This window comes from Solibacillus silvestris, assembly GCF_051967575.1.
Taxonomy (GTDB): Bacteria; Bacillota; Bacilli; order Bacillales_A; family Planococcaceae; genus Solibacillus; species Solibacillus silvestris_B.
Window position 1 is genome coordinate 1 of record NZ_JBQCJW010000011.1, and the last position, 112,872, is coordinate 112,872.

General features: G+C 40.0%; 108 protein-coding genes and 2 other annotated features. Of the genes, 82 read left to right on the forward strand and 26 right to left on the reverse strand.

What is annotated here, in order from left to right; translation table 11 throughout:
• Positions 1 to 207: 207 nt before the first annotated feature.
• From ACTHOQ_RS09110 to mnmL, 3 genes are read right to left on the reverse strand one after another with little or no spacing between them, the layout of a single operon-like run.
• On the reverse strand, positions 208 to 621 hold the full coding sequence (locus ACTHOQ_RS09110) for a pyrimidine dimer DNA glycosylase/endonuclease V (RefSeq protein ID WP_440495636.1): 414 nt from the start codon (positions 619 to 621) through the stop codon (positions 208 to 210).
• Positions 622 to 662: 41 nt separating this feature from the next.
• Complete coding sequence (gene mnmM / locus ACTHOQ_RS09115; RefSeq protein ID WP_440495637.1) at positions 663 to 1,244, reverse strand: tRNA 5-(aminomethyl)-2-thiouridylate-methyltransferase MnmM; 582 nt, start codon at positions 1,242 to 1,244, stop codon at positions 663 to 665.
• The gene (gene mnmL, locus ACTHOQ_RS09120; RefSeq protein WP_440495638.1) at positions 1,241 to 2,197 is read right to left on the reverse strand and encodes a tRNA modification radical SAM protein MnmL/YtqA; all 957 of its coding nucleotides are present in this window, start codon (positions 2,195 to 2,197) and stop codon (positions 1,241 to 1,243) included. Before mnmL ends, mnmM begins: the two co-directional genes overlap by 4 nt.
• A gap of 135 nt (positions 2,198 to 2,332) precedes the next feature.
• On the opposite strand from mnmL, the gene ACTHOQ_RS09125 reads away from it, so the two are divergent.
• From ACTHOQ_RS09125 to ACTHOQ_RS09135, 3 genes are all read left to right on the forward strand, one after another.
• On the forward strand, positions 2,333 to 3,502 hold the full coding sequence (locus ACTHOQ_RS09125; protein WP_440495640.1) for an MDR family MFS transporter: 1,170 nt from the start codon (positions 2,333 to 2,335) through the stop codon (positions 3,500 to 3,502).
• Positions 3,503 to 3,553: 51 nt separating this feature from the next.
• Positions 3,554 to 3,768: a binding site (T-box leader), on the forward strand.
• 112 nt (positions 3,769 to 3,880) lie between these two features.
• On the forward strand, positions 3,881 to 6,295 hold the full coding sequence (gene leuS / locus ACTHOQ_RS09130; protein ID WP_440495642.1) for a leucine--tRNA ligase: 2,415 nt from the start codon (positions 3,881 to 3,883) through the stop codon (positions 6,293 to 6,295).
• A 300-nt stretch (positions 6,296 to 6,595) separates the two neighbouring features.
• On the forward strand, positions 6,596 to 7,276 hold the full coding sequence (locus ACTHOQ_RS09135) for a response regulator transcription factor (protein ID WP_440495644.1): 681 nt from the start codon (positions 6,596 to 6,598) through the stop codon (positions 7,274 to 7,276).
• 69 nt (positions 7,277 to 7,345) lie between these two features.
• On the opposite strand, the gene ACTHOQ_RS09140 is transcribed toward ACTHOQ_RS09135, so the two are convergent.
• Positions 7,346 to 9,061 carry an HD-GYP domain-containing protein gene (locus ACTHOQ_RS09140; RefSeq protein WP_440495646.1) on the reverse strand — a complete coding sequence of 572 codons (1,716 nt, stop codon included), beginning with the start codon at positions 9,059 to 9,061 and terminating at the stop codon, positions 7,346 to 7,348.
• Positions 9,062 to 9,365: 304 nt separating this feature from the next.
• On the opposite strand from ACTHOQ_RS09140, the gene ACTHOQ_RS09145 reads away from it, so the two are divergent.
• The 3 genes from ACTHOQ_RS09145 (at position 9,366) to trhA (ending at position 11,508) form a co-directional block, all read left to right on the forward strand.
• Entirely contained in the window at positions 9,366 to 9,773 is a 408-nt protein-coding gene (locus ACTHOQ_RS09145) for a hypothetical protein (RefSeq protein WP_440495648.1), read from the forward strand.
• A gap of 84 nt (positions 9,774 to 9,857) precedes the next feature.
• Positions 9,858 to 10,292 (forward strand): SRPBCC family protein, encoded by a 435-nt coding sequence (locus ACTHOQ_RS09150; protein WP_440495650.1) that lies wholly within the window; start codon positions 9,858 to 9,860, stop codon positions 10,290 to 10,292.
• Between the two features lie 574 nt (positions 10,293 to 10,866).
• Complete coding sequence (trhA, locus tag ACTHOQ_RS09155; RefSeq protein ID WP_440495651.1) at positions 10,867 to 11,508, forward strand: PAQR family membrane homeostasis protein TrhA; 642 nt, start codon at positions 10,867 to 10,869, stop codon at positions 11,506 to 11,508.
• Positions 11,509 to 11,661: 153 nt separating this feature from the next.
• Here trhA and ACTHOQ_RS09160 read toward each other — a convergent pair whose 3' ends face one another.
• Entirely contained in the window at positions 11,662 to 12,477 is an 816-nt protein-coding gene (locus ACTHOQ_RS09160; protein WP_440495652.1) for a cysteine methyltransferase, read from the reverse strand.
• A 79-nt stretch (positions 12,478 to 12,556) separates the two neighbouring features.
• On the reverse strand, positions 12,557 to 13,819 hold the full coding sequence (locus tag ACTHOQ_RS09165) for a BaiN/RdsA family NAD(P)/FAD-dependent oxidoreductase (protein ID WP_440495653.1): 1,263 nt from the start codon (positions 13,817 to 13,819) through the stop codon (positions 12,557 to 12,559).
• Positions 13,820 to 14,084: 265 nt separating this feature from the next.
• Here ACTHOQ_RS09165 and ACTHOQ_RS09170 point away from each other — a divergent pair, with 265 nt between their 5' ends.
• Both ACTHOQ_RS09170 and ACTHOQ_RS09175 read left to right on the forward strand, forming a co-directional pair.
• Complete coding sequence (locus ACTHOQ_RS09170; RefSeq protein WP_440495655.1) at positions 14,085 to 15,701, forward strand: putative polysaccharide biosynthesis protein; 1,617 nt, start codon at positions 14,085 to 14,087, stop codon at positions 15,699 to 15,701.
• A gap of 47 nt (positions 15,702 to 15,748) precedes the next feature.
• Positions 15,749 to 16,462 (forward strand): pseudouridine synthase, encoded by a 714-nt coding sequence (locus tag ACTHOQ_RS09175; protein WP_440495656.1) that lies wholly within the window; start codon positions 15,749 to 15,751, stop codon positions 16,460 to 16,462.
• Positions 16,463 to 16,649: 187 nt separating this feature from the next.
• Here the strand turns inward: ACTHOQ_RS09175 and ACTHOQ_RS09180 are convergent, their stop codons facing one another.
• A complete protein-coding gene (locus ACTHOQ_RS09180; protein WP_008408196.1) occupies positions 16,650 to 16,871 on the reverse strand; it encodes a DeoR family transcriptional regulator in 222 nt (73 codons plus the stop codon).
• Between the two features lie 397 nt (positions 16,872 to 17,268).
• On the opposite strand from ACTHOQ_RS09180, the gene pepV reads away from it, so the two are divergent.
• From pepV to ACTHOQ_RS09210, 6 genes are all read left to right on the forward strand, one after another.
• Positions 17,269 to 18,663: a dipeptidase PepV gene (gene pepV, locus ACTHOQ_RS09185; RefSeq protein ID WP_440495658.1), complete on the forward strand. Its 1,395-nt coding sequence runs from the start codon at positions 17,269 to 17,271 to the stop codon at positions 18,661 to 18,663.
• A 20-nt stretch (positions 18,664 to 18,683) separates the two neighbouring features.
• Positions 18,684 to 19,535, forward strand: a complete 852-nt coding sequence (gene dat, locus ACTHOQ_RS09190; protein ID WP_440495659.1) for a D-amino-acid transaminase — start codon at positions 18,684 to 18,686, stop codon at positions 19,533 to 19,535.
• Between the two features lie 116 nt (positions 19,536 to 19,651).
• Positions 19,652 to 20,653, forward strand: a complete 1,002-nt coding sequence (locus tag ACTHOQ_RS09195; protein WP_440495660.1) for a nuclease-related domain-containing protein — start codon at positions 19,652 to 19,654, stop codon at positions 20,651 to 20,653.
• A gap of 3 nt (positions 20,654 to 20,656) precedes the next feature.
• Positions 20,657 to 21,577, forward strand: a complete 921-nt coding sequence (locus ACTHOQ_RS09200) for a diacylglycerol/lipid kinase family protein (RefSeq protein WP_440495661.1) — start codon at positions 20,657 to 20,659, stop codon at positions 21,575 to 21,577.
• 65 nt (positions 21,578 to 21,642) lie between these two features.
• Entirely contained in the window at positions 21,643 to 22,299 is a 657-nt protein-coding gene (gene trmB, locus ACTHOQ_RS09205; RefSeq protein WP_440495663.1) for a tRNA (guanosine(46)-N7)-methyltransferase TrmB, read from the forward strand.
• Between the two features lie 98 nt (positions 22,300 to 22,397).
• Complete coding sequence (locus ACTHOQ_RS09210; RefSeq protein ID WP_440495664.1) at positions 22,398 to 23,258, forward strand: YtnP family quorum-quenching lactonase; 861 nt, start codon at positions 22,398 to 22,400, stop codon at positions 23,256 to 23,258.
• Between the two features lie 41 nt (positions 23,259 to 23,299).
• On the opposite strand, the gene ACTHOQ_RS09215 is transcribed toward ACTHOQ_RS09210, so the two are convergent.
• From ACTHOQ_RS09215 to ACTHOQ_RS09225, 3 genes are all read right to left on the reverse strand, one after another.
• The gene (locus ACTHOQ_RS09215; RefSeq protein WP_440495666.1) at positions 23,300 to 23,983 is read right to left on the reverse strand and encodes a DUF3169 family protein; all 684 of its coding nucleotides are present in this window, start codon (positions 23,981 to 23,983) and stop codon (positions 23,300 to 23,302) included.
• Positions 23,983 to 24,186, reverse strand: a complete 204-nt coding sequence (locus ACTHOQ_RS09220; RefSeq protein ID WP_339172676.1) for a helix-turn-helix transcriptional regulator — start codon at positions 24,184 to 24,186, stop codon at positions 23,983 to 23,985. The genes ACTHOQ_RS09215 and ACTHOQ_RS09220 overlap by 1 nt, the downstream gene beginning before the upstream one ends.
• A 133-nt stretch (positions 24,187 to 24,319) precedes the next feature.
• The gene (locus ACTHOQ_RS09225) at positions 24,320 to 24,634 is read right to left on the reverse strand and encodes a hypothetical protein (RefSeq protein ID WP_440495668.1); all 315 of its coding nucleotides are present in this window, start codon (positions 24,632 to 24,634) and stop codon (positions 24,320 to 24,322) included.
• 146 nt (positions 24,635 to 24,780) lie between these two features.
• Here ACTHOQ_RS09225 and ACTHOQ_RS09230 point away from each other — a divergent pair, with 146 nt between their 5' ends.
• The 9 genes from ACTHOQ_RS09230 (at position 24,781) to ACTHOQ_RS09270 (ending at position 34,903) form a co-directional block, all read left to right on the forward strand.
• On the forward strand, positions 24,781 to 25,857 hold the full coding sequence (locus tag ACTHOQ_RS09230) for a M42 family metallopeptidase (RefSeq protein WP_440495670.1): 1,077 nt from the start codon (positions 24,781 to 24,783) through the stop codon (positions 25,855 to 25,857).
• Positions 25,858 to 26,001: 144 nt separating this feature from the next.
• Positions 26,002 to 26,529 carry a DUF84 family protein gene (locus ACTHOQ_RS09235; RefSeq protein ID WP_440495672.1) on the forward strand — a complete coding sequence of 176 codons (528 nt, stop codon included), beginning with the start codon at positions 26,002 to 26,004 and terminating at the stop codon, positions 26,527 to 26,529.
• 80 nt (positions 26,530 to 26,609) lie between these two features.
• Positions 26,610 to 27,128, forward strand: coding sequence for a hypothetical protein (locus ACTHOQ_RS09240; protein ID WP_440495673.1), 519 nt, complete (start codon positions 26,610 to 26,612; stop codon positions 27,126 to 27,128).
• A 216-nt stretch (positions 27,129 to 27,344) separates the two neighbouring features.
• Positions 27,345 to 28,160: a DUF1444 domain-containing protein gene (locus ACTHOQ_RS09245; RefSeq protein WP_440495674.1), complete on the forward strand. Its 816-nt coding sequence runs from the start codon at positions 27,345 to 27,347 to the stop codon at positions 28,158 to 28,160.
• Positions 28,157 to 28,771, forward strand: coding sequence for a YtpR family tRNA-binding protein (gene ytpR / locus ACTHOQ_RS09250; RefSeq protein ID WP_440495675.1), 615 nt, complete (start codon positions 28,157 to 28,159; stop codon positions 28,769 to 28,771). The genes ACTHOQ_RS09245 and ytpR overlap by 4 nt, the downstream gene beginning before the upstream one ends.
• Before the next feature lie 197 nt (positions 28,772 to 28,968).
• A complete protein-coding gene (locus tag ACTHOQ_RS09255) occupies positions 28,969 to 32,121 on the forward strand; it encodes a DNA translocase FtsK (RefSeq protein WP_440495676.1) in 3,153 nt (1,050 codons plus the stop codon).
• A gap of 147 nt (positions 32,122 to 32,268) precedes the next feature.
• Positions 32,269 to 33,567 (forward strand): UDP-N-acetylmuramate--L-alanine ligase, encoded by a 1,299-nt coding sequence (gene murC / locus ACTHOQ_RS09260; RefSeq protein WP_440495677.1) that lies wholly within the window; start codon positions 32,269 to 32,271, stop codon positions 33,565 to 33,567.
• 294 nt (positions 33,568 to 33,861) lie between these two features.
• Complete coding sequence (locus tag ACTHOQ_RS09265) at positions 33,862 to 34,377, forward strand: DUF948 domain-containing protein (protein ID WP_440495678.1); 516 nt, start codon at positions 33,862 to 33,864, stop codon at positions 34,375 to 34,377.
• Positions 34,378 to 34,411: 34 nt separating this feature from the next.
• Positions 34,412 to 34,903, forward strand: a complete 492-nt coding sequence (locus ACTHOQ_RS09270; RefSeq protein WP_440495785.1) for a YtxH domain-containing protein — start codon at positions 34,412 to 34,414, stop codon at positions 34,901 to 34,903.
• 164 nt (positions 34,904 to 35,067) lie between these two features.
• Here ACTHOQ_RS09270 and pilM read toward each other — a convergent pair whose 3' ends face one another.
• Complete coding sequence (pilM, locus tag ACTHOQ_RS09275; protein WP_440495680.1) at positions 35,068 to 37,224, reverse strand: pilus assembly protein PilM; 2,157 nt, start codon at positions 37,222 to 37,224, stop codon at positions 35,068 to 35,070.
• 179 nt (positions 37,225 to 37,403) lie between these two features.
• Here pilM and ACTHOQ_RS09280 point away from each other — a divergent pair, with 179 nt between their 5' ends.
• The 3 genes from ACTHOQ_RS09280 (at position 37,404) to ccpA (ending at position 40,581) form a co-directional block, all read left to right on the forward strand.
• The gene (locus ACTHOQ_RS09280) at positions 37,404 to 38,489 is read left to right on the forward strand and encodes a bifunctional 3-deoxy-7-phosphoheptulonate synthase/chorismate mutase (protein ID WP_440495682.1); all 1,086 of its coding nucleotides are present in this window, start codon (positions 37,404 to 37,406) and stop codon (positions 38,487 to 38,489) included.
• A 126-nt stretch (positions 38,490 to 38,615) separates the two neighbouring features.
• Positions 38,616 to 39,377 carry a 3-hydroxybutyrate dehydrogenase gene (locus ACTHOQ_RS09285; RefSeq protein ID WP_440495684.1) on the forward strand — a complete coding sequence of 254 codons (762 nt, stop codon included), beginning with the start codon at positions 38,616 to 38,618 and terminating at the stop codon, positions 39,375 to 39,377.
• 205 nt (positions 39,378 to 39,582) lie between these two features.
• Positions 39,583 to 40,581 carry a catabolite control protein A gene (gene ccpA, locus ACTHOQ_RS09290; RefSeq protein WP_440495685.1) on the forward strand — a complete coding sequence of 333 codons (999 nt, stop codon included), beginning with the start codon at positions 39,583 to 39,585 and terminating at the stop codon, positions 40,579 to 40,581.
• Positions 40,582 to 40,622: 41 nt separating this feature from the next.
• Here the strand turns inward: ccpA and ACTHOQ_RS09295 are convergent, their stop codons facing one another.
• The 4 genes from ACTHOQ_RS09295 to ACTHOQ_RS09310 form a co-directional block, all read right to left on the reverse strand.
• A complete protein-coding gene (locus ACTHOQ_RS09295) occupies positions 40,623 to 41,036 on the reverse strand; it encodes a universal stress protein (RefSeq protein ID WP_440495687.1) in 414 nt (137 codons plus the stop codon).
• A 110-nt stretch (positions 41,037 to 41,146) separates the two neighbouring features.
• The gene (locus tag ACTHOQ_RS09300) at positions 41,147 to 42,310 is read right to left on the reverse strand and encodes an acetoin utilization protein AcuC (protein WP_440495688.1); all 1,164 of its coding nucleotides are present in this window, start codon (positions 42,308 to 42,310) and stop codon (positions 41,147 to 41,149) included.
• Positions 42,307 to 42,954 (reverse strand): acetoin utilization AcuB family protein, encoded by a 648-nt coding sequence (locus tag ACTHOQ_RS09305; protein WP_440495690.1) that lies wholly within the window; start codon positions 42,952 to 42,954, stop codon positions 42,307 to 42,309. The genes ACTHOQ_RS09300 and ACTHOQ_RS09305 overlap by 4 nt, the downstream gene beginning before the upstream one ends.
• A gap of 25 nt (positions 42,955 to 42,979) precedes the next feature.
• Positions 42,980 to 43,612, reverse strand: a complete 633-nt coding sequence (locus ACTHOQ_RS09310; RefSeq protein WP_440495691.1) for a GNAT family N-acetyltransferase — start codon at positions 43,610 to 43,612, stop codon at positions 42,980 to 42,982.
• A 222-nt stretch (positions 43,613 to 43,834) separates the two neighbouring features.
• Here ACTHOQ_RS09310 and acsA point away from each other — a divergent pair, with 222 nt between their 5' ends.
• The 5 genes from acsA (at position 43,835) to argD (ending at position 49,950) form a co-directional block, all read left to right on the forward strand.
• On the forward strand, positions 43,835 to 45,562 hold the full coding sequence (gene acsA, locus ACTHOQ_RS09315; RefSeq protein WP_440495692.1) for an acetate--CoA ligase: 1,728 nt from the start codon (positions 43,835 to 43,837) through the stop codon (positions 45,560 to 45,562).
• Positions 45,563 to 45,782: 220 nt separating this feature from the next.
• Positions 45,783 to 46,817, forward strand: a complete 1,035-nt coding sequence (argC, locus tag ACTHOQ_RS09320) for an N-acetyl-gamma-glutamyl-phosphate reductase (RefSeq protein ID WP_440495693.1) — start codon at positions 45,783 to 45,785, stop codon at positions 46,815 to 46,817.
• Positions 46,818 to 46,836: 19 nt separating this feature from the next.
• Positions 46,837 to 48,060: a bifunctional ornithine acetyltransferase/N-acetylglutamate synthase gene (argJ, locus tag ACTHOQ_RS09325; protein WP_440495695.1), complete on the forward strand. Its 1,224-nt coding sequence runs from the start codon at positions 46,837 to 46,839 to the stop codon at positions 48,058 to 48,060.
• On the forward strand, positions 48,023 to 48,799 hold the full coding sequence (argB, locus tag ACTHOQ_RS09330) for an acetylglutamate kinase (RefSeq protein WP_440495696.1): 777 nt from the start codon (positions 48,023 to 48,025) through the stop codon (positions 48,797 to 48,799). Before argJ ends, argB begins: the two co-directional genes overlap by 38 nt.
• Positions 48,796 to 49,950: an acetylornithine transaminase gene (argD, locus tag ACTHOQ_RS09335; protein ID WP_440495697.1), complete on the forward strand. Its 1,155-nt coding sequence runs from the start codon at positions 48,796 to 48,798 to the stop codon at positions 49,948 to 49,950. Before argB ends, argD begins: the two co-directional genes overlap by 4 nt.
• 64 nt (positions 49,951 to 50,014) lie before the next feature.
• Here the strand turns inward: argD and ACTHOQ_RS09340 are convergent, their stop codons facing one another.
• Positions 50,015 to 52,837, reverse strand: coding sequence for a transglycosylase domain-containing protein (locus tag ACTHOQ_RS09340; protein ID WP_440495698.1), 2,823 nt, complete (start codon positions 52,835 to 52,837; stop codon positions 50,015 to 50,017).
• Positions 52,838 to 52,939: 102 nt separating this feature from the next.
• Positions 52,940 to 53,146: a binding site (T-box leader), on the forward strand.
• A 74-nt stretch (positions 53,147 to 53,220) separates the two neighbouring features.
• Between ACTHOQ_RS09340 and tyrS the strand changes: the two genes are divergently transcribed.
• From tyrS to ACTHOQ_RS09360, 4 genes are all read left to right on the forward strand, one after another.
• A complete protein-coding gene (gene tyrS, locus ACTHOQ_RS09345; RefSeq protein ID WP_440495699.1) occupies positions 53,221 to 54,492 on the forward strand; it encodes a tyrosine--tRNA ligase in 1,272 nt (423 codons plus the stop codon).
• Positions 54,493 to 54,586: 94 nt separating this feature from the next.
• A complete protein-coding gene (locus ACTHOQ_RS09350) occupies positions 54,587 to 55,759 on the forward strand; it encodes a PstS family phosphate ABC transporter substrate-binding protein (protein ID WP_440495700.1) in 1,173 nt (390 codons plus the stop codon).
• 97 nt (positions 55,760 to 55,856) lie between these two features.
• Positions 55,857 to 56,474 carry a YIP1 family protein gene (locus ACTHOQ_RS09355; protein WP_440495701.1) on the forward strand — a complete coding sequence of 206 codons (618 nt, stop codon included), beginning with the start codon at positions 55,857 to 55,859 and terminating at the stop codon, positions 56,472 to 56,474.
• Positions 56,475 to 56,641: 167 nt separating this feature from the next.
• Entirely contained in the window at positions 56,642 to 56,770 is a 129-nt protein-coding gene (locus tag ACTHOQ_RS09360) for a hypothetical protein (RefSeq protein ID WP_440495702.1), read from the forward strand.
• A gap of 269 nt (positions 56,771 to 57,039) precedes the next feature.
• On the opposite strand, the gene ACTHOQ_RS09365 is transcribed toward ACTHOQ_RS09360, so the two are convergent.
• On the reverse strand, positions 57,040 to 58,251 hold the full coding sequence (locus ACTHOQ_RS09365; protein ID WP_440495704.1) for a site-specific integrase: 1,212 nt from the start codon (positions 58,249 to 58,251) through the stop codon (positions 57,040 to 57,042).
• A 64-nt stretch (positions 58,252 to 58,315) separates the two neighbouring features.
• On the reverse strand, positions 58,316 to 58,750 hold the full coding sequence (locus ACTHOQ_RS09370; protein ID WP_440495705.1) for a helix-turn-helix domain-containing protein: 435 nt from the start codon (positions 58,748 to 58,750) through the stop codon (positions 58,316 to 58,318).
• Positions 58,751 to 58,852: 102 nt separating this feature from the next.
• On the opposite strand from ACTHOQ_RS09370, the gene ACTHOQ_RS09375 reads away from it, so the two are divergent.
• The 18 genes from ACTHOQ_RS09375 to ACTHOQ_RS09460 all read left to right on the forward strand — a co-directional run bounded on the left by ACTHOQ_RS09375 (position 58,853) and on the right by ACTHOQ_RS09460 (position 69,138).
• Positions 58,853 to 59,065, forward strand: a complete 213-nt coding sequence (locus ACTHOQ_RS09375) for a helix-turn-helix transcriptional regulator (protein ID WP_440495707.1) — start codon at positions 58,853 to 58,855, stop codon at positions 59,063 to 59,065.
• Between the two features lie 21 nt (positions 59,066 to 59,086).
• Complete coding sequence (locus ACTHOQ_RS09380) at positions 59,087 to 59,353, forward strand: hypothetical protein (protein WP_440495709.1); 267 nt, start codon at positions 59,087 to 59,089, stop codon at positions 59,351 to 59,353.
• A gap of 246 nt (positions 59,354 to 59,599) precedes the next feature.
• Positions 59,600 to 60,013 (forward strand): hypothetical protein, encoded by a 414-nt coding sequence (locus ACTHOQ_RS09385; RefSeq protein WP_440495710.1) that lies wholly within the window; start codon positions 59,600 to 59,602, stop codon positions 60,011 to 60,013.
• A 60-nt stretch (positions 60,014 to 60,073) separates the two neighbouring features.
• Positions 60,074 to 60,367 carry a hypothetical protein gene (locus tag ACTHOQ_RS09390; protein ID WP_440495712.1) on the forward strand — a complete coding sequence of 98 codons (294 nt, stop codon included), beginning with the start codon at positions 60,074 to 60,076 and terminating at the stop codon, positions 60,365 to 60,367.
• Entirely contained in the window at positions 60,348 to 60,659 is a 312-nt protein-coding gene (locus ACTHOQ_RS09395) for a hypothetical protein (protein ID WP_440495713.1), read from the forward strand. Before ACTHOQ_RS09390 ends, ACTHOQ_RS09395 begins: the two co-directional genes overlap by 20 nt.
• 204 nt (positions 60,660 to 60,863) lie before the next feature.
• Positions 60,864 to 63,248 carry a DNA primase family protein gene (locus tag ACTHOQ_RS09400; RefSeq protein WP_440495715.1) on the forward strand — a complete coding sequence of 795 codons (2,385 nt, stop codon included), beginning with the start codon at positions 60,864 to 60,866 and terminating at the stop codon, positions 63,246 to 63,248.
• A gap of 365 nt (positions 63,249 to 63,613) precedes the next feature.
• Positions 63,614 to 63,937: a hypothetical protein gene (locus ACTHOQ_RS09405; RefSeq protein ID WP_440495716.1), complete on the forward strand. Its 324-nt coding sequence runs from the start codon at positions 63,614 to 63,616 to the stop codon at positions 63,935 to 63,937.
• 48 nt (positions 63,938 to 63,985) lie between these two features.
• Positions 63,986 to 64,327 carry a sigma factor-like helix-turn-helix DNA-binding protein gene (locus ACTHOQ_RS09410; protein WP_440495717.1) on the forward strand — a complete coding sequence of 114 codons (342 nt, stop codon included), beginning with the start codon at positions 63,986 to 63,988 and terminating at the stop codon, positions 64,325 to 64,327.
• A 35-nt stretch (positions 64,328 to 64,362) separates the two neighbouring features.
• Entirely contained in the window at positions 64,363 to 64,503 is a 141-nt protein-coding gene (locus ACTHOQ_RS09415) for a Com family DNA-binding transcriptional regulator (protein ID WP_440495719.1), read from the forward strand.
• A 403-nt stretch (positions 64,504 to 64,906) separates the two neighbouring features.
• Positions 64,907 to 65,200: a hypothetical protein gene (locus ACTHOQ_RS09420; RefSeq protein ID WP_440495720.1), complete on the forward strand. Its 294-nt coding sequence runs from the start codon at positions 64,907 to 64,909 to the stop codon at positions 65,198 to 65,200.
• Positions 65,193 to 65,399 (forward strand): hypothetical protein, encoded by a 207-nt coding sequence (locus ACTHOQ_RS09425; protein ID WP_440495721.1) that lies wholly within the window; start codon positions 65,193 to 65,195, stop codon positions 65,397 to 65,399. Before ACTHOQ_RS09420 ends, ACTHOQ_RS09425 begins: the two co-directional genes overlap by 8 nt.
• Positions 65,386 to 65,550: a hypothetical protein gene (locus tag ACTHOQ_RS09430; protein ID WP_440495722.1), complete on the forward strand. Its 165-nt coding sequence runs from the start codon at positions 65,386 to 65,388 to the stop codon at positions 65,548 to 65,550. Before ACTHOQ_RS09425 ends, ACTHOQ_RS09430 begins: the two co-directional genes overlap by 14 nt.
• Positions 65,551 to 65,808 (forward strand): hypothetical protein, encoded by a 258-nt coding sequence (locus ACTHOQ_RS09435; RefSeq protein ID WP_440495724.1) that lies wholly within the window; start codon positions 65,551 to 65,553, stop codon positions 65,806 to 65,808.
• A 233-nt stretch (positions 65,809 to 66,041) separates the two neighbouring features.
• Positions 66,042 to 67,931: a phage tail protein gene (locus tag ACTHOQ_RS09440; RefSeq protein ID WP_440495725.1), complete on the forward strand. Its 1,890-nt coding sequence runs from the start codon at positions 66,042 to 66,044 to the stop codon at positions 67,929 to 67,931.
• Between the two features lie 16 nt (positions 67,932 to 67,947).
• Positions 67,948 to 68,319 (forward strand): hypothetical protein, encoded by a 372-nt coding sequence (locus ACTHOQ_RS09445; protein WP_440495726.1) that lies wholly within the window; start codon positions 67,948 to 67,950, stop codon positions 68,317 to 68,319.
• 15 nt (positions 68,320 to 68,334) lie between these two features.
• Entirely contained in the window at positions 68,335 to 68,610 is a 276-nt protein-coding gene (locus ACTHOQ_RS09450) for a hypothetical protein (RefSeq protein WP_440495728.1), read from the forward strand.
• Positions 68,611 to 68,676: 66 nt separating this feature from the next.
• A complete protein-coding gene (locus ACTHOQ_RS09455; protein WP_440495729.1) occupies positions 68,677 to 68,874 on the forward strand; it encodes a sigma factor-like helix-turn-helix DNA-binding protein in 198 nt (65 codons plus the stop codon).
• A 57-nt stretch (positions 68,875 to 68,931) separates the two neighbouring features.
• Entirely contained in the window at positions 68,932 to 69,138 is a 207-nt protein-coding gene (locus ACTHOQ_RS09460; protein ID WP_440495730.1) for a hypothetical protein, read from the forward strand.
• Positions 69,139 to 69,911: 773 nt separating this feature from the next.
• On the opposite strand, the gene rpsD is transcribed toward ACTHOQ_RS09460, so the two are convergent.
• On the reverse strand, positions 69,912 to 70,514 hold the full coding sequence (gene rpsD, locus ACTHOQ_RS09465) for a 30S ribosomal protein S4 (RefSeq protein ID WP_440495731.1): 603 nt from the start codon (positions 70,512 to 70,514) through the stop codon (positions 69,912 to 69,914).
• Between the two features lie 538 nt (positions 70,515 to 71,052).
• Here rpsD and ACTHOQ_RS09470 point away from each other — a divergent pair.
• Positions 71,053 to 72,915 carry a sensor domain-containing diguanylate cyclase gene (locus ACTHOQ_RS09470; RefSeq protein ID WP_440495732.1) on the forward strand — a complete coding sequence of 621 codons (1,863 nt, stop codon included), beginning with the start codon at positions 71,053 to 71,055 and terminating at the stop codon, positions 72,913 to 72,915.
• Positions 72,916 to 73,578: 663 nt separating this feature from the next.
• On the opposite strand, the gene msrC is transcribed toward ACTHOQ_RS09470, so the two are convergent.
• A complete protein-coding gene (gene msrC, locus ACTHOQ_RS09475) occupies positions 73,579 to 74,058 on the reverse strand; it encodes a free L-methionine (R)-S-oxide reductase MsrC (protein ID WP_440495734.1) in 480 nt (159 codons plus the stop codon).
• 12 nt (positions 74,059 to 74,070) lie between these two features.
• Positions 74,071 to 74,874: a histidinol-phosphatase HisJ gene (gene hisJ, locus ACTHOQ_RS09480; RefSeq protein ID WP_440495736.1), complete on the reverse strand. Its 804-nt coding sequence runs from the start codon at positions 74,872 to 74,874 to the stop codon at positions 74,071 to 74,073.
• A gap of 139 nt (positions 74,875 to 75,013) precedes the next feature.
• Between hisJ and ezrA the strand changes: the two genes are divergently transcribed.
• The 9 genes from ezrA (at position 75,014) to ACTHOQ_RS09525 (ending at position 84,875) form a co-directional block, all read left to right on the forward strand.
• Positions 75,014 to 76,714 (forward strand): septation ring formation regulator EzrA, encoded by a 1,701-nt coding sequence (gene ezrA, locus ACTHOQ_RS09485; protein WP_440495738.1) that lies wholly within the window; start codon positions 75,014 to 75,016, stop codon positions 76,712 to 76,714.
• Positions 76,715 to 76,965: 251 nt separating this feature from the next.
• The gene (locus tag ACTHOQ_RS09490) at positions 76,966 to 78,114 is read left to right on the forward strand and encodes a cysteine desulfurase family protein (protein WP_440495740.1); all 1,149 of its coding nucleotides are present in this window, start codon (positions 76,966 to 76,968) and stop codon (positions 78,112 to 78,114) included.
• Positions 78,111 to 79,322, forward strand: coding sequence for a tRNA uracil 4-sulfurtransferase ThiI (gene thiI, locus ACTHOQ_RS09495; protein ID WP_440495741.1), 1,212 nt, complete (start codon positions 78,111 to 78,113; stop codon positions 79,320 to 79,322). The genes ACTHOQ_RS09490 and thiI overlap by 4 nt, the downstream gene beginning before the upstream one ends.
• Before the next feature lie 111 nt (positions 79,323 to 79,433).
• Positions 79,434 to 79,646: an alpha/beta-type small acid-soluble spore protein gene (locus tag ACTHOQ_RS09500; RefSeq protein WP_440495742.1), complete on the forward strand. Its 213-nt coding sequence runs from the start codon at positions 79,434 to 79,436 to the stop codon at positions 79,644 to 79,646.
• 256 nt (positions 79,647 to 79,902) lie between these two features.
• Positions 79,903 to 81,474, forward strand: coding sequence for an acyl-CoA synthetase MbcS (gene mbcS / locus ACTHOQ_RS09505; protein ID WP_440495743.1), 1,572 nt, complete (start codon positions 79,903 to 79,905; stop codon positions 81,472 to 81,474).
• 144 nt (positions 81,475 to 81,618) lie between these two features.
• Complete coding sequence (sppA, locus tag ACTHOQ_RS09510) at positions 81,619 to 82,629, forward strand: signal peptide peptidase SppA (protein ID WP_440495744.1); 1,011 nt, start codon at positions 81,619 to 81,621, stop codon at positions 82,627 to 82,629.
• Positions 82,630 to 82,644: 15 nt separating this feature from the next.
• Positions 82,645 to 83,130, forward strand: a complete 486-nt coding sequence (locus tag ACTHOQ_RS09515) for an RDD family protein (protein WP_440495745.1) — start codon at positions 82,645 to 82,647, stop codon at positions 83,128 to 83,130.
• 185 nt (positions 83,131 to 83,315) lie between these two features.
• Entirely contained in the window at positions 83,316 to 83,822 is a 507-nt protein-coding gene (gene tpx / locus ACTHOQ_RS09520) for a thiol peroxidase (RefSeq protein ID WP_440495746.1), read from the forward strand.
• Positions 83,823 to 83,933: 111 nt separating this feature from the next.
• Positions 83,934 to 84,875, forward strand: coding sequence for a class I SAM-dependent methyltransferase (locus ACTHOQ_RS09525; RefSeq protein ID WP_440495747.1), 942 nt, complete (start codon positions 83,934 to 83,936; stop codon positions 84,873 to 84,875).
• A gap of 63 nt (positions 84,876 to 84,938) precedes the next feature.
• On the opposite strand, the gene ACTHOQ_RS09530 is transcribed toward ACTHOQ_RS09525, so the two are convergent.
• Positions 84,939 to 85,385 carry a universal stress protein gene (locus ACTHOQ_RS09530; RefSeq protein WP_440495749.1) on the reverse strand — a complete coding sequence of 149 codons (447 nt, stop codon included), beginning with the start codon at positions 85,383 to 85,385 and terminating at the stop codon, positions 84,939 to 84,941.
• A gap of 336 nt (positions 85,386 to 85,721) precedes the next feature.
• Here ACTHOQ_RS09530 and ald point away from each other — a divergent pair, with 336 nt between their 5' ends.
• A complete protein-coding gene (ald, locus tag ACTHOQ_RS09535; protein ID WP_440495750.1) occupies positions 85,722 to 86,855 on the forward strand; it encodes an alanine dehydrogenase in 1,134 nt (377 codons plus the stop codon).
• Between the two features lie 467 nt (positions 86,856 to 87,322).
• On the opposite strand, the gene ACTHOQ_RS09540 is transcribed toward ald, so the two are convergent.
• Positions 87,323 to 87,958 (reverse strand): 5,10-methylene tetrahydromethanopterin reductase, encoded by a 636-nt coding sequence (locus tag ACTHOQ_RS09540; protein WP_440495752.1) that lies wholly within the window; start codon positions 87,956 to 87,958, stop codon positions 87,323 to 87,325.
• A 207-nt stretch (positions 87,959 to 88,165) separates the two neighbouring features.
• Positions 88,166 to 89,254: a M24 family metallopeptidase gene (locus tag ACTHOQ_RS09545; RefSeq protein ID WP_440495753.1), complete on the reverse strand. Its 1,089-nt coding sequence runs from the start codon at positions 89,252 to 89,254 to the stop codon at positions 88,166 to 88,168.
• A gap of 118 nt (positions 89,255 to 89,372) precedes the next feature.
• Here ACTHOQ_RS09545 and ACTHOQ_RS09550 point away from each other — a divergent pair, with 118 nt between their 5' ends.
• Both ACTHOQ_RS09550 and ACTHOQ_RS09555 read left to right on the forward strand, forming a co-directional pair.
• Positions 89,373 to 90,053 (forward strand): metal-dependent hydrolase, encoded by a 681-nt coding sequence (locus ACTHOQ_RS09550; protein WP_440495755.1) that lies wholly within the window; start codon positions 89,373 to 89,375, stop codon positions 90,051 to 90,053.
• A gap of 186 nt (positions 90,054 to 90,239) precedes the next feature.
• Positions 90,240 to 91,547 (forward strand): DRTGG domain-containing protein, encoded by a 1,308-nt coding sequence (locus tag ACTHOQ_RS09555; RefSeq protein ID WP_440495756.1) that lies wholly within the window; start codon positions 90,240 to 90,242, stop codon positions 91,545 to 91,547.
• Positions 91,548 to 91,718: 171 nt separating this feature from the next.
• Here the strand turns inward: ACTHOQ_RS09555 and ACTHOQ_RS09560 are convergent, their stop codons facing one another.
• Complete coding sequence (locus ACTHOQ_RS09560; RefSeq protein WP_440495758.1) at positions 91,719 to 92,030, reverse strand: YtpI family protein; 312 nt, start codon at positions 92,028 to 92,030, stop codon at positions 91,719 to 91,721.
• Between the two features lie 92 nt (positions 92,031 to 92,122).
• Between ACTHOQ_RS09560 and ACTHOQ_RS09565 the strand changes: the two genes are divergently transcribed.
• The 8 genes from ACTHOQ_RS09565 to ACTHOQ_RS09600 all read left to right on the forward strand — a co-directional run bounded on the left by ACTHOQ_RS09565 (position 92,123) and on the right by ACTHOQ_RS09600 (position 102,376).
• A complete protein-coding gene (locus ACTHOQ_RS09565) occupies positions 92,123 to 93,067 on the forward strand; it encodes a DHH family phosphoesterase (protein ID WP_440495759.1) in 945 nt (314 codons plus the stop codon).
• A 19-nt stretch (positions 93,068 to 93,086) separates the two neighbouring features.
• On the forward strand, positions 93,087 to 96,161 hold the full coding sequence (gene dnaE / locus ACTHOQ_RS09570) for a DNA polymerase III subunit alpha (RefSeq protein WP_440495760.1): 3,075 nt from the start codon (positions 93,087 to 93,089) through the stop codon (positions 96,159 to 96,161).
• A 240-nt stretch (positions 96,162 to 96,401) separates the two neighbouring features.
• Positions 96,402 to 97,034 (forward strand): FadR/GntR family transcriptional regulator, encoded by a 633-nt coding sequence (locus tag ACTHOQ_RS09575; RefSeq protein ID WP_440495761.1) that lies wholly within the window; start codon positions 96,402 to 96,404, stop codon positions 97,032 to 97,034.
• A gap of 30 nt (positions 97,035 to 97,064) precedes the next feature.
• On the forward strand, positions 97,065 to 97,937 hold the full coding sequence (gene accD, locus ACTHOQ_RS09580; RefSeq protein ID WP_440495763.1) for an acetyl-CoA carboxylase, carboxyltransferase subunit beta: 873 nt from the start codon (positions 97,065 to 97,067) through the stop codon (positions 97,935 to 97,937).
• Entirely contained in the window at positions 97,930 to 98,886 is a 957-nt protein-coding gene (locus ACTHOQ_RS09585; protein ID WP_440495764.1) for an acetyl-CoA carboxylase carboxyltransferase subunit alpha, read from the forward strand. The genes accD and ACTHOQ_RS09585 overlap by 8 nt, the downstream gene beginning before the upstream one ends.
• Before the next feature lie 157 nt (positions 98,887 to 99,043).
• The gene (gene pfkA / locus ACTHOQ_RS09590; protein ID WP_440495766.1) at positions 99,044 to 100,003 is read left to right on the forward strand and encodes a 6-phosphofructokinase; all 960 of its coding nucleotides are present in this window, start codon (positions 99,044 to 99,046) and stop codon (positions 100,001 to 100,003) included.
• A 28-nt stretch (positions 100,004 to 100,031) separates the two neighbouring features.
• Positions 100,032 to 101,792 (forward strand): pyruvate kinase, encoded by a 1,761-nt coding sequence (gene pyk / locus ACTHOQ_RS09595; RefSeq protein ID WP_440495768.1) that lies wholly within the window; start codon positions 100,032 to 100,034, stop codon positions 101,790 to 101,792.
• Positions 101,793 to 101,986: 194 nt separating this feature from the next.
• Complete coding sequence (locus tag ACTHOQ_RS09600) at positions 101,987 to 102,376, forward strand: FxsA family protein (RefSeq protein WP_440495769.1); 390 nt, start codon at positions 101,987 to 101,989, stop codon at positions 102,374 to 102,376.
• Here the strand turns inward: ACTHOQ_RS09600 and ACTHOQ_RS09605 are convergent.
• On the reverse strand, positions 102,360 to 103,337 hold the full coding sequence (locus ACTHOQ_RS09605; RefSeq protein WP_440495770.1) for an AI-2E family transporter: 978 nt from the start codon (positions 103,335 to 103,337) through the stop codon (positions 102,360 to 102,362). The two genes, ACTHOQ_RS09600 and ACTHOQ_RS09605, sit on opposite strands and share 17 nt — an antisense overlap.
• Before the next feature lie 253 nt (positions 103,338 to 103,590).
• Between ACTHOQ_RS09605 and citZ the strand changes: the two genes are divergently transcribed.
• From citZ to ACTHOQ_RS09645, 8 genes are all read left to right on the forward strand, one after another.
• Entirely contained in the window at positions 103,591 to 104,706 is a 1,116-nt protein-coding gene (gene citZ / locus ACTHOQ_RS09610) for a citrate synthase (protein ID WP_440495772.1), read from the forward strand.
• 79 nt (positions 104,707 to 104,785) lie between these two features.
• On the forward strand, positions 104,786 to 106,048 hold the full coding sequence (gene icd, locus ACTHOQ_RS09615) for an NADP-dependent isocitrate dehydrogenase (RefSeq protein WP_440495774.1): 1,263 nt from the start codon (positions 104,786 to 104,788) through the stop codon (positions 106,046 to 106,048).
• A 227-nt stretch (positions 106,049 to 106,275) separates the two neighbouring features.
• Positions 106,276 to 107,217, forward strand: a complete 942-nt coding sequence (gene mdh, locus ACTHOQ_RS09620) for a malate dehydrogenase (protein WP_440495775.1) — start codon at positions 106,276 to 106,278, stop codon at positions 107,215 to 107,217.
• 222 nt (positions 107,218 to 107,439) lie between these two features.
• Entirely contained in the window at positions 107,440 to 108,150 is a 711-nt protein-coding gene (locus ACTHOQ_RS09625) for a response regulator transcription factor (protein ID WP_440495777.1), read from the forward strand.
• Positions 108,150 to 109,688 (forward strand): two-component system histidine kinase PnpS, encoded by a 1,539-nt coding sequence (gene pnpS / locus ACTHOQ_RS09630; RefSeq protein WP_440495779.1) that lies wholly within the window; start codon positions 108,150 to 108,152, stop codon positions 109,686 to 109,688. The genes ACTHOQ_RS09625 and pnpS overlap by 1 nt, the downstream gene beginning before the upstream one ends.
• A gap of 266 nt (positions 109,689 to 109,954) precedes the next feature.
• On the forward strand, positions 109,955 to 110,920 hold the full coding sequence (gene hflK / locus ACTHOQ_RS09635) for an FtsH protease activity modulator HflK (protein ID WP_440495780.1): 966 nt from the start codon (positions 109,955 to 109,957) through the stop codon (positions 110,918 to 110,920).
• Positions 110,920 to 112,005 (forward strand): protease modulator HflC, encoded by a 1,086-nt coding sequence (gene hflC / locus ACTHOQ_RS09640; RefSeq protein WP_440495781.1) that lies wholly within the window; start codon positions 110,920 to 110,922, stop codon positions 112,003 to 112,005. The genes hflK and hflC overlap by 1 nt, the downstream gene beginning before the upstream one ends.
• Before the next feature lie 147 nt (positions 112,006 to 112,152).
• Complete coding sequence (locus ACTHOQ_RS09645; protein WP_440495783.1) at positions 112,153 to 112,602, forward strand: DNA polymerase I; 450 nt, start codon at positions 112,153 to 112,155, stop codon at positions 112,600 to 112,602.
• Positions 112,603 to 112,872: the final 270 nt, after the last annotated feature.

Sequence of the window (112,872 nt, forward strand, 5' to 3'; positions counted from 1 at the left end):
TACTCAAACTACTGAGTGAAAAAGAGTAGGAAAAAAGAAAGAAATAAGGCACCTTCCATTCAAAAACGAATGGAAAGTGCCTTATTTTTGTTTGAAAAACTAATTCATCGTAAAAAATGTAAGTTTTTCAGTGCCCTCTTATAAGGCTGCCTCTTTTTTCTATACCGGAATATTATGCTTTTGAATAAGCACTAACCGAATAGTTTATCACAATGAGGTGCAATCTTTTTTTCTTGTGTCATAGTACTGCTGCAATGCGTTAAATTGCTCACTTGAAAAGTCTTTTTGCCCTCGAATATACTTCTCGCGTAAATTATAAAAGCAAATTGTTAAATAATCCTCGTTGTGATGTCTTTTGTAAGGCATATAATCGGGAGGCACAGCAATTTCCGCAAAATAGCGCTCCATTTTATCAATGGCGCGAATGGTAATTTTGCGCGCCCGCATCTCTTTCAGGACGATGTCTGTGTAAATATATAAATCCTCTTTTGGATATTCGTAAATGTAATTGATTAATATGTGCCGATCTTCTTTAGCGAAAATGCTATTCAATTCCCGCCACTGAGCAAGAAGCTGGCTTTTCGGGATATATGGAATTAGTTTTGTGTGCCATAAACGCATAAAATTCACCTCAATGCGATATGAAAAAGAGCTAAAATTTTTTAGCTCTCTATTGAATATTCCTTCACTTTTTCTAATGCAATAAGAAAGGGTGGATCATTTTTTTGATTCATAAATTCATAGCGCAATACATGTACATATTTTTGCGGTAAATTGCTTACATAGCGAATGACTTCATCCCTCTCATCTTTTCCGCCTTCATGTCCGTGATAAACGACTAAAACAATGATGCCGCCGACTTTTAACAGGTTTAAAAGACTTTCAATGGCCTGAATTGTCGTATTCGGTTTTGTGACGATTTCATGGTTGCTGCCAGGCAGGTAGCCAAGATTGAATATAGCAGCGGCGACTTGTTTATTAATATATTTCGTCACATTTTCATGCCCGTCTTTCAATACGATGGCACGATGTTCCAACGCATTGTCAAGCAGGCGGTGAAGTGTTGCATCAACGGCTTGTTTTTGTATATCGAATGCATATACATAGCCGTCATCACCGACAAGATTTGCCAGAAAAAGTGTATCATGTCCATTGCCGGCTGTAGCGTCAACGGTAATATCGCCTTCTGAGACCGCCCTTTTCAACAATGTTTGTGCATATTGGATAACGCGCTCTATCATCATTTTGCCGGTTCCGCCTTATAATGCTTGCCTTGATATGAGCCGCGACGCTCTAGTTCTGCATCGATTCCGTTGAGCACTTCCCATTTGTTGACAGACCACATCGGGCCTATCATTAAATCGATCGGACCGTCTCCTGTAATACGATGGACAATCATTTCCGGGGGAATAATTTCGAGCTGATCCGCCACAAGTCGAATATAGGCGTCTTTTTCCATAAAATCCAGCATTCCTTTTTCGTACTGCTTTACGAGCGGTGTTCCTTTTAAGAGGTGCAGTAAATGAATTTTAATTCCTTGCACATCAAGCTTTGCCACTTCACGGGCTGTTTCCATCATCATATCGTAATCCTCTAACGGCAATCCGTTAATAATATGTGTAACAACACGGATGCCATGCTTGCGCAATTTATTGACACCTTCGACATAAGTTGCATAATCATGCGCGCGGTTAATTAAATTTGCTGTTTTTTCATGCACTGTCTGAAGCCCTAGCTCAACCCATAAATATGTGCGTTCGTTCAATTCAGCTAAATATTCGACTACATCATCAGGCAAGCAATCAGGACGGGTTGCAATTGACAGCCCCATAACCCCATCACAAGCAAGTGCCGCCTCAAACTTCTCTTTTAATACTTCAAGTGGAGCATGCGTATTTGTGTATGCTTGAAAGTAGGCCATTGTTAATCCATCTTTCCACTTGTTCTCCATCTTTTCTTTGATTTTTTCGAATTGCACCGGAATCGGATCTACTTTATCGCCGGCAAAGTCACCCGAACCTGCAGCCGAACAAAATGTACAGCCGCCAAAAGCTACTGTGCCATCTCGATTGGGACAATCAAAGCCAGCATCCAATGCGACTTTATAAACCTTTTTGCCAAATTCATTTCTTAAATAACGATTCCATGTATAATAACGTTTCCCATCAGACGGGAAAGGAAAATTCGTTTCTGTCATTCCTAGTTCACTCCTCTAACGTCTAATTCTAACATGGAGGCAACATCGTGTACTAATAGAAAATCTTTTTTCTTGTACATTTTCCTTTGAAGGAATAGACTTGTAAATTGAGCAAATGTTGAAGGGGGAAACTCTGTGCCGAAACAAGTTTGGTTTTTAATTATTGGCACGTTCGTAAATACGGTCGGAAATTCATTTTTATGGCCTCTAAACAGTATTTACATTCATGATCATTTAGGGAAATCTTTAACAACCGCAGGAATTGTTCTTATGCTGAATTCACTTGCGGGTGTTTTCGGTAATTTAGTCGGTGGCTATTTATTTGATAGAGTAGGCGGCTATAAAGCAATTTTAATAGGAGTTGTGCTTAATTTATTATCAATTTCCCTTTTGACGATATGGCATGACTGGCCTCAGTACATTATATTTTTGGCGATGATGGGCTTTAGTGGGGGAATCGTCTATCCGGCAATTTACGCGATTGCAGGGAGTGCGTGGCCTGAAGGTGGCCGACGTGCATTTAATGCGATCTTTTTGGCTAATAATGTTGGGGTTGCGATTGGACCGGCATTGGCAGGAATCGTTGCAGATATAAAATTCGATTATGTATTTAGTGCAAATTTATTTTTCTATGCCGTATTTTTTGTACTTGTGTTAACGACATATAGGCGCTTTGATGCGATTAGCATGACGACAAAGTCCCTTTCCAGCGACGATGCCAAAAGAAGAAATAAAGCACCGATTATTGCCATTAGTATATTAAGTATTTCTTTAGTCGTATGTTGGCTGAGCTATTCGCAGTGGAGTGCAACCATCTCCTCGTATACACAGGGATTGGGGATGAGCTTGTCACAATATAGCTTGCTTTGGACGATTAATGGCTTGATGATTGTAGCGGTCCAGCCGATAATTAAGCCGCTTGTCACTAGATGGGAAAAGAAAATTAAGCATCAGCTAGTATTAGGTTTAGTTTTAATGTCCATTTCCTGCATAATCATTTACTTTGCAGGAAGCTTTAAAATGTTTGCGGCAGCAATGGTCATATTAACATTCGGCGAAGTATTCTTTACACCGATTATTCCGATGATTGCCAATAAACTGGCGCCCCTTGGTCAACAAGGCTTTTATCAAGGTCTAGTGAATAGTGCAACAACTATCGGACGTATGATAGGTCCTGTATTTGGCGGTTTTATGGTCGATTTATATGGTATGCAGGCATTGATGATCATTTTATCGGCAGCGCTGATCATTGCCATTATTCCTTGTTTAATTTACGATCGTGCCCTGCAAAAAGCGCAATCATAAAACAGCCACTTGTGCTTTTGTGCCGAATTCGTTAAAATGAATGAAATAATAAATTTGACTGTGATGAGGAATAGTAGATGGTCCCACTTTTTAGAGAGCTGGCGGGTGGTGGAAGCCGGTAAGTGTCAAATCGAACTCGCCTCGGAGTTTGCTTTAGTGAAGTAATAGTAGCTAATGGCCGTGTTTTCGCGTTAAGAAATGAAGCTGAGTGCTGTGTCACTAATTTGGGTGGTACCGCGGGAGTAAAAATACCTCTCGTCCCTTCTTATCATAAGATGGGACGGGATTTTTTTATTTTTTAAATATTCTGTTAAATTTTCGAGAAGACGCCTAAAATACGGAAACCACAGCAAGAATAAATTTAAAGGAGGAGTTATTGTGAGTTTTAATCATCAGCAAATTGAAAAAAAGTGGCAAGCGTTTTGGGATGTCAATAAAACATTCAAAACCGAAAATGAAATGGATAAACCAAAGTTTTATGCATTGGATATGTTCCCGTATCCATCAGGTGCTGGTCTGCACGTAGGACATCCTGAAGGTTATACAGCAACTGATATTTTATCTCGTTTTAAACGTATGCAAGGGTATAATGTTCTTCATCCAATGGGTTGGGATGCATTCGGTTTACCTGCAGAGCAATATGCACTTGATACAGGGAATGACCCGGCTGAATTTACAGCAAAAAACATCGCTACATTTAAACGCCAAATTAACGAGCTAGGCTTCTCTTATGACTGGGATCGTGAAATTAACACAACAGACCCGTCATACTACAAATGGACGCAATGGATTTTCACTAAGTTAGTGGAAATGGATTTAGCATATGTAGATGAAGTGGCAGTAAACTGGTGTGAAGCATTAGGTACAGTACTTGCAAACGAAGAAGTAATCGACGGAGTTTCTGAGCGCGGTGGTCACCCGGTAGTACGTCGCCCGATGAAACAATGGGTACTGCGTATTACTAAATATGCAGACCGTCTTGTGGATGATCTAGAAGAAGTTGACTGGCCGGAATCGATTAAAGAAATGCAGCGTAACTGGATCGGCCGTTCTGAAGGCGCGCAAGTGAAATTCACAGTTGCCGGCACAGACAAAAACTTCGAAGTATTCACAACACGTCCGGATACATTATTTGGCGCGACATACTGTGTATTGGCACCAGAACATAAATTAGTAGCTGAAATTACTACAGCAGAACAAAAAGAAGCGGTAGAAGCATACCTGGAAAAAGTATCATTAAAATCGGATTTAGAACGTACAGACTTAGCAAAAGAAAAAACAGGTGTATTCACAGGTGCTTATGCAGTAAACCCGATCAACGGTAAACAAGTGCCGATCTGGATTGCGGATTATGTATTAGCAACATACGGAACTGGTGCAATTATGGCTGTTCCTGCACATGATGAGCGTGACTATGAATTCGCAAAAGAATTCAATTTAGAAATCATTCCGGTTCTTGAAGGCGGAGACATCGAAAATGAAGCATTCACAGGTGACGGTGCGCATATTAACTCGGACTTCCTAAACGGATTGAATAAAGCGGACGGCATTGCGAAGGCAATTGAATGGTTAGCGGAAAATGGTGTAGGGGAAAAGAAAATCACTTACCGTCTGCGCGACTGGTTATTCAGCCGTCAACGCTACTGGGGCGAACCAATTCCAGTAATTCACTGGGAAGATGGCACAATGACTACGATTCCTGTAGAAGAGCTTCCACTTGAGTTACCGAAAACAACAAACATCCGTCCTTCAGGTACAGGTGAATCACCACTTGCCAATATTGAAGAATGGGTGAATGTAGTTGATCCAGTAACAGGCAAAAAAGGCCGCCGTGAAACGAATACAATGCCGCAATGGGCTGGTTCATCATGGTACTTCCTGCGCTATATCGATCCGAAAAATGATCAGGCGCTTGCAGATCCAGAACTATTAAAACACTGGCTTCCAGTCGATATTTATATCGGTGGTGCAGAGCACGCGGTACTTCACTTACTGTACGCACGCTTCTGGCATAAAGTGCTTTATGATTTAGGTCTAGTTCATACGAAGGAACCGTTCCAAAAATTATTTAACCAAGGGATGATTCTAGGTGAAGGCAATGAAAAAATGTCTAAATCAAAAGGCAATGTTGTAAACCCCGATGACATTATCGCTTCACACGGTGCAGATACACTGCGTCTATACGAAATGTTCATGGGTCCGCTGGAAGCTTCTGTCGCATGGAGCACGAACGGTCTTGATGGGGCACGTCGTTTCCTAGATCGTATTTGGCGTCTATTCGTAACAGATGAAGGGAAGCTAGCTGCAAAAATCCAGGATTCTGCTGATACTACATTAGAAAAAGTGTATCACCAAACTGTGAAAAAAGTGACGGAAGACTATGAAGGCATCCGCTTCAACACAGCGATTTCACAAATGATGGTCTTCATTAATGATTGCTACAAAGCGGAAGTAATCCCGACAGAGTATGTAAAAGGCTTCGTTAAACTTTTATCACCAATCGCGCCGCATATTGCTGAAGAGCTTTGGGCGATTTTAGGGCATGAAGACACGATCACTTATGCGAAATGGCCAACATTCGATGAATCGAAACTAGTGGATGACGAAATTGAAATTGTTGTGCAAGTATTAGGTAAAGTGCGCGCGAAAGTGAATGTTGCAAAAGATATTTCAAAAGAGGAATTAGAAAAAGTAGCATTGGCGGACAGCAAAGTACAGGAATTTATCGAAGGAAAATCGGTTGTAAAAGTCATTGTCATTCCAGGCAAATTAGTGAATATCGTCATTAAATAAATATAAGGCAATGATGGGGGAGCGCTAAATATTTGATGGAGTATTGTTAGAAAAACACATTTTGCGCCAAATAGAGCAAAATGATGCCGTTTCTTATATAGATTTTCTTGAAAAACTTATCGTTTCATATCTCCGCAACCTAAAATTGCACTACATTTTCTATTAGGGAATGTAGTGCATTTTCTTTGTTTTTACAACTATTCCTGTTACCTAAAATTTGAAACTTTTGGGAAATGTGATATTATTTTGTAGTAAGCGTCGATTGCACGTTAAGAAGCGAAGTAGAAGGGAGGAAAATCAATGGATGATGCAGCGATTTTAATTATTGAAGATGATGCGGATATATTGGAAGTACTTTCTTTGTATGTTCAAAATGCAGGTTATCGCGTAATTAAGGCAAAATCATTAAAGGAAGGCAAGCAGCTTTTCGATATGCAAAAAATTGATTTAATGCTGATCGATATTAATTTGCCGGATGGGTCGGGCTACAATTTGGCGAAGGATATACGAATGCAATCCGAGGTGATCATTTTTTTCATAACCGCCAATGATACTGTTGATGATAAATTGCAAGGGTTTGAAGTAGGCGCAGATGATTATATTACGAAGCCATTTATCCCGAAAGAAGTCATCGCTCGCATTAAAGCACATTTAAATAGGAAAAAAGTACATAAAAAAAGGCAAATTGAAATAAATGATATCATCATCGATTTTGAAGAAAAAAGCGTTTATAAAGGCGGCGAACAGCTCCATTTATTTACTAAAGAAAAGCAAATCCTATTTTATCTTGTCGAGCATCGCAACCAAGTTTTAAGTGTCGAGCAAATTATAAATCATGTATGGGGCTATGATGAGATTGTCGATTTAAAGGCGGTCACTGTCCATATTAGCATGCTGCGGAAGAAAATCGAAACAAATCCGGCCAAGCCTCAATATATTCAAACTGTAAGAGGATTCGGCTATAAATTTGAAGTGAAATGAAAAGTCTGCTTAAATTCAAAGCAGACTTTTTCGTATTTAAAAAATAAAAATACGGCATATTTAGCTCATTTAAATAAATATTGGCGGAGAAACAGCGAGCTTTTCCAATAAATAATGGAAATCAAAGCTATCTTTATTGTCTCCGATTAAATCGATTAAATATTGTTCAATTTTATTTTTCGGCACTTCATACATATTTGGCAAATATGACAGCAATAGAGTGTCCGTTTTTCCGTTTGAGATGACACAAGTCTTCGAAAAGTCATGTGTATCGAGCTTTGTTAAAATCACTTCCAAGCTTGATTGAATGGGCATAATATGAGGAAAGATATAATTATTGTGAATCAAGCCTAAAAATACTTTGAAAAAATAGTCGTTTTTAAAATTTTCATCTACTAAAATCAATACATTTTCATGATACAAATCATTTTCGATTTGTTCATCAATTTTTTGCTGCATTAATTGCTCCATATATTGGACGACTTGTGTGTATTTCGTATCGTAAATGGCATTTTGCATCTTTAGTAAATTTAAAATCTGGTAGACAGGTATAAAAATTTTGGTGAAATACTCTGCCACTTTAAAATTATCGACAATCTTTAAGTATGTTTTCTTCGCGCTTTCTACATTTGCGCTTACTAATTCATTGTAAAACGTATTCAACAGCTCTGTTTTATCTTCTGTTTGGTGAGAAATCATTTTCAAAATCGTTATGTCATTATTGATCGAAATATGGAATGATGAATTCGTCTCCATACATTTCACGCGTGGAGATGTAGGGAATAGCGGATTTGCTTTCTCGATGATTCCATGAAGACCATCTGACAGGAGTACAATCGAGTTTTCAGGGTAAATCCCTATGAAATCAACAAATTTCGTTAATAAATCACCATTAAATTTATCCTCATCCCGGTACAGCAAACTAAATGCGTCAGCAGCACGCATCGCATCACGATAAGGCCGCTTCATCGTAATCGCTGAATAGACATCGACAATTTGCAGAAGCTCAAGCTCTGTCGTATAAAATGCCGGGACACTATCCGGGTAGCCTTCGCCATTCCGACGCTCATGATGGGATTTAGCAATATATGATAAATCAGATAATCCGATTTGGTTAAAAATGGCTTCACCATATAATGTATGGGCTTTCATTGTTTCAAATTCTTTTGCTGTCAGTCGGCCAGGCTTTTGCAAAAGCTGCTGAGGAATTTTCAATTTCCCGATATCATGCAACAAATAACCAATTGCAAGCTGCTCTACATGCTCAATATTTAAATGGCGGGCAAATAACGTGCCGATAATATAGGCATCAAAACAGTGCAAATAAGAATGGTAGTCCCATTTCTTGAGCTGCAGCAAATAATCGGCATATGTCGGATGGGCAACAATCGAGTACAAAGTTTTTTGCAAATAATCAATATTGGCTTCTTCTTTTAATAGTTGACCATAGCGAATTTCAATATCGAGCTCTGCTAAAATAGCATAGAAGTCGAATTTGTTTCCCGATTCATTGCGCGAGCTATCGGAAAAATTGAAAACCATACTTCCATCAGCGGGAGAATTTTCGATTGGCGTGTCAAAAGTAGGGAAATCTACAGAAATCACAGGCTTTTCTTTGTAATAAATGGATATGAATTGAACGCTTTTTTTTCTTAGTAGTTCAAGACCCTTTTCAGTTAAGATGCTGTCTTTTTTCATAAGCAATTGACGATCAAAAAAAATATCATGAGCAAGAACATCTCCAGGTTCCACATCCTGAATCAAAAGTTGTTCTATTTTTGACAATGGATACACCCCTTATAAGTAATCAGATTAAATACAATGCAAATACTATTATATGTCAAAGTTCTGTAATTTTGGATATTTTTTATCAAATATTCAAAAAAATCTGATGAAAAAGTACTTTGTTTTTTGGGAAAATAAAGAGGAAACCTGGTATAAAGGATTTATAACATTTTCATAGTGGAAACGAAATACAGGCATTTTATTTGGGTATTTAGTTTGGGATCTAATAAACAAATAAATTTATGAAACCTTTTCCGGCAGAAAAAATACTCCATTTGAAGAAAAGCTCGTACAAGTAATACCGGTGAATATTACGCAGAAATTATATAATTCAAGCAATCAATTTAAAATCCATTTCGTGACAACATACGAACAGGCCGCTTTTTTAGCGAGAAATGAGCCGTATTTAACATTTGAAACGGCTGAGCAAAATTTTCTGGTGCCAAATGCAAATTTAACGATTGGCGAACGTATTGAAATAGATGATTCCGTGTATTATGCGATGGAAATTCATGCGACAGGCTCAAAATCGGAGTGGCAAGACATTCCGCAGTCGTTTACAAAACTAGTTATATTGCTGGAAGAGCAGCCATTAATGACAATGAATATCGGCCAAATAGCATTTGATGGCGATGCGGGACTTACAATCGACGAAATTCCGAGCGAAAAATTGCAGCAAGCCGCTCAATTGTTGCATGACAGTCAAAAATAACTATTCAGTCATAGCGGTTTCTATGCAATACTAGAATAGTAAATGACATCATTTAAAGACTTATGAAGAAAGAAGTGTAGTAATATGGCACAAGCATCGCATTCAGTACAAATTCCAGTAAGCCAGGAGAAGGTTTGGGCATTCGTCAGTAAAATCGAAAAATGGGCAGTATTGGTTCCTGCATATAAAGGGCATAAGGAAGTGGACGCACAAACTTCGCACTGGACATTCGAAGGAAACTTTAAAGGCTTATCGAAAAAAGTGGAATTGGAAATTAAGATCGTGGAAATGATCGAGCCATCAACGATTAGATTTGAAATTAAAGGACTGTCGGATAATTTCAAAGGCGGCGGCGAATTCAAAGCTGAGCCAAAAGATGGCGGTACATATATGACAGGCACGGTGGAAATTGCGGCGGGCGGTTTTTCAGGGGCGGTGTTAAATCCGGCGATTAAAATGTTATTGCCGAAAGTAACAACACGCCTCACGGAAAAAATTGCACGTCATATTCAAGCCTAGCAAAACTAACCCACTGGGAAAACCGTTTCCAGTGGGTTTTTTTATGTTATGGGTATGATAGATTTTAGCATCGTGATAACTTTGCAAGAAAGTATTATCCCTGTCCAGGCAAACTGCGGTTATTTCATTTTAATTTAATCTTCTTGCTAGTATTGGGCAAAATTCCAATTTACTAATAGAGATCCTGGCTCTTAATTAAGGGAATAAAAAATAATTAAACGGAGATTTTCCGGCTATTTGTGCAATAAGGCACGTTTCAAGGGAAATAAGCGGAGATTTTCCGGTTATCCAAAGAAAAACTATCCATTTTCATGTTTTTTAGGTCAATAAACGGAATTTTTCCGTCTATTTAGATCATTTTTGATTGTATTTTCTAATTAAGCGGAATTTCTCCGTCTATTGATTAGCGTTTGCATTTAAACTCGTCTCGTAACCAGTAACAGCGGATCCCCCTTCATCCCAGAAGCAGATTTGCTTGAAAACTTATGATAAATATCACATGGAACATATGACAACTTCTTCTATAGCAATTACCTTCAGTTCTTTATAATAGTGATAAGAAAGAGGTGGTTTTATGGCACAAATCATGGTGGAACAAAGCGGGTATAGCACGAAGGAAGAGTTTTGGAACGGAATGACACATGGGATTGCCGCATTATTGACGATTCCGGCCACATTGCTGTTAGTGGATAAAGCACAAAATCATGGCTCGGCAATTGAGCTCATTAGCTATGTTATTTTTGGAATATCAATGTTTTGCTTATATTTTGCCTCAACGATGTATCATGCATGGCCAACACATAAAACATTTCTGAAAAAGCTTGATCACAGCTCTATCTTCTTATTGATTGCCGGAACATACACACCCGTTGTATTAGTTGCTATTGGCGGGAAATTAGGCTGGACCATTTTCGCGATACAATGGACATTGGCGTTAGCCGGCATTGTATTAAAACAATTTTTCGTTTACCGTTTTAAATTATTATCGCTTCTCGTATATATCGGCATGGGCTGGATCATTATTTTTGTCGCAAAGCCGTTGTTTGGCCATATTGGAACAGCAGGTTTTGCTGCATTATTAATCGGGGGCCTTTGCTATACTGTCGGCACATATTTCTATAAAAATAACCGCATTCCGTACAATCACGCAATTTGGCATTTATTCGTAATGGGCGGTAGCGTAGCGATGTTTTTGGCAATTTACTTATATGTATAAAAAAGAGTCAATTCCGGCATATGGAATTGACTCTTTATATTCATTCAGCATATGTTACGGATACGTGCTGAATTGGCGGAAATCCCGGATTGTTATGGGCAATCTGAAGGATAAGCCAAAAATCCGGACCCGATTATGATAACGGTAATTTGATTAAATGCTAGCCGTAAACTTTTCAATCAAATCTTGCAAGTAATCGTCATAATGTTCTTCGTTGCGTTTTTTCATCTCATCTAAAACTTGATTTAAAAACGCTTTGTTATCCATAAATTGGTCGGGCAATGTTTCGTACAGAAGCTGATGATGGTAATTTTCCTGATCCAGATAAAGTTCGAAATAGTAGCCCAACTTATCCTCTTCATTGAAAAGATGCATCATGCATTCCACTTCATAACATTGCATAATAAAATCATGTTTGAACCCGATTTGGACAGTAAATGCAATATGTCCGCCTTCGGAATCTATTTTAAAAGGACTTATTTTTGATATGATTTGATTTTGATGCGTAAGCCAGTATAGCTGGTTTGCTTGGCGGTTTGTCGTGAAGCTGGTAATTCCTTTTGCTGCGTTTTCCATTAAAAAATGTTTGGCCAGTTTTGCTTGTATCGCTTCTTCAATTGATTCTGAAGTGGCGATTTTGTCAAGTTGCTGACATACCGCCTGTAAAAGTGCGGGACTTTTTTGCAAATGCTCAATAATTTTTTTCAGCTGCATTGGAAAAACATTCGGTATATTTACTAAATCGACGGCAAGTGTCATTCCAACCCCTTGTTTATTCAATCCGAGAATTAATTTTAAAGGGACGCTTTTTGCATAGAAATCATTTTTTTCAACATAGCAGAAAGCCCGAATTGAAAACGTAAATTCATCTTTGTTGCTATCATTTATTTTTTTGCAAGATAAATGAGTTTGCATAAGCTCATCTGATGCTAAATAAAGCATTGTTTGTTTTGTTTCAGAATTATGCATCGTGCAGTATCCTCCTGAGTGTACGTACCTTTTATGATACTAGGGAATGATTAGGAGTTCTAGTATTTTCCTGTGAAAATTAGTAACTTTCGCTTTGTGCAGCACTCATTCCCGCAATCCGTCCGGTAACGAGCGCAGATGTAATATTATAACCACCAGTATAACCGTGAATATCCAAAATTTCACCACAGAAATAAAGTCCTCGTTTTTTCTTGGAAGCCATCGTTTTTGGCTCGATTTCTTTTACGGAAACACCGCCGCCTGTGACGAATGCTTTTTCGATCGGTTGTGTACCATGAACATCCATCGTAAATGCGACAAGCTCGCGTGCAAAGTTCCGGATTTTCTCTTGCGATAATTCAATTCCTGTCAATATGGGATCAATCCCTGCACGCTCCATCAAAAATAAGAGCCAACGTTCAGGCACAAGCGACTTCCACAAGTTTTTCACTGCTTTTTTCGGTTCTTCTTTAATCATTTTATTCAACATTTGGAAGCATGTTTCTTCATTGTAGTTTGGCAATGATTGAATGCGTACTTGCACCGGGGCACTGCCGGTTTTTAGCTGCTCTTTGACGATGAATTGACTGCAGCGTAATATTGCAGGCCCGCTTAAGCCGAAATGTGTAAATAACATATCCATTTGATGTGTTACGAGCACCTTCCCTTTTTTATTCAGGACGGATACCGCAACATCGCGCAATGCCAGTCCTTGCAGTTCGCGGGATTGGATAAATGGTTCCTTTGATGTGACAGGCACTTCTGTTGGATATAATGCTGTTACTGTATGGCCGGCACGCTCTGCCCATGGATAGCCGTCCCCGGTAGAGCCTGTTTGTGGAACGGCTTTACCGCCAACTGCCACAACAACAGCTTTTGTACGTATTTCCTCCCCGTTTTCCAATCGAACACCGTAAATTTGTTCATCATCCATCAATAATTTATTGACGGCTGTGTGCAAACGTATTTCCACGTTTAGACGTCTCATTTCGTTTACGAGAGCATCAACGACATCTTGTGCACGATCAGATACAGGAAACATGCGGCCATGGTCTTCTTCTTTCAGCGGTACGCCAAGCCCTTCAAAAAATGCGATAATATCTTCATTGTTGTAAACGGTAAAAGGGCTATACAAAAAACGCCCATTGCCGGGAATATGCTTAATAATTTCTTCCGCTGACAAACGGTTTGTTACGTTGCAGCGCCCCCCGCCTGAAATTGCGAGCTTTTTGCCGAGCTTTGAGCCTTTTTCAAGCAGCAGCACCTTTTTATTTTTCTCGGCTGCGGCAATCGCTGCCATCAATCCTGATGGGCCGCCTCCAATAATAATGACATCAAACATATAATAATTTCTCACTTTCTTTAACTAAAATTTTCTTTTCAACGGATTTTTTCTATTCCTTATTATACATGAAATGAAGAAACTATTTGAGTAAATGGTCTTTCACATGTAAACTTGTAAAAGGAAATGTCGGGGAACTTTTTCGTCTCAGTCCCGTCACAAGTAGAAGTAAAATAATGTAAAAACATTCCTGGTTACCAATGGAGGAAAATAATCTGATTTGGTATAAAACGCGAATTTTCATATAGAAACGGTAGGTTATTTCATGTCTTCATTAATGAAAGGAACAGCCATTTTAACGATTGGTTTGTTTCTATCGAAGCTTTTAGGGTTAATTTATATTTTCCCGTTTTACGCCATTGTAGGCGAAGAGAACATTGTTTTGTACAACTATGCCTACATTCCATATAACATAATGTTAAGTATTGCCATCGCAGGACTGCCAATCGCTGTATCAAAGTTCGTTTCGAAGTATAATGCGCTTGGAGATTATGATGCGGGGCGGCGCTTAGTAAAAACAGGTGCCCTGCTTATGACGCTTACAGGAGTTGCGGCGTTTATTTTGATGAATTTGCTTGCAGAGCCAATTGCCAATATCGTCATTGTGGATGAGGAACAGGCATTTTCGGTCGAGCAAATTGCCAATGTCATTAAATGGGTAAGCTATGCACTCATTGTCGTGCCGTTCATGAGTTTAGTGCGCGGGTATTTGCAAGGGTACGGGCATTATTTGCCGACATCTGTATCTCAGTTAATCGAGCAGCTTATAAGAATAGTCTTTTTATTGGGCGGCGCATTTATCGTCGTCAATGTATTTGATGGGAGTATCATTACGGCAATTAATTTATCGGTATTTGCGGCATTCATTGGGGCAATCGGCGGGCTTGTTACGCTATTTTACTTTTGGAAGAAACTGCGGCCTGAAATTAAAGCTGTTCAAGTTATCGCTCCGAAGCAGTATCAGCTGCCATATACAACGATGTATAAGGAAATTTTCAAATATTCGATTCCAGTTGTATTCGTCGGACTTGGAAGCTCGTTATTCCAGCTTGTCGATATGCTGACATTCAACAGAGCGATGATCGCCAGTGGAATATCAGCTGAAATTACCGATACTTATTTCACGATGCTAAACCTGTTGACACAAAAAATCGTCATGATCCCAGTCGTTTTAGCGACAGGCTTTTCAATGGCAATTATTCCGACTGTCACGAAATTTTTCACGGAAGGAAATTTACAGCAAGTGCACAATGCGATGGATAAGACATATCAAGTGCTGCTATTCATCACCGTGCCTGCTGCTATCGGAATTTCGATTTTGGCGGATGACTTATACCATTTCTTCTATTCATACAGTGAAATGGGGACACAGGTGTTGAGCCATTATGCACCGCTTGCGATTTTCTTTGCGCTATTCACCGTAACAGCCGCGATACTGCAAGGTGTAGATTATCAAAAATGGGTCGTATTCAGTCTATTGGCAGGCTTGTTCGTGAAAACGATTTTAAACACGCCGCTTATCCATCTCATGTCAGTGGATGGCGCAATTTTAGCTACGGCGCTTGGCTATATTACTACAATTGTCATTAATATTTATGTAATCCATAAAGTGACGAACTACAAAGCGAAAGTTGCATTGCGCCGTATTTTATTGATTATTCTTTTAACAGTGTTAATGGCCTGCGCTGTTTTGTTGACACATATGGCGTTGACAGCGATCGCTCCAGCAACATCCAAGCTATTGGCATTAATTTATGCAATGGTTTGTGCAGCGGTAGGGGTAGTTATATACGGAACGATTTCGTATAAATTAGGATTGGCGCAGCTATTATTAGGGGATAAGCTAACAAAAATTGCACGAAAATTGCGTTTGGTAAAATAAAAAATACGAAAGCGATTACGCCAAGGCATAGTTGATTGGAGGGCATTATGCGATTAGATAAATTATTGGCAAATATGGGCTACGGCTCGCGAAAAGAAGTAAAGCAATTATTAAAGCAAAAGGCGGTAACCGTGGATGGCATGACAGTAAAAGACTCGGCGATGCATGTCGACCCCGAAAAACAAAATATTTCTGTTTTAGGGGAGCGTATCGAATATGTGGAATTTATATATTTAATGATGAATAAACCGCCCGGTGTCATATCCGCGACAGAAGACCGCTATGATCAGACAGTGATTGATTTGTTGGATCCTTCTTTTCAACATTTTGAGCCGTTTCCTGTAGGGCGGCTTGACAAAGATACAGAAGGATTGCTGCTCATTACAAATGACGGCAAATTAGCACATAATTTATTGTCCCCGAAAAAGCATGTGCCAAAATGGTATTATGCGAAAATCGATGGAGTTGTGACAGAGCATGATATCGAGGTTTTTGCACAAGGGGTAACATTGGATGACGGATACAAGACGAAGCCTGGTCAATTAAAAATATTAGTTTCCGATGAACAATCCGAAATCGAGCTGATGATCCAGGAAGGTAAATTCCATCAAGTGAAGCGCATGTTTGAGGCAGTTGGCAAAAAGGTGACATATTTAAAACGGATATCGATGGGACCGCTGCAAATAGACGAACAGTTGGCATTAGGCGAATATCGGGAGCTTACAGAACAGGAACTTGCTCTTTTGGCAGCACATGAATAAGGAAAAAGCGAATGCCCCGACGAAAAGGCATTCGCTTTTTTTAGTTCTGCGTGTCAAGAACTAAGTGGGCGTTTCGCTAAATCGCAACGTCCAAAATATTGCATTGTGTAACTGATCGACACCTTAAGTTATGTTGGGACAAATTAGTCCTTTCTCACAAAATAAGAATCAGCCGCTTTCAAAAATTCTAAGATGTCATTTTTACTTTTTTCTTCGTCGTTGTCCATTTACCTCGACTTGGGCTCATTACCAAGTCATTGAAGGCTAACACATTCAAATCTCTTTGAATGGTGCGAGGAGTGATGTTAAACTCTTCGACTAAATCCTGTGTAGTCACTTCTCCTTTATTGAGGATAAACATATACACGTCTTTAATACGATTAAGCATTCTATCAGTAGTTGGTTTCATATCCAAAAACCACTCCTTCGATCTTAAATTCTCATGGCATAAGACTAGCGGACGACAAAATATGTGCGGAGTGCACTTAGGCTTTAAATGTTTGCCTTAGACATCCCCTTTTCTGAAAGTTTTGCCAGAATAAATGTTCTGACACATACATTATAGCGAAAAATTAAATGAATTTCCATAATAGACATGCATTTATTGATAACTTTACAGAAAATTCATATATTTAATATTACTAGTAAAGATAGTTAATAATGATTATTCGATACAATAGAGGCGATTTCCTTTAAATGTTATTATCCATCATATGATGACAGCTAAAACAATTAAAACTAAATTGTATATTGTATTTTCGATTAGAAGGAGTACAATAACGATATTAAAAAAATGAGGTGTGTTTATGGATTGGCTACAAATGGCGCATGTAAGAAAGCAGGAATTGATCGAGGAATTGCAGCAATTGATCCAAATCGAAAGTGTGAAAGATGAAAGAAACTTTTCTGATTTAATGCCTTTTGGCGCTGGTCCGAAAGCGGCTCTGGATTTCATGCTTCAAAAAGGGGCAGCCCAAGGAATGAAAACAAAAAATATTGACCAAATGGCGGGACATATTGAAATGGGGCAAGGTGAGGAAATTGTCGGGGTATTATGCCATGTTGATGTTGTTCCTGCAGGGAATCTTCAAAGCTGGACATATCCTCCTTTTGAAGGGCATGTTGTGGACGGCAAATTATTTGGTCGCGGCGCCATTGATGATAAAGGACCGACAATTGCGGCATGGTTGGCGATGAAGATGATTCATGATGCGGACATACCTTTGAAAAAACGTGTTCGAATGATTATCGGGACAGACGAAGAAAGCGGTTTTCGATGTGTGGACCGTTATTTTGAAAAAGAAGAAATGCCGACAATCGGTTTTGCGCCGGATGCGGATTTCCCTTTAATCAATGCTGAAAAGGGAATTGCCCACCTCATTTTTTCCGGAAAAGAAAAAAGAGCATCCGATGAGCAGCTCATTTCATTCCACGCTGGAAAAAGAATCAACATGGTGCCGGATGAGGCGACTGCTACTTTAAAATATGCCGACTCCTGCGCAAATGAGAATTTTCAGAAATATTTAACGGAAAATAATGTTGAAGGCACATACACTGAAACGGAAAATGGGATTATAATAGTTGTTAAAGGAAAATCAGCCCATGCAATGGAACCGGAGAAAGGCCGAAATGCAGCGGTTTATTTAGCGGAATTTCTGCAAAATACCGTAATAACAAAGCAAAGTAAAACTTTTGTTGATTTTATCGTGAAACTTTTTGGCAATGACCATTATGGCACTGCATTGCAATTCCATTTTGAAGATGAAATGTCAGGACCGACAACATTGAATCCCGGGATTGTCGCATTTGATGAATGTGGTGCATCAATTGAAATTAGTATGCGCTATTCCGTAACCTATCCTTTTGAAGAAAAAATAACGAAAGCTCAAATGTTATTGCAGCAAGAGGCATTTACGCTGGATGTGGCGAGCAACTCCATTCCGCATTATGTAGGCGAGGATGATGAGCTTGTTCATACATTATTGCAAGTGTACCGCAAATACAGCAATGATTATTCGAAGCCATTGTCAACTGGCGGCGGGACATATGCGCGCGTTATGGAAAAGGGAGTGGCATTCGGGATGCTATTTCCTGGTGAACCGGATGTTGCTCATCAAGCAGATGAATTTGTCGATATAGAAAACCTGATAAAAGCGACCGCGATTTATGCAGAAGCAATCGTAAAATTGGCAACAAACTAATAAAAAAGGTGGTATATGAGATGAGCTATAGTTTATGGAATGACCAAATTGTAAAAGATGAGGAAGTAATCGTCGATAAGGAAGACCGTGGTTACCAATTCGGTGACGGTGTATATGAAGTTGTGAAAGTGTATAATGGGGAGCTGTTTACAGCGACAGAGCATATTGACCGTTTTTATGACAGCGCTGAAAAAATCCGTATTGCAATTCCTTACACAAAAGACAAACTGCATCAATTGTTGCATCAATTAGTGGAAGCGAACAATATTGATACAGGACATGTATATTTCCAAATTACACGCGGTGCGGGTCCTCGTAATCATCTTTTCCCTAGTGATGCTGTAAAACCAGTATTAACGGGAAATGCAAAGGAAAATCCGCGCCCGTACGAAAATTTCGAAAAAGGCGTGAAGGCGACATTTGTGGAAGATATTCGCTGGCTGCGATGTGATATTAAATCATTGAATTTGCTAGGTGCGGTATTGGCAAAGCAAGAAGCATTTGAAAAAGGGTGCTATGAAGCAATTTTGCATCGCGGCGATGTCGTTACAGAGGGCTCTTCGTCCAATATTTACGGCATTAAAGAGGGTGTGCTTTATACACATCCAGCGAACAATTTAATTTTAAATGGCATTACGCGACAAGTGATCATTAAATGCGCAGGTGAAATCGGTCTGTCTGTAAGCGAAAAACCGATGACAAAAGAGCAACTGCTCGCGATGGAAGAAGTAATTGTATCATCAACGACTTCAGAAGTGACACCGATTGTCGAAGTGGATGGAACAGTGATCGGCAATGGAGCACCAGGGGAATGGACACGTAAATTACAAGCGCAATTCGAAACGAAAATTCCTAAAGGGATAGGTGCATAATTCATAAATACAATAAATTAGCGTATTGCTTATTTGCAATGCGCTATTTTTTTTTGCCGATAACCTGTAAAATACAAAGTAAAAACAATTAGGCATGAATTTAGGGAGAAGATAAAATGGCTCAGTTAGTAAAACTTCAAGATTATATTTCGCGCTATGAAATCGATTTAGCGCGCTATCCGACACAGTTTATTCGTTTAAAGCAAAACCATTGGGACCGTATAAAGCATCAATGGCAAACAGGTGACATGATTGAACGGTGGGAACATTTGGATGAAGAAGATGTGCAGGAAGAAAAGAAAACATCTCTATTTCAAAAAATCTTTCCATTTAAAAAAGAGAAGCTTGAAGAAGAACAAGAACAAGAAGATATCGAGAAGGTGGTGATCACAAATGATTGGGCTGTCGACAATGATGAAATTCATGAAGAAGACACAACCTTATTATTTGAACCGAATCTCGTATATACACCACACACACTGGAAGAATTGAAGAAAATGTTCGTCGATCAGTTTTTCCATTTTCAAATGAAATGGGCAAGCTCGACATTGCGCGAAAAATCCTATGTTGATCCAAAGTTTATGCGGGATACTTTATTGCGCGCGATGCTGCAAACATTGCCTGATAATTATTTAATATTTTATTATCCGATTATACGCGTGAAAAAAGCCCCGATCGAGTTGGACATTATTATACTAACGCCGACAGAGTGTTTATGCGTTACCGTATTGGAGCAGGAGGAACAAGCGGTGTTCATCGCAAACAGTGAGCGTTTTTGGCTTAAAAAAGTCGGGAAAAATGAAAAAAAGGTGTTAAGCCCTTTAATTCAATTAAACAGAATGGAAAAAGTCGTAGAGCAAATCTTTACCCAAAACAATATCGAATTGCCAATCCGCAAAATACTGCTTACACGAAACGGCTATATTGATTACCCAGGGACAATGTACGGCATTTCGTTTGTCGATAAGCGAAAATTCCCCGAATGGATGAACTATTTAAAACGCTCTGTTTCCCCGATGAAGCATATGCAAATTCGCGCAGCACAAACGATTTTGAATACGGTCCAGACAACTTCCTTCCATCGCGATATTTGGAATACAGAGGATAAGGAAGTTTAATGAATGCAAGTACATTTCATTATTAACCCATATGCGGGAAATGGGCGTGGAATAAAGCGCTGGCAGCAATTTGAGCAGCAATTGACAATACAATATACAATCCATAGGTCACAATATGCAGGCCATACATTGTTAATCGCAAAGGAAATTGCCCAATGCGCTACGAAGGAAAACCCCATTTGTATAATCGCGTTTGGCGGTGATGGGACAATTCATGAAGTCCTTAATGGGGCGTTAAATTTTGAAAATGTATATATCGGAGCGGTTGCGGCTGGCTCCGGCAATGATTTTGCGCGAGGTTATGAAACATTTGAAACGGTCGAACAGGTGGAGCGATTTACCGAAACTTTAAACAGTTCCCTTCATGATTATGGAATCGCCTCAGTAAATGAGGAGCAGAGGCGATTCATCAATAATTTTGGTGTCGGCTTCGACGCATTGGTAGCATTTACGGCAAATGAGTCCAAGCTGAAAAAGTCATTAAACAAATGGAGGCTAGGAAAGCTAAGCTATCCATATTACGTGATTTTGGCTTTATTTACATATAAACCGTTTCAGCTGGCTGTTGTAAAAAACGGGGAAGAACGGCATTTTAAAAACGTCTGGTTTGCAACAGTAAGCAACCAGCCGTATTTCGGGGGCGGCATGAATTTATCGCCTGAATCCAATACATCTGACGGAATATTGGAAGTGACTATCGTATCCAATTTATCCAAGCGGAAATTATTATTCCTTTTTGGCAGTGTATTTTTAGCAAAGCATACACGTTTGAAGGAAGTTCATCAGTTTTCGGCAAAGGACATTCAATTAATATTTGACCAACCCGTTATGGCGCATGCAGATGGCGAAAAGCAAAAGCTGGCGCATGGTCAAAACAAAATTCAACTAACGGTTCATAAAAAAGCATGGAAATTAGCAAAATAAAAGCAAATATAGCTATTTTCCGTTATAATATGTGGCAGGTATACAATAGAAAAGAGGATAAGCAAGTGAGATTAAAGCATAAACCATGGGCAGCAGATTATATAAAGGAGCATCCGGATGTGATTATTCCAGATCCTGAAAATTTTAAAGGCAAATGGAATGAAGCGTTTGGAAATGACAACCCGATTCATATAGAAGTCGGTACAGGCAAAGGACAATTCGTATTAGGGATGGCCCTGCAAAACCCGGGCATCAACTATATCGGCATTGAATTATTTGACAGTGTCATTGTCTGTGCATTGGAAAAAATCGAAGCAGCGAAAAAGCCGGCGAACTTGCGCCTATTAAAAGTGAATGGTGAAAAGCTAGAACAGTTCTTTGCGAAAGGCGATGTAGACCGAGTGTATTTAAACTTCTCGGATCCATGGCCAAAAGTGCGCCATGCAAAGCGTCGCCTAACACATGAAGGCTTCTTGAAAATTTATGAAAACATTTTAGTCGATAACGGGGAAATCCATTTCAAAACGGACAACCGTGGTCTTTTTGAATATTCGCTAGTAAGCATGAATGAATATGGTATGGCATTAAAATATGTATCATTGGATTTACATGCGAATATGCCGGAAGATAATATTATGACAGAGTATGAGGAGAAATTCTCAAAGCTCGGTCAACCAATTTATCGACTAGAATGTCAATTTCGCATAAAGGGAAACGAATAGCTTTCTTTCGTGCAGGGAAAAGAATGGTATAATGCCTGAATTGGGGCATTATATGTCTTTTTACAATCAAACTAATTTATGATTTGGGGGATGGAAAAATGGATCGATTCGAATTTCACAATATGACACTAACATGGCTGCATGGTGGTGTAACAGCATTGGATGGCGGGGCTATGTTTGGGGTAGTGCCAAAAGCACTATGGTCGCGCAAATACCCAGTAAACGAACTAAACCAAATTGAATTAGCTTGTGAACCGATTTTAATTCAATATGAAGGGAAAAATTACTTGGTCGATTCTGGTGTCGGTGCAGGCAAATTAAATGAAAAGCAAATCCGCAATTTCGGTATTTCGGAAGAGTCGACAATCGAAACAAGCTTAGAGGAAGTCGGTCTAAAGCCTACTGATATCGACGCGGTTTTAATGACGCATCTTCATTTCGATCATGCAGGGGGCTTAACGAAATGGGAAGGCGACAAGCTTGTCCCGGTATTTCCGAATGCTGTTATTTACACGACGCAAATTGAATGGAACGAAATGCGCAATCCAAACATTCGCTCAAAAAATACGTATTGGAAAGAAAACTGGGAGCCTGTCGAGCATTTAGTCAAAACATATGAAGGCGAGCTGGAAGTGGCGTCAGGTTTAAAAATGATTCATACAGGTGGTCACAGTGAGGGGCATGCGATTATTCGACTGGAGCAGAATGGCGAAGTGGCGCTTCATATGGCGGACATAATGCCAACACATGCACATCAGAATCCGCTATGGGTATTGGCGTATGACGACTATCCGATGACGAGCGTGTTCGCGAAGGAAAAGCTGATGAAAGAAGCATTATCTAATGGCTACCGCTTTATTTTCTATCATGATGCGTATTACCGCATGATTCAGTGGGATGCAACAGGCAAGGAAGTAACAGACAGCCTGGAACGTTCGAAACCGGCATTAATTAAGTAAACACGAAAGCACCTGCATGATTATCGATGCAGGTGCTTTTATTATTGATTACGTACTTTCAGCATATACTGAGTGTTTACAGTAATCATAATTATAGCGATGATAAGGATGGCGAAAAGCTGGGATTCACCGGATACGACTGAATAGAACATGCATAGTAACAATGAACAAAGTAATAAAACATTCGTCAAATTAAATGCGGAATATAATCCTTGTAACATAATATGGCGTTCGCCTTCGTCGGACATTTCAAACATCTTTTTCGTATAGTGCTTATCATTATAAGAAGGGATTTCACGGTACGGATATACATATTTGATATAATTGCCTACTATTGGTGTAGCGATAATAGCTAATAATATAGCGGGAATTGATACAATTTGAATAACGACTGACTGTTTTGTAATAATACCTGCACAAGCTCCTACAATACTGATAATCAATGACATATTAATTGCCAATGAAGCATCACTGTACAGTTTATATAAATTCTCTTCCTGCAAATCTTCGTCTTCACCGCTATGTTGCTGTAATGAATGTCTTTTTAACTGGGCTAATTTGACGAAGCCTCCTACAGCTAACAGAAGCGCAATGCCTAAAAAAACAATGGTCATCTCTGTGGCAATTTCGTATAACGGCAGTGTAAATCCGCCTGTTACGATAAAGGATCCTATAAGTCCCCCAATAATACCTCCAAATAAAAACTGCTTTATCGTTCGTTTCATTACAATTCCTCCTCCTCAAAAATAAAAATCTCATCAATCGGTTCATTCAAAATTTTTGATATTCTTACGGCTATTAATAGTGAAGGGACGAGTTCTTCGCGTTCGATCAGGCTAATCGTCTGTCTTGATACTTTTGCGCGTTTTGCTAATTCGGTTTGGTTTAACTGATATCTTGCTCGCAACTCCTTTAGTCTTGTTTTCATTTCTTCACCTCTTGCATATAATTGTAAAGTAATTGAGTCAAGTTGACAAGTAATTTTGTCAAAATGACTAAAATACTTTTATATGTGGACCAAAAAATACGATGACTAAAATTACGTCATCGCATTCTTTACATTATATTTGTTTAATATCCACAATCGCGCCAGAACGTGCGTCCGCCGCGAATTCATAGTTTTCCAGCTCACCGTTCATCGTGCGGGAAATACCGCCGCGATATACAGGCGTTTCTGTAAACCCATTGCTGAAATTTTCCGTTTTCATATAAATCCAAGAACCATCAATCGGTGCCTGCTTTTTAAATTCATCTTTAATATTCGTTAAAATTTGATCTGGATTCGCATATGGTGCAACCCGATTGCTCATTTCTTTCACGATTACGGCAGCTGCCACCCCAGTTGCAACGCCTATTGTAAAATCTTTTAAGTTCATTCCAAAATACCTCCTCAAAATATTCACTATGTTTACTTTATCATACTCTTAAAATAGAGTAAAAATAATAGAAAGTCCGAAAGTCGAAATATTGTCTGAATTTTATGTTATAATGAGTGCAAATCTACTTTTAGAGGTGTTACATAATGGATCAACATACATTGGCTCTATTTAAAACATTAACAGAGTTGCCTGGTGCACCAGGCAATGAGCGTGCGGTTCGCAATTTTATGCGCTCGGAACTGGAAAAATATTCGGATGAAGTGATTCAGGATAATTTAGGCGGCATTTTTGGTGTGCGAAAAGCAAAGGATGAAAACGCTCCTAAAATTTTGGTGGCAGGCCATATGGATGAAGTCGCATTTATGGTTACTTCCATTACGGAAAACGGAATGATCCGCTTCCAGACACTCGGCGGCTGGTGGAACCAAGTGATGCTCGCTCAACGTGTGACGGTTTATGCAAAAGATCGCGAAATTCCAGGCGTGATTGCATCAATTCCCCCGCATTTGTTGACAGACGCTGAGCGTTCAAAACCGATGGACATTAAAAATATGCTAATTGATATTGGCGCTGATTCAAAAGAGGATGCGATAAATTTAGGGGTGCGACCAGGACAGTCGATTATTCCGGTATGTCCGTTTACACCAATGGCCAATCCTAAAAAAATCATGGCAAAAGCTTGGGATAATCGCTATGGCTGTGGTTTATCAATAGAGCTTTTAAAGGAACTTCACGGTCAAGAAGTGAAGAGCCATATTTATTCGGGAGCCAATGTAATGGAAGAAGTTGGATTGCGGGGTGCGGCAGTTTCTGCAAATATGATTCAGCCTGATTTATTCTTTGCATTGGATGCTTCACCGGCAAATGATACATCCGGCGATAAAAATGAATTCGGCCAATTAGGAAAAGGCACATTATTGCGTATTTTAGACCGTTCAATGGTGACACATCGGGGAATGCGCGAATTCGTTTTAGATACGGCTGAGTCGAACCGAATTCCTTATCAATATTTCGTGTCCCAAGGCGGTACCGATGCAGGGCGTGTCCATACACAAAATGATGGAATTCCTTCAGCGGTGATTGGCATTTGCTCGCGTTATATTCATACATCTGCCTCTATTATCCATGTTGATGATTATGCGGCAGCGAGAGAATTGCTTGTAAAATTAATTCAATCTGCAGACCGTTCAACAATAGACACAATTCGTGCAAACGTATAAAATTACACATGCATAATTGTATGATGTATTATAATACAAGAATGTGAGTATATCGCATTCTTGTTTTTTTATGCTTAAGAAAAAATTTACATAGCTTTTTCTGTAGAAAATATCTTTTAACATTAATAATTTGGAGATGAAAAAATGAAAGTAGCAGTAGGATCAAAAAATAAAGCAAAAGTCGGCGCTGTCGAAGCAATTATCCGGCAGTTCTTCCCCGAAGCAACAATTGAAAGCATAGATGTACCATCGGATGTGTCTGTACAGCCCTTTTCAAATGAGGAAACGCGACAGGGAGCCATTAATCGTGCACGCAACGCGATGATGCAAACAAATGCCGATTTAACATTCGGATTGGAAGGCGGCGTCGATGAAATAGATGGGACGATGTATTGCTGCAATTGGGGGGCTGCCTTGTTAAAAGACGGTACAGCTATTGCGAGCTCTGGAGCACAGTTTGCTTTACCCGAAGCAATCGCTATGGAGCTTCGGGTAGGAAAGGAACTTGGCCCTGTAATGGACGTCTACACCAATATGGAAAATATACGTCATCATCAAGGTGCAATTGGCATTTTCACACATCAGTTAATCGATCGAAAAGCAATGTTTGAGCATATCGTCAAATTATTAGTAGGTCAAGTATTATTCAAAATAAGCAAAGAGCAAAACTAATATTCGTTAAACACATTAGTTGCATTGTGGAACGTAAAATTATTATGATACTAGAGGAAGTTTGAAAGAGAGGGAAAACAATGAATCGGAAATGGATTCGCGCAGTTTTGCTTAGTGCCATCGTTGTCGTACTCACAGGATGCAATCAAACAATCGAGGAACAAGCATTAGCAGGAATGGAAAATGCTGAAACTATATTTAAAAGTGAACCAAATGAAGTAAATAAAACAATTGGCCATATAGAGCTGTACTTGCCGAAAGGGTATAGTATTGAAAAAGGGATAGATGAACTGAACTATACAATTCTCAATGGCAAAGATTCCTATATTCTATTTGTAAATCCGAATGAAACAGAAGATAGTCAGCTGCACTATGACATTTTAAAGCAAGACAGCAAAAATAAAATTGTCCAAGAGCAAACATTCCAAAAAGATGGAGTATTTGGCTTTTCGGCGGTCGTCGAACAGTCTGAGGAAAAATATGAGCTTATCGTAAATGTAGGTGGTGTCAAGCTATCAACAATTTCGGCAGACAAGAAACTGGACAGCAAAATTCAGGAAATGATGGAAATTGTTCAAACTGTAAATGTAATTCAATAATTTCAAGCATGAGCAGAATCCAATATTGTTTTGATACAATAGGGAAGTAGAAACGAGGACCCGAGCAAGTATAGCAAGGATACATTCCTTAAGACGGGACTGAACAACTTAATGCAATTGCAGCAAAAACATAAGTTTGCTATTAAGGATGATGGCTATGTTAAAAGCTTTTTGTTTTTAGCATAGCCCCTTTTTAATAAATAAAGGAGTGATTGAATGGAATCGAAACAGTTAGTTGCTGAGCTGAAGACGAAATTAGGCGAGAATAATTTTACGTTCACATTCGATGAAAAGCATGATAAATTACGTCTTGAACATAAAAAAATCGGACGAGGGATGGATATCTCTTTACCCGAAATTTTAACGAAGTACGAAACGAAAAAACAGCAGGCAATTGATGAAGTGATTTATACAGTTGAGCAAACATTTTCAGCGATGCAGCGGGAAGAAGAACAGGGCTTTGGCGGGCTTGCTTCTGTCTATCCGATCATCCGCTCGACATCTTTCCCTAAAAAGTCGAATGATGGACATGCATTTGTCATGTCGGACCATACTGCAGAAACGCGTATATATTATGCGCTTGATCTGGGCACAACTTATCGTTTAATCGATGAATCAATGTTGCCGAAACTAAATGTAACGGAGGAGCATATACGCGAAGCAGCCCGTTTTTCTGTAAAAAAATTGCCGACTTCTGTAAAGCAAGATGAGGTTTCAGGCAATATGTATTATTTTTTAAACCATAATGACGGCTATGATGCGAGCCGTATTTTGAATGAAGGCTTCCTAAAGGAAATGGAAAGCCAAATCGAAGGGGAAATGACAGTATCTGTTCCGCACCAGGATGTTTTAATTATTGGTGATATTCGCAATGAAGTAGGTTATGATGTATTAGCACAGATGACGATGCATTTCTTTACAGTTGGCGCGGTTCCGATTACGAGCCTGTCATTCGTATACGAAAACGGTCATTTAGAACCAATTTTTATTTTAGCGAAAAACAAAGCAAAAAAGGAGCAAGACGAGAAATGAAAGTAGCTTACAACAAAGCATATGTAGGAGATGTCCTACTAGTTCAATTAGCGATGGAGCCAATCGTAAAAACCGAAATGGAGCGTGTTGGTGACTTAGCCGTTTTAAAAGAGGAAGCGACAGGCGAAATAAAAGCATTCAACCTTTTTAATGCAAGTAAATATATAGGGTTGGATGTAGCGGGCAATGTGGAAGTGACACCTGAATTAGTTGAAAAACTGGAGGCGGCAATTAAAGCGAACGGCGCTGAAATTTCCCTCGATGTAGACTTTTCGCCAAAATTCGTAGTAGGCTATGTGGAAGCGAAAGAAAAGCATCCAAATGCGGATAAGTTAAGTGTCTGCAAAGTAAATGTAGGGGACGAAACATTACAGATCGTATGTGGCGCACCGAATGTTGAAGCAGGACAAAAAGTAGTCGTGGCAAAAGTTGGTGCGGTAATGCCTTCTGGATTACTAATAAAAGAAGGCAATTTACGCGGCGAAGATTCGTTTGGTATGCTTTGTTCCGCACGTGAACTAGCAATCCCTGGCGCACCGGAAGTGAAAGGGATTTTATTGCTCGATGAATCGGCAGAAGTTGGCAGCCCTTTTGAAATACCAGCTCGGTAATTTGAAATATTTGTCAGTGTGGTGAGCAAAGTCTCTCATGCTGACTTTTTTTATCCTTAAAAATATTGATCACGAAGCGCATTTATACTGCAAATATGATATGCTTTTGAGGTATATAAATATATATATAATATGCAAAGACCGTTTCAAATAAAGAAATTTGTGCGGCAATGTTTTTAAGGAAAGAAGTGATATTGATGAGTTGGATTAAAAATAAATTTAATCAATTTTTTAAGATGGACTTAAATGAAGAATATGATGATTATGAGGAATATACGGAAGCGCCTGAAATCGAACAACCAAAACAGCAGCAAGCACAGACGGGTTATTACAGGGAAACCGAGCAGCCTAAAAAAGCTTTCCGTTTTCCATTAATAGAAGATGAACATGAGGAGAAGGGTAATGAGCAAGCGCAACCGCGTCAAACAACGCGTTTCTACGATGAAGATAATGAAAAGCTCTCATTGCCAAACTATTTGCAAAAACCTGTAGCCCATGAAATATATGATGTGGAAGTATCGGGCATTCGAGATTTGCTGGAACGCCGCCGCAAAGGGAAGGGGCATTCGAATGTTATTCCAAAAAGCGAGACTTTACGCCGCTTGCCGATTACGAAAGAAGAGCGGGAAGGTTTGCGAAAAAAGCCTGCGCGTGAAGAAAAAAACGTAAACAAACAAGCTATCAATCCAATGGAAAACAAGAAGCGCTTTGTCCCGACAGATGTCCCGTCACCTGTACACGGGTTCAAAAAGCCGACACCGATAGAACAATTGATCGAAAAACAACAAAGTTTAAACGAAAAGCTGAACGATGAAGAGCAGCAAGCACCTGAAATAATCGAACCGCAAAACACGGAAATTTTGGATCAGCCAATTGAACCTATTAGTAAGCAGCCTATTGAAAATAAGCAACAAAAAATAGTTGAACAAAGCACAGTGAAGGAACAAATTGTTGCTGTGGAAGGGGCGCCTGCGGCAGAACCGCACATCATTCCACAGGAAGAGGAAAATAATAGCGATAAAGAACTCATTTTATTCGAGGTTGAGGAAACGGCACAAGAACAGGAACAAGAACAAACTCGTGAGGCGACAGGAGATGAACAGGGCGAGCCGCCGGCAGTATTGCTCGAAGAAGTGGATATAGCCGAAGAAAAGCAGGGAACTTCTATTGCTGAAACATTGAATGATGTGCAAGTGAAGCATGTGACAATTGAAAACTCGACGATCCATATCGGACAATTAAACGTCGAGCAAATGCCGCCAGCCGACGAAGGGGCTGTTGTAGAGGAGAGCATACAGGAGGCTAAACCATTACAGCAATCGAACAGAGGCAGCAGGGTTCCATTTAATGTCGTTATGCTGAAGTCGGATAAAGAAAAATTACTTACGAAGAAGTTTGTCGAGCAGCAGCTGGATCAGCAAAATTCGGAACATGAAGAAGTGACGGCAAATGAAACGGAAGCCGCAGAAGAAATTGTTGAAGAGAATGAAGAAATATTAATTCAATCGGTTCATGCTGCGGGTACAGCTGAAGACGCTCAGAAATCAATTGTAAATGAAGACCGGAAAATCGATCAACATGCCCAACAATCATTTCAAAATGAGGTTTTACAGCCAGGGGAAGAAAAAAGCGTAACAATGGCCTTCCAGCAAACGACCAAACAATATGAACCGGTCAATGAGCTGCAAAAAGAACCTACGAGTGACATGTACAATACAGCTATCGGATTGTTGGAGCGCGAAAGCATTGTCTCTGAACGATTGGAAGAAGAGATGGAAGTAGCGACAACGACGGAAGTTCAGCCACAGCTTATTTCCGATGAAAAGAATGAACAAAATGGAGTGGGAAATACTTCAATCGAAGAAGCGGCTTCCCAACTACAATCTGTTGAACAGGACAAACAACTTTTGGAAGTTCAGCAAGCCGAAAAAAAGATTCCTTATGTGAAGCCGCCACTTGAATATTTAGTTCCCCCGGAGGAAATGATTGAGGACCGTGATTGGATGGATGAGCAAGGAGAAAATTTGGTGGAAGCATTGTCCCATTTCCAAATTCAGGCCCATATTGAATCAATCGTCCAAGGTCCAGCCGTTACGCAATTTGAAATCACTGTAGGTCAGGGGACGAAAGTAAGTAAAGTCCGCAATTTGACAGATGACATTAAACTCGCTTTGGCTGCGAAGGATATTCGCATCGATGCACCGATTCCAGGGAAACGCTCAATCGGCATTGAAATTCCGAATCGTATTTCAAGGTCGGTCCGTTTATCTGAAGTGACGGATTCCGAGTCGTTCAGAAATTCGGATTCACCATTAGAGGCAGCATTAGGGCTGGATTTGACGGGTAAGCCCGTAACAATTGATTTACGCAAAATGCCGCATGGTCTTATTGCCGGTGCAACAGGCTCCGGTAAATCCGTATGTATTAACTCGATTTTAGTAAGCTTGCTTTATAAGGCTAATCCAAATGAATTAAAGCTGATGCTAATCGACCCGAAAATGGTTGAGCTTGCGCCATTTAACCATATTCCGCATTTAGTGAGCCCTGTCATTACAGACGTAAAAGCAGCGACTGCTGCATTAAAATGGGCAGTGGAAGAAATGGAAAGACGTTATCAGTTATTTATGCATAGCGGCGCACGTAAAATAGAAGCATATAATAAGATGTGTGATGCAAATGGAATGTATGCGCAAAAGCTGCCATACTTGTTAATCGTAATTGACGAGCTGGCCGATTTAATGATGATGTCGCCTCAAGATGTGGAAGATAGCATTGTTCGAATTACCCAAAAGGCACGTGCTGCAGGCATTCATTTGATTGTAGCGACACAGCGCCCCTCTGTAGATGTTATTACAGGACTTATAAAATCGAATATTCCAACACGTATTGCCTTTTCGGTATCCTCGCAAATCGATTCACGTACAATTTTGGATGCACAAGGCGCAGAACGTTTGCTTGGACGCGGAGATATGTTATATTTAGGGAATGGTATGTCAGCGCCGACACGGATTCAAGGCACATTTGTTACGGATGACGAAATAGAAGAGATTATCGAGTATGTACGTGAACAAGGAGAGCCACAATATATATTTAAACAAGAAGAGTTATTGAAGCGTTCAGAAGCAGCGGAGGATCAAGATGAATTGTTCGAAGAAGTATGCCGTTTTGTGTATGAACAAGGCTCCGCTTCGACATCGCTTTTGCAGCGCCGTTACCATATTGGCTATAATCGTGCTGCAAGATTAATCGACATGCTTGAGCGACAAGGATATGTTTCCGAGCCAAAGGGAAGTAAGCCGAGAGATGTATTTATTACAGAGGAAGATTTAATGATCCAATTTGGAGACTAAAGTACTACATAATTGGGCGAGTATAAAATTTTGAATTGTCGTTCAATTATTGTTCCGTGTATTTAGTGCTATAATGTAGGCATACTTTGAATTAATAAGTTGATAATTTCAATGGGGTCTTCGTATCCTAGGAGGGTTTTAACAATAATGACACGCTATCATTTTACCGGTATTAAAGGTTCAGGCATGAGTCCACTTGCTCAAATATTATTTGACGCTGGAGAGCAAGTACAAGGTTCCGACGTTGATACGTATTTTTTTACGGAGCAGCCTTTACGCGACCGGGGAATAGAAATTTTTACATTTGATGAAAACAATATTAAAGAAGGTTTAACTGTTATTGCGGGCAATGCATTTAATGATGATCATCCTGAATTAGTGCGCGCGCGCGAATTAGGTGTCGAAGTAATTCGTTACCATAAATTTTTAGGGGAATACAGTAATCGTTTCACATCAATCGCTATTACTGGCGCACATGGTAAAACATCAACGACTGGATTAATGAGCCATGTCATAGGCGGCTATATGCCGACATCCTATTTAATCGGTGATGGTACGGGCTCGGGGAAAGAGGATGCTTCCTATTTTGTTATGGAAGCATGTGAATACCGCCGGCACTTTTTAGCCTATCATCCAGATTATGCTGTAATGACAAATATTGATTTTGATCACCCTGATTATTTTACGAGCATTGACGATGTATACAATGCATTTCAGCAGTTGGCATTGCAAGTGAATAAAGCGATTATTGCATGTGGGGATGATGAGCAGCTTCAGAAAATTCAAGCGAATGTGCCCGTTGTATATTACGGATTTGATCCGGAAAATGATTTTGCGGCACGCAATATTGTGAAAACAACAGAAGGCACGGAGTTTGATGTATATGTCCGCAATGAATTTTATAGTAAATTCTTTATTCCATTATTCGGGGACCATACGATTTTAAACTCATTAGCCGTTATTTCCCTTTGTCATTACGAAGGAGTTCCAGCGAAGTTAATCCAAGAGCGACTAAATACTTATGGTGGAGTGAAACGTCGATTTACCGAAACAAAAATCGGTGACGCTGTTTTAGTGGACGATTATGCGCACCATCCGACTGAAATTGCCGCAACTTTACAATCGGCACGTCAAAAATACCCGGAACGTGAAGTCGTTGCGATTTTCCAACCACATACATTTACAAGAACGAAAGCATTTTTGCAAGATTTTGCGGATAGTTTAAGTGGAGCAGATGCAACTTATTTATGCGATATTTTTGGTTCTGCCCGCGAAAAACAAGGAGAGCTTTCCATTGAAAATTTGGCAAGCTTGATTGAGGAATGCGCCCTGTTGACTATTGAAACAATTGAGCAGCTAAAAAAGCATGACAATGCAGTATTCCTCTTCATGGGAGCCGGAGATGTTCATAAATATCAAAAAGCGTACGAAGCAATTTTGAAGTAATAGAAAAACAGCTTAACCTATATGGAGGATAAGCTGTTTTTCCATACATATAGCATCGAACTTCTATTCTATATATTACGGGTTTTATTCATTGGTTGAATGGGGAATATGAAAGCATGGACAAAATTGTCTTTCATTTGATAGTGGATAAAAAAATATAGGTTTTATGGAAATCCACGATGGAAAAGCACATATTACACATTATTTTGGCGCAAAATGTGTTTTTCTGAGAAAAGGATTGTCAGATTTTTTGTCGAATGTTTAAATGGAACTAGATAGAGGAGGTCATATTTAATGGAAGTATTGCTTTATATTGCCGCATTAGTAGCTGCAATCGGATTTTTAGTATTATGTGTAAGTATTGGTATGACATTGTTTTCAGTTAAGAATACGCTAAATTCTATCGCGGGGACAGTTGCAGGGATTGAAGGGCAAATGGAAGGAATTACACGTGAAACGACGAGCCTGCTTACAAAAACGAATTCATTGGCGGATGATATTTCAGATAAGTCGGAGAAATTGAATTCTGTATTCCATGCGGTTAAAGGTGTCGGCGATTCTGTCAATGATTTGAATTCATCTGTACAACGCATTACTTCATCAATCTCTACAGAAGTTCATAAAAACGAAGAGAAAATCGCCCAAGTTGTGCAATGGAGCAATGTTGCTATGGGCATCGCAGATCAATGGCGACAGCGCAAGCCGATTAACGAGGAAGATGTCATTTACACAAGCACAAAAACAAACGAAACACCGCCAGCTATGGAAACAAAATCAAAATTCGGTTTTTTAAAGCGAAATAAAGGGTAATAATTTTTATGGAAAACAAGGGGGAGTTATTATGATGGAAGAAAAACGAGCAAACTATCAGACATCTCAAGATTATACACAGCTAAATGATTCAATTTATGATGACGAAAAAATCCATGTAAAAGATTTTGTAATCGGTGCATTGGTCGGAGGCATTGTAGGTGTGGCTACAGCTTTATTGCTAGCTCCGAAAACAGGCAGTGAACTGCGCAATGATGTGGCTGTACAAGCTGTTACATTAAAGGACAAAAGTATTGAACTGACAGATACAGCGAAAGAAAAGACAGCACAGCTTTCTACTCAATTAAAAGAGCAGTCTTCTTCACTTGTAGAGAAGGTAAAAGCAAAAACAGCTAAGCAGCCCCCAGTATTAGATGATGGCACTGCTTCTTCAGAAGGTGAAGAGCCATTGCCATTGGATAAAATGGATAAAGAAGAGCAAAAAGCTGCTGCAAACGCGGATCCGGATAGTGTAAACGCAGATCCCGATATCGCAAACTCAACACGTCATACAGATATGGAATAATAAATCGGGGCTATCCGAAATGATCGATTTCATCGAATCTTTTCGGGCAGCCCCCTTTTTGATAGTAGGTGATTTTGCTCGGCCAAAGTTTCTCGGTAAATGAATCATAAAAAAGGCGCCATGCATATATATGGCGCCTCTTGAAATTATAATTAAACAATAATTTATTGCATAATAGATTGTTCAGTCAGTTGGATTTCCAATCGGTCACCACCAAAAATTTCTGCGTCGAAAGTGGATGGCTTGCCATTGCGTAAAATCGTAAATGAACCTTTAAACGCAGTAGGGAGCTGCCAAGCAGAAAAGCGGAACACATCTTGATAAATCCATTTGCTCGTATCTTTTTCAATGATTTTAATCGTCGCCCCATTCGGAACAGCGGAAATATGTTGGACAACATGTCCGTTTACGGAAAATTCCCGTGCTGTTTTTATAAGCTCCACTTGCTCATTTTGGAAGTTAACGATTACCTTTTCTTCTAATAGTAAATCCAAATATGCCGCAATTTGTTCTGCTGTAGGCAATGTGTTTTGTTTAAATGTAATATTATCGCCGGTTTGCACAGGGTAATGAATTTTTCCTGGCTTTCCGTTAATGAATAGCTGCGATGAAAATTCAGGCAAGTATACAGGCTTGCCCTCAAGATGAACACAATAAGAGTTGAATTGCTGGAGATGCTTTATATTATTCGTATGTTTAAATGCCTCTTCTATCGTTTCGACTGTTTCAACAACGATTACATCCCGATCTTTTAATTGCGTATCCAAATTAACAATTTTACCATTCACTAAAACTTTCGGTTCTATCATATACATTGTGCCATCGATCGTAACTGATTTAACTGCCGCATCGTCAATAATTTCACGCACATTTACTACTGCATCCGCTCCGTCTTTCCCAGGCACAAGCTGTACTTGATCTCCGTTTTTAATTTGAGATTTGGTGGATGCTGATTTCCCGTTCAATAATATTTGGGCAGGTTCGCCATGTTCACCGGGCACGAATACACTTTGACCGTTCACGGTGATGGATAAGCCATGGCCAAGCTTTCCATACAATTGTTTTGCACGGATATTCGCTGCCAAAAATGCATCACCGACAGTCATTTCCTTTAACTCGAACAAACGAACGACCTGTTCATTCACTGTAATGGACATATAGTGGATTGGTGCTTTTTGTGCTGCGATAGCAATTCCGATCGGTGTGACAAGTTCAGGAGTTGGAGAAATATGCTCCGCACGAGTTAAATTTTGTATGGCATCCACCCCGCGCACTGCGACACGATTTACCGGCAAGTTCAAAATTTTCCCAAGCTCCTCCGGCAAGTTGGGCGTCAAGCTTCCACCCCCTACTAGCATGACCGCTTTCGGAGCTGTATTGTTGTTTAACCGTAAAACCTCCTCCCCAATTGATTTCGCTAAATTTTCGATAGCAGGATAAATCGTTTTCAATACTTCTTCACGCGGAATGTATTCATCGAACCCTAAAATATCCTGTATTAAAATTTCGTCACTCGAATGCATTTGACGTTTTGCGATTTCCGCTATTGGGAAGTCTAATAAGTATTGGTCACTTAAAGCCTCGGTGATCTCATCTCCCGCTGTCGGCACCATCCCATATGCGACAACTGTGCTTTTATCGGTAATCGCTATATCCGAAGTCCCTGCACCGATATCGACGAGCGCCACATTTAGCCGGCGCATTGTAGGAGGAATAAGTACATTTATAGCGGCTATAGGCTCCAATGTTAAAGCTTCCATTTCTAAATCTGCTCGCTTTAGCGCAGCAAGCAGTGATTCAACAACAACACGCGGCAGGAAAGTTGCGATGACTTCCACAGTTGCCTCATCGCCTTGCTGGTCGAGCAGGCTGCCAATTTCTTCTCCATCTAAACGGAAATATAAAACAGAATAGCCGACACAATAGTAATGGTTGTTTTTTGCATCTTCTTTTTGCTGCAGCAATTGTTGCTGCGCTTGCTGCACCGCTTGCAGCTCTAAACGATTAATATCTTCTTCAGTAAAGATTGGCCGGTTTTTAATCGAAAGCGAAATGCTTGCCTGTTCGGTTTTTAATGCACGACCAGCTGCTGCTACACTCACTTTTTTTAATGGTCCATGGGTTTCTTCCAATTTGTTTTTGATCTCTTGTATAAGTTCAGCGACATACAAAACATTATGTATTTGGCCATCAACCATCGCACGCTCTTTATGTTCTTTCACTAAAATATCAGCTACATGATATTTGTCTTCTTGCTGCTCTAAAATAATACCTACGACAGAGCGTGTTCCGATATCAAGTGCGAACAATTTATTTGTCATATGAAAACGCTTCCTTTCAATTTATTATCCTAATACACTTTAGCGAGTTGAATCGCTAAATTAAAAAGACGTGACATTCCACAATAGTTTGATTATAATAAGTTTATTACTTAAAAATGTATCATACTTTTGAGTTATCTGAAAGTGCCGGATACGCAAAGAAGAGGGGTAAGAGGAATATGAGTCAACAAGATTTAGAAAGCTTACGTAGTCAGATTGACAGCTTAAACTTGGAAATTTTACGTTTAATTAATGAACGTGCAACTGTTGTTGAGGAAATTGGCAAAATTAAAGAAAAGCAAGGCGTGCATCGCTATGATCCATTACGTGAGCGTCATATGCTTGATTTAATTAAGAAAAATAACAATGGCCCATTAAATCAAATGACGGTTGATTATATTTTCAAACAAATCTTCAAAACAGCATTGAAACAGCTGGAGGCAGAAAAGAAAAAAGAATTGCTCGTATCTCGTAAAGAAAAGTCAGAAGATACTGTCATTAATATTAATGGCGAATTAATCGGTACAGGAGCACCTTCATTTGTATTCGGGCCATGTGCTGTAGAATCATATGAGCAAGTAGCTGCAGTAGCCGCTTCAATCCAGGAAAAAGGGCTGAAACTGATCCGCGGTGGAGCATACAAGCCACGTACATCGCCATATGATTTCCAAGGTTTAGGACTGGATGGTCTGAAAATATTGAAAGATGTATCAAAAGAATATGGTTTAGGCGTCATTACGGAAATCGTAACACCGGCAGATTTGGATCATGCATTGGATTATATTGATGTTATTCAAATAGGTGCGCGCAATATGCAAAACTTTGAGCTTTTAAAAGCTGCAGGAGCAACAAATAAGCCTGTATTATTAAAACGTGGTTTAGCTGCCACGATTGATGAATTCATCCATGCGGCAGAGTACATTATGTCTAAAGGGAATGAAAACATAATTTTATGTGAGCGCGGCATTCGTACATACGAAAAAGCGACACGCAACACATTGGATATTTCGGCTGTCCCAATTTTAAAGCAAGAAACACATTTACCGGTTATGGTGGACGTAACACACTCAACAGGACGTCGTGATTTGCTGTTGCCATGTTCAAAAGCGGCAATTGCCATCGGCGCGGACGGTGTAATGGCGGAAGTGCATCCAGATCCGTCAATCGCATTATCGGATCAGCAGCAGCAAATGGATATACCGACATTCAATGCTTACTATGATGAACTTTTAAAATTCATGAAGCAATATGAAGTGACAAAATAATAAATGCTACTGGCTATGCTGAATTTATTCAGCATAGCCATTTCTTTTTATTAAATTTGACGGGAAGTACACGTTAAATTACAATTTTTTTCCAAATAACATATATTTATAAAAAGGAGAAATTGTATGGACCAAAAGATTGCATTAATTACAGGGGCTGCACAAGGGATTGGATTCGAAATTGCAAAGGAGCTTTCCGATAAAGGCGTGAAAGTCATTATTTCCGACAAAAATGAAGAAAAATTAAAACAAGCAATCGAAGAACAGCCGAAATTAAGTTATTTGCTATGTGATGTCAGTGACGAACAACAAATAAAAGAAACGATTGAAACGGTTATCTCACAGTTTGGCGCACTCCATATTGTAATAAACAATGCAGGTTTTCAGCATATTTCCATTATTGAGCAATTTGATACAAAAATATTTGAATTGATGCAAAAGGTAATGGTTGTTGCGCCATTTATTTTCATGAAATATGCATTGCCAATCATGAAACAGCAAAACTTTGGCAGAATAATCAATATTGCCTCCATCAACGGTTTAGTTGGCTTTGAGGGAAAAGCCGGCTACAATACTGCAAAGCACGGTGTCATCGGTCTGACGAAAGTCGCGGCGTTGGAAACAGCCACAAACGGGATAACCGTAAATGCTATTTGTCCTGGCTATGTAGACACGAAACTTGTAAGAAATCAATTTGAAGATTTAGCGAAAACAAGAAATATAGCGGTTGAAGATGTATTGGAGCAAGTACTCTATCCTTTAGTGCCGCAGAAGCGACTGATTGATGTTTCCGAAATTGCCGCATTAGTCGTATATTTATGCAGTGAAGCAGCAAAAGGGATGACAGGACAAGCGATTGTGCTGGATGGAGGATACACAGCCCAATAGTTATAAATAGTTTCAAAAGCTGCTATCATCCCTCAGCACTGTTATTTTGCCAATTGTGAAGAATTAACGAAAAATCTAGTCTTTCACTAGGTTTTCCATTGAAAATGGAAATGAAAGTATTATATGATGAGGCTATACACAACTATTGGATCAACCAATTGTTTAAAAATAAAAATCGTATAGCTTATAAAAAGGGGGAGATTTTTTGACTGTCACAATTTATGATGTTGCACGCGAAGCAAATGTATCGATGGCAACCGTGTCACGCGTAGTGAATGGAAATCAAAATGTTAAGCCAGCAACAAGAAAAAAAGTGCTGGAAGTGATTGAGCGTCTTGAATATCGCCCAAACGCAGTAGCACGCGGCTTGGCAAGTAAAAAAACGACATCTGTAGGAGTCATCATCCCTGACATCTCGAATAATTTAAATGCGGAGCTTGCCCGTGGTATTGAAGATATTGCGACAATGTACCGCTATAATATTATTTTAGCGAATTCAGACCAAAATGAAGACAAGGAGCTATCGTTGCTTGATACGATGCTCGGGAAGCAAGTAGATGGCATCGTAATGATGAGTGAAGAAGTGACGGAAAACATTCAGCGTGCGATAGAAGGTTGTCCAGTGCCGATCGTATTGGCTGGCTCGATCTGCTCTACGGAAAAAATAGCTTCGGTGAACATCGACTATTACAATGCCGCACTTGAAGCTGTTCGGTCGCTTATCGGCAATGGCCATACACGGATTGCATTTGTCTCGGGTCCGCTTCAATATACAGTGAACGGGCAATATAAATTGGCTGCCTATAAAGATGCCCTTCAAAGCGCGAAAATTTTAATTGATGAAGAATTAATCGTTGCCGGTGATGGCTCTTATGATGATGGGTTGGTGAGCTGGGCAAATTTAAGCGAACTGCAGCAGCCGCCTACAGCGATTTTTGTAGGAAATGATGAGCTTGCAATCGGTTTAGTGCACGGCATTCAAGACTGCGGAAAACGTGTCCCGGAAGATGTAGAAATTATTAGCTTTGAAAATTCCAAATTGGCACGTATGGTGCGTCCGCAATTAACGAGTGTCGTATTGCCTTTATATGATATCGGTGCAGTGGCGATGCGCTTATTAACGAAGTACATGAACAAGGAAGAAGTTAATGATCAGCACGTTATTTTACCTCACCGCATAGAGCAACGGGATTCAAGTAAATAAGTAAAACGCCTGCCGCATGTTTGGCAGGCGTTTTGTTTGGATTATTTTACTAATAAAGTGGAGCAATTTGCGTTTTTAGATACGTATGTACTAACGCTTCCAAATACCATTTCTTGCATTGGGTTCAATCCGCGGCAGCCGATGACAACCAAATCGACATTGTTTTGATTTGCATAATTTGAAATCATGCGCCCTGCAGGACCATGAACAATTGTCAATTTAGAATTGCTGTGATTGTTTTTTACATATTCGATTTCACGGGATAATTTCTGGGCATATTGTTCTTCTGTTTGATTGAATGTTCCGGCATGCACCGGATCATTTGCGATTGCTTCTGTAGGAATCGAAGAAATAAGTTCAATAAATGTATCCGCAGCAGCGATGGCTACCGCATCTTTGGCAGCACGCAATGAATTATCCGAACCATCTATAGCTAGTAAAATATGTTTATACATAAAATAACCCCCAATTTTATTGATTCATTCCATTATAGTATAGAATTATAATTTTATACTAGGCAAATAAAAAACTATACAATCTTTTTGAAAAGATTGTATAGCATAAGCTAAGAACGTCTATTTTCTGTACGGATAATATGTAGTGCCTTTTCAAGCATTTGCGAATTTTTTTCTTGGATTTCCGCTTTACGTGGGATTGCTTCATATAGCGGATTTGGGTCATTCCATGTTGGAATAAGCGGGACAGGTGCTTCTTGCTGCCACTTATCGAGCCATGCTTGCGGAAGGGGGCCGCTCGGGGCATTTTGATCTGTCATTTCCGTCCAAATATGTGACCAAGCACGAGGGACGACGCGCCAAATATCATAGCCTCCGCCACCTACAGCAATCCAGCGCCCGTTGCAATATTCATGGGCCAATTTATGTGCAAGCTTCGGAATTTCTTTATAAATATTCATCGTTCCATACAAATGTGTTAACGGATCAAAGTAATGTGCATCTGCCCCATTTTGCGTGAGCACGACATCTGGTTTGAAAAACTCAAATACTTCGCGCATCGATTGCTCGTAAACTTCTAAAAAGCTTTCATCTTCCGTAAAGGCATCTATCGGGAAGTTGAACGATGTACCATAACCCTCTCCATTACCGCGCTCGGTAATATTCCCTGTACCCGGGAACAAGTAGCGACCTGTCTCATGAATCGATAATGTACAAACATTCGGGTCATCATAAAATGACCATTGCACACCATCTCCGTGATGTGCGTCTGTATCCACGTACAATACACGCAGCCCATACTTTTCCTGGATGTATTTAATGGCGACACTGCTGTCATTATAAATGCAAAAGCCGGATGCTCTTCCCCGGAAGCCGTGATGAAGCCCGCCTCCTAAATTCAATGCGTGCTGTGCTTTTCCCTGTAAAACATAGTCGACAGCCTGCAATGTACCGCCTACAAGGAGCGCACTAGCTTCATGCATATTTTGAAACATCGGTGTGTCCTCTGTTCCGATGCCGTATGGTTCGCCCTGTTGAGGGGTCAGCTCGCCATGTCCTGCTTTTTTTACAATTTCGATATATTGCGGATCGTGTGCCAAAGCAATTTCCTCATCTGTTGCGACACGGGCAGGGACGATATCCTCATCCTTAAGAGCACCGATATTTTTCAGTAAATCAATTGTTAAGTGTAATCGTTTATGGTTAAACGGGTGTGTGTCCGAAAATTTGTAAGTGAGCTGATCGGGCGAATAGATAAATACAGCTTTTTTCATAATGTGACGCCAGGCAAATTTGGCCACAGTACATCATAACCTTGCTTTCGCAAATCCTCAATGATGTGCAGCGGATTAATTACTTGTAATCGGACACTTACAATACGTGATTTCAAATTATCGCCATCAGGATAGACAAGAACACTTAATACATTCGCTTTGTTTTCGTGGAATACTTTTGTAATTTCAAAAAGCATGCCTGGCTTGTCGCTTACACGGATATCAATTTTGGAGCCTGGCCGATGTGCGCCTGTTAATTCGATATAAGTGTACAGTAAGTCCGTCGTCGTTACGATACCTACCAGTTCGCCAGCAGATACAATCGGCAAGCAACTAATTTTGGAGTCGTAAAAAGTGAAAGCCACTTCTTCCACAAAATCTAAAGGATGACCTACAATCGGATTTTTGACCATTATTTGCTCGATCGGTGCATCATAGGCTGCAGAATTTGATTCTTGGCGCAAACAAGAGGGCAAAGCATTTTTTATATCATGTTCTGTAATAATACCGACAACGGCATTGTCCTTGTTTACGATCGGCACATGGCGAATCTTTTTTTCGCGCATAAGCCGAACAGCATCATGCACAGTGTTTTCAGGCAGGAGTGTATGTATTTCTGTTTTCATAATTTCTTCGACAATCATTTTTCAATCCCCTTTGCAATAAGAATTAATACATGAAACGACTTCTAAATCGAAGTTTGTCAAATCTTTCGAGTGTCTCCGTTCCAACACGCGACCCAACACGTGCCATTAAACAATTTGCAGGGTGGGACGTTATTTCAGGATCGTCTGTTGCGTAATATTCGAAATTGGCCGAAGTCATCATTCTTTCCATCATATTGCGATAATCCCAAACGGATAGACCGGTACCTTTCAAATCCCAATGCCAATAATATTCAGTAGTAATGACTAAATAATCTTCCATTTGATCATCCAAAAAGGATACTTCGAGCAATTTTTTTCCTGCGCCTGTTCCGCGGAAAGCCGGTATGACTTCAATGGCCCCAAGTTCAATCATATTTGGTATGCGGTCTTCCGCCCAACGCTCCAGCGGGTCGGGGTAAAGGTAGGTGACATAGCCTACGATAATACGTTCCTGTCGTATAATGATAATGCGCCCTTCTTCTAATTTAGCAATCTCGACAAGCGCTGCATGCTGCTGATGTGAAGGTCTAAAGGCTTTCAAATCTTCGTGCAATGTGTAGGAAGCGAGTTTTTCTGAGAGAACGGGACCTTCTACTAAAACTTTACCATTCCTCGTTTCGAATTCAAGACAATAATAATTTTTCACATGATTCATATTCACACCACCTGCTTATGATACACCCATTATACTCTATTTAATGCGAAAATACGCTTAATTTTACAATAAATAACTAAATAATCGGAAAATTAAAAATGTTTTGCTTATTATAGTATTTCTATTGTAAAATGGTTGTGTCACAGGTTCGGCTTTAAGTTAGCATAAAGACGAATCAAGGCATAATTACGCCAAGGCGGAATTGATGGAAAGGGGATTTTCATGGGGATGAAAACAATGGAAAAACTAGCAGTCATTCCAGGGGAACATAATTTAAAAAATTATGGGGAAACAGCTGCAAATCATGATTGGGAAAATACCGAAAAAGCATTTTCCTGGTATGAAACGGGGAAGGTGAATATTGCGCATGAAGCAATAGACCGGCATGTCGAAACACATCGGAAAAATAAAGTTGCTCTTTATTATAATGATGGAATTCGAAAAGAGACATATTCTTTCTTTGATATGAAACGCAACTCCAACAAAGCAGCGAATGTATTGAAGGGAAAGGCAGATTTGCAAAAAGGCGATCGCATTTTTGTATTTATGCCACGTACACCGGAACTTTATTTCAGCTTGCTGGGTGCCTTGAAAATTGGCGCAATTGTAGGACCGTTATTCGAAGCATTTATGGAAGGGGCCGTATATGACCGTCTAATGGACAGTGAGGCAGTTGCTATTGTGACAACGCCAGCACTATTGAACCGCGTACCAGTGGAGAAGCTGCCGCATTTGAAAACAATCTTCGTAGTCGGGGAAAACATCGAAGAAACAGACAAAATTTTAGATTTTAATAAACATTTCAAAGAGGCATCTCAAGATTTTGACATCGAATGGGTCGATAAAGAGGATGGCTCCATTTTGCATTATACATCTGGCTCCACAGGTGCTCCAAAAGGGGTATTGCATGTCCATTATGCAATGGTGCAGCAATATCAAACAGCACAATGGGTACTAGATTTAAAGGATAATGATATTTATTGGTGCACAGCCGATCCGGGGTGGGTGACAGGTACAGCTTACGGTATTTTTGGTCCATGGCTAAACGGTATTACGAATGTGATCATTGGAGGTCGCTTCAGTCCGCAAGCCTGGTATGGCGCAATCGAAGAATATGGTGTAACGGTATGGTACAGTGCGCCAACAGCATTTCGCATGTTAATGGGCGCTGGACCGAATGTTATCGGCCAATATAATCTTTCGTCACTGCGCCACGTATTGTCTGTTGGGGAGCCGTTAAACCCGGAAGTAGTAAAATGGGGAATTGAGACATTAAATCACCGTATTCACGATACATGGTGGATGACTGAAACAGGTGGGCATATGATCTGCAACTACCCGTCGCTTGAAATAAAACCAGGTTCAATGGGAAAACCCGTACCGGGTATTTACGCAACAATTGTTGACGATCAAGGTAATGAAGTACCGCCTTATACAATGGGGAATTTGGCAATCAAAAAAGGCTGGCCTGCAATGATGCGCCAAATTTGGGGAAATAAGGAGCGCTATGATTCATACTTCCTAAAAGGGGAGTGGTATGTTTCGGGAGACTCGGCATATATGGACGAAGAGGGCTATTTCTGGTTCCAAGGCCGGGTAGATGATGTCATCATGACGGCGGGTGAGCGTGTTGGCCCATTTGAAGTGGAAAGTAAACTGCTTGAACATCCTGATGTAATAGAGGCGGGCGTAATTGGAAAACCAGACCCTGTACGGGGCGAAATTATTAAAGCATTTGTTTCATTGCGTGAAGGGGTAGAACCAAGTGAAACGCTCGAAGCGGATATTCGGGAATTTGTAAAAACAGGCTTATCCGCACATGCAGCACCACGCGAGATTGAATTTAAAGACAAGCTTCCAAAAACACGCAGCGGTAAAATTATGCGCCGTGTATTAAAAGCCTGGGAACTTAATCTGCCTGCAGGTGATCTGTCTACAATGGAAGACTAATCCCGTACAATTATACAATTGCATAAAATACTAAGGCGCTTACAAATATGTAGGTGCCTTTTTTTATAGTTTAGGGTAAATAAATAATAGAAAATTTAAAATTATCCATAATTATATAAAAATACAGTTGACTAAATAAATATACATAACTATACTTATTTTTATCTTTTAGAATTCATAAAAATGCTTTTCGTAATATTAAAAATTATGGGGTGACATGATGAAAGCAGGGATTATTGGCGCCACGGGGTATGGCGGGCTAGAATTATTGCGTTTTTTGCATAATCATAAAGAAGTGGAAGAAGTCGGATTATTTACTTCATCTGAAGAGGGAACTTTATTTTCAAGTAAATTTCCGCATTTAACAGATCTTTATAATAAGCCATTATTGAAAATTGATTATGATGCGTTGGCAAAATACGATGTTGTATTTGCAAGTACGCCATCCGGAGTATCGAGCACATTATTTCCGCCGTTAATCGGGTTAGGTCCAAAACTAATCGATTTATCAGGGGATTTTCGATTGAAAAATCTAGCAAGCTATGAAACTTGGTATAAAAAACCGCCGGCACCGGAGAAAATCGTTGAAAAAAGCGTATATGGTTTAACAGAATGGAATGAAGCGGCCATAAAAAAGGCTGTTTTGATAGCAAATCCCGGCTGTTATCCGACTGCAGTGCTATTATCTATTTTGCCTCTTATTAAGCACCGGCTTATCGATCCGAACTTTTTGGTTATCGATGCGAAAAGCGGAATATCCGGTGCAGGCAACAAGCCATCACAAGCAACGCATTACAGCGAAGCAAATGAAAACTTCTCGATTTATAAAATTAATGAGCATCAGCATATACCTGAAATTGAACAGGCGGTTTCGATGTTTGGCGGTGTTGATATAAATATTACGTTTAATACACATTTAGTGCCGATGACGCGCGGAATTTTAACGACCTCTTATGCACAGGTAACGGAAGGTGCAACAGGAAAGCAATTAATCGATTGTCTGACAGCTGCATATGAGGATCATCCATTTGTCCGTGTCATTCAAGAGGCTTCCTCTATAGGCACAAACCGTGTAAAAGGTTCGAATTATTGCGATATTTATGTGAAGCTTGACGAACGGACAAATCGGGCGACCATTATTGGCGTCATCGATAATTTAGTAAAAGGAGCTGCCGGTCAAGCGATTCAAAATATGAATGTGCAATTTGGTTTACCGCAGCAAACTGGCTTACAGCTTGTACCATACTTTATTTAATCATTAGGAGGGGCATTATATGGCATCAACAATTGAAATGAAAAAACTATCCAGCAAAAATATTGTATCACCGAAAGGATTTACCGCAGCAGGGGTTCATTGCGGCATTAAACATAAGAAAAAGGATTTGGCCATTTTGCTGAGTGAAGTGCCGGCAAGTGTGGCAGGCGTGTTTACAACAAATGCCGTACAGGCCGCACCGATAAAAGTGACGAAAGAAGTTGTGTATGAAACGAAAAAAATGCAGGCGGTCATCGTCAATTCCGGCAATGCGAATGCCTGCACAGGGAAACAAGGTTTGGCGGATGCGTATGAAATGCAGCAACTTGCAGCATATAAGTTCGGTATTGAGGCAAATTTAGTCGGAGTTGCTTCTACAGGGGTAATTGGTGAAATTATGAAAATGGAGCCTGTGAAAAAAGGTATTGATCTGTTAAATCCACAATCCAAACTCGAAAACGGCATTGATTTTTCGCAGGCGATCATGACGACAGATACTGTGATGAAAAATACGACATATTCCACAATTATTGACGGCAAGGAAGTATTGGTTTCAGGAACGGCTAAAGGTTCTGGCATGATTGAGCCAAATATGGCGACAATGCTCGGCTTTATTACGACAGATGCAAATATTGAATCAGAGGAGCTGCAAAAGGCGCTATCCAGTATAACGGATTGCACATTCAACTCGATTACGGTCGATGGCGATACATCAACGAACGATACAGTCATAGTGATGGCAAACGGCTTAGCGGGAAATGAGCCTTTGACGCCTGCACATCCCGATTGGGAGAACTTTTACACAGCATTGCGCCTAGTTGCAGAAGATTTAGCAAAATCAATCGCGCGTGATGGAGAAGGAGCGACAAAATTAATTGAAGTTGAGGTGGATGGTGCTATTTCAGATGAGGAGGCGCGTAAAATAGCAAAGACTGTTGTAGGTTCCCCTCTCGTAAAAACAGCGGTGTTCGGATGTGATGCGAACTGGGGGCGTATTATAGCGGCAGTCGGCTATTCAGGCGCCATCGTGGATCCGGATAAAATCACGATCAAAATCGGTGGGGCGACAATGGTCGAAAATGGTGAACCGATTAAGTTTTCGGAAGAAGCATTGATCGAGATATTGAAGCAGCATGAAGTAAAAATTTATGTGTCTTTAGAGGTTGGGGAAGGACACGGGTTTGCATGGGGGTGTGATTTAACTTATGACTATGTCCAAATCAACGCTTCATACCGCTCATAAAATGGTCATTAAGCTTGGGGGAAGCACATTGGAAGGTCTTAACATGGCCTTCTTCCGCAATTTCAAAGCACTTCAAGATCAAGGGATTCAACTGATTATTACACATGGAGGCGGACCAGCGATTAACCGCGAATTAGCTGCTGCCGGAATTGAATCGCATACAGTGAATGGGCTGCGTGTAACGAATGAAGAAATGATTGAAATTGTGCAATCTACATTGATCGGCAAAGTAAATCCGGCTTTAGTTCATGAGTTGCATGCCGCGGAAATTCCCGCCATCGGATTAAATGGATTTGATAATGGACTGCTGGAAAGTGAATTTTTGGACTATGATGTATACAAATATGTGGGGGAAGTTAAGAAGGTGAATATCGGTGTATTAAATACATTGACAGATGCAGGCATAGTCCCTGTGATTGCATGCATTGGCGCAACAGAAGAAGGGCAGGCGCTTAATATTAACGGGGATACAGTAGCTTGTGAAATTGCGTTGGCAGTCGGTGCAGATTGCTTATTGCTCGTTACAGACGTGGCGGGCGTTCGCATTAACGATGAATATCAGAAAGAAGTGACCCCAAGCCTAATTGGGCAATGGATTGAAGAAGGGCATATTTATGGAGGAATGATCCCAAAAGTTCAAGGCGCCTTAAATTGTTTGCATGCGGGAATTCCGTCCGTCCAAATTGTCAACGAAACATTAACCGGTACGACTATTTTAAGTGAGGAGCTAGTAAAATGAGTGCATTGTTTCAAAATTATGCAAGAAGACCTTTCGCGATTGTCGAAGGGAAAGGAACAGAAGTATTCGATGAATCGGGGAAGCGTTATTTGGATTTTACGAGCGGCATTGCTGTTTGCAGCTTAGGGCATGCCTACCCGGCGATTGTAGAGGCGATTCAAAAGCAAAGTGAAAAACTTTGGCATATTAGCAACTTATTCGAAAGTCCGGGCCAAGAAAAACTGGCGGCATCTTTAGTTGAAGATTTGCATGTATCTTATGCTTTCTTCTGCAATAGCGGAGCAGAGGCAAATGAGGCTGCCATTAAACTTGCACGTAAACATACAGGAAAGCATAAGATTATTGTTTTCGAACAAAGCTTCCATGGGCGTACATTTGGAGCAATGAGTGCGACAGGCCAAGACAAAGTGCGCAACGGCTTCGGGCCTTTAGTAAGTGAATTTGTCACATTGCCATTTAATGATGCAGAGGCATTGAAGGCGGCGGCAAATACAGAAACTGCTGCCATTATGCTTGAATTGATTCAAGGTGAGGGCGGGGTTAACCCGGTGACCGATGATTTCGCCCAGGCAATTCATGATATCCAGCAATCAACGGATATTTTAGTCATTGCCGACGAAGTGCAAACAGGAATCGGGCGTACCGGAACACGTTTTGCATTTGAACAAACCGTACTGAAGCCGGATATTATTTCGATGGCGAAAGGTCTCGGGAGCGGTTTTCCGATCGGGGGCATACTTGGTACGGCTGAACTGTTTGATACATTTAATGCAGGGACACATGGCACGACATTCGGCGGGAATCCACTAGCGGTTGCAGTGGCGCAAACGGTTGTCGACCATATATTTAACGATGCATTTTTAGGGAGTGTAAAGCAAAAATCGAGCTATTTTGCCAGTAAGCTTCAACAAGCTTTTCCGGAACAGCAGTATGCGATCCAAGGAAAAGGGTTAATGCTTGGTCTAAGCTTAGGCGGCGAAGATGTGGCGCCATATGTAACAGCTTTAGATGAAGCTGGGCTGTTGACTGTTGCAGCAGGGCCGAAAGTTATACGATTATTGCCTCCTTTAACTGTAAGTGAACATGAAATAGATGAGGCTGTTTCTATACTAAAGACTGTATTGAAGAAAGAAAAAATTCCGAATATTTAACGCAAAAAAAATCCCGCCAACTTCTATGACACATCGTTGGCGGGATTTTTATTTTGTTTATATATTATTCTGCTGATGTTTCGTCTGAATCGGTTTCAATATTTTCCGGTTCTTCTATTACTTCCCCAGGAACGATATTGTCATCAACTTCAGGAGGGGCAACATCGATAATTTCTCCGACTTCATTTGAATAGCCGGATTCCAGCCCTGTAATATCAACAGCGACTACTACATATCTAACTCCGGGCGAAACAGTCATTTGGAACCCTTCGAATGACTTTAATGATCGCACGAGAGATGTTCCCTCATTTGTAATACTATAAACCCGATAGCCGACGACATCGTTTGACGTAGAGGCGGTCCATGATAACGAACCATTCGCCAATGTAGCAAAAACAGCTTCCGGGCGGGCACCATCCGCTCCGAACGAGGCACCGGATACGACGCCTTTGCCCGAACTGAATGGCAGCAGCTTTGACGCATCCCCGCCAAGCTTGCCAAGCATGCGGTCAATGAATGTCTGATTTAACCCATAGCCGCTCATTTGTACAAATTCCGTCGGTGTTGTCGGCAATGCCGCATATGTGCTTCCGTTTATTACGACAGAAGTGGACGATACGAAACTATCATCCGGCTGTGTTGGCAAAAATACGTTTTTGTTAAACAGGTCAGAGCTTATTAAACCAGCGTTAGCGCATGAAGAAGATGATGCTAAACCTGAAATGCCGCAAAATGACTGTGTCACGACGCCATCTGGTTTTTTGAATGCATCCTTTGTTCCAATCAATTCCGGGTCGATGTCGTAAAGCGTGTTCAAATAATTAGCCCATAAGCGATTCACCCGATTACTAGGGTGCTGATAACGATTATTAAATGCATACAATGTGCGCGGCTTGTCATATCCTAACCAAACACCGAACGATATATTTGGATTGTAGCCGACTAGCCAAACATCTTTATGATCTTGTGTCGTACCTGTTTTTGCAGCAAAGTCAGATGAGAACTTGAGCTGGCTTTTCGCTAATGTCGCAGTGCCGCCTTGTTTAAGTACATCGCGCAGCATATCTGTCATCATATAGGCTGTTTCAGGCGCGAATACTTCCACCGGCTCTACCTCATGCTCGTATACGATATTGCCGTCCAAATCTTCAATGCGTTCAATCATATAGGCATCGATAAATTGGCCACCATTGGCAAATGTAGTATAGGCATTTGTATTCTCTTCTACAGTTGCCCCGTGAGTAATACCGCCGATCGCTGTAGAAAGATGGACATAATCTCCTTCAGTTAACTTGGAGAAGCCCATTTTTTCCAAATATGCGGCAGGACGACGATCCAAAATGGAATCATATAAGCGCAGCAATGCCAAGTTTTGCGATGAAGCAACTGCTTGACGCGCTGATATTATTCCTAATTCTTGTGTCGGAATATAGTTGACAGGTTCATAGTTGTCATAATTACGCTTGAATTTCACGTCCACAACAGGGCTGCCTGCACCGATGACGCCATATTCCAGTGCTGGTGCATATGCAAGCAATGGCTTCATCGTCGAACCGTTTGAACGATATGCCTGTGTGGCGTGGTTTAACTGTTCGAGTTCATGGTCGCGACCTCCGACGAAGCTTAAAATACGGCCCGTTTTATTCTCAATGATGATGCTTCCCGTTTGGACAGGAACATCGACCTCGATTTCTTCGCCTGTTTCAGGATCTTTCTCCTTTTTCTTATATGTTTGGCCATATAATGTGAATTCTTCCGTTACTTTTTGCATTGCATCATACATTTCTTTATTGATTGTCGAGTAAATGCGATAGCCGCCAGACCGGATTGTGCGGTCTGCTAAAATTGTATATTTTTCGTTTAAGCTCGTTTCTTCTTTTAAACGATCAGGGTCAATCCCGTCGTTTTCAGCGAGCATTTTCGCGAAAATTTCCTTTGCGCGTGCCTCAAGCTCAGCAGTCAACCAAGGATATTTGTCTTCAGGACGCTCCTCATAGCCTTTAAAATCCTTCGTAATCTCATAGACAACGGCTTCGTTATATTCTTTTTCAGTAATATAGCCCGCTTCCTGCATGCGATGCAATACCGTTTTCATCCCCTCCGCGCTTTTTTGCTCCCCTTTATTAGTGAACGGTGTGTATTTAAATGGCGCTTGCGGGATTCCGGCAATGTAGGCAGCTTGCGGTAAATTTAACTTGGATGCTGGAATGCCGAATATCCCTTGTGCGGCCGTTTCAATTCCGGCGATATTTCGACCGGAAGAGTTTCGGCCATATGGAATGATATTTAAGTATGCTTCTAAAATTTCTTCTTTTGTCATGAAATGTTCAAGACGGTAAGCAAGCAGAATTTCTTTTGCTTTACGCTCGTATGAAACTTCATTCGTCAGTATTTGGTTTTTGATTAATTGCTGTGTCAGTGTTGAACCGCCTGTTTGTGTAGAGGAGTTGGATACATCCTGCAGTAAACCGCGCAATACGGCTTTTGGCACAATCCCCTCATGTTCGCGGAAATATTCATCTTCTGTAGCAAGAACAGCATTAATGACGGTTGGCGATATATTAGCAAGCGATGTTTCACGTCGGTCCAAATCTGTTCGGATTTTTCCTATGTAAATATCGTTTGCAAAATAAATTTCACTTGTTTCTTCATAGCTGAAAATTTGTTCGCGCATTTCTTCTTTTGATCGCAAAGGCTCATCTTTTGTTAATGATGCGAAGTAACCTGCGCCTACACCCCCAACAAAGAAGAGGGCAGTTGCTATAGAAATAATCGCTAATAGTGTTAAATTCCAAAATACGCTGCCTGTAATGCGTAAGTAGCGCATCGGTTTTGAAGAAGCAAGGAATTCGATATTTTTATTTAATTTTTCAAGCCATTCTCTCACATCATCGACCTCCTAAAATCTTGTTTATTATAGCATATTTGTCGTATAAACGAATATAATTATTGACATCATCTATTTTCTAGGTAGAATAGAAATATAAATTTTCATGCAAAGAAGAGTTTGCAGTAGTGAATGTGCTCACTGAGTAGAGAGCTGGCGGTTGGTGAAAGCCGGTCATAGCGCATTTATGAATTACGTGCTTGGAGCATGAACGGATCGTCGCGATAAAGACGCTTAAAGTGGAAGGAAGGTTTTATTTTTCTTCAAGCCGGGTGGTACCGCGTTAAATGATAATTTGACGTCCCTGCATGCATTTGCGTGTAGGGGCTTTTTTTATTTCCTTACATAGCGAATAACAACACATGTAAAAGGAGAGAAACAACATGACAAACGAATTGCTGCAAGATTTAGAATGGCGCGGTTTGCTATACCAGCAAACTGATGCGGAAGGAATGGAAAAGCTTCTTAATGAGCAAAAGGTTTCCTTATATGTTGGGGTTGACCCGACAGCAGATTCAATGCATATCGGTCATATCGTGCCATTATTAACTTTACGCCGCTTCCAAAAAGCAGGCCATAAGCCGATTTTATTAGTCGGTGGCGCGACAGGCACAGTAGGGGATCCATCTGGCCGTTCCGAAGAGCGCCAATTGCAAACGATGGAGCAAGTAGAGAAAAACGTCCAAGGTCTTAAAAAGCAAATGGAACGTTTATTCGACTTCTCATCACATACCGAAAATGGCGCTGTATTAGTTAACAACAATGATTGGGTCGGTCCGATGACATTAATCGATTTCCTGCGAGACTACGGGAAATTGATTAACGTGAACTACATTTTAAATAAAGATACTGTCGCATCACGCCTAGACTCGGGTATTTCATTTACGGAATTTGCTTACACATTAATTCAAGGAATCGACTTCAACCATTTATACGATCACCATAATGTGCGTATTCAAGTAGGCGGCTCGGATCAGTGGGGCAATATTACAACGGGCTTGGAAATGATTCGTAAAACACATGACGAAAACGCAAAGGCATTCGGTATTACGATTCCGCTTGTAACGAAAGCTGACGGTACAAAATTCGGTAAGACTGCTGGTGGCGCGGTATGGCTGGATGCTGCGAAAACGTCTCCATACGAGTTCTATCAATTCTGGATTAACACAGCCGATGCCGACGTAGTGAAATACTTGAAAATCTTCACATTCCTGACACGCGAAGAAATTGAAGGCTTGGCGGCAAGCGTGGAAGAAGAGCCGCATTTGCGGAAAGCACAAAAAGCACTGGCTGAAGAAATGACAAGCCTTATCCATGGTGAAGAAGGCTTAGAGGCAGCAGAACGTATTACAAAAGCATTATTCTCAGGCGATTTAAAAGCATTATCAGTGGAGGAAATGAAAGTGGCCTTTGCTGGTGTGCCTTCTGTGGAAGTTGCAAAGGAAGATAAAAACATCGTGGAATTAATCGTGGAGGCGGGAATTTCATCTTCAAAGCGACAAGCACGTGAAGATGTAACGAACGGCGCGATTAGCGTGAATGGAGAAAAGATTACAGATTTAGAATATGTAATCGATGTAAAAGATCGTTTGGAGGATGCGTTTTCCATTATCCGACGTGGCAAGAAAAAATACCATATGGTGAAGTTCGTATAATTAACAAAAACGTCTTGGAAAGAAGCTTTCCAAGACGTTTTTTTAAAAGGAATTTCTGCTTTCATAAAGAATGTATAGGAGAGGGGGAAGTTGGATGGAGAAGAAATCATACATTGGAAAAATTGCAATGGCGATTTTTGTATTGCTCGTTGCGGGTCATTTTGCGGTTATATTTTTGTTAATGACTGCGCTTAGCGGCAAGGTTCATTACATACCGTTAATTATCGCGGCTGCGGCCATTTTATATATTGGTTTTGTCCTTCAAATTTTTGATGTGTTTTATAAAAAGAGTAAACGAGTGAAGATTTTTTGGATCATCGCTGGAATAATTTTAGCCGTTTGTTCGATCCAGCCGATGTATAAATGGATCGATAGCCGGGTGCCGACTGTTGATGCAGAAGTCGATATTTATCAATATGAGCCATTCACGGATCGTAATAAATTAGTGCAATTGGAACAAGCACCTAAGCTAAAATTGGAGGAGCCTTTGCCGAAAATCGATGGGGCAACAGCTTTGTATCCATTGTATGCCGCGATCACGCAGCATCTTTATCCTAATAAAGAATACAATCCATATAATAGTGAAGTGATGGTCAATCAGACACATGAAGCGTATACAAATTTGATTTTAGGCAATACGGACATGATTTTTGTGGCGGGCCCTTCAGATCAGCAAGTGAAGCATGCGGAGCAAAATGGGATTAAGCTGCACCTAACACCGATAGGCAAAGAAGCATTCGTCTTTTTTGTAAATAGCAAAAACGGCATTGATAATTTATCGCTCGAACAAATTAAAGGAATATATACCGGGGAAATAACAAATTGGTCTGAGGTGGGCGGGAAAGACGATGCGATACGGGCTTTCCAAAGACCACAAGATAGCGGATCCCAAACGGCTTTGCAACGTTTAATGGAAAATACGCCATTAATGGAAGCGCCTAGTGAGGATATTGCCACAGGAATGGGCGGGATTATTAATGAAGTGTCCCAATATAAAAATTATAGAAATGCAATCGGCTACACATTCCGCTATTATTCGAATGAAATGGTAAAAAACAAAGAAATCAAACTATTGGAAATTGACGGAATTGCGCCGACTAGAGAAACCATTCGCACTAATACGTATCCAATCGCTTCTGAATTTTATATCGTAACAGCGGGCGAACCGACTGGGAATGTAAAGGCAGTAATTGATTGGGTGCTGTCAGATGAGGGGCAAGCGCTAGTTGAAAAAGCTGGCTATGTATCTCTTTCTTCAATTGAATAACGAGAAAGGATGATGCTACTTAAAGAGCAATAACTTTGAATCACCTTAAAAATATCAGTATAATAGAATGTATACATTTTTTTAGGGGGACATTATTTTGAATGAGCAATTAACAGAAGCAGTCGATGATCGGCATGCCATTTTAAGTATTGCTGCCAAACCCCGTGATACTATTCGTTATGTTTTAACAACAAAAAGGTTATCGTATTTCATTATCGTTGGTATTATCGGGATGTTTGCTAGCAACTTAATCGGCTTTATTGGTTCAGAATTCACAGGAGAGTATACGTTAGGGGACATTGTATATTCAACGTTTTTAACAAGTCTATTGTTATATTTCCTTTCCACAGCAATGTCGGCGGGAGTATTGACTATATCAGCGAAAGCTTTTGGCGGGACAGGGAAGTTTAAAGAAATGTTCCGAATGATGAGTATGACGATGATTCCTTATATTTGGATTTTGCCGATTGTTTTATTTTGGATGCAGTTTGCTCCGCAATCATTTTTTGATATACCATATATCGCCCCTGGGATGAGCGATTATATTTTGCAATTTATTTGCGGGACATTTATTATTGTGAGCAGCATTTGGACATATGCAATCACGATTGTCGGTATTTCAGAGGTCCACCGCATTTCTAAATGGAAAGCGTTCTTCGCTTCGATTCTTGTATTAATAATTTTAGTGATATTGGCAAAGTACATTGTTTTTTAATAGAATTCCATAATAAAAGGGTCTGCAGAGAGAATAGATGTTTCTCTGTACAGGCCCTTTAAACGCTATTTACATATTATTTATTGCGGGAAATAAACGGGTGCCGTGAGGTCTAACCTATCGTCAATTAATGGCTGTATATTTACCGTTCGCATGGAATCGCCGGGATGATCATTCGTTGGATCGAGGAGGATTTTCAAACAGCTCCTTATATTATGGCTCAGCAAGCAATCGATTTAATGCTTGTTTCAACAGAAGTATTTCGAGTGAGGAAGAAATCGTTTACGATCGAATAGGTTTTTAAAGCATGACTAATTTTTTAGGGGATTCACGCAGAGAAAAGTCTCTTTGTTGTATAATGGCTCGCTTTATGGAATACAAGTATAAAAACCACCAAACACTTGATATACAAGGCTTGGTGGTTTGATTTTGAATCTGTCTGAAGCTCGGAAAAATTAACGTGAGTAGAACTCGCGCTAATAATAAAAGCTAGTGTTCCCAACGGTTGAGAGCATTATTTAGCATACTCAACCCTAGAAACAACCCTAGAACCCATCGAAACCCTCTATTTTAATGCCCCTTTTACGCTATTCAGACTATCACTAAAGGCGGATACGGATTCATGCTCCATCTCTTTGAAGATATGCCCGTACACATCGTAAATCATAGTTGGCGTGTTACCCAGCCGTTCAGCAATTACTTTCACGTTTTGACGATTATTCAAAAGGATAGTAGCGTGTGTATGCCTTAATCCATGCAATGTGATTTTAGGTACTTCCTCGCCCTCCTCATTTAATGTGACAAGCCCTGCAGCCTTTTGTACTCGCCTAAACATATATAACAGTGCGCTATCTGAAATAGGCTCACCCGATTGGTAGGTGATGAACACGAAAGAATTAGGCGTGAAGCGTGTTCCAAAAGCGAGCATGATTTGCTTACACCATGTTTGATAGGTTTTAAGCTGCTTCATTATCATTTCATCCATCGGGATTGTGCGATAGCTATTTTTTGTTTTTGGTGCGCGTGCGCCTTTTGTGTCGCGTGTGCGCTCAATTGTGATAGTAGAGTTTTCAAAGTCGATGTTTTTCCACTGAAGACCGCACGCTTCGCCGCGTCGCATACCGCTATAAGCTAGGGTTAAAAGGTACGTGTAGTTTGTGACGTGTTCAGTTTCCTTTGCTGTTTCAAGTAGCAGCTTTAATTCAGCAGGCGTTAAAAAGTTCAAAGGTTCTTTTTCTTGAGAATCTGACTTATTACCACCTATTTTCACGTCTTTAATTCGATTTTTATCTAAAACTTCCTCTTTTATAGCAGCGTTGATAGCAATTTTAAAAAGGTTATGCAGCAGCTTCACCGTAGCAGGCTTGTACTGCTTTTCTAACACTTGTATATACGCTTTTTGATAGGTAGCGCGGTCTAGCTTTTGCAGCTTAAAATGCCCCAGTAATGGTTTCATATTTAATCGAATTGCCATCTCTCGTTGCTTACGTGTAGTTACTTCCCAATCGCTATGATTCATCTCGTGCCATTTATCAAGCCATTGTGATACAGTTAAATTGTCGTTATTAATAAGAGTAGTTTCGCCGCGCACAATTGCCGCTTTTACTTCTAGTAAAGCCTTTAGCGCGGCTTTTTCTGTTTTAAAGTCACTACCGCGCTTCTCTTTTTGTTTACGTGTCAGCTCGTCTGTATAGCGGTAGCGGTACATATAACGCTTTTGCCCTTCACTATTCATGTAATAGTAGATGTGCTGCTCTTTCGTTTTGTGTAGCTTCATAAATCATTCATTCCTTTCATTTGCTCGGCAGCGTGCTTGAATAGGAATGATTTTTTATTCGCTTTTAACCGTTAGGGAATAGCACTTCTAGCATTTTCAAAATTTGCTCACGTTCAGCTGGAGATAGTTCACGGCCTTTATATTTAGGCTTGACGTTATGCAGCTTTAGGCCAGTGTCCTCCAAAGTCATTAATAAGTGTAAATCACCAGCTGCATCTAGAGCCTCTTCAGGAACCATTCCGAGCATGAAATTACCTTCCTCGAATTCTGCTCCTTCCGCATATCCAGCAGCCTTCAACATTTCGTGATACTCAACTTTCAAGGCAACAGATAGCTTTTTAAGTACATCATAGGAAGGTTTTCTTTCTTTTTTGCTACGCGGATCGAGGCCTTTCTCAAGGGAACTTAGATAGGTGTGACTAATACCTGTTAACCTTTCCATATCCCTTAGAGACCTATTGCCTCTTAAATCACGTAAATATTCACCGAATGTTTGCACGATTTTAATCACCAACTTTTAAATTTTTAATTAATTTTATTGTAAACCATGACTTGCATTTTTGGCAACTATGGTTTATATTGATTTCAGGAGGTGCTATTCATGGTTAGCGTTAATAATCTTAAAGAACTTAGAAAGGTGAGAGGGATGCCTCTTTCCGAACTATCTAGACGAACAGGGTTAAGTCGTGTATCGCTCCGAAAAATAGAGAACAACGAGGTTAATCCTAAATTAACATCAGCTTTAGTTATTGCACGTGAGTTTAACAAATCTGTAGAAGAAATTTTTTTTATAGATGTTGTAAACCAAGATTAGCAAAGTTCGGGTGGTGATTAGATGATACAAGGTGTTGAGGTAAACATTGACAAAAAAGCAGTACAGGAATACGTGAAAGCGCAAATCGATGATTCAATTAGAAGTCAATTATGGTTTGTGACGGTAGATGATATTGCAGAGCTTACACGTATAGGCAAGCGTTGTTTGGAGGATGACGTATTAAGTGATCCGCGAATGAAAATGCTAGAGCGCCGTAAGTCGCGGAAACGTTGGTGGCCAGCTAAAGAAGCGTATCAAGCGATTTATGAAATTACTGCTGAATGGTAAGAGTGGCCCCTCTAAAATAAACATGCTCGGCAGCGTGCTTGAATAGGGGAAGCAGTGGGCAAGGCATGGCGGAAATTCTATTGATTATGAAGGTATTACGGTAAGTGTCTTGCCTTGTTAAATGACCGCGGGCGGATTGAAACGGTAGTGCTATCGATTGAGTTTTTAACTCACATCTATCAACAGATGGCTGGGGAATGGACTAGAAATACCTAGCGAGATTACAGAGGAGAGGAGGAGAAAGGCGTGTTAGAACAAATCAAAAAAGAGTTTCACAAGTGGTTAGATACAATAGACCGTGAGGGCTTGAATGTTTCATTCGATGATGCAGGCGACTTCATTAATGCTCATGCGGTATCTTTTGCGATTGATATGCATTTCGGCAACAAAAGTGCGGAAGAAATAGGGGCGTTCATGAAAAGCGTTTTTGATTACGTGCAGGATGAAGTTCACCCGGTATTCGAATTGAAGCAATGCCGCGCTATCTTCAACAATATTCAGCAGTTACCGGAGCCGCGCAGGACAATTCAATTAAGCAAGCTTATGAGCGATATGGAGCGCAATTTCAGTATACCTATGCTAAACAATGAAGTGTTCAATGCCGCTAATGTAGAGGTCGTTTCGCTTTACAGAGAGGTAAGCAATGCGCGAGACCTATAAAGCTTAAGTGCGGCAAAGTTTAGTACACATAAAAAGATAAATAGAACAGGAGGTTTGAAAATGAATGTTCAAGCAAATGAATTAACAGCAGTAGTAGCAGATGTGCAAGAGGTAGTCGGGGCAATTGCGCCAGCAGTATTACAGGTATTTGAGGTTGTAGCAGCGTTTGAGGCAGTGGTGAAAGGCGATATGGTTTGTGAAGAAATCCTAGCAGCTAAAAAAACGCTATTCAAAGATATGTATCGCGTTGTTATGGATATCGATTCAATTGAAGTTATCGAGGAGCTAGAGGCGCTTCGTGCCGTTTTATGTGATGTGAAAGAGGTGAATATAGGTGAAGGTGTCGAGTTATAGTCATTCAACAGGCACAGGGGCATGGCGGATTGACGTAACAGTCGCAGAGGACTGGAGATGTACAGAGGTCTTTGTAGACGTTCTTAAGAAAAAGAAAAACGGCAAGTATGGATTCATGGGGAATCACGATACCGCGCCGCTTTACTTGATGCAAAAGATTTCACATATTCTCGAAAGCTTACAAGTAGAGCGCATAGATCGCCTTCATTTAAAAGGCATACACAAGCTGCATAGTGAAACTTATCGAGTGAATTTCAGTAGTCGTTTAAAAACAGAGTTTGTTACTTCATAGTGTACACGGAGGGATAATCATGAATCATTCAACATTAAAAGCTGAATAGACTATCAATAGCCTAGCATTCTTTACCGGAGAGTGCTGGGCTAGCCTCGTTCTTTTCGTCAGCTAGGCGAGAAAGAGTACTTGAAAAACATTTCTTACAGTAATTATACAATTTCGCATAATACTGTGCAACTAGAATATAGAGGAGTGGCATGGATGGATTTTAATTATTTTGAAGCATATAACCGAAAAACAAAACGATATAAAGAAGTAATTTCAACATGGGATGCCTTTGTAGAACGTTTGCGTGAGCCGCATGTATCGACTGAAACATATGCCGAGTACATGGCTTTACCGAAGTCGCAGCAGGATGATTTAAAGGATAAAGGCGCGTATTTTCTAGGCACTTTGAAAAACGGTATGCGCTCGAAGGAAACAGTAGTGAATCGGTTTGCGGTAACGCTTGATATTGACCATGCAGACAGTTCTTTAAATTGGTCTGATGTACAAGCAGCTCTGCCTTTTACACTGGTAATGCATAGTACACGTAAACACAGCGCAGAATCGCCGCGCTATCGTATTATCATTCCACTAGATAGAAAGGTAGGTTACGTTGAATACAATGCAGTAGCGCGGCTGTTAGGCGGTAAAATCGGTATCGAATATGTAGATGATACGACATTCCAATTTGAACGTATGATGTACTATCCTACTGTTTCGAAGGATGCAGAATACATTTTCGAGGTGCAAGAGTTACAGGTCTTAAATGCAGATGAGTTTTTAGCGGAACATGTGGGGTGGCAGAAAACCGAAAACTTACCGTATTCAGAGCGCGGCCGTGAACATTTAAATCACCGAATGGAAATGAAGAAAGCAGGCGATCCATTAACGAAGCCGGGAGCAGTAGGTTTATTCAATCGTACTTATTCGATTCATGATGCGATAGAAACGTTTTTACCTGATGTTTACGAGTATGTAGGGGACGAGCGTTATACGTATCTGGGTGGCTCAACAACAGGCGGTGTACTGATTTACGATAATATTTTCACCTACTCTCACCATTCAACAGATCCGTGTAGCCAGAAACTTTGTAACGCATTTGACCTTGTACGGATTCATTATTTTGGTGAATACGATGATTCGGACGAAAAGAACATCCTAAAGTTAGCCTCATATACGGAAATGGTGAAGCTAGTAGCGAAGGACGAGAAATGTAAAGTGCAAGAAAGAGCCGATGCGATGGCGATTTGCATTGAGGATTTCGAGGATGAGGTTGATACGGAACTAGCTGAAACAGTTGAACGCAGCAAGGAACTTGATATTGATTTGTCAGATGCTTTTTTCGGTAAGCATGGCTTTAATCCTGTAAAACTTGCTAGAGCGATTAACGAGATTACGCCAGTTATTTGTGTGGACGGTGTACTGTACGTTTACGATAGAGGCGTTTATAAAGCGGATAGGGAGCGTAAGATTCGCCGCTATGCCGCTAACATATTAGGGGAACGTTATAGATCGTCACACGGTAATGAGGTTGTAGAGGTGTTAAAAGACTTGAATACCGTTACGTCAATGGAGCTTGAAAAGCCGCGCACAGACGTAATAAACCTTAAAAATGGGCTGTATGAGATTAGAACAGGTAAGCTACTACCGCATACGAAGGACTTTGTTTCGTTTGCTCAAATCCCAGTAGCGTATGATGCAAAAGCTAAATGCCCAACCATTGATAAATTCATTAAAGATGTAGTGCCGGCCGATAGCGTAAATATGATTTATGAGATTTTCGGACTTTGCTTAATACCTCAAACATTTAGCGCAGCGTTCTTCTTTCTAGGAGAAGGGCGAAACGGTAAAAGTACGATGATTGAGTTATTAACGGCATTTGTGGGTGAGGACAATGTATCAAACGTTACACTTCAAGATTTATCGGCAAACCGTTTTAAGTTGGCGCAACTGCAACATAAGCTGGTGAATGCATACGGGGATTTACCGTCAACGATGTTGAGTGAAACGGATATTTTCAAATCCATTTGTACAGGCGATAAGGTGAATGCAGAGCGTAAGGGTGTGGATGCTTTCAACTTTAAACCGTATGCGCGGCTTGTGTACGGCATGAACAAGATGCCTGCAACGCGTGACTTCTCAAATGGCTTTACACGCCGATTGAAAATTATTGAGTTCAATAAACCGGTTAAAAATCCCGATGTGAAATTGATTGAAAAGATGACAACGGCTAGTGAGCTATCGGGGCTATTGAATAAAGCATTGAAGGGCCTAGAGCGATTACTGGAGCGCGGCTGCTTTGAGAATAACGAAAGTACAAAGGCGGCACTTGCTAGCTATGTGAGCGTGAATGATCCGCTTGAATCATTTATTGAGGAGCATTGTTTGAGAGGTGACGGTTTCCGCGTTAGCTGTAAAGACTTCAACAATCGATACATCTCATATTTACATGAGCAGCATTTTACACGCATTCCTAACAGCAATCAGGTTAAAACGGATATGCAGTCAAAAGGATTTAAAGCGAGCCGTGTATATGGCGACACTCGTCAGTCTTATCAAGGTCTATCTTTAAATGAAGATTTTGACGACCTACTTTTATAAATCTTAGCCATACGTAAAAAAGACGTATGCATACGCTTTTCATACGTCTTTTTGAAATGGCTTCAAGCATTGGTATTACTACATTTCTTGTATTACATACGTCTTATACGTCTTTTTTCTAACTTCTTAAGTAAGAATAAAAAAAGAATAAAAATGTAAAAAGAAATGTAGAAATATAGAGGAAGAATTTCAGAAAAGGCGTATAAGGCGTATAAGACGTATATGTTCGAAACGAAATGAACGGAAAGCCTTTAATATCAAGGATTCAACGCATATATGCAAGATACGTAAAAGGCGTATGAAAAGCGTATAAAGTGGCAAAAAAGCGTATAACGTACAGAACAAATATTGAGGGAGCGTAATTTATGAGAAAACCAAAATTCAAAAAAGAGCGCATAGATGTGCCATCCGTATTGAGGATAGAGCATCAACAGTCGAAACGAGTAATGCAAGATTACAGTTGCGGTCATTGCGGATTCCGATATTGTGATCAGGTAGATACAAAAAGTAAGCTGTGCCGAACAGTTGTATGCGCGGTATGTAAAGAGCGTAGCAGCATTTACCTAGATCCGAACTCAAAGGAAACGAAACAGGCGTTGCGCATGCTGGAGGTTGTTCTTAAGCTGAATAAAGTGTTCAAAGCTTTACGTTGGTTTAACCCCGAAAAGAGCTACCGTACAAAATCATAACTACTAAAGTTTGTAACAGATAGATAAATTTAAGGAGTTGATTATAAAATGGAAAATCAATTAAAAGAGGCTTTTTTAAATTTTATGGGAGGGGATTTAAGCGTTCTAAATAAAAATAACGGCTTTTTTGTTGAATTAGACAGAAACTTATTTCCCGCGTTGGAAATTTTCGATACAGGTAATACGGGAAAAACAGAATTCAACTCATTCGATTACATTAGATTATCGAAGCTACTAACAGAAAAGCAAAGAGAAGCATTCGTACTTTACTATACCGGACATTCAATGGCAGCCATTGCTGCACGTTTTGGAGTAAGCAAATCGACCATACAAGATCGTTTGAAATTTGCTAGAGCAACATTAGAACGTTTTAAATGTGAAGCAAATTGAATAGAGGTTTAGCATCTAAGGAAAGGGGTATTAGTATGATGGTTGAATTAAGGTGCACTGAATGCGGTAAATTATTGGGCAAAGCAGCTAAAGAATATGAGGCTGCATCATATAATCCAGATTTAGAATTGAAATGCCGGAAATGTGGCACAATCAACAAATATAAAAGAAAATAATCCAGAGACTCCAGAAGTCCATTACAGTACAGCGATGTATTGTGGTGGACTTCTTTTCTTTTATACGTATATGACGTATTTAGTTGGAAAACGAGGCTTTTTGTATAAGTATAGTAGCTCTAAACGTTGATGTGTAGCGGTTTCGGTGTATACCCTCCCCCTGTATTTGAAAAGAGGTGAAATGTTTGTCTATTTATCGACGTAAACGACAAATTGAACAGTTAGAGGCGGTTTTAAAAATACAGATAAAGCTAACCCCTGAGGAGCGTTTGAGAAAGTATTTTTTTTACCTCCAGAAGGCTTTTAAATCATATGAGAACCCACCAAAACGAGAATTTTATGCAGCAAAAGCAGTGCGATGTTTAAGAAACATGAAGGATTAAGAAAGAAAGGAAGTGATTACATGACTAGACAAGCTCAAAGAAAGGATGTTCCCAATAAACGTATCGTTAAACAGCAGCATGTACGGGCGTTACTGAACGAAACGATTAACGAACTCCGTAGAATTGAACCAATTACGGCAAAAGACCATATCGATAAAGCACGAGTGCTTGGATATCTTTCAGATATTATTATGAGAAATATTAGTGAGCATGAGTTGGAGAAGCAAGTAGAACTCCTGAAAAAACAGGTTGAAAATCTACAAAACAGAAGTAATTCTGATAGTTCTAATAACTGGAGTGATTTTAATGATTAATCGTTTAACACGTAAGGTTGAAAGTTTAACTCAAAGTATTGAAGATTTAACGGGAGTAAATGAAGATCGTATTTTTATTTATCGGGGCAGAGATGCATTCAGAAAAGATCAAAAACGTATCGCCCGCTATAAAAATGCTCATGCGATTATCATTAGTCCAGCAAAACCAAAAGAGGTGGAGGTAAATGAAAACGATTAAGGAAAGGCAGCAGTATATCAAAGAGAAATTGAAGCAGATGGATCAGCTGACTATTTATATGCAGATGCACAGAGCTATTCGGCTTCTTAATTACAGTACAGCTGTCAGTAAATTAGTTCGAGGGCAAGCACAAAAGGAGGAGGTAAATTGATTGGTTACTTTTCAAAATGGACTGCTTTACAGCCCTAATTTTGAAGTAATTGCCGCTACATTATCAGATAAAGTGTACAAGCCTACCGTATTTGATGGAGGGAAAAAGATTATCCCTGCTGGTACTTTTCTATCCCGAGGCTCTATAACGGAAGGAGATCAGGGAAAAGTCTATGCCTATTATACGGACGATAATGTGTTCGGCATTCTGCTTAAAAGGCTTTACAGGTGGGGATGGTACAGAGTTATATCTCAGTAACGTTGTAAGTCATTTATCTGGAACTGATCACTTTTTCCGCTAAACGTTACATTACTCAACAAAGGATTTAAATTTAACAGTTGTCGTGTAGATGTCAATCGCAGGGCTATAGCGTTGCACGGGATTAAAGCGACAGATAGGAACGAGAGTAAGATACAACGGTTGTGCGGTGGCTTATACCAGTGCATAGGCGGTACTTACTCAAAAAAATAATAAAGAAAGGCGATGAAAACTTGATTACTGTAAAACATGACGGTAATGAAATTCCGATTAATTATATAAAATCCGCGAACCGCCGATTTCCAATGAATGATATACCGGAAATGAATATGATAGTCGTCAGGCATAAAGATAACCCGGCGTACCCTTACTTAAATGAAGAAGCAATCATTGTTACTCCGGATGATCATGAATGGCGCATAAAAGTAGAAAGCGAAGTCACCCATTATAAAAATCTAAATTCACAGCATATTTTGATGGACCTCACTAATCTGGAATTCAACCAGTTGTTAGAAGGTCCACAAACACCCAGAGAACTCCTATCGGCTATTTTAGATGACACCGGCTTCAGTTTAGACTTAAATGCTACAGGTTTAAATAGTGTAACAGTTAGTGGATTCGGCCGGAAAAATTGTTGGCAGTTATTAAAGGAAGCATGTGAGCTGTTAAATGCTGAATTCACTGTATTACCTGGTCGTGTAATTTGTATCAGAAAGGCATTAAGTTCCGATAAGGGCAAGCAATACCGTTTTGGTTATAACTTAAAAAACGTCACGAAAAAAACGAACTCTACGGACATTGTGACCCATGTAACAGTGAACTACGGCGAAAAACACTCGTTAAGTGAAACATTCGTCAGTCCGAACGCGGAAAATTATGACCAACCCTATTACGGTGACATCATCAATGATGAGCGTATTACAGACAGGGAAACTGCTAAAAAACGTGCGGAAATCAAATTCAAAGATATTGATCTCTCATATGAGTTGGATATCGCACAGATCGGCAACGATGTTGAACTTGGTGAAACCGTACACACCACTTATGAACCGTTGAATGACTTGAATATTACTACCCGGATATTGAAGTTGCGTGATGACTGGAATGGTGATGAATTTATTCTCACAGAAGCAACCGTTGGCAATTATGTATTTAAAACGGCCAATCAAATCCTTATAGATCAAATAAACGATACTGAAAAAGATGTAACCGAAAAGATTGATGAAACAAAAGAAGTCATCAATAAAAATATGCATTTCAAGTTCCGGGAAACAGAAGAAAAGATGCTGGATCAGTATACAACGGTGACTAGTGAATACACATCTGCTATTTCCATCTCTGCAAAGGCTTTAACAACGGATTTCAATGAGAAGGTAACAACCGTCAACAATTCGATAACGGCACAATATACGAAGATCACAGCGGAATACAACTCTCAAATATCGCAAACCGCGCAACAGATTCGTTCGGAAGTAAATGCGAGTGTTACGAGTATTGGAACGGATATTCAAAATGTACGAAATGATGTATCAAGTGTTACGCAAAGAGCAGGCTTAATAGAATCGCGCGTCAATTCAACAGAAACAAATATCAGCAGCCAAGGTACGAGAATTGCAAGCGCGGAATCAATCATTTCACAGCAAGCCGCTCAGATTTCACAACGTGTATCATATACCGACTTTACTGGCAGCCGTATCACGTCATTGATTAACCAGGACCCGTATGCTGTATCAATTAGTGCAAGTAGGATTAATTTAACTGGTGCTGTGGTGGTAAATGGTAAAATTGAAGGCGCTACATCAATTGATGTAAGTAATGATATAACGGTAGGTACCACTTTGCAAATCGGTCAAAATTGGCAATCTTCTTATCCAAAAGCTATTCGTTTTGCTGGACAATTTGGAACTGCAGGTATCGCTTATAATAACGGTGACTTAACAATAAGTGCATTGAGTAATATTAATTTAGATGCAGATCGAGTTAATATCCTTGGAACCTTAACAGGTAACATAAATGCATCGTCTGTGAATGGAATTACTATGGCGTATAGTACAAGCGGTGGCAAAAAATATATGACGTTTAGACAAAATGGCGCCTACTTAGGACAAGTAGAAATTGCATAAAAGGGAGCAAATTAAAATGGAACAAAAATATTTAGTTTCTTTAGTAGACGGTATTAAATTTTTCACAACAGATGTAAATTTATCAACTCTAAACGGGTTAATGAATCAAAATAAAATATTAGCAGTAAAAATCGGCGGTAAAACATTTACAAAGCAACTAATCGGCTTTGTAGCTAAAGCTGAATCAATTGAAACTGCTAATAAAAATGTAGTGTTAAAGATTAATAATGAATTGTTGTTTGTGCAATCTGAAAATGTCGACGCGGCCACTACAGATTTAACAGATTCCTTAAACAAGAAAGCCTATGTTTTATTTGATGGAGTTCTGTTTAACCGAAGTTTATTCCAATACGCAGAGCCATTTAATGAAGAAGTACCAGAGGCGTAACAGTTGGTGTAGTGAATGGATGAAATGCGTGCCATTTTGTTGGAAAGCTATCGAGAAACTTTGAAAGCTACAAGGCAGTTGCTCGAAACTGCTTCCAGCGAAGATGAAGCGAAAATAATCAGAGGCATGATAAACGATTTAGATTATGCACGCCAATATTTGAAATGTGGATACGATCCGAAGGACTGGAACTCCGGTATTCATCAAAGGGAACAGTTGTCTAGCTACCATAATAGACGCTTATTATTAAATACAGACCATATATTTTTTAGTGTGAAAGACCATATGTAGATATTAGGGGACGTTCTCCAGTGTAATCGTACTATAAGAGATGAGGACAAGTTAAAAATTCGATACGTGTTAGCTGAGCTTACAGAGAAACAATTAACTTGCTACTTGTTGCATGTTGCTCACACTCGTACTTTTGAACAAATAGCTGAAGAATTAGGAGTTAAAGTATCAACTGTGCAAACTCACATTGAGAGAGCACGGGAGAAAGTAGCAGCTGCTGCCAAAGAACTAAATAAATCAGAAAAATTACAGCACCCGCTTTAAAATTGCGGGTGTTTTTTCTTTTCTTTTGGAAAGGATGAGATCAAGGAGGAAGAGTATATGAATAGTATAAAACCGCAAATTGTTTTACCGGAAATTGATATGGTTTTAGTAAGAATGAGGCGTAACTTACCGATTAAGTTAGCTCATCTTGCTACGTATGATAAACAGGCAGCATTAAGCATTCTTCGGGATTGGGGAGAAGGGGTGAAACCACTTAGAGCTCTATGGGATGATGTTAATAGGGATTTGGAAAAATATGAATGAAAAACCTTTCAAAGTACCCGAAATTGACATGGAGAAGGTACGTATTAACGCCGCATTTCCTGTCCGCCTAGCGCAATTATCGAGAATTGATCAAGATTCTGCTATACGAATTCTTCAGAAATGGGGAACGCCTGACTTGTCCAGTCATGGTATGCATATATTATGGGAAGAGCTGAAAGAGGAATTATTGAATTGTGGTAGGCCATGTTAGCCAGAACAGTAATATGTTTAAATTTTTATTCCTATACAAGCGCTGCCAAGTGTATTTTTATAATTAGGGTTCAACTCTAATAAATGCTCAACTATTACCTTAAATAAACCCTAACGAGTAGCATTTTAATGCTTTAATCTGCAGAGTAAGATAAGGGGGAAATCTCTAGAAACATCGATTTAACATTGTTCTAGGGCATGAAGTGTTGCTCGTTGAATAATAAATGAATTGTCCGTGTAAGGCTTTAAATGAAGTACTACAACAACCTGTTAAAACTTGTGGTTGTACCACATACCTAAATAGCGATTTTAATCAACGGAAATTTCCGTTCGTAAGCATAAAAGCACTGACTGCAAAATTCGCGGTTAGTGCTTTTTTAAATTCCTATTCAAGCTCACTGCCGAGCAATTATTCTATTTAGGGTTCAAACCCTAACGCAACCCTAAACTATTCATTTTTAATGCATTTTAACGCAAAGTTGATTATATAGAAAAAAGCCCTGAAACGCTTGATATACAACGTTTCTAGGGCTTTTAGTATTGCTAAATGCAACGCAATTTTATTAACGTGAGTAGAACTCTACGATAAATTGTTCGTTGATTTCACCAGATAATTCAGAGCGCTCTGGTAAACGTACGAATGTACCTACTTTAGAGTCTGCATCGAATGATAAATATTCTGGTACGAAGCTGTTTACTTCGATTGATTCAGCAACAACTGAAAGGTTAGCTGATTTCTCACGTAAAGAGATCGTTTGACCTGGTTTTACTGAGTAAGATGGGATGTCAACGCGGTTACCATCAACTGAGATGTGACCGTGGTTAACTAATTGACGAGCTGCACGACGAGTGCGAGCTAAACCTAAACGGTAAACTAGGTTGTCAAGGCGAGTTTCAAGTAAAATCATGAAGTTTTCACCGTGTACACCTTGTAATTTACCAGCACGTAGATAAGTGTTTTTGAATTGACGTTCAGTCATACCGTACATATGACGTAATTTTTGCTTTTCAGTTAATTGTAGACCGTACTCTGATTTTTTACCACGTGAGTTCGGACCGTGTTGACCTGGTGCGTAAGGGCGTTTTGCGATTTCTTTACCTGTGCCGCTTAATGAAATACCAAGACGACGAGATAGTTTCCAAGATGGACCTGTATAACGAGACATAATTGTGTCTCCTCCTTAAAATTGGTTTTTGTTGTAAAAGAAAAAACCAGTTGTACCCGACATTAAACGGTATTCTATTTTCATGTATCTTCGCCCATGCAGCCGAAAGGGTTACACAATACACCATTCTAAAAAAATAGAAGGAATAAAATACATCGATTAAGTTATACAACTACTGCATTCATTTTACACAAAGGCTATTGTAACTTTTTTTTTGCTATCCGTCAACAAAGAACAATCCCTTTTCATCGCAGCATTAAGGTTAAAACTGTAGTTGGAAAAAGAGGTGGATTAGTAGGGGACTTCGCTTGGCAAATAAATAGAATAAAGAAAACTTAACATATTGTAGGTAATTAAGCATAAGATAAACTATGATTGAAAGTGAGGAATAAAAATTACTTCATGGAAACTAATACAATTAGCGGTGTTTACTAGAAAAATATAACAAAAATAAATAGTCAAATAGGCATGAAAAGTGTATACTTAAGAAAAAGTTATAAGTAACTGACATGGCAATAGTGAAAGAAAAGGTGATTTAATGGTGGAAAATCAACTAAAGATTGATCGATTTAAATCTGATGTCCTAAGCCTTTGTATGAATTCAAATTTACAGCTAAATAAATTTTATGACTACTTGCAAATATTGGAGGAAAGCTTGGCTAGATTCTTCAATATGGAAGATTGCTTTTTGTTTCAAGTAAGTGAAGATAAATTTAAACCGACTTATAACATAGAAGTTTTGAATGTCGAATTAACATTAAATTTATTGCAGCCATTTTTAAATGGAAACAAAGTAGTGGATTTACCTGAGTTTATAAAAGAACTATCCTATTTCAAATACCATACGGATCTAATGCCGCTTATGATTAATAATAAAATCGAAGGAATCATCGTCTTCAAATATAATAAGGCAAATGCTCCTATACAAACAGAATTAACTGAAGATATTATAAATGAAATTTCATATGTTCATAATTTTTTGGTGCAAAAATATGAAGTGCAATCAAATGAACAAAAGTACCGCAAGCTTTATGGCATGACAGATCTTTTTCATTCGACGATGGATATAGACGTTATTTTGGAAAATGTGCTTATTACAATTGAAGAAAATTTTTCGGATTTAGAAGTAGAGTTGATTTTATCAAATGATCAAGATCGTCAAACAAGGGTACGCATAAAGCCGTTCGATTATTTATCAGAGCGCCCGTCAACGATTGAGTCTTTCGTATCAGGGGAGATAAAAGAGGATGTGGCAAGTGAACTAAACTGTCGATTATTAAATGCGCCAATTAAAGGAAGGCAGGCAATATACGGGATTTTACAGGTGAAGGCGCCACTAAACTACTCCTTTTCAAACACGGAAAAAGAATTTATCCGGATGCTTGCCCAAGCTTCAGGAAATGCATTAGAAAACGCGAAACTGTATCATCAATCGCATCGCTTAATCAGTGACTTGCAATTAATCAATGAAACTTCACATCGCTTAAATATGAAATTGACGATTAATGAAATGCTTTTATTTTTGCAAAAACAATTATTGAAATCGTTTCAGCCGATGGAAGTCGGGTTTTTATTTAAGGAACACGATTATTATGTGATGACAGAAGCATGTACGACACTATTTAATAATGATGCGCGCCATATGTATATCCAGCACGTCGAGAAGCATTTTCACGTGACGCAAGATCCATTGTTTATCGCGGATTTCAGCCGTCTCATTTCAGAAAACATCGATTATAAGTCGGTAATGGCCATTCCGATGATTGTGGAAGAAGATATTATCGGCTTCAGCATTGTATTGCATAAGGAGCCATACTTCTTCTCGTTTGATAGTTTCAAATTAATGCAATCGCTCATTCATCATTCATCGTTAGCTATTTCGAACTCTGTTTTGCGGGAGCAGCTGCAAGAGATGGTGGATCGCGACCATTTAACAAAGCTTTTTGCGCGCAGCTATTCTGATTCATATGTGGAAAAATCGATTCAAAAGGATGATTCTGGCATGTTCCTTTTAATTGATATCGATAATTTTAAAAAGGTTAACGACACATACGGGCATCAAGTTGGAGATGAGGTGCTTGTCCAAATCGCACTGCAGCTTCAAAAGGAAATTGGCACGAGGGGAATTTGTTCGCGATGGGGCGGTGAGGAGCTTGCTGTGTACATCCCGAATATTCTGGAAAGCGAGGCAATGAAAGTTTCCGAAGAGCTTGTCGATATTGTACCGAAAGTGACGAGCCCGTCTGTAACGATTTCCGCTGGCATGATCACATGGCATAAAGAAAGCCGCCCGGATTTTCAGGAAATCTTTCTGCATGCCGATACTGCATTATATAACGCAAAACATAAAGGGAAAAACCGCGTTTGCGTTTTCGAAAATTCAATGGAACTACAACATTAAAGAACAAAAAAGGGAGTGCCCGGAAATTCATTTCGGTGGCACTCCCTTTATGACGAAGAAGGCTGTGTTAAAAGTCGAGGGAATTTTTTAATGCAGTTTTTTTGTTGTGAAGGAAACTACAGATTTTGGCATGGTGGATAACTTGGTAAGAAAGTGTTGTCCCCCGTCCAGGCAAATCACGCCAAAGAGGCTGATTCCCGTAATTCGAGATGGAGGATCCGCTATTAACAGTTGGAGGATCCTGTTTAAGTGCCCACTTTAATTAATAGACGGAAAAATTCCCCTTATTTTAAAAATACAACACAAAATGGCGTAAATAGACGGAGAAATTCCGCCTATTGACCAAAAAAACATGAAAATGGAGAATTTTCCTTTGCATAACCGGAAAATTTCCGCTTATTTACCAAGAAACGAGCCCTATTGCACAAATAACCGGAAAAACTCCGCTTATTTCTTCATCACTCATCACTTAATTTAGAGCCAAAAATCCTATCCATAAATGTGGATTCATTCCAATGCGAGAGAGGGGCTGTTATTAAAAATGAAATCGGATTTTTAATAATCATAGTTTTTCAGCGTCCTTGGCAAAAGTGGTGGAACATATACCTTTGTGTCGCACCCTCGAATGTCTCGCAGAGTCGAACGGGTGCCTTTGTTCTTCCTTTATAAATGTTTTAACAGCATGTCGACAAACTTTTCTAAACCTTCTTTATCTTCATCGGAAAAACGCGCTTCAATTGGGCTATCGATATCCAAAACACCCAATACTGCACCATCTTTAATTAACGGAATGACGATTTCCGATTTTGACGCTGCGTCACAGGCGATATGACCCGGGAATGCATGGACATCTTCGACAACAATTGTTTGCTGTTTTGCAACAGCTGTGCCGCAAACGCCGCGCCCAACTGGAATGCGGACACAAGCCGGCAAGCCTTGGAATGGACCGAGCACTAATTCGCCATCTCTCATCAAATAAAATCCAACCCAATTGATATTTTCCAAAAAGTAATTCAATAATGCCGATGCGTTGCTTAAATTTGCAATGGAATCTTTTTCCCCATCGAGCAATGCACCCAGCTGTTTTGAAAGCTGCTCGTATTGTTCTGTTAAAGTACCGTTGTAAGTAATATTTGAAAACATGGTAACCTCCGATTAAAAAGTAATTTTTTGCTGCAAAAATTCGTAATGCTTGTGCAAATCATGTGCAGTATGTGCGTCAGAGCCAAAGATGACAGGTATTTGCAAATTTTTTGCAAGCTGCACATACTGCAATGGCGGATAGGGCTCTTTACAAAAAACTTTACTCAAACCCGCACTATTGAAATCAAGTTCATAATGATGTGCTCTCATGATCTCCAGAATTTCTTTAATTTGCGGTGCATCATCAATTTTTTCGGAATGTGCAAGCTGGAACTTATGAATTAATGTTGGATGCCCGATACGCTTTGGCTTGTATCGGCCCAAGTCTGCTAAAATCGACTTTTTAACCGTTTCATAATAGAGCTCGTACATACGGGCAATCCCGCCAACCTTATTGGCAAATTGTAAATACACTTCGTCCGAAAAGTCAATGCAAACATAATCGTCCTCTGATTTTAGAAAGTGGACGGATAAAATGGCATCATCCAATAAAGGTCCGAATTCATTCAAAAAATCCCGTGTTTGCTGTTCAAATCCGATAATATAATCCACTTCCAAGCCGATATTAATAATAATTTGCGATTGATAATCCTTTTTTAGCTGCTTAAGCTGCTGAAAATAATTTCGCAAATGCCCGCGAACCATCCCGCTGTCGCTGTCAGGTGTTGGATCGGTAAAGCCTTCAGGCAAAGGGGCATGCTCGGTAAAGGATATTTCCTCAAAACGATGCTCTATCGCTTTTTCTATATATTGTATAAAAGTGTCTTGAGAACCATGTGGACAAAAGGGTGTATGTATATGACCATCCCGCTTCAATTATACGACCTCCTTTTAAAATAGGGATTTGAAAGTAAAAAAACCTGTAAATAGTTAAACAAATACAAAAAAACATGGTATTATTAGAAATACGTATATAGCTAATTTATTGATTTTTTTTGGGATTAGGGGGCTTACAATGAAGTATATCATCATTGTTGTCGTCATACTATTAGCATTATTAATTGCAGGATTAGTAGTACGACGTAAGCATAATGCAGAAATAGGACGATTAGATAAAGAAAAATTACAAATCCAACACTATCCAATTTTTGAGGAGCTCGCAAAAGTAAAGGCGCTTAATATGAATGGTCAAACGGAAGAACTATTCGAAAACTGGCGCAATCGGTGGTTAGATGTTGTCGATAAGCAAATTCCGAAAATTGATGAAATGCTGTTTGATGCGGAAGAATTTATCGACCGTTTCAAATTCGGCAAAGCGACACATACAGAGCGTGAAATCGAGCAGGAGCTTACAAAATGTGAGCAAGTCCGCGTACAGATTATTACCGAACTGGATGAATTAATCGGCAGTGAAGAAAAAAACCGAATCGAAATGGAACAGCTGAAAGAATATTACCGCTCTGCGCGTAAAACGATTTTGGCTCACCAACATTCTTTTGGCCCCGCTTTAGAAGAGCTGGAAAAGAAGCTTGAGCAATTCACACCAAAATTTGAAGAGTTTGATGAGTTGACGAAAGAAGGAAACTACCTGCAAGCCCGTGAAATTGTACTTCAGCTAAACAGCGAGGCACAAGTGATTTTTAGCCTATTAAATGAAGTGCCGACATTACTTACGGAAATCCAGACAAAAATTCCGACAGCGATTCATGAACTGCGCAATGGCCAGCGTGAAATGGAAGAACAAAATTATTATTTGCGCCATTTAGAGCTTACAGAATATTTGGATGGTCTCGAAAAAGAACTGGAAATGTTGAAGGCGGCGATTGCCGAGTTGAATTTGCAAGCTGTCTCACCTCGTATTCAAACGATCAATGATGAAATCGATCATTTTTATAATTTGCTGGAAAAAGAAGTAATGGCAAGAAAATATGTTGAGCGGAATTGTTCAGGCATGTACAGCACGATCAATGAAGTGATGCGCTTAACGAAAGATATTAGCGATGAAGTTGCATATGTGCAGCATAGCTATCGTTTGCAGGACAAAGAGGCGGAAATCCCGAAAGTTGGTTTGAAACATTTGGAAGTTTTGCAAAAACGCTATGAATTGTTGTCGACGCGTGTTCAGGAAGAGAAGTCTGCCTATTCCAGCCTGCAAGAAGAGCTAAAGGAAATCACGGACGAAATTGAACAAATTGCCGAAGAACAGGAAAGCTTCTCGAATAAACTAAAAAATCTGCGCATTGATGAAAATAAGGCAAGGGCTGAATTGGAAGCTTTAAAGCGTTTATTGCAAAATACAGAGCGTCTATTAGGCCGTGCGAATATTCCAGGTATCCCCGAGGAAATGGATGCGCGGTTGGAAGAAGCGGCAGAACACATTTTTGTCGTCGTGCAAAGCTTACAGGAAGTACCGCTTAATATTGTGCAAGTAAACCAGCATTTATTAAGCGCAAAGCAATCGATTGAGGAAACACATGAAAAAGCGCAGGAAATGATTGAAAATGTATTAATTATTGAACGCCTTATTCAATTTGGGAACAGATACCGCGCAAATAACCGTCAAGTGCATGAAAGTTTACTAGAAGCTGAAGACGCATTTAAAAAGTTTCGCTACATAAAGGCGCTTGAAGACGCGGCAAAAGCGGTCGAACTTGTGGATCCGAATGCCATTAAGCGCATCGAGGAGCTTGTACAAGAGCAGTTATTATCAAAATGATAAGCATAACGGTTACATGTTCCATCATTTAGCGTTATAATAAATAAGCCAATTAAAGGAGGTTGTGTTAATAGTCATTTTGACCATTAACACAACCTCTCTGTTTAGTAAGTATTTGCTATAATATATTGCTCCTGCGGTGGTTGAAATAAATTCCTGCCATCCACATTGTAAAGGAAGTGTTCCGAAATGACTTTCCGGGCACTTCCTTTTATACGGAAATCAGTTTGAAAAAAGAAGGTTGAGTATAAATGATTTACTTAGACAATAGCGCCACAACAAAACCGCATAAAGATGTTCTGGCAACATTCATGCTAGTCAATGAACAATATTATGCGAATCCCGCATCGATTCATCGTGCAGGTGTCGAGACAAATGCACTGCTGACAAAAGCGCGCGAACAATTAGCAAGCATCCTCCATACAGAGGAGAAAAACATTTTGTTCACTTCAGGCGGAACCGAGTCCAACAATGCCGCACTGTATGGACTGGCAAAATCGAGCAGCTTCAGAGGGAAGCATATTATCACGACGGAAATTGAACACCCATCGATATTGGAAGCGGTGAAGCGTCTAGAAGAGGAAGGCTATGAAATCGACTATTTAAAAGTCGATAAATACGGTGTCTTTTCCTTGGAAGAATTACGGGAAAAGCTTCGCAAAGATACGATTATCGTCAGCATTATGCATGTAAACAATGAAATGGGTGCGATTCAGCCGATTAAAGAAGCGGCAAAAATCATTCATGATGCATGTCAGGCGATGTTTCATGTCGATGCGATTCAAAGTTTCGGAAAGCTGCCTATCATGTTCGACGGGGAGGATGGGCCAGATGTTCTATCAATTTCCGGTCATAAAATTCATGGATTAAAAGGAAGCGGCTTATTGGCATTTCGCAAAAAGCCGCAGCTGAAGCCGTTTATCGTAGGCGGCGGGCAAGAATTCGGTCTGCGAAGCGGAACAGCCGCTGTGCCGCAGGCTGTTGCATTAGCGAAAGCCGCACGTTTGGCGATTGAAGGCATGCCTGCACATTATGAAAACTATAAAAGATGGTCAGCAGAGCTTCATCTGTTTTTTGGGCAGTTTGGCCAAGACGTATATGTCGTATCGCCAAAAGACGGGGCAGCACATATTTTATCATTCAGTGTAAGAGGGTTAAAGGGCGAAATTTTAATAAACGCGCTGCAAAAACGCGATATTATTGTTTCCACTTCCAGCGCATGTTCTTCAAAACAAACGAAAACAAGCCATGTCGTGGAAGCATTGAATATCGATAGTCGCTACAAAAACGGCGTGCTTCGTTTAAGTTTTGGCGCAAATAATACAGACTCGGATATTGCCGCCTTTAAAAAGCAATTTACAGTCGTTATGAAAGAGTTAAAAGGAGATAATACACAATGATTTTTAAGGAAATTTTAGTTCGCTATGGCGAATTATCAACGAAAGGACGCAATAAAAAAGATTTTATTAGCCGTTTACGCGATAATGTACGCTATTCTTTTCACGATATTGCTCCATTAAAAATACGTGCAGAACGTGATCGTATGTTTATCGAAATCGAAAATACAGAAAAGTTCACAGTGCTGATGGAACGTTTGCCGAATGTGTTCGGTATTCAATCATTTAGTCCAGTTGCTTCATGCGACAAAGATTTAGATGTGATGAAAGCTTTAGCGTTCGAAATTTTAGAAGCATATCGAGAGCAAGGGGATTTGACTTTTAAAGTAGAAGTGCATCGTACGGATAAAACATTCCCGCTGAATACGCATGAGCTGCAGCGTGAAATGGGAGCGGCGATATTGCCGAATTTCCCGAACTTTAAAGTACAGGTGAAAAATCCGGATGTGGCGCTTCGCATTGAAGTGCGAGAAGATGCCATTTACATGATGGCACAAGTGATTCAAGGTGCTGGCGGTATGCCGATCGGTTCCAACGGCAGATCGCTTCTTATGCTTTCCGGAGGTATTGATAGCCCAGTTGCCGGTTATTTGATGATGAAGCGCGGTGTTCGTTTAGATGCTATTCACTTTTTCAGTCCGCCTTACACGAGCGACAATGCATTGCAAAAAGTGAAAGAATTGGCAAATGAATTGACAAAATTCGGAGCAAATATTCGCCTGCATGTTATTCCGTTCACAGAATTGCAAGTAGCTGTAAAAGACGCAGTGCCAGATAATATGTCGATGACGTCGACACGCCGCATGATGATGAAAGTGGCCGATAAAGTACGCGAGGAAATTGGCGCATTAGGAATTGTTACAGGCGAAAGCTTAGGGCAAGTTGCTTCACAAACGTTGGAAAGCTTGACGGCAATTAATGATGTAACGAACACACCGATTTTGCGTCCGCTTATCGCGGCAGATAAAATTGATATTATCAAAATCGCGAAGGAAATCGGCACATACGAAACATCAATCCAACCGTTTGAAGATTGCTGTACAATATTCACGCCATCAAGCCCGAAAACAAAGCCGAAACTAGAAAAAGTGCAGCACTTCGAAAGCTTTACGGAATTTGATGCATTAATTGAACGCGCAGTTAAAAACCGCGAAGTTCATATGTTCCCGCAAAAGGAAGTTAAAGAAGACAAATTTGCTGATTTACTATAATTTTAGCCATTTTGAAAGTGATTTCCTAATCGAGCTATAATTTACCTGTTTCTTTTATGTATTAAACTTTTCTCCCTGTGCATTCTAATGTCACAAGGAGGTGAGCAACACATGGCTTCAAACAACAACGGTAGCTCAAACAAATTACGTGTACCTGGTGCACAACAAGCGCTTGACCAAATGAAATACGAAATTGCACAAGAATTTGGTGTACAATTAGGACCAGAAGCATCATCTCGTGCAAACGGCTCTGTAGGCGGAGAGATTACTAAACGCCTTGTACAGATGGCTGAACAGCAATTACGCGGAAACTCAAATCAATAAAAAATGTTTTAAAAAAGGAATCGCTGCTTTTAAAGGCAGCGTTTCTTTTTTTTTGCGATGAGCAAAATTTTTATGAACGTTCCTAAAAGAATAACCCAAACTTTAAATTGTGCCAAATTGCGCTTTTCTAATATCTTGTTTATAAAATTATTTGTTATGCGGCAAAAAAGTTGCGGAATATTTTGAAATTAATGAAAATCATCATTATACTGAAATGGAAAGACTCATTTTTTTCAGTCAAAGGGGAGAGTTAGAAATGAATGAAGAACAATTAGTTGCACCAGAAAAGTATAATATTGTCGATGAATTTGAAAAGCACGGCAATAAAAGCGAAAAGACAGCATTAATCTTTCAAGAAGAAAACGGACAGCAAAATCGCTATACATATGAAGAGCTGTTGCAGCAGGCAAACCAAGTAGCGAACGCTTTTTATGCAAAAGGCTTAAAAAAAGGCGATGTTATTTTAATTATGCTGCCTCGTTGTTTAGAAGCGTATGTCTCATATATTGGCGCATTAAAAGCTGGTTTGGTCATCATTCCAAGCTCTGAGTTGCTAAGGGCGAAAGATATTGATTACCGTTTAATTCATTCCGAGGCAAAAGCGATTATCGTTATGGAACAGTTCGTGAAGGAATTTGAGCATGTAGAAAGCTTGTCAAATGTGGAATGCTTTATCGTAGGGGATGATAAAGAAGGCTGGATATCGTTAATGCAGCTTGCACAGCAGCAATCAAATGAATTTGCTTCTGCTGAAACGACAGCAGATGATTTGGCGTTTTTAGCATATACATCCGGCACGACAGGAAATCCAAAAGGTGTCATGCACTCACACGGATGGGGCTATGCACATTTACGCACGACAGCCGCTGAGTGGCTCGGAGTCCGTGATGGGGATACGGTCTGGGCAACAGCAGCGCCAGGATGGCAAAAATGGATTTGGAGTCCGTTTTTAGCTGTATTGGGCAGTGGAGCAACGGCATTTGTATACAAAGGAAAATTTGATGCGAAACAATATTTGCATTTAATTGAGCAACAAAAGGTGAATGTTCTGTGCTGTACACCAACCGAATATCGTATGATGGCAAAATTGGACCAATTAAGCTCATTTAATTTAACCTCATTGCATAGTGCTGTCTCGGCAGGAGAGCCTTTGAATAGGGAAGTTATCGAAACATTTGAACGCGAGCATAAAATGACTGTCCGTGATGGATATGGCCAAACTGAAAATACACTATTGATCGGCACATTATTAAACACGGAATTGCGCTCCGGCTCTATGGGGAAACCGACACCAGGAAATAAAATTGAATTGATTAACGAATACGGTGAACTGGTTCCGGTGGGGGAAGTCGGTGATATAGCCGTTCATAAATCGACGCCAGCGCTATTTAAAGGCTATTATAAAGACCCGGAACGTACAGCTATTCAATATCGCGGCGATTGGTATGTAACGGGTGACCGTGCGACAAAAGACAAGGAAGGCTATTTCTGGTTTGAAGGCCGAAATGATGACATCATTATTTCATCTGGTTATACAATCGGGCCGTTTGAAGTGGAGGACGCCTTGACGAAGCATCCGGCAGTACAGGAATGTGCGGTCGTTGCAAGTCCTGACGAAATTCGCGGAAATGTTGTAAAAGCGTTTATTGTACTGAAAGATCAAGCATTGAAAGATAGCCCGACAATTGTTGAAGAGCTGCAGAACCATGTGAAACAGTTAACAGCGCCATATAAATATCCGCGGATCATTGAGTTTTTGGATGAATTGCCGAAAACCATTTCAGGGAAAATCCGACGTGTCGAATTACGTTTAAAAGAGCGAAAATAATTGCTCTCGACAATTATTTCCTGGGTAATGAAAAAGGTGGCGAAATTTGCCGCCTTTTTTCTTGTAGAGAAAATGGTAGATTTGCATTTTCATTGAAACTTTTTGTAAAATAACTTCGTACATAGTAGTAAGGGAGGCATGAAAATGAATACAAAACGAGTTGTAGCATTAATTATCGCTGCAGTATTGCTATTTTTCTCAATCGGGATTAATACAATTATTACGATTTTTAAAACAGATTTCTTTAGCAGTTTTGGTAGTGTGCTAGAAACAGAGACACTCACATATGAAAATGTCGTTGAATCAGGGGATTTCACAAATCGTATTGCCCATTTAACGGTAAATGGTGTTATTCAAGATGTTGGCGAACCGAGTATTTGGGAAACAGTTGATTACAACCACCAGGCATTTGTAGAGCAGTTAGATGCTGTATTGAAAGATGATACAGTGAAGGCAGTTCTTTTATCGGTGAATACTCCAGGTGGAGGTGTCATTGAATCGGAAGAAATTTATCAAAAGCTAGTAGAGATCAAAGAAGAAAAGCAAATACCGATTTATGTATCGATGGGATCAATGGCTGCTTCAGGCGGCTATTATATTTCTGCGCCGGCAAGTAAAATTTTCGCACAACGTGAAACAATTACCGGCTCGATCGGTGTCATTATGCAGTCGATTAATTATGGTAAATTAGCTGAAAAAGTCGGCGTGGAATTTGAGACGATCAAATCCGGAGAACATAAAGATATGTTCGGCGGTGTGCGTCCATCTACAAAAGAAGAGCTTGCAATGCTCCAAGAGATGATTGATGAATCGTATGAGCATTTCGTCGATATTATCGAAGCGGGACGCAGTATGTCGGAAGCGGATGTGAAAAAAGTTGCGGATGGCCGTGTATTAGGCGGCTCCCAAGCTTTAAGTGCAGGCTTAGTTGATGAAATCGGAAATGAAGAAGCGGCATTGAATGCATTGCGCGCGGATTTTGGGTTGGAAGATGCCGAGTTCTTTGAATATACAATGGATACTTCGGGATGGGGTTCGCTTTTAGGTGTGAAGTTAGGTTCAATGCTGCGTCCATCAGCAGAGTCAGAGCTATTATCCAAAATTATTTCTTCAACGAATTCACCTCGTATGATGTATTTATACGGTGACTATTAATTAGGGGGGATCACGATGAGTGACGCAATGGAAGTAGTAAATACAACATCTATCGTAGAGTCGCCTTCTATTAAACAAAAAACAGCAGGCTTTTGGATGCGCTTTTGGGCCTTCATATTGGATTCCCTCGTAATTAGTGCGATCGTTGGAATTTCTGTAAGGCCGCTATTCGCCTTAATGAATTGGAATACGGCCGGGGATGCATGGTATGCACCATTTACAATTGTATCAGGTTTAATTTTCTATGCGTATTTTGTGCTGCTGACAAAGTTTTTCAAGCAAACTTTAGGGAAAATGGCTTTCGGCATAAAGGTACAAAAGGATAATGGAGAAGCATTGGACTGGATGACAGTGCTATTCCGTGAAGGAGTGGGACGCTTTATAAACGGGACACTACTATACTTGCCGTATTTAATCGTCGCATTCGCACCGGATAATAAAAGCATCGCGGATTACTTTGCGGATACAGTCGTTATCCATGAAAATATTTATACGCAATAGGTTTAAGAAACGAGAGAAGGGGAATTATTAACTATCGACACCTTCTAAGCGAGAGAGGAGCTGTTTTTGTAAGTTTTGTCTTACAAAACAGCCCCTTTCTTTTAATTGTATGAATTTGAGTTCAGTTATTTGCAATTGCTAAATTGTTTTTAGTATTATAAGGGAATAATAAGGAGGCGTTAAGCATGGTACAAACAACATTTAAAAATGGTCCTGTAACATTAATCGGCAATGAGGTAAAAGTCGGTGATCAGGCACCTGATTTCAAAGTTTTGGCAAATGATTTATCAGAAGTGACATTAAAAGATTCAGAAGGAAAAATCCGCCTGTTCTCTGTTGTCCCATCATTGGACACAGGTGTATGTGACCAGCAAACACGTACATTCAATGAAGCTGCCGCTGATTTAGGCGACAATGTGATTATTTATACAGTATCAATGGATTTACCATTTGCTCAAAAACGTTGGTGTGGAGCGGCAGGTATCGATAAAGTTGTAACAGTATCAGATCACCGCGACGCATCATTCGGTGAGGCATATGGCGTACATATTAAAGAATTACGCCTATTAACACGCTCAATTTTCGTAGTGGATGAAGCAGGGAAAGTTGTATATGTGGAATATGTACCAGAAGCAACAGATCACCCGAACTACGATGCGGCAATTGAAGCGGTAAAAGCTCTTTCAAAATAATTTTGTTTTAAACGATTTTAATGTAAAGTAAATAGAAGTATGATGTACACCCACTCAATTGCTTTTGAGTGGGTTGTTCATTTATGAAGTGTATGAAGGAGTTTTAATTAAATGGAAAAGTTTGAGCAAATTTTTAAATATGTGAATGATTATGCGGAAAAGCTCGTAGCAGAGCAGGGGCAGGAATATTTGGATGCGCTTTTGCAAACGCTCGAAGATATATTGGACGGAAAATATGACTGGCAAGTAGAGGACGCAAAAAAGGAAGATATGCGTAAAGCAATCCAAATCGCCATTTTAAAAGGCATGCGTAAAAGCGCACAGCCCAACCATCAGATGACGCCAGATACACTTGGTTTGATCGTCAGTCATTTTGTGGAGCAATGCTTTGAACAGGAGTTGGAGGAGCGCGCGATATCGGTAGTCGACCCGGCGCTGGGGACAGGAAATTTATTGTTTACAGTGATGAATGCATTGGACGGAAAAGTCCAGGCGACAGGGGTTGAAGTCGATGATATATTAATTCGATTAGCCGCAGCTACCGGGGATTTAATCGAGCAGCCGGTCACATTATTCCGCCAAGACGCACTTGCCAACCTATTGGTGGATCCAGTAGATGCAGTCGTATGTGACCTGCCTGTAGGCTATTATCCGAATGAAGAAATCGCGCTTGACTATGAATTATGCGCAACAGAAGGGATGAGCTATGCCCACCATTTATTTATTGAGCAATCTTTAAATTATACAAAGGATGGCGGGTTTGCATTTTTCCTAGTACCGGCAAATTTATTCGAGTCGGATCAAGCAAAACAGCTCCATAAGTATATTAAAGGACATGCATGGATTCAAGCAGTCATCCAGCTTCCCGAAAACTTATTCTCCTCAAAAGCCCATGAGAAAAGCATTTTAATTTTGCAAAAACAGAGCCAACAGCTTAAAGCGCCCCGCGAAGTATTATTGGCGAAAGTCCCGAATATGTCGAACCGCGAAGCTTTAGCGTTGTTTTTTGAAAAGGTTCGACTATGGAAAGAAAGCAACGACCAAAAACGATGACGAAAAAACGCCATTCACTCAAGCAGAGGGTGATGGCGTTTTATAATTACTTACTTATTAAAATCATTCAGGAGTACGGATTACCAATACGTCACATTTAGCTGAACGTACGATTGCTTCCGATACAGAACCGATTAAGAAACGTTCAACAGCATTTAAACCAGTTGCGCCACAGATGATTAAATCTGCTTCAACTACATTTGAAAGTTCTTTTGTAATAATATTTTTAGGAGAACCGTATTCGATGATTAAGTTTACGTTTTCAATACCTTCTTCTTCAGCTTGCTTTTTATAGCCGTTTAATAATTCCTCGGAATGCTGTTGAGCACGCTCAGCAATTGAACGGTCATAAGCTTCAATAGCAGCAAAAGAGCGCGTATCGATAACGTTTACAAGATTGATTGTCGCACCTACATTGCGTTTTGCCACATCGATTGATTTACGGAATGCATACTCAGCTTCTTTAGAACCGTCTACTGCTACTACAATGCTTTTATAATGATTTGCCATTTCCATTACCTCCTAATTTTTCTATGACTTCATTATAACAAATGTTTTTCGAATGGAAATACCTAACGAGAAAAAATGTAAAAAAATATAAAGTTTCCCATCGATTAGTCATAGTATTTTGTGAAAAAAGTGAATAATTTGTTCAATTATTATTATAAAATATTTTTCCGAATATGGAAGAGTTGTTTTTTACAGTTTTAGGACAAAATTTAAAGTTCGCCATTCCGAATATATTTTATATTTAAAATTATCTACTATTTTGTGAATAAAGTTGGTAGAATGGATTTGAATTATGTTAAGCATATTTCCAAGCAATTGTTAAAGGGAGGAATTACGTTGAAAATTGGGGTACCGAAAGAAATAAAAAATAATGAAAATCGAGTTGCGATGACGCCAGCAGGGGTACTGTCGTTAATCGCGAATGGTCATGAAGTGTATATCGAATCAGGAGCGGGACTAGGATCTGCATTCACGGATAATGACTACATTTTAGCGGGGGCGCATATTGTCGATACAGCAGCTGAAGCATGGGCTGCGGAGATGGTTTTAAAAGTGAAAGAGCCGATTGAAAGTGAATATAATTATTTCCGTGATGGGCTAATATTATTTACTTACTTGCATTTGGCACCAGAGCCGGAGCTGACGAAAGCATTACTTGAAAATCGAGTGATCGGCATTGCCTATGAAACAGTGCAATTACCAAATGGATCACTGCCATTATTAACACCGATGAGTGAAGTTGCGGGTAAAATGGCTACACAAATCGGGGCACATTATTTGGAAAAACTGCCAGGGGGCAAAGGAATTTTACTCGGTGGGGTTTCAGGAGTTCCTCGCAGTAAAGTAACAGTAATTGGAGGCGGAATAGCGGGTACAAATGCCGCGAAAGTAGCAGTCGGTATGGGTGCAGATGTAACAATCATCGACTTAAGCCCTGAACGTTTGCGTCAATTGGATGATCTATTTGGCCGTGATGTCCAAACGTTAATTTCAAATCCGTATAATATTGCTGATGCAGTTCGCACAGCAGATTTAGTGATTGGCTCTGTGCTGATCCCAGGAGCGAAGGCACCAAAATTAGTGACGGAAGAAATGATCCAGTCGATGGCACCAGGCTCAGTAGTAGTTGATATTGCAATCGACCAAGGCGGGTGTTTTGCGACATCTGAAAAGGTGACAACACATGATAATCCTACATTCGTAAAGCATGGGGTTGTGCACTATACGGTAGCGAATATGCCTGGAGCGGTACCTCGCACTTCGACAATTGCGTTAACGAATAATACGGTTCCTTATGCATTGCAAATCGCCAATAAAGGCTTTTTGCGTGCATGCTTAGATAATCCCGCTTTAAAACGCGGGGTGAACACAGTGGACGGAAAAATTGTATACCGCGCTGTAGCAGATGCACAAGAATTATTATATGCAGAAGTTGATGATGTACTAGGTGCATTAACAGGATTGAACTGATATATTTCACATTGAAAATCCATTATGTTTGCCGTGAAGCAAACATAATGGATTTTTTACAGTTAAGCTTTTGTGCAAATTGATATCTTCTTAAACTTTGTTTACCATTAAGTAGCCTCATTGACTATGATCTCCTTGGGTAGAGTGAATGATTGAGTTAAACTTGGTTAAGTACCTCAATCTCAACATAGTCACTCGGGCATTTTTGTTTTTAAAAATACTATTTCACACGCCAGGAAATTATAGATTTTGGCATGGTGGGTAGCTTTGCAAGAAAGTGTTGTCCTCGTCCCGGCAAACTGTGCCACCTCTGCAATATTAGGTCTATCCGTGCAAAAGTGATTTTATATTTACTTTTGCGCCGGGGTCTCCAATGTCTGAGGCCACTCGATGCGAGTCATTTGGGTCAAACAACAAGTATGCGGTATTTAGGACCCATCGGAGTTGAACGAGGGCTTTAGCGCTTATTATTGTACTGCGATTAATTCGGTTGTTATATTGCCTTCAAAATCTGTAATCCGAATAATGCCGTATTCTTTTGCTAAATAAAGCTTTGAGCCGTTCGGATAATTTAAAATTACTACATTTTGGAATGTCCCGGCTTTTGTCTTAACGGTTGCGGATGTACTTTCCACAAAGATTTGAGTTGTTGCATTTGAGCCATCATAGTGATAATCCGTATCGGTGATCATTGTTTTTTCTTTCATCGGATAGCTTAATGAGAAGAAAAATATGTCCGAATAGGCGACACCGAGTGAAAGCTGCTGTTGATTTTCTATATACGTATAGCCTATATAATCATCTTCCAATAATTCGATCGAGTTGTTTAATGCCGTATTTTTGGCAGCGATATAAGTTTTTTTCCGGGCATCTTCAAAGGAAGGTTCGTACGTATAGCTTCGATTCGCTTTCGGCATTAAGCCGCCCGATATGACGGGTCCATCTTTTATATTGGTTTCGCTTTTCGGTGCATCATGCAAAAAGCCCTCATTTTGTGATAGCGCAAATTGACTCGTTTCGGCTTTAGTATTCCATTCTATTTGACTAATTGGCAATAAAGTTAGCACGATTACAAGCAGCGTAATAAATGACCATTTTTTCATAATGCACCACTTCCTTTCGATTTTAAATAATAGTAATCTATTCCTCTTTTTTACCTATGAAAAACAAGTTAAATATTGTAAAATACAATATTTTAATAAAAAACAACAAAAAAGCGAGCATTCCTTAATGGCTTCATTAAGGAGTACTCGCCTAGTGTATGCATTATTTCTAGTATCTATACAAATATAAAATTAAATTTACTATGATTATAAAATAACCAATTCTTTCGTGAACTTTGTCAACACTTCCACACCGTCATTCGTTACGACAACATCATCTTCAATACGTACGCCAGCTACATCTGTTTTATATACGCCAGGCTCGATTGTAAATACAGTTCCTTCATTCAGGGCAAATTCATTTGCCCCGTTAATTGACGGGAATTCATGAACGGAAATGCCAAGACCATGACCTAAGCGATGTGTGAAATATTGTCCATAGCCTGCATCTGTAATGACATCACGTGCAATTTTATCTAAATCCATCGCACGAACACCTGGTTTAACGGCTTCAATCGCAGCTTCGTTAGCACGGCGAACAGTGTTGTATATTTCGACTTGTTCCTCTGTTGGCTGACCGAATGCGACAGTGCGTGTAATATCAGAACAATAGCCTTCGTAAATGACGCCAAGGTCGAATAATATAAAGTCACCTTTTCGGATTTTGCGATCTCCCGGTGTACCATGCGGGGAAGCGGCTTTTTCGCCAGCCAATACCATCGTATCAAAGCTCATTGCATAGCCCTTTGCTTTAATGGCTGATTCGATTGTATTCAATATTTCCATTTCTGTTTTTCCTTCAGCTATTGCATCACAGCCTACTTCAATCGCGAAGTCTGCCAATTGTGCAGCTTTGCGCAATTTCGAAAGCTCTTCTTCATCTTTGCAAATACGGAGCGCATTTACCTTTTCGTCAATATTGGCAAATTTCAATGTTGAAAAACGCTCTTGAATCGCTTCTAAACGCTCGACCGTTAAATGGGATTTTTCGATGGCCAATGTATTGAAAGCAACGTTGCGCGCTGCTACAGTTTTTGCCACAACATCCCATGCGTTTTCTGTATCCTCATGCCCAATAACATCGAATGACCATCCAGCTGCTACGGCATCCGGGATTTCCATTTTCGGGCAAATTAAAAAAGGATCTGCATCTTTGAATACCATCACGCCTAGTAAGCGTTCATGAGGTTCGCTTCTAAATCCCGAAAAGTAGAACACATTATCAGGTGTTGTAATAAAAGCGGCATCCCATTCATTTTCAATTAAATCATTTTGTAATTGTTTAAGCTTTGACATTATAAAAGACTCCTTTGTTGTCATCTAAATGAATTCACGATATAAGCATATCAAAAAAAGGAGAATTGTGCATACATATCGAATACGACAAAGAATGTTATTTTAGGAGGTATATTTTATGCAAATTTCATTTCACGGACATTCGGTAGTAAAAATTGTGGCAAATGAAACGACAATATTAATCGATCCTTTTATTAACGGGAATGGACAAACAGATTTAACGGTGGAAAACGAAAATCCGGACGTCATTTTATTGACGCATGGACATAATGACCATGTAGGAGATACGGTGGAATTGGCGAAAAAGAATAATGCGCTTGTTGTGGCGCCAAATGAGCTTGCGGACTATTTAGGCTGGCAAGGATGCAATGTCCACAATATGCATATTGGGGGAGCACGTCAATTTGAGTTTGGGAAAGTGAAGTTTACGCAAGCATTTCATGGTTCATCTTATGTGACGGAAAAGAATGAAATCATCTACATGGGAATGCCGGCTGGAATTTTATTTACGGCAGAGGGGAAAACGATTTACCATGCGGGCGATACGGCATTGTTCGGCGATATGGAACTGATTGGAAAGCGCCACCCGATTGATATAGCGTTTTTGCCGATTGGCGATAATTTCACGATGGGACCGGAAGATGCGGCATATGCGGTATCATTATTGAAACCTAAAATTGCCGTTCCGATTCATTACAATACATTCCCTCCGATCGAACAAGATCCCGCAGAATTTGCAAAGCTTGTGGAAGGGGCTGATGTACAGATATTAAAACCCGGGGAATTTGTGAAACTTTAATACGCTCCATTTATTAACTGTCCAGCAAGTTATCCTTGCTGGGCAGTTTGTCTTATTGATAGATGTCCCGATTATCTTGCATTTATTAGCGATTATACGGGAATATGTATTGAAAATAGTGTAATTGCCGTCTTTAAATATGGTACACTAAGGACATGAATGAATGATGAGAAATAGGTGATGTAATTGTCAACGAAACATGAGCGAATTTTACAATACATTGAATCACTACCAGTTGGCGATAAAATTTCTGTTCGTCAAATTGCAAAGGAAATGCAAGTAAGTGAGGGGACTGCTTACCGTGCGATTAAAGAGGCCGAAAATCGCCGCCTCGTAAGCTCAATCGAACGTGTAGGAACGATTCGTATTGAAAAGAAAAAGAAGGAAAACATTGAACGGTTAACATTCGCTGAAATTGTAAATATTATTGATGGCCAAGTTTTAGGTGGGAAGTCAGGTCTACATAAAACTTTAACGAAATTTGTAATAGGTGCGATGAAGCTTGAAGATATGATGCGCTATACGGATGCGGGAAGCCTACTAATCGTCGGCAACCGTACACAGGCGCATGAATATGCATTGAAAACAGGTGCAGCCGTTTTAATTACAGGCGGCTTTGATACAACCGAGCCGAATAAAGCGTTGGCAGACGAATTGGATTTGCCGATCATTTCGACAAGCTATGATACATTTACTGTTGCGACAATGATCAACCGCGCGATATATGACCAATTGATCAAAAAGGATATTTTGCTTATTGAAGATGTGTACGTACCAATGGAAGATACGGCAGTTTTAAGGAATAGTGACACAATTGCGGATTTCCATAAAGAAAATCGACGCACTACACATGGGGCCTTCCCCGTCGTAACGAATCAAAATAAGCTTGTCGGAATGATAACGAGTAAAGACGTAATTGGGAAAGAGGAGTCAGAGCCGATTGACAAAGTAATGACGAAAAACCCAATTGCCGCTTCAATGAAAACGAGTGTCGCTTCAGCAGGGCACCGAATGATTTGGGAAGGAATCGATTTGCTTCCTGTCATCGATGAAGAGGGGCTATTAAAAGGGGTTATTAGCCGTCAAGACGTATTAAAGGCAATTCAGCTAGCACAGCGCCAGCCGCAGCATGGAGAAACGATTGATGACCTTGTGAAAAATGAAATGCGTGTAATGGGTGAGGAAGATATTGCTGTGGAGTTTACAGTCACTCCGCAAATGACGAATCAGTTTGGCGCGATTTCATACGGGGCATTTACAACATTATTGGCGGAAGTCGGGGCTTTTTCGCTGAAACGTCGCAAGCGCGGGGAAGCGGTCGTTGAAAATATGAATATTTACTTCATAAAGCCAGTACAGATGGAGAGCGTATTAACAGTACGTCCGCGAATTTTGGATATGTCCCGTAAATTCGTGAAAATGGATTTTGAAGTGTTTAGTGCAACAAATCTTGTAGGGAAAGCGATGATGACATTCCAGCTATTGGAGCGATAAAAAAAGCGCTCAGGCGCCCATCCGATCCAAGGATAGCCCGGAGCTTGCGTTTTAGCCTGGGCAGGGCAATGACGCTTTGGCAAAGTCATCCCCAATTCGATAGTATTTGAGTAGCTTAATAAAAAGAAGGGCTGTGCTGAAAGTCATTCACTTTCGGCACACCCTTTTCAATTACTTGTTCAATTCATATTCTTCTTTTACGTAACGGCCTTCATGGCGCATGCGTTTATAGTTGTTTACACCTAAACCGACACCGATTAAAAGAAAGGCCGCCGCAACGGCAAATCCGAGAATATCAGGGTATAGAATCATTGCATTAAGCCCAAAGAAGACTAAAAACACGGCAAGGGCTACACCCGCTTTCGCAGTATACCATTTCCGGCGAATCGGCAATGTAGAGCGGAATTGCTTCGTTTTGAAATAAAAATAGAAAACAAGTGATGCTACAATACAAGCAACGAACAGTAAATTTAAAAAGACCATAGTGAACCTCCCGATAGCCAAACTACTAAATATTGTAACGAGTTTTCGCGGAAATTGATATAGGTATTCACTATGTGCGAGGGGGAAATGTTGTGAAACGTCAAATTATTGACAAAATTAAACAATACGACACGATTATTTTACATCGCCATGTACGCCCAGACCCGGATGCGTACGGTTCACAAATCGGTTTAGCGGAGTTGATTCGCGCCAATTATCCGGAGAAAATCGTATTTACGGTCGGTGAGCATGATGATTCTTTATCATTTATGGCATTCCCGCAGCAAATAGACGATGCACAGTTCGAAAATGCGCTTATTATCGTTACAGATACTGCAAATACAGAGCGCATTGATGACGAACGCTATGTGAAAGGCGATTGTATTATTAAAATCGATCACCATCCAAACGACGATGCATATGGTGATCTATTATGGGTGGACACGAATGCGAGTTCATGCAGCGAAATGATTTACGAGCTTTATGAAGAAGGAAAAATATATGCGGGCTGGAATATGTCCGATGCTGCGGCACGTCTTTTATTTGCCGGGATTGTTGGAGACACAGGGCGGTTTTTATTCCCGAGTGCGACGTCAAAAACATTTGAAGCAGCGGGTCAATTAGTTCAGTATAATATTGACCGTAATGCGCTATTTGACGGGATGTATGAAATGGAACGAAAGCTGTTGAACTTGCAGGGCTATATTTACCAGCATTTCGTAATGGATGAATGCGGGATGGCGTACATTAAACTGCCGACAGCTATTTTAAATCAGTTTGATGCAACCCCATCTGAAACTTCCCTTTTAGTTGGCTCATTGGGCAATGTGAAAAATATTCGCGCATGGGTCATGTTCATAGAAGAAAATGATACGATTCGTGTGCGTTTACGCTCAAAAGGTCCTATCATCAACGAACTAGCAAAAAAATATAAAGGCGGAGGCCATCCGTTAGCTTCTGGTGCAACTGCTTATTCCTGGGAAGAGGCAGATTATGTCATTGAAGATTTAAAAGCAATTTGCAAAGAATATAAATAATATGATGGAGGGATGACGCGTGACTGTATATCCGCAAGTACGGACAAGTGCCGATTTATTGAAAAGTACAATTCGTATCGAGGAGCTCATCCCTTTCTTACATCACCAAAAGGCAAAAAGCTGTGCAATCGTCAATACGAAACTGTACGGACTTTTGCCTTTTTGGCATGAAATGAAAAGGGCTGGCATCCATCCGGTAGTTGGCTTGACAGTGCAGCTTGAATTGACAGAAGAACAATCGCTGCCGCTTGTTTTATATGCCAAAACAAACGAAGGCTACCAAAATTTGTTGAAAATATCCAGCAGTATTGCGATTCGGCCAAAGCTGACAATCCCGCTGCGATGGCTGCTTGCTTACGGAAAAGGAATTGTCTTTATGGTCCCTGCCCTTGATCTGCAGGCGATATGGCTGCAGCAGGCGGCAGAGCCAACATTGCAGGAAATAAAAAATGCGTTTCCGGATGAAGTATTTATCGGTATTTCTCGTATAGCGCAAACATCGTCATTTGAAGCGCAGGCAGTGGAGTTGGCTGAAAAATACGTACTGCCGATCATTGCGACACATGAAAGTCTTTTTTTTAAGCCGGAAGATTTTTTTGCCTATGAAGTAGCGCAGGCAATTGATACAGGCGTGAAGCTAAATGAGGCACCGGATAGCAGCAGAAACGAGAATTATTTATTGACGGCGGAACAGTGGCGAGACAGGTTCCAGGATCGGCCGGAATGGCTCCTGCAAATGGACAATCTGTTAATGAGTTGCCGAATTCAAATTGAAACAAATGAAGTATATATGCCAAAGTTTCCTCTTCAAGAAGGAGAAACCGCGGAAAATATGCTGCAGCAGCAAGTATTCAATGGGTTGCAGCGAAGATTAAATGTGCAATCATTGCCTGGTAGGTACATGGAAAGAGTGAATTATGAACTTCACGTCATTCAATCGATGGGCTATTCGGATTATTTTTTAATTGTCGCCGATTTTATGCGCTTCGCAAGGGAAGCTCAAATTTTAACGGGACCGGGACGCGGCTCATCTGCTTCCTCACTTGTAGCCTATGCACTTGAGATTACGCAAGTCGACCCATTGCAGTATGATCTACTATTCGAACGTTTTTTAAATCCGGAGCGTGTTACATTGCCGGACATCGATATCGACTTTTTAGATACGAGACGCCATGAAGTCATCCAATATGTTGCAAAAAAATACGGAAAGCAATATGTTGCGCAAATTATTACATTCGGCACATTGTCGGCGAAAGCGGTAGCACGCGATGTAGCGCGTATGTTCAATTTTGAAAGCGATATATTGGAAATGATTTCAAAGCTTATTCCGAATAAGCCGGGCATTACGTTAAAAGAAGCGTATGCAATGTCTGAAAAATTACGGACATGGGTAGCTGCAGAGCCAATACGCCAAAAGTGGCTTCAAACATCGCTTCGGCTGGAGGGGCTGCCTCGAAATGCCTCCACACATGCAGCAGGCGTCATATTAAGTCCTATCCCGTTAGTCGATGTTGTTCCAATAGAAGAAGGGCATGACGGCATTTATTTAACGCAATGGCCAATGCTCGAAGTGGAACAAACAGGTTTATTGAAAATTGATTTTTTAGGCTTGCGCAATTTGACAATTCTCGAGCAAATCCGGAAATCTATTCAGTTTACACATGATATTCACCTTGATTTTAATCAAATTCCTTTCGATGACTGGAAAACGTTCGAGCTCCTGCAGTATGGTGATACATCGGGTATTTTCCAGCTTGAATCTGACGGCATGAAAAATGCTTTACGCGAAATACAGCCAACCCGATTTTTGGATATTGTCGCAGTAAATGCATTGTATCGCCCAGGTCCAATGGAATTCATTCCGCTCTATGCGAGAAGAAAGCAATTAACAGAGCAAGTAATCTTGCCGCATCCTGATTTAGCACCTATTTTAGAAGAAACATATGGAGTGATTATTTATCAGGAGCAGATTATGCGCATCGCGAATGTTATGGCAGGCTTTACTTTTGGGCAGGCAGACATGCTCCGGCGCGCCGTCAGTAAGAAGAAACGTGATGTATTGGAACAGCAGCGGGCAGCTTTTGTGCGAGGTGCGTTAACGAAGGGCTATTCACAGCAAATAGCTGAGGATGTATATGCATTGATTGTCCGCTTTGCTGATTATGGCTTCCCGAAAAGCCACGCAGTTGCATATAGTGTCATTTCATATCAAATGGCCTATTTAAAAGCGAATTATCCTGTCAATTTTTACGCGGCACTGTTAACAAATGCAACAGGGAATCCAGATAAGCTTGCACAAATTTTGATGGAGGCCAAAGCGAAAGGGATAGAAATTTTACGGCCATCGATTAATCGGAGCATGCGTCATTTTAAAGTGGAAAACGGAAAAATCCGATTTAGTTTATCGGCTATTAAAAGTGTCCCACAGCCATTTTTGCAAAAATTATTAATATGCAGGGAAGAAAGGCAAAAGCCGTTCGACTCCATATTTGATTTGGCGGTTTCGTTGACGACGGCGAATTTCACCCGAAAAATTATCGAACCATTAATCAAAGCTGGAGCACTTGACGAATTTGGAAAAGATCGCGCCACATTGCTCGCCACAATTGAAGGAGCACAAAAACAGGCCGATTTTGTGCGACCTGGCGGGGATGATTTATTTGAAGGGGCGCTTCTTGCGTTCGGCAAGCCAAAATACAGCGAAACTTCACCAATGCCTGAAAAAATAAAATTGCAATACGAAAAGGAAGTGCTCGGCTTTTATTTATCCGATCATCCAATCGTAAAAGTGCGCATGCGTTTTCCGGAAGCGACAGCAACAGTCCAAACACTACCGAAGCTAAAAGACAATGCCTATGTGAAAATGGTCGGCCATGTCCGTGAAGTCAAGCAGCTTCGTACAAAGCGAGGGGAGCTGATGGCTTTCGTTCAATTGGAAGATGAATTCGGCACCGTCTCTTTAACGCTTTTCCCGAAAGAATACGAGCAAGTAGCAGGGAATTTGCATGAGGATGCATTGCTCTATATTGAAGGCTTTTTCGAGTATCGCTTTAACAAACAACAAATAAAAGTTAAGCAAATTATTATAAAATAAATAGTATTAAAGAGCGTATTCTAATAAGTTTAGATGCGCTCTTTTTATATTGCTTAATCAAAAATTATCGAAAAAACGTAAAAATAGTTATATATTCGCAAATTTTATTATATATAAGATATAAGTTTTATATTTTCTCTTTACAATGTCAAAAACTTTTTGTATTCTTACTTTAGAAACTGGTCTGACCACTTTTGTTAAATTACTTTGTGGAATGCTGGACATGATGAGGTGGAAAATGTGGGAGAAAAGCCTGCAAAGAAAATATTCATACAAATTGTAAAGCAATTGCACGAATTAATAGCACAGCAAAATATTCAGGAAGGGCAAAAGCTCCCTTCAGAAAGAGTATTAAGCGAGCAACTGCAAGTAGGAAGGTCTTCAGTTCGGGAAGCATTGCGAAGTTTGGAGCTGCTTGGCTTAATTGAAACGAGGCATGGCGGCGGCACGTATTTGGCGAGCATGAAGCACCATCAATTTGTTGAGATTGTCGGTTCGTTTATTTTGCAAGACGAAAAATCAATTGCGGATGTGCATGCGACAAGGCAAATGCATGAAAAAGAGGCAATCCGCATTATTTGCCAGTCAAAAAAGTTCCGCACACTTCCGATTTGGGAAAGTTTCTTCGTAAAAGTGGAATTGGATCAGCCGTTGAAGCGGGAAGACATCCTTCGTGAATGCATTATCGTTTCCGGGAATCGGCTCGCATTAAAAATTTGGCTGCAGCTCCTTGCATTCAGTGATAATTTGCTTACGAGCGAAATAACGGCCGAGGAGAAAATGGAAGTGAAAACTTTGCTCACTTCCATGCAGATGGGTTATACAAACGAAGCAATCGATGCATACGAAAAATGGATAAAAATTATAAAATAATGATTTATGTGAATTTAAAGGGGGATTACGATGTCAATTCGTGATTTATTTACAAGTGGCCGTAAAAAAAATGCAGAACATATTACAAAAAGAGATGATGAAAAAGCCTTTCCTGAAGGCATCGTTACAAAATGTCCGAAATGCAAAACAATCCATGTGACAAAGGAAATCGAAAAAAATCTGAAAGTATGCATGAAATGTCAGCATCACTTCAGTTTGACAGCGAAAGAAAGAATTGCCTGCTTTTTAGATGAAGGCTCATTTGTATCAATGGATGACCATCTTCAGACAACAAACCCATTAAACTTCCCGGCATATGTGGAAAAAGTGGAAGCAGATAAAAAGAAAACAGGATTAAATGAAGCGGTGCTGACGGGCGTGGGCGCTTTAAAAGAGATGCAAGTCGTTGTAGCGGTTATGGATTCGCATTTCCGTATGGGCTCAATGGGGTCTGTTGTCGGAGAAAAAATTACACGCGCTGTGGAAAAGGCAACCGAGCTTAAGGTGCCATTCATTATTTTCACGGCAAGCGGTGGTGCGCGCATGCAAGAAGGTGTACTGTCATTAATGCAGATGGCGAAAACAAGTGTTGCATTAAAGCGTCATAGTGAGGAAGGGCTGCTTTATATTTCCATTATGACACATCCGACTACAGGCGGTGTTTCTGCAAGCTTTGCATCGATTGGAGATTATAATATTGCCGAGCCTCAAAGCTTAATCGGTTTTGCGGGACGACGTGTAATCGAACAAACGGTGCGCGAAAAATTGCCGGATGATTTTCAAACGGCGGAATTTTTATTGGAGCATGGACAGCTTGATGCCATTTTCAATAGATTGGAAATGCGCGACAAAATTTCAACAATTGTGAAGTTACATGTACAAGGAGGTGTTTCGCATGTCTAAATTAATGGCGTTTGAAGAACCAGTTGTAAAACTGCGCGAAAAAATTGTCGAGCTCAAAACGATTGCGGCTGAAGCGGACGTCGATATGAGCGGGGAAATCGAAAAGCTCGAATCGCGTTTACAAGAGCTTGAAAAAAGCGTTTATGCGAATATGGAGCCGTGGGATCGTGTACAAGTGGCACGCCATGCTGAAAGACCGACGACACTTGAATATATTGAACGGATTTTCGAAAATTTCATCGAACTACATGGTGACCGTACATTTAAAGATGATGCAGCAATTGTCGGCGGTATTGCCTCATTCAATGGGCAGGCGATCACAATTATAGGTCATCAGCGCGGAAAGACAACAAAGGAAAATATTCGCCGCAATTTCGGAATGCCTCATCCTGAAGGGTATCGTAAAGCGCTCCGTCTTATGAAGCAGGCGGAAAAGTTTAATCGTCCAATCATTTGCTTTATTGATACGAAAGGGGCTTATCCAGGTAAAGCGGCCGAAGAGCGTGGCCAAAGTGAGGCGATAGCACGAAATTTGTTTGAAATGGCGGGCATTCGGGTACCGATTATTAGTATCGTAATCGGTGAAGGCGGCAGTGGCGGCGCACTTGCGCTAGGAGTGGCAAACAAAATTTTAATGCTTGAAAATGCGACATATTCAGTTATTTCCCCAGAAGGAGCTGCATCGATTTTATGGAAAGATGCAAGCTATGCTAAACAGGCGGCTGAAGCGATGAAAATAACAGCGCTTGATTTAAAGCAGCTTGAAATCATTGATGGCATTATTCCCGAAGTTGCGGGTGGCGCCCATAAAGATGTTGAACAGCAATCGATTATTATGAAGGAATGCATCGCAAATATTTTAAACGGTTTAAATAAAGAAAGCGCTGATCAATTAATCGAAAATCGTTATACAAAATTTAAAAATATCGGCCAATATATCGAACAGTAATTTTGTTTAACGACTTTATTGGACAACAGGGAATGCGTGAAAGCGCATTCTTTCATTTTTTTCAAAAGCTTTACATTTTTGTTTTCTAGAATAGTTACATATGAGCGGTTTTTCTGTTAATGTGGATAGTAACAGGCATATAGGAGGAAAAGGTCGTATGAAGAAAATTGCGGTTTTAACGAGTGGTGGAGACGCACCAGGAATGAATGCGGCTATTCGTGCAGTCGTTCGTAAAGCACGTTTTCACGGTGTGGATGTTGTCGGGGTTTACCATGGCTATGAAGGTCTTTATAATGGAAACTTTGAGCTTTTAGATATCGGTTCTGTTGGCGATATTATACAACGAGGCGGCACGAAGCTGTTTTCTGCACGCTTCCCCGAATTTAAACAAGACGATATCCAACATAAAGCAATTGAACGTATGAAAAAAGAGGGTATAGGAGGGTTAGTGGTCATTGGAGGGGACGGTTCTTATCGTGGAGCGATGCAATTAACAGAAAAAGGATTCCCTTGTGTCGGTATACCTGGCACAATCGACAATGATGTGCCTGGCACAGAATATACGATTGGCTTTGATACTGCTCTGAATACCGTTGTGGAATCGATTGATAAAATCCGCGATACTGCAACGAGCCATGAAAATACGTTCGTCATTGAAGTAATGGGACGCGATGCAGGGGATATTGCGCTTTGGGCAGGTTTGGCAGCAGGTGCAGAATCGATTTTAATTCCCGAAGAGTCGTTTGAAATAGATGATATTGTAACACGTCTTGAGCGTGGGGCATCCCGTGGCAAGCGTCATAGTATTATTATCGTTGCCGAAGGTGTTATGAATGGTCATAAGCTCGCAAAGCAATTGGAAGAGCGTACAGGTGTAAAAATACGTACCTCTGTCTTAGGCCATATACAACGAGGCGGTTCCCCATCTGCCCGTGACCGCGTATTGGCAGGGAGATTCGGTGCAAGGGCGGTTGAGTTATTGCTGGAAAATAAAGGCGGTCGAGCAGTTGGCGTAAAAAATCATGACATTATCGATTATTCTTTACAGGAAGCATTTGAAACAAAGCACCAAGCAGATTTAAGTTTATATACATTATCAAAAGAACTTTCAATTTAGAGTGCATAAAACGGAGATGACAAAAATTATGAGAAAAACAAAAATTGTTTGTACGATTGGACCGGCAAGTGAATCACCGGAAATGTTGGATAAGTTAATTGAGGCAGGAATGAATGTGGCGCGTTTAAACTTTTCGCACGGGAATCATGAAGAACATGCGATTCGTATCGCGGCGATTCGAGATGCATCAGAGCGCATGAAAAAACCAGTCGGCATTTTATTGGATACGAAAGGTCCGGAAATCCGCACACATACAATGGAAAATGGTGAAGTGCATTTAGTGGCAGGACAAGTGATTGATATTTCAATGACGGAAGTGCTCGGGAACGAATCACGCTTTTCTGTGACATATGACCAATTAATCGAAGATGTCGATCAAAATGATATGATTTTATTGGATGACGGCTTAATCGAGCTTCGTGTGCTGGCAAAAGATTTGGAGCAAGGTTTAATCCATACAATCGTTGAAAACGCAGGAATTTTGAAAAATAAAAAAGGTGTCAACGTACCAGGTGTATCTGTAAAATTGCCAGGGATTACCGACAAAGATGCAGCGGACATTTTATTTGGGATTGACCAGGGCATAGACTTTATCGCCGCTTCTTTCGTGCGTACAGCGAAGGACGTGCTGGAGATTCGCGAACTATTAGAGCAAAATGAGGGAAGCCATATTCAAATTATCCCGAAAATCGAAAACCAGGAAGGCGTTGATAACATCGATGAAATTATCGAAGTTTCAGACGGATTAATGGTTGCGCGCGGTGATTTAGGGGTAGAGATTCCGGCAGAAGAAGTTCCATTAGTACAAAAATCATTAATTCGCAAATGTAATCAAGTAGGCAAGCCGGTTATCACTGCTACGCAAATGTTGGACTCAATGCAGCGCAATCCGCGTCCTACCCGTGCAGAAGCATCGGATGTCGCAAATGCGATTATGGACGGCACAGATGCGATCATGCTCTCAGGTGAAACGGCTGCCGGTTTATATCCGGTGGAGTCTGTTGCAACAATGAATAAAATTGCCAACCGTACGGAAAATGCTTTGGACTACCGGGCAATTGTTGCAAAGCGCAGCCGTGAAAAAGAAGCAAATATGACAGAGGCAATTTCTCAAGCGGTTGCTTATACATCGATTAATCTTGGTGTGAAAGCAGTATTGGCACCTACAGAGAGCGGAAATACGGCTAGAATGATTGCAAAGTATCGCCCGGGCGTTTCGATTATTGCGGTTACGAGCCAGCCTACCACTGCGCAGAAATTGACGCTAGTATGGGGCGTTAAACCGATTTTGACACATCGTGTGACGACGACCGATGAAATTTTGGAGCTTTCAGTGGATGAAGCTTTGAAATATGAATATGTAAGCCACGGTGATGTTGTTGTTATTACTGCTGGTGTTCCGGTAGGGGAAGCAGGTACGACAAACTTGATGAAAGTCCATGTAATCGGCGACTTATTGGCGCGTGGGCAAGGCATTGGCAAATCTTCGGTAGTCGGCAAAGCGATCATCGCAAAAAATGCAGGTGAAGCATTGGCATATGATACAGAAGGGGCAATTATTGTAACGGTTGGCTCTGATCGCGAAATGATGCCAGCCATCGAAAATTGTGCAGGTATTATTACCGAAGAGGGCGGATTGACATCTCACGCAGCTGTCGTTGGCTTGAGCTTAGGAATTCCTGTCATTGTCGGTGTGAAAGAAGCGACAACTTTAATTCGCCATGGCCAAGAAATTACAATGGATGCGGAAACAGGGGTTATATACAAAGGACATGCGAGCGTTCTTTAATAAAATGAATGGAAGCTACTCAAATAAGTGCAAACTTGCGTGAGTAGCTTTTTGAATGGATGGGGAAAGTAAAAGTTTTTCAACGGAATCCACATCAGAAAAGACATCATTTTGCGCTATTTGACGCAAAATGTGTTTTTCTAAAAACCTTTTATCGAATTATTCGTATAAAATAGAAGAAGAGGGGGCATTTTATGAGAAAGCTTTTAGTTGGATTACTCGCGCTTGTGTTTGCTGAAATCGCATTGTTTATCGTAATCGGCAATGCAATCGGTGTTTTATATACATTATTGTTAATTGTCTTTACATCAGTAGCAGGGCTGCTTATCGCAAAACAGCGCGGAACAAAATCATTTCAGGATATTCAAAAAACTATACAGCAAGGCCACCCCCCTGCTGTAGCGGTGATTGAAACATTTATGATTTTTATTGGCGGTGTATTATTGGCATTGCCGGGCTTTATTACGGATATTATCGGTTTACTGTTCGTACTGGGAATTACGCGTAATCTATTTAAGCCGATTGTTTTTTATTTTTTACGCAAAAGTATGAAAAAAGGACAAGTTGTCATTTGGCAAAAATAGCATGCTGTTTTAATTTAATGGCAATCATAAGCAATATCGGGCTAATGATGATGCCATAAAAACCAAATAATAAAACAGAGGCGGCACTGATTAAAAATGTATGGATCATACGGAGATGCAATGTATGTGACCAAAGCATGGATTCAGTTAGCTGCCTTATTGTTTGTACAATAAAATAAATTGCTAAAATGGCGATGGCGATGAACGGTTTATTTATAATAAAGTAATAGGCTGCAACAGGGATTAAAAATATGCCAATGCCCAAAAAAGGCAAGCAATCGGCAATAGCTATCAAAAAAGCTTTGGTGATAAAGGCATCAAATTTCAGAAAGTAAAACCCAATGCTAAGCAAAATAAACGTAAGTGTAAATAACTGTATTTCGACAACGATAAAGCGGCCGATGAGCTCCATCCCTTTTTGAAAATATCTAGCCCAGGCCATCCGATATGCTTTTGGAATATACGCGAAAAACCAAAGTCGGTTTTTATAGCTTTCAAATAATGAAAAATAAAAAGTAACAATAAAAATAAAAAACTCGAACAAAGATTGAAAGCTGTTTTTTATGAAATTAATCAATAGAAACAGCAGATCTCTTAAAAAGGTCTGAAGCTTTTCCACGATAAATGGAAGAAGAGGATGCTTAATGTAAGTGTCTTCCAACGATAAAAGCGTCGACTGCAGTAGAGGCAGCAAAGTCAAGAAGCTATGAATAAATAATAGGACGACTGATACAATGACAGCAAATAAAAAAACAGATAAAAGAACAACGACAATGAAGAATGGAATTTTAAATTGCTGCTTAAAAAAAAGGAAAACAGGGAATAATAAATATGCAAAAAATAGTCCGAAAATTATAGGGGGGATGAAATAAAAAAGTATAAAATAAAGTAAGAGAATGACGATATTCCTACTTTTTACTAGCAATTGATTCGAGTTACTTGTATAATCCAAATATTCCACTCCTAATTTATGCTATATATATCTCGTTGTGAACGGTTAATTCTCTTTAAAACTTAAAATCTATCACCTATGCTTTTTTTTCTTAAAATCCTACTAATTCATTCACAAAGCCGTCAAAATTGATTATAATGATATATGTAAGCGATTTACTTATAGGTTCACCTGAGCAGAACGATATGAGTGTGCGTCTTTTTAATAGATTGAAAAGAAAGCACTTACAAAATTAATTTATTAAGTGAAGGAGCGATTTTTTATGTCAGCAACAAAAGGATTAGAAGGTATCGTAGCAGCAGAATCGAAAATTTCTTCAATTATCGATGATACACTTACATATGTAGGTTATGGCATCGACGATCTTACTAACAACGCAACTTTTGAAGAAGTAGTATTCTTATTATGGAACACGCGTTTACCGAACGCTGAAGAATTAGCTAACTTAAAAGAAGAATTAGCTAAAAACATGGAAATTCCAGCGGCAATTACTGATTTATTCAAATCTATGCCTTTAAACACAGTACACCCAATGGCAGCGCTTCGTACAGCTGTATCAATGCTTGGCGCATTTGACGAAGAAGCGGACGTTATGGAAACGGAAGCTAACTACCGTAAAGCAATTCGTTTACAAGCGAAAATCGGTACAGTAGTAACAACATTCGCACGTGTACGTCAAGGTAAAGAGCCAGTTGCTCCAAAACCGGAATTAGGCTATGCTGCAAACTTCCTATATATGTTAACTGGTGAAGAACCAGAAGCAATCGCAATCGAAGCATTTGATAAAGCTTTAATTTTACATGCAGACCATGAGTTAAACGCATCTACATTCACAGCGCGTGTATGTGTAGCGACATTATCTGATGTATACTCTGGTGTAACTGCAGCAATCGGCGCATTAAAAGGTCCATTACATGGCGGTGCGAACGAGCAAGTTATGAAAATGTTAACTGAAATCGGTTCAATCGACAAAGTTGAAGCATGGGTACAAAATAAATTAGACAATAAAGAAAAAATCATGGGCTTCGGTCACCGTGTATACCGTGGTGGAGACCCACGTGCACCTCACTTACGTGTAATGTCTGAGAAGTTGACTAAATTAACAGGTAAACCAGAATTATACGATATGTCTGTTAAGATTCACGATATGATCGTTGAGCAAAAGAAATTACCTGCAAACGTGGACTTCTTCTCAGCATCAGTATATGATTCTTTAGGTATCGAGCATGACTTATTCACACCAATCTTCGCAGTATCCCGTACTTCAGGTTGGGTAGCGCACATTTTAGAACAATATGCAAACAACCGCTTAATCCGTCCACGTGCGGAATATGTTGGTCCAGATATGCAAAAATACATTCCAATTAACGAGCGCTAATTAAAAAAGTATGTTAAAATATCTGGGACTGTGAATTGACACAGTCCTAGATTTATGATTATTAGGAGGCAAATTTCCAATGACTAACAAAATCGTAGTAGAAAACGGTTCTTTAATCGTTCCAAACAATCCAGTAATCCCTTTCATCGAGGGTGACGGTATCGGTCCAGATATCTGGGCAGCAGCTTCTCGCGTAATCGACGCAGCTGTAGAAAAAGCTTACAATGGCGAAAAGAAAATCGAATGGTTAGAAGTTTTAGCAGGTGAAAAAGCATTCAACCAAACTGGTGAGTGGTTACCAGCAGAAACATTAGAAAAAATCAATGAGTATTTAATCGCAATCAAAGGTCCTCTAACAACTCCAATCGGTGGCGGTATCCGTTCATTAAACGTAGCATTACGTCAAGAGTTAGATTTATATGTTTGCTTACGTCCAGTACGTCACTTTGACGGTGTTCCATCACCAGTTAAACGCCCTGAAGATGTTGACATGGTAATCTTCCGTGAAAACACTGAAGATATCTACGCTGGTATCGAGTACCAAGCTGGTTCTGACGAGCAAAAGAAATTATTAAACTTCTTACAAAACGAATTAGGCGTTAACAAAATTCGCTTCCCTGAAACTTCTGGTTTAGGCATTAAACCTGTTTCTAAAGAAGGTACTGAGCGTTTAGTGCGTTCTGCAATCGAATACGCTATCCAACATAACCGCCCATCTGTAACTTTAGTGCACAAAGGTAACATCATGAAGTTCACTGAAGGCGGATTCAAACAATGGGGTTACGATGTAGCTGAAGCTGAATTCGGCGACAAAGTATTCACATGGAACCAATACGATGCAATCAAAGCTGAGCAAGGCGAAGCTGCTGCTAACGAAGCACAATCGGCTGCATTAGCTGCTGGTAAAATCTTAGTTAAAGATTCTATCGCTGACATTTTCCTACAACAAATCTTAACTCGTCCTAACGAGTTTGACGTAGTAGCGACTATGAACTTAAACGGTGACTACATTTCTGATGCATTAGCTGCTCAAGTTGGCGGTATCGGTATCGCTCCAGGTGCTAACATCAACTACTTAACTGGTCACGCTATTTTCGAAGCTACTCACGGTACAGCTCCTAAATATGCAGGTCAAGATAAAGTAAACCCATCTTCTGTATTATTGTCAGGTGTATTAATGCTTGAGCACTTAGGATGGCAAGAAGCTGCGGACTTAATTACAAACTCTGTAGAGAAAACAATCTCTTCTAAGTATGTAACTTATGACTTCGCACGTTTAATGGATGGCGCTACAGAAGTTAAATGTTCTGAGTTTGCTACAAAATTAATCGAAAACTTCTAATACAAGCTTAATTTTGCCTTTTTATGTGAAATTGTGAACAAATTATTTAGCGATGAATAATATTGTTGGCATAATTTCAAAATAATAACGGTAATTATTGACATTGTTAGTTATTCGTTTCAAAATAAATAGTAGTTGCAAAAAGGGAGAGAGCATTATGTTTTCTCCCTTTTTTGTACATATTTTTATTATGCGGATTTATTAATAATTGTAAGGAGCGATTCATTATGACATTAAAACGTAAAAAAATCTCAGTAATAGGGAGTGGGTATACAGGTGCAACAGCGGCATTTCTAGTTGCCCAAAAAGAATTGGGGGACGTTGTGATTGTAGACCTTCCAGCAGCTGAAAATCCGACAAAAGGAAAGGCTTTGGATATGTGGGAAGCGGCGCCTGTACAAGGCTTTGATTCTTATGTAAAAGGAACTTCCAACTATGATGATACAGCTAACTCGGACATCGTACTAATTACTGCAGGTGTCGCACGCAAACCAGGTATGAGTCGCGATGATTTAGTTCAAATTAATCAAAGTGTCATGAAGACAGTAGCAAAGGAAATTGCACGTACTTCTCCAAATGCGATCATTATTGTGTTAACAAATCCTGTAGATGCAATGACATATACAATATTCAAAGAATCAGGATTCCCGAAAAACCGTGTAATCGGCCAGTCAGGCGTATTGGATACTGCTCGTTTCCGCGCATTTGTTGCAGAAGAATTAAATGTATCTGTTAAAGATATTGCCGCTTTAGTATTAGGGGGGCATGGTGATACAATGGTGCCTTTAACTCGTTATGCATCTGTCGGGGGAGTTCCTTTGCAAAGCCTAATCAATGCAGATCGTCTAGAGGAAATCGTGCAGCGTACTCGCGTTGGCGGCGGTGAAATTGTCAACCTTTTAGGAAATGGTTCTGCATATTATGCACCGGCAGCGGCAATGGTTGAAATGACAGAAGCAATTTTAAAAGACCAAAAACGGATTTTGCCTGCAATCGCCTATTTGGAGGGGGAATATGGATATGACGGCATATACTTAGGTGTACCGACATTATTAGGTGCTGGCGGCATTGAAAAAGTGTATGAGCTGGAGCTGACTGCCGATGAAAAGGCGGCACTCGACCATTCAGCAGAAGCAGTAAAAGATGTTATGGGCGCTTTAAAGGAATAGTAGTCAAAAACCTAAGCACTGAAAATATGCTTAGGTTTTTTCTTTTTTAAAAATTTTGATGCAAGCAGGAACAAACTACATGAATAATTGTACTTTTCAAAAAAAGTTGTTACTATGAAGGTAGTGCTTTGAACATTACATATTCAAAGAAAGTTTTACAGCCATACACATGGAAGATTGATTTGAGATGGGGGTTTCAAATCGATTGTGGAGGAACTTAAAATGGTTAAAACGGTTTTAGTGGTAGAAGATGAAATGCCAATTGCAACATTATTAAAATATAATTTGGAACAAGCCGGCTTTCATGTTCTTTTAGCACATGATGGTCAAGCGGGCCTTGATACAGCAGTAGAGCAGGCACCAGATTTAATTTTACTGGATTTGATGCTGCCGAAGCTTGATGGGGTAGAAGTATGCAAAGAATTGCGACGCTTACGCATTAATGTGCCGATTATTATGTTGACGGCCAGAGATGATGAATTTGACAAAGTGCTGGGTTTGGAGTTAGGTGCGGATGACTATATGACAAAGCCATTTAGCCCGCGGGAAGTAATTGCCCGAGTAAAAGCAGTTTTACGACGTTTTTCCAGCCCAATTGTGGAAGAAACGGTTGAATCGAATGAAGTCGTTTATTCATTTGGCAATTTAAAAGTGTTCCCGGAACGGTTTGAAGCATTTATTGATGAACAGTCTTTGGAGTTCACACCTAAGGAATTCGAATTATTAGTATACTTACTAGAAAATAAAAATCGTGTATTGACGCGCGATCAGCTATTAAGTGCTGTCTGGAACTATGATTTCGCAGGAGATACGCGAATTGTAGATGTCCACATTAGTCATTTACGCGATAAAATAGAAGAAAATAGCCGAAAACCAATATACATTAAAACAATTCGCGGTTTAGGGTATAAATTCGAGGAGCCAAAAAAATAATGAACGCAATGAAAAATAGATTGTTTTATTCGTTTATTTTTGTAATTGGATCAAGTTTAGCTGTTCTAGGGTTGTTCATAGGGCAGCTTTTTCCTTTTTTTATTGATGAATACATTAATGAAGCATCCAAAGTTTCGGAACAAAAATTGGACCAAATAATAGAAGAACAGCAAATCGAGCTTACGACTTCCCAAAAAGAAGCGCTTATAAATACGTATATGATCGATGTAGAGGCAGAGTCCTTGAAGGATACGAAGAAAAAAATATATATGATCATTTCCGCATTATTATTAGGCGGACTTGTAATAATGGGATTAATGACATATCGTGTTGCAAGCAATTTTATTAATCCTATCATCAATATTACGAAAACAGCAAGAGAGCTGTCAAAAGGGAATTACCGCGCGCGGGCATTTGCGAACGGGCCGAGAACGATTGTCGAGCTTCGAAATTCAATCAATATTTTAGCGCGGAATCTGCAGGATATAACGAAGACGCGAGCGATTGAGGAAGAGCGTTTAAAAACACTAATCGAAAATATGGGCAGTGCATTAATGATGATTGACCGCGAAGGAAATATTTCGATTGTCAACAAAAAGTTCCAAACTCTTTTTGAGCTTCCTAAGGAGCAGCTTATCGGAAAAAACTTCATGATGTTAGGCTTGCCAAAAGAGCTGGAGCAATTTATCGATCATGTGTTTTTAACGGAAATGCCATATCGTCAGCAACTTATGATGGAAATTGCGGATGAAGAATATTATGAGCAAGTTTATGGGGCGCCGGTAGTGGGAGAGCATGGGCGTTGGCTAGGTGTAGTAATAGTCATGCATGATGTGAGCGAGCTTGTAAGACTGGAGCAAGTCCGGAAAGATTTCGTGGCGAATGTTTCGCATGAGTTGCGCACGCCGATCACATCAATTAAAGGGTTCTCGGAGACGCTTCTTGATGGAGCGTTCAAAGATGAGCAAATGCTATTGTCGTTTTTAACGATTATTTACGATGAAAGTAACCGTATTCAAGTGCTTGTCAATGACTTGCTGGAGCTCTCCAAAATTGAGCGTCATGGCTTTACGCTGGAGGTGACGCCAACGAAGCTGCAGGATATATTAATTCGCGTTGTTGATTTAACGAGCTCCCAGCTGGAAAGCAAAAATATGCAATTTAATGTAGAGATAGAGCAAGATGCGGTGATTTTAGGTGATGTGAATCGTTTAATGCAAATTTTCACGAATTTAATTAACAATGCAATTGCATATTCGAAGGAAGAGACGACAGTTACGCTTCGGATAAGCGCGAATAAAGAGCATGGCATATTCGAAGTGAGGGACGAAGGGATCGGTATTGAAAAAGCTGAAATTGCTCGTATTTTCGAACGTTTTTATAGAGTGGACCGTGCGCGCAGCCGAAACTCGGGCGGTACGGGTCTCGGTTTATCGATTGTTAAACATTTAATCGAGGCGCATAATGGAAAAATCCAAGTTGCAAGCGAGATCGGAAAAGGAACGAGCATAAAAGTATTTTTGCCGCTAAGTAATTAAAGCTTAACATTAGCTTTACAAAACTGTTATACGAACTTTATATTTGAATGTTAAATTACTTTATAGAAACCCCCGTTTCAAAGGTAAAAAGCTTGAATAGGAATTAAATAGACAGCCGTAAAAAAACTATGCAAAAAGTTATGCTCTTTTTGTGTAGTTTTTTTCATTGTGTCGCCGAAGCTTGCGGCAATATGAAAAAATATGAAACTTTTACAATGGAAGTCCCGTAGAATAATAAGAAAATGAAAGGTAGGAGGTTCTTTACGATGAGTGTAAAAAGAACATTATTATGGGTAGCACTTATTCTGTTTGCAATTGTAGCGTTAATTGCTGTAACGACTTCATGGTATACAGTAGATGAATCGGAGCAAGCGGTTGTTATTACATTCGGTCAAGCAGGTGAGACGATTCCAGATTCGGGGCTCCACTTCAAATTACCGTGGCCAATTCAATCCGTAGAAATATTATCAAAAGAAACATTTAGTTTACAGTTTGGCTATAAGCAAAATCCTGATGGAACGTTAGAAGCATTTGATAAAGAAACAAAAATGATTACTGGCGATGAATACATCGTTTTAACAGACTTAGTTGTCCAATGGCGTATTGTTGATCCGAAAAAGTATTTATTTAATTCGCAAGAGCCACGAACGGTTTTACATAATGCTACGTCAAGCGCAATTCGTTCAATCATTGGCAGCTCTACAATTGACCAGGCATTAACGGATGGAAAAGCGGATATCGAAGCAGAGACGCGCGAATTGCTCGTGTCGCTAATCGATAAATACGATATTGGCATTGGGGTAACGGGTGTCAAGCTGCAGGATGTTGATGTACCGAATGAAGAAGTGCGTGCAGCATTTACGGATGTTACCGATGCGCGTGAGATGAAGAGTACAAAAATTAATGAAGCAGAAAAATATGAAAATCAACGTTTAAGTGAAGCGGTTGGTGAAGTAGCTGCGATTAAGTCTAAAGCAGAGGGTGAGAAAGCGGCGCGAATCGAGCAAGCTGCAGGTGAAGTTGCATTATTTAATCAGCTATATGAAGAATATCGATTAAACAAAGAGATCACAACTGAACGTTTAGTTATTGAAACATTAGAGGCTGTATTACCGAATGCGCAAATTTATATTATGAATGATGATGGCAGCAGTACGATGAAATATTTACCTCTTCAACCAATGCAAAATACTTCTTCTAATGAAGAGAAGAAAGAAGGGAGTACGAACTGATGAGCAACAATAAAAATAACTTTGATGGCGATTTAGACGAATTTGTAAAAAAATTATTCGGCAATAAAAAAGGGAAGAAAGTCGTTAAGGAAGTTCCAAAAGCAAACGAAGACGCTCAAAACTCCGGCAATGACGAGACATCATCAGAAGAAAAGCCGAAAAAAGCATCTAAACCGATCAATAAAAATAAAAAGCCTGTTAATGTAAAGCAATGGGTTACATCAGCTGTTGTTCTCACTGTGGTGTTTGCTGCACTGCTTGTTGTCATTGCCAATCTATATATCGTAAAAGAAAACGAGTTCAAAGTGGTTCGTCAGTTCGGTGAAGTCGTAAAGTACGAAAGTGAGCCTGGACTGAATATGAAAATCCCGTTTATCCAAAGCGTTACGACATTGCCGAGCAATTTACTGACACATGATATGACAGAGGAAGAAATAAGTACAAAAGACAAAAAGCGAATTATTATTGATAATTACACGATTTGGCGTGTAACAGATCCAAAGGCCTTAATATCGAATGCCGGTCAGCTTATAAATGCTGAAAGTCGTATGGAAGAATTTATTTATTCTGCGCTGCGTACAGAATTTGGCCAAACAGAATATGGCGATATTATTAATGAAAAAGAATCGAAGCGCGGTAATATTAATGTCCGTGTAACGCAGCGTGTGAACGAATTAATCGAATCAGCGAATTTTGGTATTGAAGTTATTGATGTTCGGATTCGTCGTACAGATTTACCGGCGGAAAACGAGCAGTCCGTTTATACGAATATGATTTCAGAACGTCAATCGATTGCACAGAAGTACTTATCCGAAGGGGATGCAGAAAAACGCAGCGGGCAAGCAAAAACAGATCGAGAAGTCCAAGTGATGCTTGCAACAGCTAATAAGGAAGCTGCGGTCATCCGTGCGGAAGGTGAAGCACAAGCAGCTAAAATTTATAACAATGCCTATTCAAAAGATCCTGAGTTTTATAGCTTATTCAGAACATTGGAATCGTACAAGAAAACAATAGGTGATGAGACGATGATTATTATCCCGTCTGATTCACCATATGCAAAACTATTGTCCGGTCAACTAAAATAATCATTTTGCGAAAAGCTATTTAGAGAGAGCAAGACTATTTCTAAATAGCTTTTTCGTTTACATTATTTGCCTTCACTAAAAGTTCAAATTATATTATCCGTAACTATTATTCCGCTGTTATAATGATAGATAGTTCGTTTAGAAGGAGTGGCAAAGTTGAGCAGAAAAATACAAAATACGTTAATCGCATTCATTATGGCAACATCTGTTACGGCACTATTTTTTCAATCGCATATCAATTTCATGAAAGTTGAAATTTTTCATATACCTGTCCTATTCATCGTTATTTTCCTAATGAGCGTTTTTATCGCAGAGGATGTTCGCAATTCGTTCAAAAAGGTGCTATGGTTTGAAAAGCGGGAAGATAGGCGCCCAATTTGGCAAGTTGGCATAGGCATGATTTTTTATTTTGCGCAAATTGGCTTTGTTGAAGTATTTGCGCGCGGTTTAATGCCGTACGATCTTGGGGGCATGCCAATGTATGTCATCATTCCGTTTTTAAATGCTTTTTTATTGACGGTTATTTTTGAAGAAATCTTTTATATAGAAGAAAAAAACGGTGTACAAGCTGTTAAATTTAAAAATAAAATAAAGTAGTTTAAGAGCCCGCGTGGAATATTATCCCACGCGGTTTTTTTCATTATTTTTGGCTCCTCGCCAAAAGTTGGGGATGACAAAACTTCATGCCAAGGCGGGTTGATTGGAATGGAGGAGAGGCGAATGTTCGTGCTGGCGGTTTCACCTTTCGCACTGTAAAAAACATCAGCTGGCGGCTAGCGCCTTTCGCTATAAGATTTTCTCTGTGACGAAAGCATTAGCGACAGTCACAAGCAAGCTTCCAGCGGGAACAGCAAAATTTATTTTGCG

What these genes read in the sequence shown, in the direction of transcription:
- ACTHOQ_RS09110 (WP_440495636.1), bottom strand. Translation starts at nt 621, where the DNA reads ATGCGTTTATGGCACACAAAACTAATTCCATATATCCCGAAAAGCCAG.
- mnmM (WP_440495637.1), bottom strand. Translation starts at nt 1,244, where the DNA reads ATGATGATAGAGCGCGTTATCCAATATGCACAAACATTGTTGAAAAGG.
- mnmL (WP_440495638.1), bottom strand. Translation starts at nt 2,197, where the DNA reads ATGACAGAAACGAATTTTCCTTTCCCGTCTGATGGGAAACGTTATTAT.
- ACTHOQ_RS09135 (WP_440495644.1), top strand. Translation starts at nt 6,596, where the DNA reads ATGGATGATGCAGCGATTTTAATTATTGAAGATGATGCGGATATATTG.
- ACTHOQ_RS09150 (WP_440495650.1), top strand. Translation starts at nt 9,858, where the DNA reads ATGGCACAAGCATCGCATTCAGTACAAATTCCAGTAAGCCAGGAGAAG.
- trhA (WP_440495651.1), top strand. Translation starts at nt 10,867, where the DNA reads ATGGCACAAATCATGGTGGAACAAAGCGGGTATAGCACGAAGGAAGAG.
- ACTHOQ_RS09160 (WP_440495652.1), bottom strand. Translation starts at nt 12,477, where the DNA reads ATGCATAATTCTGAAACAAAACAAACAATGCTTTATTTAGCATCAGAT.
- ACTHOQ_RS09165 (WP_440495653.1), bottom strand. Translation starts at nt 13,819, where the DNA reads ATGTTTGATGTCATTATTATTGGAGGCGGCCCATCAGGATTGATGGCA.
- ACTHOQ_RS09170 (WP_440495655.1), top strand. Translation starts at nt 14,085, where the DNA reads ATGTCTTCATTAATGAAAGGAACAGCCATTTTAACGATTGGTTTGTTT.
- ACTHOQ_RS09175 (WP_440495656.1), top strand. Translation starts at nt 15,749, where the DNA reads ATGCGATTAGATAAATTATTGGCAAATATGGGCTACGGCTCGCGAAAA.
- ACTHOQ_RS09180 (WP_008408196.1), bottom strand. Translation starts at nt 16,871, where the DNA reads ATGAAACCAACTACTGATAGAATGCTTAATCGTATTAAAGACGTGTAT.
- pepV (WP_440495658.1), top strand. Translation starts at nt 17,269, where the DNA reads ATGGATTGGCTACAAATGGCGCATGTAAGAAAGCAGGAATTGATCGAG.
- dat (WP_440495659.1), top strand. Translation starts at nt 18,684, where the DNA reads ATGAGCTATAGTTTATGGAATGACCAAATTGTAAAAGATGAGGAAGTA.
- ACTHOQ_RS09195 (WP_440495660.1), top strand. Translation starts at nt 19,652, where the DNA reads ATGGCTCAGTTAGTAAAACTTCAAGATTATATTTCGCGCTATGAAATC.
- ACTHOQ_RS09200 (WP_440495661.1), top strand. Translation starts at nt 20,657, where the DNA reads ATGCAAGTACATTTCATTATTAACCCATATGCGGGAAATGGGCGTGGA.
- ACTHOQ_RS09210 (WP_440495664.1), top strand. Translation starts at nt 22,398, where the DNA reads ATGGATCGATTCGAATTTCACAATATGACACTAACATGGCTGCATGGT.
- ACTHOQ_RS09215 (WP_440495666.1), bottom strand. Translation starts at nt 23,983, where the DNA reads ATGAAACGAACGATAAAGCAGTTTTTATTTGGAGGTATTATTGGGGGA.
- ACTHOQ_RS09220 (WP_339172676.1), bottom strand. Translation starts at nt 24,186, where the DNA reads ATGAAAACAAGACTAAAGGAGTTGCGAGCAAGATATCAGTTAAACCAA.
- ACTHOQ_RS09225 (WP_440495668.1), bottom strand. Translation starts at nt 24,634, where the DNA reads ATGAACTTAAAAGATTTTACAATAGGCGTTGCAACTGGGGTGGCAGCT.
- ACTHOQ_RS09230 (WP_440495670.1), top strand. Translation starts at nt 24,781, where the DNA reads ATGGATCAACATACATTGGCTCTATTTAAAACATTAACAGAGTTGCCT.
- ACTHOQ_RS09235 (WP_440495672.1), top strand. Translation starts at nt 26,002, where the DNA reads ATGAAAGTAGCAGTAGGATCAAAAAATAAAGCAAAAGTCGGCGCTGTC.
- ACTHOQ_RS09240 (WP_440495673.1), top strand. Translation starts at nt 26,610, where the DNA reads ATGAATCGGAAATGGATTCGCGCAGTTTTGCTTAGTGCCATCGTTGTC.
- ACTHOQ_RS09245 (WP_440495674.1), top strand. Translation starts at nt 27,345, where the DNA reads ATGGAATCGAAACAGTTAGTTGCTGAGCTGAAGACGAAATTAGGCGAG.
- ytpR (WP_440495675.1), top strand. Translation starts at nt 28,157, where the DNA reads ATGAAAGTAGCTTACAACAAAGCATATGTAGGAGATGTCCTACTAGTT.
- ACTHOQ_RS09255 (WP_440495676.1), top strand. Translation starts at nt 28,969, where the DNA reads ATGAGTTGGATTAAAAATAAATTTAATCAATTTTTTAAGATGGACTTA.
- murC (WP_440495677.1), top strand. Translation starts at nt 32,269, where the DNA reads ATGACACGCTATCATTTTACCGGTATTAAAGGTTCAGGCATGAGTCCA.
- ACTHOQ_RS09265 (WP_440495678.1), top strand. Translation starts at nt 33,862, where the DNA reads ATGGAAGTATTGCTTTATATTGCCGCATTAGTAGCTGCAATCGGATTT.
- ACTHOQ_RS09270 (WP_440495785.1), top strand. Translation starts at nt 34,412, where the DNA reads ATGGAAGAAAAACGAGCAAACTATCAGACATCTCAAGATTATACACAG.
- pilM (WP_440495680.1), bottom strand. Translation starts at nt 37,224, where the DNA reads ATGACAAATAAATTGTTCGCACTTGATATCGGAACACGCTCTGTCGTA.
- ACTHOQ_RS09280 (WP_440495682.1), top strand. Translation starts at nt 37,404, where the DNA reads ATGAGTCAACAAGATTTAGAAAGCTTACGTAGTCAGATTGACAGCTTA.
- ACTHOQ_RS09285 (WP_440495684.1), top strand. Translation starts at nt 38,616, where the DNA reads ATGGACCAAAAGATTGCATTAATTACAGGGGCTGCACAAGGGATTGGA.
- ACTHOQ_RS09295 (WP_440495687.1), bottom strand. Translation starts at nt 41,036, where the DNA reads ATGTATAAACATATTTTACTAGCTATAGATGGTTCGGATAATTCATTG.
- ACTHOQ_RS09300 (WP_440495688.1), bottom strand. Translation starts at nt 42,310, where the DNA reads ATGAAAAAAGCTGTATTTATCTATTCGCCCGATCAGCTCACTTACAAA.
- ACTHOQ_RS09305 (WP_440495690.1), bottom strand. Translation starts at nt 42,954, where the DNA reads ATGATTGTCGAAGAAATTATGAAAACAGAAATACATACACTCCTGCCT.
- ACTHOQ_RS09310 (WP_440495691.1), bottom strand. Translation starts at nt 43,612, where the DNA reads ATGAATCATGTGAAAAATTATTATTGTCTTGAATTCGAAACGAGGAAT.
- acsA (WP_440495692.1), top strand. Translation starts at nt 43,835, where the DNA reads ATGGGGATGAAAACAATGGAAAAACTAGCAGTCATTCCAGGGGAACAT.
- argC (WP_440495693.1), top strand. Translation starts at nt 45,783, where the DNA reads ATGAAAGCAGGGATTATTGGCGCCACGGGGTATGGCGGGCTAGAATTA.
- argJ (WP_440495695.1), top strand. Translation starts at nt 46,837, where the DNA reads ATGGCATCAACAATTGAAATGAAAAAACTATCCAGCAAAAATATTGTA.
- argB (WP_440495696.1), top strand. Translation starts at nt 48,023, where the DNA reads ATGACTATGTCCAAATCAACGCTTCATACCGCTCATAAAATGGTCATT.
- argD (WP_440495697.1), top strand. Translation starts at nt 48,796, where the DNA reads ATGAGTGCATTGTTTCAAAATTATGCAAGAAGACCTTTCGCGATTGTC.
- tyrS (WP_440495699.1), top strand. Translation starts at nt 53,221, where the DNA reads ATGACAAACGAATTGCTGCAAGATTTAGAATGGCGCGGTTTGCTATAC.
- ACTHOQ_RS09350 (WP_440495700.1), top strand. Translation starts at nt 54,587, where the DNA reads ATGGAGAAGAAATCATACATTGGAAAAATTGCAATGGCGATTTTTGTA.
- ACTHOQ_RS09360 (WP_440495702.1), top strand. Translation starts at nt 56,642, where the DNA reads ATGATCATTCGTTGGATCGAGGAGGATTTTCAAACAGCTCCTTATATT.
- ACTHOQ_RS09365 (WP_440495704.1), bottom strand. Translation starts at nt 58,251, where the DNA reads ATGAAGCTACACAAAACGAAAGAGCAGCACATCTACTATTACATGAAT.
- ACTHOQ_RS09375 (WP_440495707.1), top strand. Translation starts at nt 58,853, where the DNA reads ATGGTTAGCGTTAATAATCTTAAAGAACTTAGAAAGGTGAGAGGGATG.
- ACTHOQ_RS09380 (WP_440495709.1), top strand. Translation starts at nt 59,087, where the DNA reads ATGATACAAGGTGTTGAGGTAAACATTGACAAAAAAGCAGTACAGGAA.
- ACTHOQ_RS09390 (WP_440495712.1), top strand. Translation starts at nt 60,074, where the DNA reads ATGAATGTTCAAGCAAATGAATTAACAGCAGTAGTAGCAGATGTGCAA.
- ACTHOQ_RS09400 (WP_440495715.1), top strand. Translation starts at nt 60,864, where the DNA reads ATGGATTTTAATTATTTTGAAGCATATAACCGAAAAACAAAACGATAT.
- ACTHOQ_RS09405 (WP_440495716.1), top strand. Translation starts at nt 63,614, where the DNA reads ATGAGAAAACCAAAATTCAAAAAAGAGCGCATAGATGTGCCATCCGTA.
- ACTHOQ_RS09410 (WP_440495717.1), top strand. Translation starts at nt 63,986, where the DNA reads ATGGAAAATCAATTAAAAGAGGCTTTTTTAAATTTTATGGGAGGGGAT.
- ACTHOQ_RS09415 (WP_440495719.1), top strand. Translation starts at nt 64,363, where the DNA reads ATGATGGTTGAATTAAGGTGCACTGAATGCGGTAAATTATTGGGCAAA.
- ACTHOQ_RS09420 (WP_440495720.1), top strand. Translation starts at nt 64,907, where the DNA reads ATGACTAGACAAGCTCAAAGAAAGGATGTTCCCAATAAACGTATCGTT.
- ACTHOQ_RS09425 (WP_440495721.1), top strand. Translation starts at nt 65,193, where the DNA reads ATGATTAATCGTTTAACACGTAAGGTTGAAAGTTTAACTCAAAGTATT.
- ACTHOQ_RS09430 (WP_440495722.1), top strand. Translation starts at nt 65,386, where the DNA reads ATGAAAACGATTAAGGAAAGGCAGCAGTATATCAAAGAGAAATTGAAG.
- ACTHOQ_RS09445 (WP_440495726.1), top strand. Translation starts at nt 67,948, where the DNA reads ATGGAACAAAAATATTTAGTTTCTTTAGTAGACGGTATTAAATTTTTC.
- ACTHOQ_RS09450 (WP_440495728.1), top strand. Translation starts at nt 68,335, where the DNA reads ATGGATGAAATGCGTGCCATTTTGTTGGAAAGCTATCGAGAAACTTTG.
- ACTHOQ_RS09460 (WP_440495730.1), top strand. Translation starts at nt 68,932, where the DNA reads ATGAATAGTATAAAACCGCAAATTGTTTTACCGGAAATTGATATGGTT.
- rpsD (WP_440495731.1), bottom strand. Translation starts at nt 70,514, where the DNA reads ATGTCTCGTTATACAGGTCCATCTTGGAAACTATCTCGTCGTCTTGGT.
- ACTHOQ_RS09470 (WP_440495732.1), top strand. Translation starts at nt 71,053, where the DNA reads ATGGTGGAAAATCAACTAAAGATTGATCGATTTAAATCTGATGTCCTA.
- msrC (WP_440495734.1), bottom strand. Translation starts at nt 74,058, where the DNA reads ATGTTTTCAAATATTACTTACAACGGTACTTTAACAGAACAATACGAG.
- ezrA (WP_440495738.1), top strand. Translation starts at nt 75,014, where the DNA reads ATGAAGTATATCATCATTGTTGTCGTCATACTATTAGCATTATTAATT.
- ACTHOQ_RS09490 (WP_440495740.1), top strand. Translation starts at nt 76,966, where the DNA reads ATGATTTACTTAGACAATAGCGCCACAACAAAACCGCATAAAGATGTT.
- thiI (WP_440495741.1), top strand. Translation starts at nt 78,111, where the DNA reads ATGATTTTTAAGGAAATTTTAGTTCGCTATGGCGAATTATCAACGAAA.
- ACTHOQ_RS09500 (WP_440495742.1), top strand. Translation starts at nt 79,434, where the DNA reads ATGGCTTCAAACAACAACGGTAGCTCAAACAAATTACGTGTACCTGGT.
- mbcS (WP_440495743.1), top strand. Translation starts at nt 79,903, where the DNA reads ATGAATGAAGAACAATTAGTTGCACCAGAAAAGTATAATATTGTCGAT.
- sppA (WP_440495744.1), top strand. Translation starts at nt 81,619, where the DNA reads ATGAATACAAAACGAGTTGTAGCATTAATTATCGCTGCAGTATTGCTA.
- ACTHOQ_RS09515 (WP_440495745.1), top strand. Translation starts at nt 82,645, where the DNA reads ATGAGTGACGCAATGGAAGTAGTAAATACAACATCTATCGTAGAGTCG.
- tpx (WP_440495746.1), top strand. Translation starts at nt 83,316, where the DNA reads ATGGTACAAACAACATTTAAAAATGGTCCTGTAACATTAATCGGCAAT.
- ACTHOQ_RS09525 (WP_440495747.1), top strand. Translation starts at nt 83,934, where the DNA reads ATGGAAAAGTTTGAGCAAATTTTTAAATATGTGAATGATTATGCGGAA.
- ACTHOQ_RS09530 (WP_440495749.1), bottom strand. Translation starts at nt 85,385, where the DNA reads ATGGCAAATCATTATAAAAGCATTGTAGTAGCAGTAGACGGTTCTAAA.
- ACTHOQ_RS09540 (WP_440495752.1), bottom strand. Translation starts at nt 87,958, where the DNA reads ATGAAAAAATGGTCATTTATTACGCTGCTTGTAATCGTGCTAACTTTA.
- ACTHOQ_RS09545 (WP_440495753.1), bottom strand. Translation starts at nt 89,254, where the DNA reads ATGTCAAAGCTTAAACAATTACAAAATGATTTAATTGAAAATGAATGG.
- ACTHOQ_RS09550 (WP_440495755.1), top strand. Translation starts at nt 89,373, where the DNA reads ATGCAAATTTCATTTCACGGACATTCGGTAGTAAAAATTGTGGCAAAT.
- ACTHOQ_RS09560 (WP_440495758.1), bottom strand. Translation starts at nt 92,030, where the DNA reads ATGGTCTTTTTAAATTTACTGTTCGTTGCTTGTATTGTAGCATCACTT.
- accD (WP_440495763.1), top strand. Translation starts at nt 97,065, where the DNA reads ATGTCAATTCGTGATTTATTTACAAGTGGCCGTAAAAAAAATGCAGAA.
- ACTHOQ_RS09585 (WP_440495764.1), top strand. Translation starts at nt 97,930, where the DNA reads ATGTCTAAATTAATGGCGTTTGAAGAACCAGTTGTAAAACTGCGCGAA.
- pfkA (WP_440495766.1), top strand. Translation starts at nt 99,044, where the DNA reads ATGAAGAAAATTGCGGTTTTAACGAGTGGTGGAGACGCACCAGGAATG.
- pyk (WP_440495768.1), top strand. Translation starts at nt 100,032, where the DNA reads ATGAGAAAAACAAAAATTGTTTGTACGATTGGACCGGCAAGTGAATCA.
- ACTHOQ_RS09600 (WP_440495769.1), top strand. Translation starts at nt 101,987, where the DNA reads ATGAGAAAGCTTTTAGTTGGATTACTCGCGCTTGTGTTTGCTGAAATC.
- citZ (WP_440495772.1), top strand. Translation starts at nt 103,591, where the DNA reads ATGTCAGCAACAAAAGGATTAGAAGGTATCGTAGCAGCAGAATCGAAA.
- icd (WP_440495774.1), top strand. Translation starts at nt 104,786, where the DNA reads ATGACTAACAAAATCGTAGTAGAAAACGGTTCTTTAATCGTTCCAAAC.
- mdh (WP_440495775.1), top strand. Translation starts at nt 106,276, where the DNA reads ATGACATTAAAACGTAAAAAAATCTCAGTAATAGGGAGTGGGTATACA.
- ACTHOQ_RS09625 (WP_440495777.1), top strand. Translation starts at nt 107,440, where the DNA reads ATGGTTAAAACGGTTTTAGTGGTAGAAGATGAAATGCCAATTGCAACA.
- pnpS (WP_440495779.1), top strand. Translation starts at nt 108,150, where the DNA reads ATGAACGCAATGAAAAATAGATTGTTTTATTCGTTTATTTTTGTAATT.
- hflK (WP_440495780.1), top strand. Translation starts at nt 109,955, where the DNA reads ATGAGTGTAAAAAGAACATTATTATGGGTAGCACTTATTCTGTTTGCA.
- hflC (WP_440495781.1), top strand. Translation starts at nt 110,920, where the DNA reads ATGAGCAACAATAAAAATAACTTTGATGGCGATTTAGACGAATTTGTA.